Source organism: Aureispira sp. CCB-QB1 (assembly GCF_000724545.1).
In the GTDB taxonomy this organism is placed as follows: domain Bacteria; phylum Bacteroidota; class Bacteroidia; order Chitinophagales; family Saprospiraceae; genus Aureispira.
Map to the genome: position 1 here is coordinate 1 of NZ_JHBV01000015.1, position 112,603 is coordinate 112,603.

Genomic DNA, 112,603 nt, shown 5'->3' on the forward strand with positions numbered 1-112,603 from the left:
GAATAATAAAGCCTAAATCTGCTGATACAAGAGTTCGGTTTTGTCCAACGAATTGTATAACGACTGCAACCATATAAGGTATCACCTCCGTTTGATGCCGTTACTCGTATCGGCGCTACTATGTTAAATGTTGCATCGCTAATGTCTAAGATTGTCGTATTTGCTACATTGCTTGCTCGAATTAAACATGTTGTCGAAATTTGAGTAGGAACTATCCAAGAATGACTGCCATCATTGCTCGTATTACTTGTGATTGTCGTCCATGACACACCATTATCTGTACTGTATTCCAAATATACATTTGAATAAAACGTTGCAGGATTCCAAGTTATAGTTCTAGTGCAGCCAGGAAACAAGTTTTCTCCCCCATTGGGACTCAAAAGTATCGGGTCATCTGGTGTAATGGTAAAAGGCGCATCACTTTCATCCAACATACAAGTAGTCACATGGTCTCTGACACGAACTAAGCAATTGGAAGAAGGAATGTTGGGTACCGTCCAGTTATAAGTCGCAGAACCTGTTGCATAATTTACTACAATGGTACTCCAAGTTGCTCCTCCATTTGTCGAATAGTACAAATCATAAGTATTGGATGTACCTATTGCATTCCAAGTAATGGTATGTACATCTCCTCCTTTTAGTGTCTCTCCCCCGTTCGGAGCCAACACTGTGACAGGCGTATTAATCGTAAAAAAAGCATCGCTTTGATCGACAATACCTCCACTCTGTGCATCCTTTACTCGAATTAAACAGGTGCTTGATTGTACAGGTGGTACCGTCCAAGTAAAAAGACCATTGGTAGAAAGGTAATTCGTTGTTACAGAAGCCCAAATTGTTCCTCCATCTAAAGAATAATCAATATCGTAATAATCAGAGAGCGTTCCTGATGTATTCCAAGATATTGTGTATTGCTGACAAGTGTGCAAAACCTCGCCGCCATTGGGGTCAACAATAGTGATGGTCTGTGCAGACGAGACCGTTGATAAGATGAAGCAGACTATGAATATGCTCCAAAGTTTGTAAAATTGTAACATTGTGTTTGTTTGTGGTAGGTAAAATAGGTTAAATTATACTTCTAATTTTTTGGGCACTTACGTTAATAATCAACTACATTCATGAAATAAATGCCATCTAAGAGATGTATAGCCAACTAAGCAGAGTTAATCAGCAAAGTATTATTTACTAAGACTCAAAATTTTTTTAGAATTTATCTTCTGTCTATCTTTTGGGCAAAGATAGAGCATTTATTTCTAAAAATCCAGCCTAAATTTTAGATTTACACTAAATCTCTACTAAGCCTTCCTTTTCCTATCAACAACAATCAAAACCTGCTTTCAGAATTTTCTGCAACCGCTCTTTGGAAAGCAAGAAATTCTATTTTTTGAACAATTATTAGCTACACAAGCAAAAAACAAAGGTATTTTTTATTACAAAAACAAAAAAATGCATATTTTTGTTTTAATGTAATCGTTCAGAAAATTTTTAAAAATTACAATCTAGGTGTTGTGTCTACACACAACCTAACCCACAATTGGCAGTATGTTTCACTGCTTTATTCTTTTCGATACTAGCAATACATTATTATACTATGGCAACATCTATTTATCATACTAATCCTAAGAATGAACATGAGGTGCGTTCAAATATTGTCTTAAAGTATTTCTCAAAATGGTCAAAACAATTAGTTGCTACCATTAAACAGGAAAACTTAGAAGAAAAATTTGCCTTTGTTGACTTTGCGGCAGGATGGGGTATTGATAACAATGATCCAACAACAACATCCATCGTTACTCAAGTCTTAACATTAGCCGTTAAAAATCGACTTACTAGAGAGATGTTATCAGTCATAATCAATGACAAACAAGAAGAAAAAATAGCCGCAATTACAGAATCCATTACACAAATTAATCTGATTGAAACCTTCACGTTTCCTCCTTTTCTGAATTTTTCAGAGGTGGACGATAGCGTGTTAGGAAGCCTTTCTAGCATCAAAACACTTCCAACATTAGCCTTAATTGACTTGTGGAACTACGAAGGGGTGAACTGGAATTTAGTCCAAAACTTAGTGCAACATGGCAATGCGGATTGTTTGCTGTTGCTAGATTATCAAGCAATATATAAATCTATTCATAAAAAAAAGAAAGCGACTGCTCTACTCCAAATGTTTGGGCAAAGACAGGCAGATCAATTGCAAATAGCATTCAAGGATAAACCTGCTCCCCACCAAAAAGAACGATTAATTTTGAATGCATTTGAACAATGCTTAGACACCATTACATCCTCAGATTGGATGTCTCCACTTCGCTACAAGTTTTACAATACTAAAAACAAAACAAGCCACTTTTTATTTTTTCTTACTAAAAACAAGGACAACCATAGTCTCATGAGAGAAATATTTCGGATAGAGAGCCAAATTATAGAAGATGGTATTGGCAATTTGGAATTTAATCCCAACAACGGTCCTCAAAGAAAAATTACAAGCCAAACGCTTTTTGGTTCTATGTTTAATCTAGAACAAGATTTATTACGCACCTACAAATCACAAACACTTCAAATTATTGATATTTATGAGAACCATCATTCAGGAAAAGCCTTGGTCAAAAAAAACTATATTGATGCCTTATTAAATTTGGAACGTAAAAATAAAATTACAGTAACTCGAAAACGTCAGCGAATGCGACCTCTAAATGATTCGGGGCTTAATGATAGTATTTTTGTCTCTTTTAACAAGTAGTTTTTTGTTAATCTACATGATTTCTATTTACCTTCGTGTTATTCTAAAACCTACCTGTTCACTCTATTAATATGCTGTATCCATCAACTACCTAGTTTACATAGCTTTTCGGTTTTTAGTACTTCTTTTCAAATGGATGCCATTTTGGTTTTTGTATCGATTGTCTGACGTGACTTATTGGATTGTGTACAAAATAATTGGTTATCGAAAAAAGGTTGTTCGGCAAAATTTAGCCAATGCCTTTCCACAAAAAACGACCGCTGAACGCATTCTAATTGAGAAAAAGTTTTACCGTCATCTTTTTGACATACTCCTAGAAGGACTTAAAGGGTTTACACTTTCTATGGAGGAATTGCAAAAGCGGCAACAATTTATGACGCCAGAATTGCCTCAACAAATCATTGACAAAGGCAAATCTGCTATTATTGTTGGAGGGCACTATGGCAACTGGGAATGGGGTGGAATGATTGCCTCTACTCATACTAGTTCTGATGTTGTTATTCTCTACGCTCCTATTAAAAATTCTTATATTGATCAGTACGTCAAGGCTTCCCGTAGTTTGTACAATACGTATTTTTGGTCTAGCCCCAAAGCTCCAAGAGCATTCAAAGCTTATCAAGATCAAGTCGCAACTTTTGTTTTGATTGCTGACCAATCTCCTAGCAACCCTAAGCGAGCTCACTGGCTTTCTTTTTTAAATCAGGACACTCCCTTTTTAAAAGGACCAGCATCTTATGCTTTTAACTATGATATCCCTTTGCTTTTCATAGATTTTGAACGAATCAAAAGAGGCTACTACACCATGACAATATCAGTCATTACAGAAACTCCTCGAAACTACACTCCTGAAGAATTAACGACTATGTACGCCCAAAAATTAGAAGCTGCGATCATCAAATGTCCTGAATTATGGCTCTGGTCTCATAGAAGATGGAAACACAGTAGATAACAAAACAGCTTTCTCTAGAAGAAAAAGCTGCTGGTTATCTCATGGATTTTTATTTTTCCTACCTACTTAACAAATTTTCGAGTTATTACTTGTCCTTCCTTATTCAACAATCGAACAAAATAAATCCCTGTTTGTAGGTTTCTACCATCTATTGAGTGACTTGTTTCATTTATATCCTCTTGATACAATATTTGTCCACTTACATTGATGATTTGCACTTGACCATTCCACCTTTCTTCTAACTCAATATTAACGACATCTTGTACTGGATTGGGATATATTTTACAAGCAATAGAAGTTTTGGGAATTGTATGACTAGTTGAAAGTGGATACAAGGTTGTGATTTCTGCAGCACTTAATCCTCTACAATAAAAACGGACATCATCCAAACGACCACTTAATTCACGGTAAATTATTGGACCAGGATTGTAAATAGAACCTAATGTCCAAAAACTAGGAAAATTCATATTCGTATTACTTATTGCATCAGTTCCTACCAAAACATTGTCAACATACAATTTGAGTGTGTCATTAGCTCTAACAGCTACAACATGATGCCATTCACTGGTTGTTTGCGCAGAAGAATTTACAGTAGCAATGGATGTTGAGGAGGTGCGCAAAACGCAAACAAATTCTCCCGATCCATTCACTCCCATATCAACCCCACCTTGTTCTGCGCCTGTTGCTGTATGTCTTGAGGTAACAAAGTATTGAAAATTTTGAGAGGTATTGAATGAATCAACATTGACCCAATAAGAAATGCTAAAATCATTGTTTGGGTTAATTATTGGATGTGGGATATAAGTCGCTTGATCTGACCCTACACCTGCTACTTTCAGAGCATTGTTTGAATTTCCATATCTATCATTCCCAAACGTTGCCCCATCCAAAACAGCATCTCGATTGCCCTTCTGATCCTCAACACTATTGTTATCAAAAGTATATTGAGCTACTAAACAACTTGTTGTATCAATTTGGTAATACAAATCAGAGATAGCAGTAGCCGATAATGTATCTCGATAAATGCTCACATCATCTATTTTTCCTTTAAAATGATTGTTAGAAACTATATTACCTCCAATTTCGAATGGTCGACCAGACACTTCCAACACCTGTTCATTTGAATTGCTATAACTTGTTGTTGAAATTAAAACATTGTCAAAATACATTTTTAATACTTGATCAACTGCATTATGAACCACTGCTAAGTGATGCCAGCCTACTGTTAAATTAGGCGAAGACAAAATTCTAGAAACAGGCATAATGTCTCCTTTGTGCAAAAATTTAATTGTATTTCCATTTCCTCCAAATTGTATATCTGATGTAACAGATAGATTGTATTGATTATATGGACTATTCGGATTTCTTTTAACTAAAATAGTCCCAATATTTTGTCCTAAGGTATCCTCTATGTACACCCAAGTAGACAGGGTGTAACTGCCATTGAATCTAAATTCTGACGAATCTCCAAAATCAATATAATCGTCTATACCATCAAATTGATAGGCAGCATTGGGATTACCAAAACGATCTTCGGTCAGGACAGCCCCATAGACCGTACCATCATTATTTCCTATATTGTCATTGGCATTGCCTGTAAAGGAGTACGAAGAAGTTGCTGTTTGTGCAAACGCAAGAATAGACATGACTACAAAATAGGTTGTTAGGAACGCTTTTTTCATGTAAATTTAATTTTGAACTCTAAATAAGTTACTACATGGTAGTTATTATTCTTTTCTGTAGAGCTTTGTGTTAATTAATCATTGTTAGTTGAGTGGATTCTTTTACAAATTTAAGGCATCCTACTTAAGATTAATTTGTCAATTGCTGAATTGTAAATTTCAACTTCTGAATTGCACTCTTTTTAAGTTAAATGGGAAAAACTAATCTTTAAAATAAAAAAAAAGAGGCCTTTTTATTATTTTTGATTTCCCAACCAAATCATTCATCAACCCACATTATGAAAGCAGTCATTATTGACGATGAGTCAAAAGCAAGACATCTCTTATCGACCATTCTAACAGATTATTGCCCTCAAATTACACATATTGAAGAAGCCGCCAGCTTGATGGACGGCGTCCAACTGATTAGAACCTCTAAACCAAACCTTGTTTTTTTAGATATCGAAATGCCTGACTATTTAGGAATCGAAATTGGAGATTTTTTAGACGCTCATGAAATGACGTTTCATCTAATTTTCACAACAGCTTATAGCGAATATGCCATTAAGGCATTTGAGGTTAATGCCGTAGACTATTTGTTAAAACCCATTCGCCCCAAACAGATTAAAAATGCTTTAAATAAAATAGAACAAAGATCTCAATACAATACTATTGCCCAACAACTAACTACTTTGAAAGAGTCCATCCAAGACAATGCTTTCAAAAAAATTGCCGTTCCTGTCTCTTCTGGAATTTTGTTTGTAGACATCGAGGATATTATTTGTATGGAAGCTGATGGCATGTATACAAAATTGCATACTAATTCTAGTGGCACTCAAATTATCTCCAAACCTTTAAAGTATTTTGTAGAAATGTTGAGCCACAACGAGCATTTTTATCGAACACATCGTTCCTTTTTAATCAACATTCGCTTTGTACGACAATACATCAAAAAAGATGGTCATAGCATTTTGTTAGAAAAAAATATAGAAACACCACTTTCTAGAGATAAAAAAGAACCTTTTTTGGAGATCATCAATCGAATGACTTAAGTTTGAACTCTAACCACATTGTTGTAATATTTCATTGTGTACCAACAAATCAACTACATTTTTATAGGAATACTTATCCGAACTTCTGTTCCTAGTGGCTCTCCATTATCATCAACCAAATCAATAATTTTAGCTTTGATAGAGTTGGGTTGCCCATAATTCAGCAGTTCTAACCTAGAGTTATTGGCGACCGTAGCAAAAGATTTGTGCCGATTCATTCTTTGCTTGGTATACCGAGCCGCCGCAGCTCGACCAATGCCATTGTCTCGAATAATAGCTAAAATAGAGTTGGTGCTACCTTGCTCAAAAACTATTTCAAGTTGCTTAGCGCCCTTCTTTCGAAATAAACCATGCTTAATAGCATTCTCAACATAAGGCTGTACCAGCATCGTTGGAATTTCGATGTTATAACTATCTATAGTGTCAGCAAACCTGATGGAGTAACTAAAATCTTCCTCCATCCTAACAGCTTCCAGTTCTAGGTAAAGTTGAAGAGAATCAACTTCTTCTTTTAGAGAGAGTTGCCCTTCTTGGCTATGATTTAGATATAGACGCATCAAATCAGAGAACATTCCCAAATAATCACTTGCCAACTCACGTTCATTTCGAATAATGTAGTCCTGAATGGAATTTAAAGCATTGAACATAAAATGTGGATTCAACTGTGCTTTTAGTGCTTTTAGTTCAGAAATTCGAATGTCCCTTTCCAAACGAGAACGCTCTAGTTTTTCCTTATTTTGAGCTTTTATTTTATTAATCTGAATTTTATAAATCCAACTAATGATCGCAATCACTAAAAGTATTATAACAGCAATAAACCACCCTTTCATATAAAGTGGTGTTCTAATGTGAAAGAGGACATTAATTGGTTTGGAACGTGTCCCATCTGCTTTCACAAAAACGGCTTGAAAAGTGTAGTTCCCAGGGTTTAGATCAGGATAATTCACTCTATTGCCCGCACTAGAGACATTATTCCAGCCTTTTTCCACGCCTAGCAAGCGGTATTCGTACCGAAAATCATTTTGGCTTCGGAAAGAAATTCCTCTAAATTGCAGTTTGAGTGTATTTTGATCATAAGGCAAGTCATAATGATTGTTGAGTGGATAAATAGAGTCGTTGATCATAATTTGAGTCATCTTCAGAACCGTTTGTTTGCCCCTTGCTTTTAAATTGACAGGCATTGAAACCAACCCTTTTCTAGTCGCTATATAGATCGTATCTTTGACAAAAGCGATATCCAGTACGTTCCAAGAAGGCAAATTATTTCCTTTGTCCCAAATTTTAAGCGAATCAGACACTAGATTATACTGAAGAATACCACTCTCGCTTACAACCCATAAAATACTATCTTTAATTTTTAGCTTTTGTATTTCATTGTAAGTCTCTATTCCGTCAATTTTTACATGTTTAATAACTTTCTTATTTTGAACACAATACATACCATCTTTTAGAGTTCCTACCCAGAAAGTAGTATCATTCAAGGCTTCCATGTAAGTTGCTATAATATCCTTTCCATTGTTATCTTTGACATCATACTGAATCCCATTCTCATAATACCTTAACCCTGTTGTAGTCCCTACCCAAATTGTATACTCAGGATGCCCCTGAAACAAGGTAGAATAGGTTCGTGTAGAACCTTTTGTTAGATAATAATGATTGTATTTTGATTGTTTTCGAGTTTTATATTTTTGCCACGTTTCTGTATTTTTCCAACTTAAAGGCAAGTGAACACTTCCTAAATTATTGGTATCGGCAGCATATAAAATCGCACCATGCCCCATTGCAACAATTACATTCCCCAAGGGATCAAAAGTCATGTCATATACGGCCGATCCTGCAAATTTTGTTGATTTAAATTCTTGTTTCGAAGGGTTAAAAATATGAGTTGCCAGTTCTGCGGCTATCCAATACTCATTTTTTTTATCGTTGTAAATAATAAACTGAATTCTCTTGTTAATTGGAAACGAATAATTGAACAAAATTTTACTGCGAATAGGATCCCAATAAACAATACTTCCATCGTCGTAGCCTAACAATAAATTTCCGTGATGATCCGCCTCAATTTGATAAATTGTTTTTTCCTCCGATAGCTTACTATAAATCCGCAATCCCAATTGAGGGACAAAAAACAAACCTTTTTCTAATGATCCAATCCAAAGATTTCCTTCTTGGTCAAAAAAAGAATCGCTTAGTATTTTCCCCTTAAAAAAGTGCTGTACAGTATTCGTTAATATATTCCAAATAAACAACCCTTCCGAAGTAGCCAAATAGAGCGTATGTTCATCAACAATTTTTATTTTATTGATAATCAAGTTCATTCCATATTGCTCTAAGAGAGGTGGAAAATGAATGGCTTTCACAGCTTTACCTTCTACAGCATAAACAAACGGAATTTTTACTCCATCTTTTAGAAATGATCCGTTGGAACTAGTCCAGTTTTTATCCATATATTTATTGACATAAATCAGTTCTAAAGTCTCGTTTTTCACAAAAGAAAACTTAGGATACCTTCTAGGAGTTGTTGTACTTGCTGACACATAAAAACATTCTGGACATTCAAAAGGTATTGTTTGTTCTTTTTCTTTGTAATAAGGACCTTTTAATCCATGCAAAAAAATCTTTTCATGATTGTTCAAAAAGTAATAAATCCCCTCCGATTTTTTCAACGTTCTTTTTTTAATATCATACAGCCAAGTTTCTGATTTAGATTCAATTTTTAATACGTCTTCTTCCAAAACCAAATCTTGAATGACTCTACCACCTCTTTTTTGTTCCCATATATCTAATAAGTGAAGTTTTTCTTGTTGAATATAGTAAATTTGTCCAGCAAAATTATGACACCAAATAGTTTGGTTGGAGTCCTCATAAATCGCTGTAATAGACCTATTTCTTGCCTCTGGCACTTTATACTTTTTAAACGCAACTCCATCAAAACTAACCAAACCTTTATCACATCCTACCCAAAGCAGACCATTGCTTGCTTCTTTGATCCAGTACACTTCATCTGATGGGAGACCATCTTCAAAAGTATAGTTAAACGTGTACATAGATTGGCCTTCAAGAGCTGACGATAAAGTAGTACAAGCCCCCCATAAAATGAGCATGCATACTCTATAACAAATTATTGATTTCATATCTAGACGTTACAGTAGACTTCTGGTCTAAAAAAAGCAGCTATTCATCTGACTTTTATTTTTTTTGAGGCTTCCTATTTGAATAGTTACTTTGAGTTTAGTATTTTAGAATTAGCTGTTCAGGCTTGCATCGAATAATAAATCTTCTTTTTACAAAAAAAATGAGTTCATCTAATAAAACCAAGCAGCACTACTAAAACATATTCAATTAATTAACAATACCTTTAACACACATTTGCCCCGTTAAAAACCAATTAGAACCATCCAACGCCAGTCATTACAAAATATTATTAACACAAAGTATATGAATATTTGTACAAATATTTTATTTCTAATTCTTTTTACTTTTTTATTTCAAGCAGAAACGGAAGCACAACGTAAATACAACATTTATTGGGTTAGTTTTAAAGATAAAAAAAACAATCCATATAGTATTTTTCACCCTCAAGAATATTTGTCTGCCAGGGCAATAGAGAGAAGAAATCGCTTTGGCATTGCTATTGATGAATCAGACTTGCCTGTCAATCCTCAATACCTAGAACCTATTCTAATCAAAGGCTTCAAGATTCATGCTACGTCAAAATGGCTCAATGGCGTCGCAGTTATCACAGAATCAGCTAGTACAGATGTCGAAGATTTAAAAAGCTTTGAATTTGTAAAGGAGGTTTTTCCTATCGGTTATAAAAGGGAACCTCAACCACCCAAATCTATTGGGCAAAGAGAATACAAAGATTCCTACAAAACCAAAAGCAATTATTATGGTATGGGCAAAAACCAAATCAATATGCTCAAAGGAGAATATTTGCACAAAATGGGTTATGAAGGGCAAGAAATGCATATTGCGATCATGGATGGGGGCTTTGAGGGCATGCCTGAAACGCCTGGTTTTGATAGCCTCTTTGTCAATCAGCAAATACTAGGCACACACGATTTTGTAGAGGGAGATGATTATGTTTTTGAGTCTTCGAGTCATGGTAGAAATGTTGCTTCTTGTATGGCTGCCAATATGCCCTATCTTTTTGTCGGAACAGCTCCCAAAGCAAAATACTACCTTTTTAAAACCGAAGATGTAAAAGGAGAATATTGGATCGAAGAATACAACTGGGTGGCAGCAATAGAACGTGCCGACCAGCTGGGTGTTGATGTCGTCAATTCTTCCTTGGGATATTATGATTTTGATGATAATGACATGGACTATGGTTATGTAGATATTGATGGTAAAACATCTGCTATGACTAAAGCGGCAAGTTTTGCAGCTCAAAAAGGCATGTTGGTAGTAACTAGTGCTGGTAATGAGGGAAATGACAAATGGAAACACATTACCGTTCCTGGGGACGCAGACAGCGTGTTAACTGTTGGTGCCGTTGACAGAGACGGCTATCATGCTAAGTTTAGTTCCTATGGTTTTGAAGAAAAACCTATTATCAAACCCAATGTCGTAGCAAGAGGCGCCATCGCTGTGGTAGCAGCTAAAAAACGTTACGATACTAGCTATAGCAATGGAACCTCCTTTTCTGCTCCTATTATGGCAGGTATGGTCAGCTCCTTATGGCAAGCATTTCCAGAACACAACAACATGGAAATTATTCATACCCTAGAAGAACATGGACATTACAAAGATAAGCCAGATAACGCTTATGGCTATGGAGTACCTGACTTTTGGGCAGCTTACAAAAGTCTTCGAAAATCTGTGGTTGAGTTGCAACCCAAACAAGCCTATTATTATCACCTTAGCAATGTAAAAGATCACTTAGATATTTTTATGTCTAATGTTAGTGCTTATAAAGCACAAGTAAGTTTGCACAATACCGTAGGCAAGTTACTACATCAAGAAACTACTATTTTTAAAACGGAATCTGATAAATTACTTTGGTACCAAACTGTTCCAAACTGGAAAGATCTTCCTGATGGTGTTTATTTTGTAACGATTGAATTGGACGGCTTTGTACTGCGTATTTTGATTACTAAATAATTCTTCACGCTAATAGAATATTAAATCATCTCGTTGAAGCATGCGTTCAACGAGATGATTTATTTAGCACTAATACAATCATTCGTGTTCAATAGGAACTTCCCAGTTTTCAATATTTTGAGCTAGTAAGAAACCAATTTCAAAAAGCTCCATAAAGTAGTTTTTGCTTTTTCTAAACCATAAGGGATCCAACGTAGTCTCATAACGTATCCGATCTTTTAGAACAGTATATAACGAACAATAATTAATTTGGGCTAACATTTTTTCTTGAATCGGTAAACTCAATATATCTGCATAAGCATAACGATGATTGCACCAAAGGGTAAACGTTTTATCAAATTCTTTATGGTACACTCTTGTTTTAGCCCCTCCAAAAAGACGACTTATTTTCTGCCCCAACGTAGCTTTCTCTAATGTTAATTTGATGTTGTTTGTGTTTTTTAGAAAGTAGAAAAACCTTATTTTCCAAATATACATATGTGGAAAATCGGCTCCTTGGTTTAGAGGGTTTTCATTATAAAGAGCTCCATTAAGCTCTTTTTTAAGTTCTAAAATAACCTTAAAAGCAATCGACGCCCTTTCTCCAGTTATTATTTTACGGTCCAATAATTCCGACTTTTTATCTTCTATGACCATGCTGTTGGGGTCCAATCCCCATGTTAACAACTCTTGGTATAAAATATCTCCAATCGCATTAAATTCTCGCTCTTTATTCATGCTTTTTATTTTAACTTCAATACAAGTTTCTTACCCTACCAACATCAAAACTTTATAAAATCGTTCACAAAATAGCTACAGTCGATTTATTTTTTAGTTTTTTGTCTTCCTTTTGGAACAAGGATTCTAATTAGAATTTTGGTTTGCTCCAAACAAATCGTTACTTTCGCAAGTCTCACAATCAAATTTATATTGATTAAAGAGTTACTAATTTGAAGTTGACTACTTAAATATAGAGTACTTCGTGTTTTTGGGTTGTCACAAAAACAAAACAGTAAATATCATGAAGTATTGCTAGTATCTTAGTTATACTAAAACAATAAAAATTAATACAACAAATAACAAACAATGTATAGAACGCACAATTGTGGCGCACTCCGCATAGAGCATGTTGGTCAAAAGGTGACGCTATCTGGCTGGTTGAACAAAAATCGTGATTATGGATCCATGACATTCATCGACTTACGAGATCGTTATGGTATTACACAATTGGTATTTAACACACAAACTAACGAAGAGTTATATAATGATGCCAAAAAATTGGGTCGTGAATATGTTTTGCGTATAGAAGGTGAGGTAGCAGAGCGTTCAAACAAGAATCCTAAAATTCCTACTGGTGAGATTGAAATTCTAGTAGAAAAATTAGAAGTATTAAACGAATCATTGACACCTCCATTTACAATCGACGAAGAAACAGACGGTGGAGAAGAAATTCGTATGAAATACCGTTACTTGGATTTGCGTCGTCGCCCTGTTCAAGAAAACTTGTTCTTTAGATCAAAAGTGGCTATTGAGACACGTAAATACTTGTCTGATAATGGATTTATTGAGGTAGAAACACCTGTATTGATCAAAAGTACTCCAGAAGGTGCTAGAGATTTTGTTGTTCCTAGCCGTATGAACAAAGGGCAATTTTATGCCTTGCCACAATCGCCTCAAACCTTCAAGCAGTTATTGATGGTTTCTGGTTTTGACAAATACTTTCAATTGGTCAAATGTTTTCGTGACGAAGACTTGCGAGCGGATCGCCAACCAGAATTTACACAAATTGATTGCGAAATGTCTTTTGTCACCCAAGAAGAAATTTTACAAACCTTTGAGGGCTTGACCAAATACTTGTTCAAAGAATGTTTGGGAGTTGACCTACCAACCTTCCCTCGCATGACCTATGATGAAGCACTAAAACGCTATGGTTCTGATAAACCAGACACACGTTTTGGGATGGAATTTGTCGAGTTTAATGATGTCGCTCAAGGTCATGGTTTTCCTGTATTTGACAGTGCAGAATTGGTAGTTGGTATTTGTGCTACAGGACAAGCTGACCAGTATTCTAACAAAGACATAAAGAAGCTAACGGAATGGATGCAACGCCCACAAATTGGCGCCAAAGGTTTGGTCTATGTAAAATATAACTTAGATGGCTCCATTAAATCATCTGTTGGTAAATTTTACACCGATGCGCAACTGATGAGTTGGTTAGAAAAAGCAGGTGCTCAAAAGGGTGATATGCTTTTAATTCTTTCAGGTGAAACGGACAAAGTTCGAGATCAGTTAAATAGCCTGCGTTTAGAAATGGGCGATCGTATGGGATTGCGTTCGGGTGGTTTCAATCCTCTGTGGGTTGTTGATTTTCCTTTGTTGGAATGGGACGAAGACTCAGAACGTTTTCACGCTATGCACCATCCTTTCACCTCTCCTAAAAAGAACGACATCGAACGCATGTTGACTGGAGATCATGATACGATGAAAGCTTTGCGTGCTGATGCTTATGACTTGGTTATTAATGGCTGGGAAATAGGTGGTGGTTCTATTCGTATTTTTGATCGAGAGTTGCAAGCCAAAAACTTTAAATTACTAGGCTTTACAGAGGCAGAAGCAGAAGAACAATTTGGTTTCTTGATGGGAGCATTCGAATATGGTGCCCCTCCTCACGGTGGAATTGCCTTTGGTTTTGACCGACTTTGTTCCATTATGAAAGGCGCAGGTTCTATTCGTGACTTTATTGCTTTCCCTAAAAACAATCAAGGACGTGATGTTATGATTGACGCACCTGCTACCATTGACGAAACACAACTAGATGAGCTAGGGATTGCTTTGTTGAAAGAGCAAACAGAAGCTTAATAAAATTAATATTTTTTTTAAACCTATCAAGTTGGCTTGATAGGTTTTTTTTATTCTCTTTAAAAAGTTAAAGGACTTGAATCATACTAAAAAATAACTTATATTTATAGGAGAGTTCATTTTAATTCTAGCTAAAAATCCCCACATAATCATTTTCAGAAACATGTAATTGGGGCTATCAAAATTCTAAAGGATAGTACTAATAACATGTTAGAAACTGAATAATTTTTATTGTTATTTTTAATACTGTTACTACATGGTTTTAACCAACTATTGTAATATCTAAAGCTAAATTAAAATGAAAAAAACATTCCTATTTTTACTAATTTTAGTAACCTTCAAACATGCCTATGCTCAAAACTATGCCTTGATATCCCCCACTCAGGAGAAACACTTCAGGCATGTGAACAACTACAATATTGGTAGTCTTACAACCATAGAGTCAATTCGAATTGACTCTACCAATCACTTGGGCAATCATACCTTTTATCGAAATCACCAAGTACTAACCCAAACTTCTTACACAGGGTCTTGCCAAATTATGGTACACGACTCATCTTGGGTCGGGCACCAAATTTTAGCTTATCCCAATGGAGATTATTTGTTTTTTAATCGCCACAACGACAGTATTCTAATAAAAACAATGGCGAACACCAACGATACATGGCGGCTCTACACCTTCCCCAATCAAGATTATATTGAAGCCAAGGTGGTTGGTGTTGTTAATAGCTCCATTTTGGGAACAATGGACAGCGTTAAAACCATTCAACTTCAAGTAAAAAATAGTTCCAATAACAATATTAATAACCCTTTTAACCAAAAAGAAATTAAATTTTCTAAGAACTATGGTTTAGTTAGCTTTTATGCCATGCCCAATTTTCCACTTGATACAAACAGTTATCATTTAGTAGGAAGTAGTGCACCTGACTTGGGTACTGTCAATGTAACAGCTAGTGATATTTTTAATTATGATATTGGCGATATTTTTCACATAAAAGACTACTACCAGAGTTCTTCTGCACCTTGGGAATATAACTATAAAAATATTCGTAAAGTTGTCTTAGACAAAGTTGTTTCAAACAATCAAGATACGTTAACTTATACGATGGCTCGTTGCCAAAATCGTTATCATAGCCAAAGCATGAGTGCTACGCCAGACACCACCATAACGGTCGATACCATTGTTGAAACGATTATCCTTTCTGAACATACCTACCTAAATCAGCTTTCTAATGAAATACGCTCAGATTCTATGAGTTATTCAACTTTCTTAATAGATCCTCCAACCAATAGAAGATCGAAGCGAGTAGACAAACAATACTATCGAGTTGGTCCCAATTGTTGGTCAGAACTAATTGGTTCTTTTGCCACCTATCACACCTATATCGAAGGACTTGGTGGCGGATACTTTGTTAATTATGGAACTGTTTTGGGGGTACAAAAATATGAATTGGTCTACTTCTCTAAAAGTGGTACGACTTGGGGCACTCCCCTAAATATTGATTGTACAGTTAATACATCTACCTCTAAACTAGCAGCGTCCTCTAATGATATCCTAGTGTATCCTGTTCCCACTTCTGATAAAGTAACAATCGAAATTCAAAACTTTTCTCAATATAAGAATTGGAGTCTAGAGTTATACGATACTACAGGAAAAATGCTCCGATCTAACTCAATAACTAGCCGTTCTATTGTATTACAAAAATTGGATTTGCCCAATGGCATTTACTTTTATAAAATTCAGAACGAAGACACAGCCCACTCTTATACTGGTAAGCTTATTTTTAGGTAGAACACATCCTCTAGTAGTTAGCTTTACTGCTACTTCGTGGTCGTTGAAACCACGCAGTAGCAGTAAAGCTAACTATTGATCCTCTACATCATTCATTTTATAAACATGAGTCATCCCGAATTTATGAGATGACAAAAAAATAAAAACTCTTGCGTAAATTTGGGATTAACGACAATTCCAAAACGACAAGAGTTTTTTTATGTATAAAACATACTTACAAGATAAAATAGAAAAAGGAAAAATAAATGGTGCCGACAATTTTCTTTTGAAAAAAAGTTCTAAATACTTAGAAGGATTACTGATAAAACTAGATGAGCAAATAGATAGCCGTTTGGTTAGAACATTTTATAATCTATTCATTTCCATACTAATATTAAGAAACAAGAGTAGCGGTTTACTTTTAAGTGAGTTAGGCGGGTACATTTGTGGATTTCGGAAGGCACCAGCAGGGACAAAGCGAATAAGCAACTTGTTAAGGAGCAAAAAATGGGAACACAAGTTAATAAAAGACTATTTGTTTGAGAAGACAAAAGAGCGTATTGCCAGCTTGCAAAAAGAAGGAAAACGCCCTTTGTTGTTATGGGATGATTCTCGTTTAGAAAAGCCAGAAAGTTGGTGGAGTGAAGGATTGTGTAGTGTCTGGAGTAGTAAAGGCAAGCGATTAACAAAAATTAAACGCGGTTTTTACCGACCACCAAGTAGCAGAATATGTGTCCCTGGCTATAAGTGGACAGCTACGATGTTGTCTTGCCTAGGAGGAGTGCCAAGTGTTTGTCAAATGACTTGGTGGACAACAAGAGGCAAGCATAAAGAACTCGCTACTAATATCATTTTTCGTATGCTAAAACGATTAAAAAAGGAATTAAATACAGGAGTTCTACATGTTTTGGATAGAGGATATGCAAATATCTGGACAGTAGAGCATATGTTACATTTCCAACAAGATTTTCTGATCCGTTGGAAGAAAAATCATCTACTTATCGCTACGAAAAAAGGAAAGAAGAAAACACATTTATTAGCCCGTTCATTTAAAGGAAAAAAACCTAGATTAATTTATGACAAGGAACGAAAAGAGCAACGTTCTGCAACTATAGCATGGGGAGAAGTCTTTCATCCAGAGTTACCCGATATTCCCTTATATTTAGTTATTCTTAGAGACAAAAAAAGACAGACTCCTCCTATTTATTTTCTGACTTCTGTAATCATTACAAATGCCAGAACTGCTTGGGAAATGGCGAATAGCTATATGCATCGCTGGGAAATTGAGCAATCTTTTCGTTTCTGTAAAACAGAGTTAGCAATGGAATCTCCTAGATTGTGGTTTTGGGAAAACAAGCTTAAGTTATTAGCTATCGTTGCTTTGGTTTATGATTTTCTTTTAACTCTACTTCGAAATTGGAGAACTTGGGTCAACCTTTTCCTCCGAAACTGGGGACATCGAACAGGAAATCGGTATAGAAATACTTCCATACCGATTTACCGTCTTAGAGCTGCCATCTCCGTTTGTATTTTTTCTCTCTTTGCTCTATTACAAAATTCGGGATGACTCATGTTTAATTGTCTCAAAGAGATATTTTTCACTCTACGTTATAGAGTAATTGTGCCAATTATATCCAAAATCGCTCTTTGCCATTTTTCCTCAATAATTTTAAGATATATTTAATAAGTCTTAAAAACGCCTATTTCGTATAGCCACAAACGCCTCATTATACGAAACTTATACTTACGTCTCAAATAACCAATGCCCAAATAGGTTGTATTTTTTTAGCTTATCAATATTAAGACTAATTATAAATAATAAAAACAACTTCTAAAATCCTTTATAAATAATTGATTTAAACTAACTTAATAAATTTTTTTATATTAAAAGTATATTTTAAAATCACTAATACTGCTCCTTTAGTTTTAACAATTTCGCAATTCAAAAGTTGTTCAAAACTTTCCTTCTATAGGCTAGAAGTTCTATGCTTTCCAAATGTTAACAAAACAGCATCCATCTCCTAATTTTCTCTTCATTTTTTGCTCTCAAAATTGCTGTCAATAGCTTGGCTTTAAATTTGACAAATTCTAATACCGGTATATGAACAGCTCTATTTTGAACTAAAAATCAATCAATTACACATAGTTCAAAAAAGAGAGATAGACAAAAATTTTTGGGACATGGTTTTGACTTTGTGTTTTCGTACAAAACTGAAGTTTTAGTTGTAGCTGACAAAGGTTTTGTCGTGTGGAGGAGAAGCACACGTTGCAGAGAAATAAGCTCATGTTTATCATTAAGGAAACAATTTTAGTATGCAATTAACTTCTGAAGAGTTAAAGAATTTATCGTCTTTACTTTTGAGTACTGACGATAATAATACACAAATTGCTTTTGAAATTCTGGATGCCCAGAATTTTCCAAAAGAGCTTTTAACAGAAGCTTTCGTTGTCTTCAAGTTATCGGAAAATGAAGCTTTAAAACGAAAAGCAGCTGAGTTTTTACACCAACAAAAATTTAATTTTATTTCTGAGATTATGAACAGCGATCGACGCCTTATTCAAAAGGGGCAAGTTGTTCCTACAGAACAAACCATTAAAAAAAATATTGATGCCTATGTAAAAATGAGTAAAGGAGCATTGGATGGAATGAAAATGGCACTGGCCATGTATCACAAATATGGTGTCGGGCTAAAATACCTGCTAGATCGCCTACCTACCAAGCTTAAAAAAGAACTACTAAGTACATTTATTACAGGTACGGTCTTTAAGATCAATGACTGCGCTTTGACTGCCTTTCCTAGTGAATTATACAGCTTCAAAGAGTTAACGGAAATTGACTTAAGCAGTAATAAAATCAAGACAATACCAACCAAAATTAAACTTTTTCAAAATCTAGAGATCTTAAATGTCTCTAGTAATAAATTGGACAAACTGAACGAAGCTATTGTTCTCTTGCCTAAGCTAAAACATTTGGATATTTCTAACAATAAATTTGTAGAGTTTCCAATGGTCATTTGCAAACTAAAACAGTTGGAACACCTAAATATCATGGATCTCAACCATTTGCTATTGGGAGAAGGTATTGTTGTTCCGCCAGAGATTAATCAACTTAAAAACATCCAGACAATTATTGCTTGTAATGACAATTCAGGCTCTTCTCAAGGTTTGGTTTTGGATTTGAGGGATTATCCTAATTTCACTGTTTTGAGAAGCAAAGACGGAAAAGGGCTCGATTTAACGCCTTTGGCTTTAGCAGAATATGCTTATCGAACAAACGGTAAGAGTGAAGGCGTACTCTATTTGTTTCAACACAGTCAAGATAGCAAACTTATCAAGCAAATTATCGAAGAACAATTTTACGTTCCAGAAAAAAAGTTGCTTGATTTAAAATCAACTATTTTGGTTCAGTTTCCGATAGAAATTAAAGATTACGATATTGAGCACATCAATTTCAGTGCTTGTTTTCTTGGAATTGAGCACTATGCTAGTAGTACTTCTAATACGTATAAGAAGTCGGCTTTGCGAAACCAAGAAGCTATTGATGATTTATTTTCTCCTTTGGAAAAGTTTAAGGATATTAAAACGGCGGACTTGTCTAGCAATCGCTTGGCGCATATCCCTACAATGATCAAAAATTGGAAAAAGCTAACTTATTTGGATTTATCTCATAATACGTTAAATAATATTGATAATCTATTGAGTAACTATCCTGACTTAGAGGTATTGCACTTGCGGTATAATCAACTAAAAAAACTTCCTAAAGATGTTGTTCGATTAAGGAAGCTCCGTATTCTTAGTCTTAGTGATAATATTTTTACTGAGATTCCTAAGGAAATTGGTTTCTTACCCACTTTGGAAGAATTAAAATTTAATAGTTGTTTACAGACTGTTTATGACAATGATGCCACTATATTTGAAATCCCCGATTCGTGGGGTAATTTAAAAAATCTAAAGAAGATACATTTTTATGAAAGTAGAATGTTTCACGATCACCACGGTTTCAAAAAAATATATAAAAACCGTTTAGAAGAGTTGCTTCCAGAAGATTGCGAAATCTATATGGAATATGTTTAGGTAAATAGGTCGAAGGTTGGAGGCTAAAGGTTTGTTCATATACTCCTAGTCTCTGACCTTTGACCTACTTATTCTACCCTCTTAGTAAGAACAACAATTTCTATTAATCTTCAAAATACTCTGTTCCATCATAAGTGATGTAGCCTACTTGAAAGTTCTCATTTTTGACAAATGCTAAGCCATATTTGAAACGGTGTGCCAAAATGTATTTCCTTGGAATCACCTCTCGACCTTCTTCATTAATAAAACCATAATTAAAAACGCCTGATAAAGAACCCGTTTCTTCTATAGAACTAGGGGTTTTATCTCCATTTAATTTAGGGTCCAACGTCGCAACCAACGATCGTCTTTCACAAAAAGGGTCAACAATCACATATTGAGGGGGAACAACTTCCTTGCCTTCCAAATTGGCAAAGCCTAACAAGGCTCCTTTCTTGATTGGAATCATGCCATTCTTAATTTCATTTAACACCTGCCCCATTGCTTTTGGCAAATCGTATTGAATGGGTAAGACAAAAGAATGATTGGCTTGTACAATCCCCCACTTATCTCCCTTCATTACATGCATCCACAAATCTTCATTGGGACCAAACAGTGCCCTGTAACGCTCGCTAACGATAGTTCCCGCATCATCAATAAAATAAATCTCTTTTTCCTCCAAAACCGCACAAACCCCATGACTAAAATCCAACACATAAGGATATTGAAAATCTATCTGTACAGCACCATATTCATCAACAAAGCCATACAAGCCATTTTTTTGAGCCGCAGATAAACCTTCTTTGAACTCCCCTAATTCTGTAAATTGAGGTTCAAATATCCAATGTCCTGAAAGATTTACAGCTCCCCAAAGTCCGTCCTTTTGGCAAGCAGCTTGACCATTCGAAAAGCCTCTGGCGGCATCATACTGAGCAGGTAGAACTATATTTCCTTCAAGGTCTAACAAGCCCCATTTGTCCCCTTCTCGAAAAGGCCAATAGTCGTTTTCTAAATCCTCTATTTCATCATAAGTAGGCGTTAACAACAGTACTCCTTTCTCCGTCATTAAGCCCCATTTATCATTTTGCCGAAAGCGAAGAATTCCCTTTTGAATTTTCTTTACAGCATGGATTTGGTTCAAAACAGTTGCCTCGATTTCAGGAAAATCATCCTCCACAATTCCACCTTTCCAGCCCCGTTCAGCAGCAGCATGAAATGCTTCTTCCTCAGAATTATAAATCATTTCTGCCCATATCACGCCATCTGTAGAGACTAATCCATATTTTTCATCTTTTATAATCGTGCAAGAATTATCCTCATTCAACAAGGAGTGATCATACTCATTACCAATAAAATCACAAACAATTGGAACAACAATACTTCCTGTTTTATCTATCAATCCATATTTATCGCCTAACATAACCCTAGCGATTGTTCCTACAAAAGGCGCCGCTTGATCGTACTGGGGAGTGATAATAAAATCTTTGTCTCTAGTGCAATACCCCCATTTCTCTCCTTGGCGAAAAGGAATTATAGCAGGATAATATTGTGTTTGTTGTGGTGTGTTATTCATTATAGTTTTAATTAGTAGTCATTAAACGATTCTCTAGTATTGGTTGTCAAGCTGAACGTCAAAATGTTTATTCGCAATAACTTCAAAAGGGCATTTGTCCTACAAACTTTTAAGCAATTTAAGAAAGATTTTGTTAGGAAGAAGCTTCTTATATAAAATTAGTAGTTGGCTGTCTTGTTACTACCTGGCAGCACCACAGGTAAGTATTAACGAAACAATACCTTTTGATTAAAAAAGAATTTACCCTTTGTTTTAATAAGAATCTATTATCTTTGCCCCAAGTTTGGGCTACAACATACAAAGTAGTTTTATAAATCTTTGCCAATTTAGTAACGTTCAAAAATAAGTTTTCAAAAATTTGCAGTAAGATTTTGGTTCCATTTTTAGTTAAAGTTGCAAAATGTAATGGATTACGTGCCCAAAACTTTAGCTAAAAATAGGGCAAAAGATTCAGCAAATCGAAAGATGCTTTTTTATCGTTACTTAACTTGATCTTTATTTTTTCTATTCAATTTGATGTAACAACAGTTCGTTAAAACCACGTAGTAGCAGCGAAGCTAAACTTTATTAGATTGATAATTAATAAGTTAAAAACTCATTGTATTTTGTGTCAAAATTTTGATTATCAACTGCGCAGCACTCACGAAGTAGCAGCGCAGCTAACTAAAAGCGCAGCGCTCACGAAGTAAACTAATATAAATGTGCTTTTTTATCTTTTTAGTAAAAAAGTAAAAAATCAACGAACTACTAATATAACAATATGCTTGGTATAAATAATGTTTTTATAAAATATGGTGATCGAACTGTTCTTGATAGAATTTCTTTGGCTATCAATGATAACGATCGAGTGGGCCTAGTAGGTCTTAATGGTGCTGGTAAATCAACATTATTAAAAATCATGGCTGGAGATGTTACTCCTCATGAAGGAAATGTAGTTCGCCCGAATGGTACAACCATTGGATTTCTACATCAAGATATGAGTTTACCGAAAGGAAAAACTGTTCTAGAAGAAACCTTAAGTATCTTAGCAGAGGTACAACAGTTGGAGGCTGATATTGATCAGGTCAATCATCAAATTGAAACTCGTACAGATTATGAAAGTGAATCTTATCTGAATTTATTTAATGAATTGGATGAGTTGAATGAGCGTTATCGTGTCATGGGTGGAAAAACAATTCAAGTTGATGCAGAGAAAATTCTTATGGGATTGGGTTTTATGCCAACCGATTTTAACCGTTTAACAGATGAGTTTAGTGGTGGTTGGCAGATGAGAATTGAGCTAACTAAGATGTTGCTACAACGTCCAGACTATTTGCTTTTGGATGAGCCGACCAATCACTTAGATATTGAATCTATCATTTGGCTAGAACAATTCTTAGAAACCTATGAAGGTGCTGTTGTTGTTATTTCGCATGATAAAACATTCTTAGATAACGTTACCAAGCGAACCATAGAAATAGACTTAGGAAAAACTTACGACTATAAAGCCAATTACTCTAAGTATCTAATTCTCCAAAAAGAGCGCAGAGAATTACAACAAAATGCTTTTGAAAACCAACAAAAAGAAATTGCTAGAAAAGAGCAATTGATTGATCGTTTCCGTGCGAAAGCCAATAAAGCAAAAATGGCTCAGTCTCTTATGAAGGAACTGAATCGAATGGAAAGAATAGAATTGGATAGTGTTAATAGTGCCAAAATGAAATTAACCTTTCCTCCCTCTCCTCGCTCTGGCGAAGTTGTTGTAAAAGTAAAAGATGTTACCAAAAACTATGGTGAACGCAACATTTTAGATGCCGTTAATTTGGAAATCATTCGTGGTGAGCGTATTGCTTTTGTTGGTAAGAATGGTGAGGGAAAATCAACACTTTCTAAAATTATCTTGGGGCAAATCCAAGCAGAAGGAACAGCAGAACTGGGGTATAATGTAGCAGTTGGGTATTATGCTCAAAATCAAGCTGAAACACTCGATCCTAAACTAACCGTTCTGGAAACCATTGATCAAAATGCTCCTTTTGAAATGCGAACTAAATTGCGCAATATCTTGGGGTCTTTTTTATTTTCTGGCGAAGATGTCGACAAAAAAGTATCGGTTCTTTCTGGAGGTGAACGCGCTAGATTGGCGTTGGCTTGCATGATGCTACGTCCGATTAATTTATTGGTACTTGATGAGCCGACCAATCACTTGGATATTCGTTCTAAAGATGTTTTAAAAGATGCCATTATGCGCTATGATGGGACGTTAATTATAGTATCCCATGATCGAGATTTCTTAGAAGGTTTAACCGATAAAGTTATTGAGTTTAATAATAAAAAACTAAAACCTTATTTGGGAGATGTCAAATATTTCTTAGAAAAACGTGCCTTAGATACTTTTAGAGAAGTAAGTTTAGGAAAAGCAGGTAAAAACGAAGTTGACAAAACCAATACAACCAGCAACAAGACAATCAAAAAACCTAAGTTGGAAGGCAAAGAGTATCATCAACGCTTAAAACAACTGAAAAAAGATGTCCAAAATGCAGAACGTAAAATTAATCGCTTAGAAGAAGATTTGAAAAAATATGAAGCGACTATGGCTGATATGTCTATTTTTGGAACCGTAGAATACGATACGGCTGTTGCTAAATATGAAGCAACTAAAGTTAAACTCGCTGAGACAATGGAAAAATGGGAAGCTGCGGAATTAGAATTAGAAGAATTGGAGAACGAAGCTTAGGAGCTTAATTTAAACCCCAATCTAAATCTTTCAACTTAGATTGGGGTTTTATCTTTCTTTTTGCAAGAAATACGTTTGATCTTATTATCTAGGATGATGGATTGTTCCCCATTTTTTTTCTAATGTCTTAAAACGATAATCAAAAATTCCTTCCAATTGCCGCTTTACAAACAAAGCATGCGCAATATTCCCCAAGGGACCTAAAGGCAGTCGATAATGTACAATATCTTCCATTTCCACCCCTCCCTCAATTCTTTTAAAAAAATGCTGATGGTGCCACATGGCGTAGGGTCCCACACGCTGTTCGTCAATAAAAAACTCTAATTCTCGAACCTGTGTGATTTCAGTCATCCAATACATAGGAATGCCCAATACTGGCTTTACTGTATACTCTATAATCTGCCCAGGATAAGTTCGCTTATCTGCACCTGACAGAATATTAAATCCCATGTAATCGGGTGTAATTGCTTTTAAATTTTTAGGGCTAGAAAAAAAATCCCAAGCTTTTTCTAAGGAAATGGGTAGTTGTTGTGTTCTCTGTAAGGTATAGGTTGACATTGTAATTGATTGTTTTAGTTTTTGGAATAATATAGCTAGAATTAAGTAATCGTTCAGAAAAAATTCTATAAACCACGAAGTAGCAGCGCAGCTAAACAACCTTCTTTTTTGCACTACTCTTCATCAGAAAAATTTGCTTTAGCTCGCTACCACGCAGTAGCACCGCAGGTAAAGCTGTACTTTTCCTCTTCGACTAGCACTAAAAATAAAGCTATTTTTTAGCTATAATTTTTTATGCCCACTTACTTATCAAAAAAATCTACGACCACAAATTGAGTTTCCAAATTCACGACCGAAACAATATTCCAATAATAGTGCAGCTAAGTATTATTTAAAACAACCCCATAACAATTATGTTGAGTAGATAAGACAATAAAAAAGCACGAACAGGGAATAAATACCTCCACACTCGTGCTCTAATATGAAATTATGCTTAGGTACTTACTTCAAGCCATGTTGAAATAAGATATGCCCCATTTTATCTCGCTTAGTTTTGAGATAAAAATTGTTGTGCTCATTAGCTTCTATTTCCAAAGTTACGTTCTCTACGACCTCCAAACCATGTTTTTCCAATTCCTTTTGTTTTAAAGGATTATTAGACATCAATCGAATTTTTTGAACGTTTAGCAACTGCAAAGCTTGTGTTACAGATTTGTATTCACGCTGATCCGCTTCAAATCCTAGATTTAGATTCGCTTCTACCGTATCTAAGCCTTCTTCCTGCAATTTATAGGCTTTCATTTTACTCAAAAAACCAATTCCTCGTCCCTCTTGCTCCACATAAATAATAACTCCTTTGCCTACGGCTTCTACTTTTTTCATAGCAGCTTGTAATTGAGGACCGCAATCGCAACGCAAGGAACCAATAATATCGCCTGTAATACACGAAGAATGTACCCTTACCAAAATTGGCTCCTCTGCTTCCCAACTACCTTTTGTCAAAGCAAAAAGTGTTTTTTTTGCTAATTTATCATCAAATGCAACCAACTCAAATGTTCCATATTCTGTTGGCATATTAATTCTAACAACTTCTTCTACCTCCATTTTTGTATCTTGAATTCTACCTTTATTCATCTTGCTTGTTTGTTCGTCTAAAAATATAATTAAAGGGATTCTAAATTTAGTCGCTTTACAATTACGACTCCCCTATTAAAGCTTTAAAAAGAAGCTACTTTATCCAACTTTAAATAAGTTACACCCTAACAACATAAAGCAAAAGATGTTTTATAAAAAGGAAAAAAGATTGCATCAGACAATCTTTTTTCCTTTTTATGACAATATGATTACTTAGGTCCAGTTTCGTAGATGATGCGCTCATCGTCAGGCACATTATTTAGTTTGCCCTCTACTTCCAAAGGAACATTTTCTACGATTTCCAATCCATATCCAATCAGACCTATACGTTTTTTAGGATTATTTGTCAATAATCTTAATTTACTAACGCCTAATTTTCTCAAAACTTGTGCTCCAATACCATAATCTCTCTGATCCATTGGCGCTCTTAATCTACTGTTTGATTCCGTAATGCTTAGTCCTTCCTCTTGGAATTTTTTATACGCTTTTAGTTTATTCATCAAATCAACACCACCACCATCTTGTTCAATATACAAAACAACACCTTTACCTTCTTCATTTACTTGTTTCATAGCAGCATGTAGTTGAGATCCTGAATCTCCCATCAATGCGCCAAAAATATCTGTCGTTGTAAAAGAAGAATGTACTCTTACTAAAATCGGCTCGTCTTTTTTCCAAGAACCTTTTGTTAGTGCAAACAAGTTTTTCTCAGTTGTTTTATCTTCAAAACCAATCACATCAAATTCACCGTATTCCGTTGGGGCAGTCAAACGAACAACTTCTTCAATTAGTGTTTCCTTATCTAGGCGATATTTAATCAAATCCTCGATAGAAATAATTTTTAAATTGTGCTTATCCGCAATTTTAAATAAATCTGGTAAGCGAGCCATCGAACCATCTTCATTTAAGATTTCTACCAAAACCCCCGCAGGTTTTAGACCAGCTAATCGTGCTAAATCAACAGCAGCTTCGGTGTGTCCTGCTCTACGCAATACACCACCATCTTTTGCAATCAAAGGGAAAATATGTCCAGGACGAGCATAATCACTAGAAACGGTTTTAGGATCTGTTAGCTTCTGAATTCCAGTTGCTCTATCATAAGCAGAAATACCCGTAGAACAGCCATAATTAAGCAAGTCAATCGAAATTGTAAAAGCCGTTTCGTGTACCGCCGTATTTTGTTGTTGCATTGGGCGCAACTCTAGTTCATCACAACGTTTTGCTGTTAGTGGCGTACATATTAAGCCACGACCATGCGTTGCCATAAAATTAACAATAGATGGAGTTATTAGCTCCGCCGCGCAGATAAAATCACCTTCATTCTCTCTATCCTCATCGTCTACAACAATGATTACTTTACCAGCTTTGATGTCTTCCAAAGCATCTTCTATCGTGTCAAGCTTGCGCTTAGGCGTCTCGTTTTGTGGGTTGCCAGATACCATTTTGAACTCCTTTTAAATATTTAAAAAATCCATTAAATAATGCCAAATTCATCGCATTAAAATAGGTTATATATCGTATAATAACTACGTTAAGATTTATTTTTTTGAAGCCCCAATCTAACAAGGGGATTCCAAATAAACCAAATGTCTCCATTAAGAACAAACATAAATAGAATTGGTTCTTGTATACAAATGCTAATATTGCCAAACAAAGATAAGAAGCCAGAATAAAAAAGGGACCATACCATCGTAATACTTTGTGTGACAAGAAAGCAAAACTCATGGATCCTGGTGGCCAAAGTAGGTGCTTAAATACAGCTAAGTTAGCAAAATTGCCTGCTGATATGCGCGTTTTTCTTCGAAACTCTTCGCTCATATCATTGGGAACTGCTTCGTAACAAATGGCTCCCAAATCATTAATTGCCAAGCCTCCTTTTTCAAAAACTTTCATTGCAATGTAAAAATCATCCACCAAAAAATTAGGTGGAACAGGCTCGAACAAACTGGCTCGAATGGCATAACATCCTCCCAGAGGTCCCATTGTTCGTCCCCAAGCTCTCCCTTCTAAATTTTTGATATACACCTCTCTAGAAATATAGTTTTTTTCGGAAGCTGCAATCCCTTCTTCTCCTAATTTTTTGGACGTTGGATTTTGTATATTAGAATCTACCAAACCAATATCCGAATTCTTAAAATGTTTTACCAATTCGTAAATCGTAAATGGCTCTAACATTACATTGGCATCTGAGATAATCAAAATGTGTTCGTTCTCATTCGGGCAAGCCATTTGAGCCTTATGGATAACATCATTGATAACGCTTGGTTTTCCTCTACGTTCTGTAAATGGGAAGAAATGGAAGGAAGGATTTTTGTTCACAAAGGCAGCAACCAATTCATTGGTTTTATCGGATGAACAATCTGAGCCAATAAAAATACGAAGCTTCTCTTTTGGGTAGTCGCTATTAGCTAACGTAGCTAATTTCTCTTCAATGACAGATTCTTCGTTGTACAAAGACATAACAAAAGAAACATAAGGAAGAGATTCTGTAGGCGCATAGATTTCTTGATTGTTAGCTTTTGAGGAAGCGACAATTTTTAGTATGATTGGATACAACACATAGGAGTGAAACAAACAATACACACAGAGCCAGAAGATGATGGCACCTATTAACATATAAAATCTATAACGCTTAAACAATAAGGCATTTGAACCGTTCGTTTTTGACTTATGCAACTGCTAACAACTCAATATCTCATCTAACACTGGCTCTTAGTCAAAAATTGTAAAAGTAGTTGAGTTCAAATGCCTTACTAAAAATTAAACAGTAACAGCATCCAAAACACTGCAAATGCGTTCAAATATTTCTTCGATTGTACCAACTCCATCAATACGCTTCGTTTTATTCACTTTCTCATAATGGTTAGCAACGGGTGATGTCTGACTTTTGTAGATATTAATTCGGTTTTGTACCGTTTTAGGATCTTGATCGTCTTTTCTTCCTTCTATTTTACCACGTCCTGTAATACGCTGAATCACCTCTTCGTCTGCAACAATTAGCTCCACCAACAAGCTTACTTCTGTACCTTCCTCTGCCAAAAAGGCATCCAAAGACTCTGCTTGATTGACATTACGAGGAAAACCATCAAAGATATATCCTACTGCATCTGGCGTTTTGTCCATTTCTGCCTTCAAAAGACGAAAAGTGATGGAATCTGGAGCAAGCTCTCCTTTATCGATATAGCTTTGAACCTCTTGCCAAATTGGGCTATTGCTTTTTTTTTCTCTTCGAAACAAATCCCCTGTTGAGATGTGCACCAAGTTATATTTGTCTACCAATTTAGCTGCTTGGGTACCTTTACCACTACCCGGAGGGCCAAAAAGAATTAGATTTAACATATTTTCTTATGATTTGATTGATGATTAATTGTACAACGATTTGTGTTTGTAAGAATAGACAATCACTAATGCATCCTTATTTAATTGCGAATGATTTTACTTAACAATCAACCTTTTAACTTTTAAACTAGCAATTTACCAATCTGCACATCAATAAGGTTGAATCCTTAACACGCTGCAAAGGTACGAATTTTATATTTTAAATGCTAGTTCTACAAGAAATTGTAGCCCCTTTTAGCAAACAAAATAAAGAACACGATAACACAGTGCTTTTTGTTTGTGCGAGACGCACGCCCCATTTATTTTTTTCTCGGTTTTGTCATTCGCAATAAATAAGAGTCAACCATACTAATAAAGTATGATTCCATATTTTTCAGCAAACTTTTCTTGTTCTTCTCCAAACTTACCATAGGCTGCATTGAGTTTTGATTCAAAACCGACCAATAAATCTACCACTGATGAAGAGTGGACGGTTGCTCCAGCATTAATCATCTTTTTAGCTTCTAGGATTTCATTTTGTCCTCCTTCATGATAAACATCCAAAACTTGTTTGGCAGCATCTTTTATTTGTTGAGCATAGGCATTGTGCTCCTCTGTGCTTTCCCAAATTTTTATTTTTTCTAATATTTCTAATTCTTCATCAAAAGTCTTTATCATCACATCATAAGCACTATTTACACCAATATTGCTGGCAATATCATGTTTTTCTGGAATCAAATTAGTAAAAGTTTGATAGACTTGACGACATAAACTCATTCTCAGCATGACTTTTTCACAGAATTTATCCGCCTGATCTGAACTAGGGACGGAAGGACCACCGCAAGCATTTATAACGAAACAGAATAATATCAAAAAGAGTGATTTTGTAGCGTAGTTCATTTTTATTTAAGTATTTATGAATTAATTAACTCTCCAGTTGCTTGATTAATAATTGCAGCAATCTCCTCGGATCGATCCAATACCATATTGTGCGTCCCTCCTATTATCAAGTGCGTTGCTCGTTGATTGGCTTTCTTAAAAAGATGATCCTTCGTTCCATTAATATGAATACAATTCGGTGGATATACCTTATTTTCCCAATGAACAATGGCCTCTCTTCCCCAAGAAAAATGGTTAGCTGATCGAGCTTGTAGCATTAATTTTATAAGTTGACTATCTTCTTTGGTGCAAATGCCCAAAATCCAAGCTAAAAATGGCAATATTAAACGAATACACCATGCAGGGAAGAACCGATACAAAGGCAATATTCGAGCTATTTTGAATAAAAAAGGTACTTCTGTCTGATGCTTAAAAGATGAGATTAAGATCAATTTTTTATAAGGCATTCTCTTTGCCATTTCTGTCGCTACAGTTCCTCCTAAAGACATACCAATCAAAATAGGAGGTTCTTCTACCTCCCCAATACTATCGACCAATCGCTGAGCATAATCCTCAATAGATTCTATTCGACTTATTGGCTCCAAATATTCCAAACAATAAACATCTTTTTCCAACAACAAAGGAACCAACCTAGAAAAAATTCTTTCATCATTTCCCAGACCAGGAATTAAATAAACTTTTGCCATTTAGGATAATTTCATCAACCAGCTTAAAAGCAACTAAAAGAGTAACAAAGATAATTCATAGACTGCTAATAATTTACAAACCGTCATCAACCATACTCGCAGGAGGTTGTGTTCCTACAAAAAGGCTACTGTAATTAACAGCCTTCCAAATTCCTTTATTATTTTTTCTCAGGGCGATAGGTCTTGGAGTGGATGCCCCAGTACACTTAATAAAGACCTTGACATCTCCATTAGATTGTTCGCTATAAGGGTTTCTTGTTAATTTAAATGATAATTTAGAAGGGAGTTTATACCCATTTTGGGGACTTGTCTCTAATACATATGAACGAGCAATATAAGGCTTTCTAAGTAAATTGGTCAAATGGTAATTGATACTATTTTGGGGCTGAAACCCTTTGTATATATCTCCTTCTGACAACTGAGTACGATCCAAGGCTATTGTTAGAGCTTTTAAACCAACTTCCTTGTTATTGGTATACATCATCAATGCCATAGCAAATACAACTGCTCCCCCTTCAGGACTTTGAGCAACTCGGTTTCTAAATGTTAAAAATTCCTCTATAGTACTAGGGACTTTTGCAGCTTCAATTGTCTTTTGTGCGGATATATTTTGAGCAAACAGAATCATGCTCATTGTGATAAGAAAAAAGGTTTTCATTTTTTGTAGTTTAATGCAAGTATTTAAATGCCTAATCTAAATTTATAGCAATTCGTCTTCAACTTAAGTTTCCTAACTTTAACGACCTCTTATTAAAATATTGGCAAATAAAGTTAATGAATAATAAACATTAAAAACAAAAATAGCACCAATAAATATCTTATTCTGAAATACTTATATTTCTTTCTTTGTGCTCCACCACAAAAGCAACGGAATTCCTCCATGTACCAAACGGTATAATGTTTCGTACGCATGTTGGTGCAATGATACCCAAAATATGTCTATGTAAAAATTTCCAACCAAACGCGCCAAAGAAGTCAAGAAGCCCCAAATAATACAATACCAAACTGCGATAGAAAAGGTCCATTTGAAGGGAATAAACAATAATATTGCCGCAAGAAAATCAAGAGCGCCCATGATGATCAAAAATTGGCTAGCAGCTTCGTCATTCTTAAAAAATAAGATATCCATACACCATTGTATCCAAACTCCTGGTTGTGGGTAGTAAGCATAAGCATACAATCCATGACAAATAAAAGTTGTAGCAATGATTACTTTGAGTGTCGTTCTAAACAAAGGTGTATTTTGTCCTCCATAAAGCGCGTGTACTAAAATTAAAGGTGCTGTTATTTGAGTAGCGTATTCAAAAAATTGCCCTACTTGCCAAAACTTATCTTTGAAGTACAATAAAGCCAAAAGTACAAAAGAAAAAGAAGCAAGATAGAGCAACCATTTTCCTAACTTCCAAGCTTCTTTCAAAAAAAGAACGGCAACAGCACATAACATCCAGAAAATGCCAATCCCCACACCAAGTCCATCAATAAATTGATCAACATTAAAACTTTTATTCGTCACATAATTCTGCCAAGTATCTCCTGTCAGACTGGTAACAATTCCTTCTAATAAAGATTGATCCCAAAAAAATGTCCGAAGAGGCAAGTCCCAAAATAATCCTTGCCAACCTCTTCCTAAGAACAAACAGAAAACGAATATTCTCAAAAAAAGTATTTCTTTAGTATCAAATGCTCGTATAAATGTTTTTCTTTCTAATCCCATATCTAGTATTTTATACTTCTTATATTTCCAACAATACAGTTGAATCAACTTTGTTTTGTCTATGGTCATTATCGCTAACAGATACAAGCAACTTATAACCAATAGACAACACCAAAATCAAATAATCTTTTAGTTCAAAATTTGGGACAAATATACAAGAAAATAAGATTTTATCTAGAGACAAAAAAAATACTAGAGATTGACCACCGGTTTCATTCCTTATTTTTCAATTGCTACTAGCTAATAAAAGCCATTTTTTGTCCTCACCTTCAAGTTTTTTAGGGGTTCTTAGTCCTTATTTCGACCATAGATTAAAAGCGTACAACTATTTCTTTGAAAATTGCATCTTTTTTAGTAAATTGTATGGTTATCTATTCCCCCAAGTAATAGTAACGATCTTCATTTAAGTAGATACCACTTACAAGAATTATAGAATTATTGCTATAAAATAATAATTGGCGAACCAATTTATACACAAGTCACTTTAGCTTGTTTTGAATGAACTATTGATAAAATAACCTCTATGAAAAAAGAAATACGGATTGACCTCAGTGTGTCTCAACACCCCAATAGAAACAATCCTGTTCAAGTTAACTCCTGGGTAAATAAAGCTTTGGATGCTAGAAATAATATCAACACCCCCAAAGAACATTCGTCAGGACGAAAACTACAGCTTAATATGACGTTTTGTAAAAGTATTTTAAACCGTCGTTAAGTACTAAATAGCACAACTTAGTTAGAGAGGAAATAGATGATCTATTTCCTCTCTTTTTGTATACTGGGCGGTTAAAGCTAAACAGCAACAAAAAACATTTATTCTTTTTGAATGTTCTATAAATTGCAATTCATAACAGAAAAGTTTAGTGTTCAATTCAAAATTGCATACATTTGCAATAGTGGTATTATATAACTAAAGACATCATGTTCATACAAGGCTTTATTTGTATATTTTTATCTTATTTATTGAACATGCTTTAGATACCCTTGTTAATTGTGTCTAAAAAGAAAAGAAAGTATACGTACGATTCTTTTATACTCATTCATCCTCATTCATTGTTCTTGTATGAAGTTCTCTGACGATTTATATCAACTTATTAGTTCTCTCAATCAATCCGAAAAACGATACATAAAACTAGTTGCTAAAGCATTTACAAGCAAAGGGACAGAAAATCAACTTGCTCTTTTTGATGCTTTTGACCGACAACAGCAATACAATGAAGATAAAATCCGAAAGGATTTTGAGGATAAAATTCCTGCCAAAAACTTCCATGTTGCCAAAAACCGTCTCTACAATCTCATTCTAAAAGCGCTGTATTTATACCATTTAAAAAATTCTGATTATCAAAAAATCAATCAATTGATTTATCAATCTGAAATTTTACAAAAAAAGGGATTGTACAAACAAGCTGATGTTCTCAATGACAAAGCGATACAAAGCGCAACGAAGTCAGAGCTTTTTCCTCTTGCAATAATAGGCTTATCTGGGCAAGCAAATTCGTTTATGAATCAGCGAGATTTAACAAAAATCAAGAATTATTTAGATCGTGAATTAGAGGAAGAATACGATTTGTTAGAGCGTTACAAAACAGACCTTACTTATCAGTATTTGCAACTAAAAACACTCTTTATTACCCACAAAAAACAAGCTGTCAGAAGTGAGGCTGAAATGGCGCAAATTCAAGCGTTAAAAGAACACCCTTTATTAAAAGATTCATCCTTAGCCAAATCAAAAAGTGCGTTGGATATGTATCGTTTCTTAAATGGTTTTATTTGCCGATACGAAGGCGATTATGTTCGCGCCTCTGAATATTGGCAAGAATTTGTTGATGAATTAGAACAATTAAAATCTATTCCTAAGAATAGAATCGAGGAATACATTTCCAACCTTAATAATTTAATGTTCTTGCAATTAGAAGCTCTATTGTTTGATAAAGCTTGGTTCAATTGTCAAAAAATGGTGGACTTACTAGGACATGATCATGTCAAAAACAATGCACATCTCATTGTTAAAGTCAAGGAACGTATCATTGAATTTAAATTAGAGTACTATTTACTTTCTTATCAATACCAAGAAGCTTTACAATACCAAACAAACAATCATGACGAAATTCTTGCTATTTATGAGCAAGTAGGCGATTTTAGACGATTGGTTATTGATTATGTCCAAACATCTATTTACTTGTGTAACCAAATGCCACAAGAAGCAAGCTTCAGCATCGAACAAGTGTTTGCCAACAAAGTATTAAAACAACACCAATACATCTATTCGGGAGCCATGATTATTAACTTACTAATTCACTTTGAATTGGGTAATTATCAGTTGTTAGAATCATTGCTACTCAACACCTATCGAATGATGTATAAACGGAAGTTATTATACAAGAGTGAAAAAATCATTTTTAAATATCTGAAAAAATACCTTCGGATGTTGACCAATGAAGAAATCATGGAATCTTTTAAGTCCTTAAAACAGGAATTGCAGGAAGTTCGAACGGATAAATTTGAACGCAACTTTTTGCCAAACTTTGATTTGGTTGTTTGGATTGAAAGTAAAATTCAGGAAAAAAGTATGTCCGAAATTATTCTAGAAGGAGGATTAACCTTGTAATTTTATAAACACAAGCTACATGCTATCTATCCTAATTCCTGTTTATAATTTTGATGTCCGAAAATTAATACACCAATTGCATCAGCAAGGGGTTTTGCTGACAATTCCTTTTGAGATTTTATGTGTAGAAGATGCTTCTGACCGAGTATATATTGACTTAAATCAGTCTATTCAAGCACTTCCTAACGTTCATTATCGAGTACTCCCAAACAACTTCGGGCGTTCCAAAATTCGCAATTATCTAGCTTCTCTAGCTCAATATCCATACTTACTTTTTATGGACTGTGATTCTATGCCTGTTGAGCCAACTTATCTATCAAATTATGTAGAGCACCTCCATCCCAATCGCCTTTTGTATGGCGGACGTTGTTACCAACCTCAAGCGCCACAAGATGCCATACTTTACTTCCATTGGTATTATGGCATTCATAGAGAGCAAAGTTCTGCCAAAACCAGACAAAAAAACGCCTACCAGTCTTTTATGACTAATAATTTCTTGATTCCCAAAAGCATCTTTGAATCCATTCGTTTTGATGAGACCCTAACACAATATGGTCATGAAGATACTTTATTTGGATTAGAGTTGCGAGACAGAAAAATCCCAATTCGACACTTAGACAACCCACTAGAGCATATCGGCTTAGAATTAAATTTCGTTTTTCTAAAAAAAAGCGAACTTGCTGTCCAAAACTTACATACTTTACACTCTAAATATTCTGTAGAAAAAGAAATTAGACTACTTCGTTTTTTTATACAAACAAAAAGATTATATTTACATAACCTTATTATAGTAATATATTTTTTATCAAAAAACCTTATAACAAAGAACCTCTTTTCTCACCACCCCCAATTACTACTATTTGACTTCTATAAACTTGGGTATTTAATCCACTGGACTAAAAAACATTCCAAGCATAGTCGTTAACTCCAATTTATAAAATAATCACCTCAACGTATCTTGAGTTTTGTTCGCCAATCAACCTGATAACTATTTGTTCTTAATAGTTATTATAATACTGATTGCAAAGTTTTATCCTATTTGTATAAATATTCTAAACAAATAAGACGGTCCATGCTATGATCATAATTTGGCTCAAAAAAACAAAAATATAGTGCCCTTCTTGAACATTATAAAATGCACTTAAATTGTATTTATATACTGGCATTTGCTGTCATTTTTTTTTTCAAAAAGTAAATATCAATACACTCTCAATACTTAAAATAAACAAACATAATATTTTAATTATCAAAATAAAGCTATTCAAAAGAACTTCCTTTCTTACCTTTTTTTTGTCATATTAATGATATGGGTTTGAACTTGTAGTTGGAAGTTCTTAACTTAGGGCTACCTAAAAATTTATAAATTTCTAACATTATTTAACTAATTTAACTTATTAGTATGAAAAAAAATCTAATATATTTTTTATCTTTTTATTTGATAATGTTGAGTGCGACCACAACATCTGCTCAATATTGCACCACCAACGTTGGACCTTCCAGTGCGGGAGACTCTAGTGTTGATAGTATAGGTTTGACTGGTGATGCAGGAACAACGATCACTTATCAAAAAGTTTGTGCTGCTACAAGAGTGGAAGACCTCACAGCAACACAAAGTGCTTCTGTAACAGCAGGCAGCAGTTACAACCTAACTGTTATCTTTGGCACTTGTGGTTCGACTCCCTATGCTGGTGCTGGTGAAGTTTGGATTGATTGGAACCAAAACGATGCTTTTGACCCAGCAGAATCTATAGGAACGTGGACAGGTTCCCCTACAGATACGAGTGTATTTTCATTTACAGTTCCTAACAGTGCCTTCAACGGAACAACTCGCATGCGTGTGATGCAGCAAGAAGGATCATCTGTCACTCCTCCTCTTAATCCTTGCGGATCATATCTTTGGGGGTCTGTTGCTGACTTTAGCATTGTAATTTCTGGTGGTGTCACCATTACTTGCCCTGTTCCATCCGCACTCACTGCCAACAACCTCACAGCTACTTCTGCTGATTTGGGGTGGACAGAAAACGGAACAGCCACCAACTGGCAAATTAGCTATGGTGCGCCTGGTACAGCTGCTGGCGCTGGCGTTACTATGATGACCACTACCAATCCTACTAATGTAACAGGTTTAAATCCTAATAGTCCTTATGATTTTTATGTACGATCTGTTTGTGGGGCTGGTGACTCTAGCCTTTGGGTAGGTCCTTTTAATTTTGTAACACCTTGTGCTGCTCTTACGGCTCCTTATTCACAACCTTTTGCCACCAATGCTCTACCTGCTTGTTGGACTCAAATGGGTGCCACTAACTGGGAATATGGAAGTAATGTCACAAACCCAACAGGTTTTGCAGATTATGGCGCAGATAATGTTCCTGATCATAGCCTTGGAGGTGGTGGAACATTCATTGGTATGGATGGTTCTGACAATACCAACGGAGAAGTAAGTACCTTGATGTCTCCTATGGTTGATATCGCCCCACTTACCAATGCTCAATTAAGCTATTGGGTCTTTAGTAATAATGTTACAGATGCTGCTCAAAACAAATTGATTGTTGAATTTTATGATGGTGCTAACTGGACTGTTGTTGATTCCATTCAAGCCAACTTAGGTACTACTTGGGTAGAATTCACAACGGATCTAACTACGTTTACAGTTACTGGTAACGTTCAAGTTCGTTTTACAGTTACTGGAGACAACTCTGCTGGTGGGTTCACTTATCACAACGATATTTTGATTGATGATGTTGCCTTCCGCAATGCACCTACCTGTTTAATACCTGCCTCTTTAACTGCTAACAATATCACAGCTACTTCTGCTGATTTGGGGTGGACAGAAAACGGAACAGCCACCAACTGGCAAATTAGCTATGGTGCACCTGGTTCGGGTGCTGGTGCTGGTGTTACTATGATGACCAACACTAACCCTGTCAATGTAACAGGCTTAAACTCCAATAGTCCTTATGATTTTTATGTACGATCTATTTGTGGTGCTGGCGATACTAGCATGTGGGTAGGTCCTTTTAATTTTGTAACACCTTGTGGTGTCTTTACAGCTCCTTACTTACAGCCCTTTGCCACCAATGCTCTACCTGCTTGTTGGACTCAAATGGGTGCCACTAACTGGGAATATGGAAGTAATGCCACAAACCCAACAGGTTTTGCAGATTATGGTGCAGATAACGTTCCTGATCATAGCCTTGGAGGTGGTGGAACATTCATTGGTATGGATGGCTCTGACAACACCAACGGAGAAGTAAGTACCTTGATGTCTCCTATGGTTGATATCGCCCCACTTACCAATGCTCAATTAAGCTATTGGGTCTTTAGTAATAATGTTACAGATGCTGCTCAAAACAAATTGATTGTTGAATTTTATGATGGTGCTAACTGGACTGTTGTTGATTCCATTCAAGCTAACCTAGGATCTGCTTGGGTAGAGTTTACGACTGATTTAACAACCTTTACAGTTACTGGTAACGTTCAAGTTCGTTTTACAGTTACTGGTGACAACTCTGCTGGTGGGTTCACTTATCACAATGATATTTTGATTGATGATATTGCCTTCCGCAATGCACCTACTTGTCCAGTACCTGGACTGTTGACTGCCAACAACATCACAGCTACTTCTGCTGATTTGGGGTGGACAGAAAATGGTTCGGCTACCAACTGGCAAATTAGCTATGGTGCGCCAGGTACAGCTGCTGGTGCTGGTGTTACTATGATGACCACCACTAACCCTACTAATATAACAGGTCTAAACTCTGATAGCCCTTACGATTTTTATGTACGATCTGTTTGTGGCGCTGGTGACTCTAGTCTTTGGGTGGGTCCTTTCAACTTCAGAACGCCTTGTGCAGTTCTTACTGGAGATGTATCTAGTGATGCCATTTCTATTGGAAGTCTTCCTTATTCTACAACAGGTAATACAGATTCTTGTTATATGAATACTAGTAACAATGCAAGTGCAGATGTTTGGTATCAATATGTTGTAGAGCCTTGCACCGATTCTTTAACCATCTCTTTGTGTGGTTCTAGTTTTGATACTTACCTTCGTGTATTTGCTAGCGATGCTAGTACACAAATCTTCTTTAACGACGATAATTCAGCAGCATGTGGTACTGGTGGAAATTCTCACTTAGCAATTGATGTAACCAACTCATCTTCTATTAATCCTGGTGATACAATCTACATTATGGTAGAAGGTTATCTCGGACGTCAAGGAGTTTACAACTTGAATGTATCCAATACAGTTATGTGCCCTCCAACAAACCTTGTCATCACAGAAATCATGTACAATCCACCAGAAAGTGGCACAGACTCTTTAGAATTTGTTGAAATTTACAACAATGGTACAACTGCTGCTAACTTAGGTGGTTATACCTTATCTGGAATTGCTTATACCTTCCCTAACGTTAGCTTACCTGCGGGGGGGTACTATGTTGTTGGTGTAAATGCTTCTGCATTTAATACTGTATACGGAATGCCTGCTGATGGTATTGCTAGTTCAGGTGGTTTGTCTAATGGTGGCGAAGCTGTTATTATCAGAAACCCAATAGGCATGGTGGTCGATTCTGTACGTTATGATGATTCAGCACCTTGGCCAGCAGGTTCTGGTGCGGGAATGCCTGACGGAGGTGGAGCATCTTTGATCTTGTGTGATACTGCTGCTGACAATGCTGATGCAGCTAACTGGAATGCTTGTATAACAAGCACAGGTGTTACAATTAACGGTAATGTTGTTTTGGCTAGTCCAGGTGCAGCAAACTCTTGTCCAATGCCATTGGATGTAGCCGTAGCATCGTTCTACAACTTAGATTCTATCTATTGTAATGCAGGTACTATCTCAGGTTCTGTTATTATTACAAATATGAGTAATACAGACGCAACAAACGTACCTTACACCATTACAGCGAATGGTACTCCATTGGGTGGCGGAACTATTTCATTGTTAGCAGGATTCGCATCTGATACAATTACAGTTGGTCCTTTCCCTGCTGCTACAGGCGCCGCCAATATTGTTGCGATGACTTCATTGACAGGTGATGCCAATACAAGCAATGATATGCTTTCGATGATGGTATATGTTTCTAATACTGCTGCTGCTGCTAATATCGTAACAGACATCACTTGTAATGGTGATTCTACTGGTGTTGTAGCTGCTATGGGATCAAATGGAATTGGAGCATATGGTTACATGTGGAACTCAGATGCAAACCTTACTACAGATACCTTGATGAATCTTCCTGCTGGCATGCATACAGTTGTTGTAATGGACTCTGTAGGTTGTACAGATACTGCTATGGTTACTTTGACAGAACCTACTGCAATCATGTTGACAGATACTGTTGATAATGTATTGTGTAACGGTGATTCTACTGGTATGGCTATTGTTATGGCAACAGGTGGCACTCCTGCTTACTCTTTTGCTTGGTCAAACGGAGCTACTTCTGATACCATCATGAACCTTCCTGCTGGTACTTATACTGTAACCGTAACAGATGCGAATGGCTGTATGGAAATGCTTACGGCTACTGTTTCTGAAGCTACTGCAATTATGTTAACAGATACTGTTGATAATGTATTGTGTAACGGTGATTCTACTGGTATGGCTATTGTTATGGCAACAGGTGGTACTCCTGCTTATGCTTTTGCTTGGTCAAATGGAGCTACTTCTGATACCATCATGAACCTTCCTGCTGGTGCTTATACTGTAACCGTAACAGATGCAAATGGTTGTATGGAAATGCTTACAGCTACTGTTTCTGAGCCTACTGCTCTTGATGTAACAATTACCGATAACGGAGATGGTAGTGCTTATGCTACTGCTACAGGAGGAACTCCTGGATACACCTTCTTATGGGATGCTGCTGCTAACAACCAAACAACAGATACAGCAACTGCTTTAATTCACAACGGCACTTATGTCGTAACCGTGACAGATGCGAATGGTTGTACAGATACAGCTTCTATTGTTGTTAATATTAACAGTGTAACGAACATTGCTAATGTTGCCAACTTGAGCTTATTCCCTAATCCTACTAATGCAAATGTATTCGTAGAATTGGAATTGGTTAAAAATACAGATGTTCAAATTAATGTTACGAACGCTATTGGTCAACTTGTTATCAACAAAGAATTGACCAATGTACAATCTGAAAAAGTAGAGTTAAATACATCTACACTATCTTCAGGTGTTTATATGGTTCAGTTCACTATTGGTACTGAATCAATTACTAGAAAATTAATTGTTAGCAAACAATAATTTGACTAGTTCAAAATAACTAACAAGGGTTGTATTTTCTTTAGGAAGATACAGCCCTTTTGTTTGGTAAGCAAAAAGAAACATACAATTATGCAGTTGTACATAGACAGATCTTCAAATTAACATTACAAATATTAATAATCAACTTGCCATTCATAAAGAATTGACAATTGTGCCATCTAAAAAAGTAGAACTAAATACGTCTATACTCCCCTGAGCTACTCATTTATTTGGTTCATTCTATAATTAGTATAGAATTACTCTCTAAAAGATTAATGGTTCTTAAACAATCATTTAGTTAGTTTAAAATGACAAATAAAGGCTGTGTTCTCTCTAAGAGGACATGGTCTTTTTATTTAATTAAAACAAAACAAAAGTTTACAATTATACATATATAAAGTACAAAATGCTTCTTTTTGTCAAAAAACTAACTTTTTATACCTCAAAACAAAATAACTAGCAAATCAATTTAAAATCCTGCCAATAAAACTTTATCTTTCCATTAAATGAATGCCCCCTCTACCCTTATAATACATTTTCATGAATGGAGACTTAATTAAAATTGTCTACCTCAAAACAATATTCATTTAATTAAAATACGTACCTTATGAAAGTTTTTTTTACAACTTGTGTGCTATTTTTTGTAGCATGCTCGTTTACAAGAGCCCAAACCGTTTTGCTAGAAACATTCAATGGCACTTCGACCCCAAGTGGATGGACCAACACAGCTACAGCAGGACCAGGCTGGCTATTCAGCACGAATGCTGGATATGACGTCTCTAGTATCACCGACCATACTAATAATGGTGGTAATTATGCATGGATTGATTTTTCAGGAACAGATGCAGGAGTCGTTTTACAAAGTCCTGTTATTGATGTTTCTACCTTAACAACCCCTTATTTACAGTTTTATTACGAAAGCCATTATTCTGGCTCCTTGAGTCCCTTCAATTTTGTCTATCTAGAAGCATGGAACGGCTCGTCTTGGGTACTTGTCAATACTTTTCAAGGCAACACTCCTTTTGGTTGGGACGAATATGGCTTTAATATGTCTAGTTTTACATTTAATGGTGGCAATGATCTTCAGTTTCGTTTTCGGGGCGAATCTGGTGGAGCTAGCAATGACTTTAACAACGACCTCTTGTTAGATGATGTAGAGGTAATGGAATTGCCAACGTGCCCTAAACCAAGTAACTTAGCTGTCAACAACATTACGGCTACTAGTGCCGATTTTTCATGGGTTGAAAATGGTACAGCAACTGACTGGCAAGTAGAATTTGGTCCTCAAGGATTTACCCAAGGAACTACGGCAGGGACAGTAGTTTTTACTTCTACCAACCCATACAATCAGACTGGCTTATCTCCTAGTACAACATTTGATTTGTATGTACGCTCTATTTGTGCTCCTGGTGATACTAGTCGATGGGTGGGTCCTATTAATTTCACAACGCTTTGTGCTACAGCTGTTGCTCCATGGTCTGAAAGTTTTACAGGCAACAGCACTCCAAACTGCTGGAACGAATCAGGTTCAGAGCCGTGGCGTTATTCAACAAGCGCAGGATATGCTGCCGCAAATGCAGGAGATCATACTGGAAATGGCGGTAACTATGCGTGGATTGATGGTTCTTCTCCCAGTGGTCCTAACCAAATTAGTACTTTGGAGAGCCCTCCAATTGATGTGAGTGGTCTTACTGTTCCACTACTTTCTTATTGGGTATTTTCTCACAATCCTACTGATAACTCTTATAACACCTTAACAGTTGAAGTATACGATGGTGCTGCTTGGAATATCGTAAGTACCATTAACTCAGATCAAGGAAATGGATGGAATCACATTATCGCTGGTTTACAAAACTTAACCATAACAGGTCCTATCCAAATTCGTTTTACGATTGCTGAAAATTCGCCAGGAACAGCTTTCTATAACGACATTCTAATCGATGACATAGAAGTTAAAGAGGCCCCTAATGTATCAGCAGATACCCTATTGGGCGTTCAATCCCTTTATTGTAATGCTGCGGTTAATGTAACATTGGTTGTTTCCAATAAATCAGGTAATCCAGAAACTGATGTGCCGTGGACAGTCGAGTCTAATGGAACAGTGATTGCTAATGGTGTTATTCCTGTATTGGCACCCAATGGATCTGATTCTATTCCTTTATCTTTGGGAGGAGTTGGTCCAGCAGGACCTAATGCGATGATTACAGCCTACACCCATTTTGCTCCCGATCAGACAAGTTCTGATGACACTCTAATTGTAACAACTGGAATGTCCTATACTGGTGTTAATGCAACTATGACAAGTCCTGTAGGTTGTGCTGGCGCTTCCAATGGTGAAATTGAAGCTGTAGGAAATAATGGAATTGGAGCTTACACCTATCAGTGGGATGCTTCTGCGGGTAGCCAAACAACAGCTACTGCAACAGGTTTATCAGCAGGAATGTATACACTAACCGTAACCGACTCCATAGGTTGCTCTACAGTAGCATCACTAACGTTAGTTGACCCTCCTGCTATGACTCTAACTAGTTCTGGAACAGATTTAAATTGTAATGGTGATAACAGTGGAGCTGCTGTTGCAACTCCTAACGGAGGAGTCCCTGGCTATACTTATATGTGGAGCAATGGAGCAATGACCAATCAATTGGCAAATGTTGCTGCTGGAACATACACCGTTAGTGTTACTGATGCTAATGGATGCGAATTAACAAGCACCGTTACCTTAAATGAACCTGCAACAGCCATACTTGCTTCTGTCACTGATAATGGAAATGGAACTGCTCTAGCCAATGCAACTGGAGGAGTCGCTCCATATAGCTATCAATGGGATGCTTCTACTGGTAATCAAACGACTGCAATGGCGACAGGTTTAACACCTGGAAATGTTTATTATGTAGTTGTGACAGATGCTAATGGATGTTCTGATGTTGTTTCTTTCAAAGCGATAGCTCTAGATGTTACGACCATTGATGATGATGCTAATTTGAGTATGTATCCAAATCCAACGAGTGGAAATATCTTTGTTGATTTAAATTTAAATGAACAAATGGATGTGCAAATTCAAATTGCAACGGTAACAGGTCAAGTTTTAATGACTCATCAGTTTAATCAAACGCAAAACAGTAAATTTGAATTAGAAACTGCTCAGTTGCCTACAGGAGTTTATATGGTTACCTTTAGTATAGGTTCTGATCAGTTAACAAAAAAATTAATTGTTACTAAGTAATAATAGTAGTTGCCTACCGTGCTACTTTGTGATCGTTAGGTCGTGAGCTCGTAAGCGTAGTTACCAAAAGACAAAAGCACGTTTATATCGTTTTTTAAACGAAGTGGTCGCTTAGGAAAACAACTAATACTAGCCTATCTGGATATAAAACTCTAGATGGGCTTTTTTGATGTCATGCCCCGAAAAAAAAGGAGTCAATAACAATAAATTGCTATTGACTCCTTCATAAAAAAAAGAGCAGAAACACACCAGCTGCTACAACCACCTACCCTTGCTTGCGTTAACACCTGGGGGATTTAATGGGAGCTTGCCATGCATCTCCAACTCTGGTTGCAAATATAGAATGCTTTTTGGGTTTCACAAACTTTTTAATGAAATAAATTAAACTTTTTTTAGCTTAGTTTTAATTAATCATTAATAATCAAGCAAAAAGGTTGTATTAAAATTCCCTCTCAATAATTTTCGTTACTTACGACTGTCTTTTATGATCAAGAAGTACATTAAGTCATCGTCCAAAATTTCTTGTGCTTCCACTAAAAACTATTTTTATGATACGATTCCTTTAGATCGTTTTATTAAAAATAACCAATTTACAATTACCAAAAAAAAAGGAGTCAATAACAATAAATTGCTATTGACTCCTTCATAAAAAAGAGCAGAGATACACCAGCTGCTACAACCACCTACCCTTGCTTGCGTTAACACCTGGGGGATTTAATGGGAGCTTGCCATGTACCTCCAACTCCGGTGCAAATATAAAACGCTTTTTTAGTTTTCACAAGCTTTTTCTAGAAATAAATTCAAGACAACTTGCAACAAACTGACTATCAATCTTATTATTTTTTCTTTTTTTTAAAAAAAGTGAATCCCTTTCTAAAAGGTAGCTCCAACCCTTAATGTTAGAGCAAATAATGTCGTCCGCTCTCCTCCAAAACCAGTTGTTCTACCCATTTGTATTAAATAACCTAGATCTAATGTTGTATGTCCTTTTCGAGTGGAAGGAAAACGAACTCCAATTGCAGGATGAAGATGTAACCCTCCACTTGTACTCCCATTTCCATTTATTCCAGATAATGAATTTAAAGATAATCCATAGCCAATATTCATGTCGTAATAAGGACTCACCGATTTTTCCATCAAATAGCCTCTAAAATTAGCGCAGATCGGTACCGTGCCATCTGCTCCTGCTGCTAAGAACCCAATATGAAGTCCTACTCCAAACAGTTTATGAAACTTGTACCCGACGGAATATTCTAATTTAAACCCTAATAAATTAAACACACTAAAAAAACCTGGTCCTGTAAAAGGTGCTGGAATCACATTGCTCCCTGCAAAAGAATGATACCATCCCCTACTTTGGGGCACGTGCAATGTTCTAGGTTTTTCAACAGGTTGAACTTCATTGGTGCTTTTTTCTTTTTCTATTTTTAAAATCGTTGAGCTTGGATACACTAGTATACTTCCTCCTCTTACCTGTATTTTAATCTCACTTTTAGGAGTATATTCCAAAATTTGACCTCGAAGTATTGAGCCATCTTTAAAGTAAACGACATCTTCTGTAGTAGTTTGCCCTAAAACAGCGCCAAAACTTAGGCAGATTAGTAACAAACTAATAAAAATTTTATCTTTCATGTATTGTATTATTTGTGTTTTACCTGAGAATCATTACTGGAGTTTTGGAGGCTTAAAAAGTAACACCTACCTTAGTTGTAATCGCGTAGACACTGTACTCATGGACTCCACCCATTTGTATCATATAGCCTAAGCTTAACGTAGCATGCCCTTTTCTGGTAGAAGCAAACCGTACTCCTATTGATGGATGCACATGCAGCCCACCTTTTCTAGTCCCTACAGTAGTCAATCCATTCAAACTAACACCATAGCCTACATTCATATTATAAAATACATTAGTAGAAGTTTTTAGGAAATAGCCTCTTAAATTAACACAAATGGGGGCAAAAGCTTCAAAACTAGGAACAAGCAACCCAACACTAGTCCCAACACCAAAATAGCGATTAAATTGATGCCCCCATGTATAATCTACCATCGCCCCAAAAGGCAAATTCCAAATACCAACACTACCTCTAGCATACACCTTAAAAGTCGTCCCGAATGCAATGGAGTGATACCAACCTGTTTCTTTTAAATGCAAAGGACGTTCGCTATTATCTGTCTGATACGCTCTTTTGAGCTTCGTTTTTTCAATTTTAGTAACTTCTGAGCTCTTGTAAACAATTAGGCTTCCCCCTTTTATTTTTATCTTAATTTTGTCTTTGGGATCATAATGGACGATTTCACCTTGTATAATTGTTCCATCTTTTAAATGAACAACATCTTCTCTAATTTCCTGCCCTATTACAGTTGATGTTAAAAACATCAATGCTATAACTATATATATTCTATAAATCATTCATCTTATTTTTATGGTCTGAATAATAGTAGCTTGCTGCGAGCTTAATGATGTTTTAATAAAACAACTTAGAATGTAACACCAACACGAAGAGAAGGTCTATAGATGGTTCTTTTCTCAAAAATTGAATTATTATTCCAATCGCGATATTGAGCACTTGAGAATTGTATCACATATCCGAAATCTAAAAATACGTGCGTTTGTCTAGTAGAAGGTAAACGAACTCCAATAGAAGGTCTGAGATATAAGCCCCCTTCTGCAGCTTCCATTCTCCCCAAGCCATTTGAAGCCAAAGGATTAACAACACCAATTCCATATCCGACATTAATATCGTAAAATAAACTAGCCGTAGACTTCATAAAATTTCCTCGAATATTGGCAAAAACAGGGACAAAAGTTGGACCTCCTAAATTCATCATTCCAACACCTCCACCGACACCAAGCAACCGATGAAAATACCACCCAACAGCTCCTTTCAAGCTAATCCCAGGAGTCGGTTCTCCCCAATCACTTAATCCTCCTAGTGTTCCTACTGCTACGGTTCCATAAATCCCTGTATTGGGCACTTTATGATTAGGTCGTTTCTTTTTCTTTACTTCTAATACAATTTTTGCCGTCTCTTTTTCTATCTTGACTACTTCTGAGCTCTTGTAGACCAAGACACTTCCTCCATAAATTTCAATCTTGATATTACCATTAGGGTCGTATTCTATTACTTGACCTCTTATGACACTCCCATTTTCCATGTAAACAACATCTTCTTTTGCCTCTTGTGCCCAAGTATTGACAGTTGTCAAACATACTAAAACAACAACACTTAATAAAGAGCAGATTAACTTTTTGTAGTTCATTTATTCAAGTTTTGATTTAAAAATTAACAGGTAGATAAAACGGCTCTACCTGTTAAATATATGTCGATATATTTTATTAATACTTTGTATTTTTTACAAAAAAACACAAAGCACCTTTACATCAATTTACTTCGTACGTGCTACGCTTTTAATTAGTTGCGCTGCTCTTACGTGGTTTCCACGAAGTAAAGTTTTATAATAGCTTACAAAATTATTATCTATAGCGCAAGACCATTTTTCTGTGTAAGTGCAATTGGCGCCATTAATAGAAATGTCACTAAATTGGTTTGTTGCATCCAACAGAAAGTAAAATTAGGTCTTAGTTTCTTTGCAAACTATTAGCAACCTCTTAACAATCTATCTATTTGTTAACAGGAATGTGACTAAGCAATTCTAAAGATGCTGGATTCGCTGTATTGTATTGATAGAAACCATCTTTTCCAATCACCATAACTGCGTTTGCTCTAGGAATTGTGATAGCGTCATATGCTGGGAATGAATTATCATGGAACAATTGATTTTGCCCAATAGCATTTTTATCAGCAACATCAAATACCTTCAATCCATCAGAACCATCGCACAAATACAATTTATCATCATTTACGGTCAAGCCATGAGGATTGTGCATGTTTGTTGAACTAACAAGTGTTGGATTGGTGATATTCGTAATATCTACTACGTCCAATTGGTTGCTAAAGCCTTGGCAATTTGTTCCACTACGCAATGTTACATAAGCAAAATTTCCGTCAACAAAAACAGGATCACAAACATCTGCATGTATAAACTCGCTTAGGTAAGTTGGATTTTGTGGATTGCTGTTGTCATAAATAAACATTCCTGTGTTGCTACCAATAAACAATTTGTCTTGGTAAGGGAAAATTGTTTCGATACCCCAACCCATTCCTACTGTTACTTGATTTACACGAGTAGGATCTTCTGAATTAGAAATATCAAAAATATGCATATCTTGGTTGTCTACAACATACAAATGCTGTCCATTGATGCCAAAACGTGCCATCGACCCACCAATACCAATTGCTTCACGACCAGCACCACCTACATTAGCCGATACACCTGCATTGTTGACTCCATTATTAGCCATCATATCAATATTTTGCATACCTCCCCATTGATTTCCTTGCATAGTACTATGATCATCACAACGAACTTCTTCTGTTACTTCTTCGCTGTTGTATGCTACCAATATCCCCAATTCTGGGTCTGTTCCATAATCTGGAAAAGCATTTGGCACACGCTTTTTCAAACGAGCATTTTGAATATTAGACACATCAATTGCCAATAAATCAATGTAGTTGTCCGCATACAATGTATTTCCACTCATAGCAATATCTATATTACCAGGAATAGAAATAAAAGCCAACTTGTTGGGAGAACTTGGATTGGCATTATCAATGACATGAACACCTTCTCCTTTTTCATTAATCAGAATTAAATTACCATATAGATAAATTTTTCCAGGATTCTTTAAATCTCTTGCAGGTTCTACGGTCGGATCGACACGAATTTCTTCCAAAGTTTTATACACTGGTGTATGTTTAGTGTATGTCATAACTCTGGTGCAGTCGTCCTTGACGCAGCTAGCCATTAAAAATAGCATCGCTACTGCTGCAAAAAACACATTTCTTTTGTACATAATTTAACTAAGTTTTGTGTGGTTATGAAAATAAATTATAAAGTAAAATTGGGTGCATCTTCCTAAAAATAATTCAGTAACTTCAATATTTGGTTCGTCCTAACAAACGGAACTCAAGGAATATCTGCTTACTAAATATTAAATTTTAACATAAAAATTTTGTTAAAATCTAACATAACTCTAACATCATTTACTTAACCGTATGAAAAAAAGAATACCCTCCTTTTTTTCTTATTTTTCTTTATACAAATAAAAAAAACCTTGCAGCTATTGCCACAAGGTTTTCATAATTTACTATTTAACAACAAATTACACAAACAGTTGCTATCTTAAGCTTCTATTGTAATTTCGCTAATACGTTCTATATTGCTTGGATCCATTGCATCATATTGGAAGATTCCATCTTTGCCAACAACGATAAGAGTGCCATTGTCAGGATTTGGAATAACATCGTATGCTTTGCGAATATTTCTATCCGCATCTTTCAAATTGTCCAAGATATTAGTTTTATCTGTCACATCATACACTTTTAATCCTTGGTTTCCATCACACAAATACAATGTATTTTCTTGAACACTCAATCCATGTGGGTTGTGCATTTGGAAATTTTTCACCAAAGTTGGGTTTTTAATGTCAGAAATATCTACAACATCCAACTGATTAATCGCACGATCACAAGGGCCTCCACTACGCAAAGTTACATAAGCATGGTTGCCAGCAACAACAACAGGATCACAAGCTACAGCATGCTCAAACTTACTCAAGAAGCGAGGAGCCGAAGGATCAGAATTGTCATAAATATACATTCCTTCTGTTCCACCAATAAACAATTGACCTTCATGTGGGAAAATCGTTTCTACATTAAAATCCATTGCAATTTCGTTCACTTTCTTAGGATTGTCAACCGTTGTAATATCGTAGACAACCATATTGTTGCCATCCAAAACATACAAATTGTTATCAACAATTGTAAAACGCGCCATAGACCCCCCAGTACCTACTGGGTTTCCAGCGCTTGATGGTGTTCCATTAGAGACTGCTTGAAATTGAGTTGCTCTCATTCCACTCATTGGCTCTACTCCATTGTTCATCGCCAAAAGCTGTTCTCTACGTTGTTTTTCAAATACTTTAAAAGCATTTTTTACACGTTTAATTTCACCAGTTTTGGTATTTAAAGCAACTAAGTCCATGTAATTATCAGCATAAATTACATCTCCTTTCACAGCTACGTCAATATTACCAGGAATTTTAATAAAACCAACTTTTTTAGGTTCTGCTGGATTTTCATTATAAACCATATGAATCCCTTTACCCATTTCATTAATCAAAATCATATCATCTTTGACATAAATTTTGCCGGGGTTGGTCAATTTTTGAGCAGATTGCAATTCAATAGATTGCTCACGCATCTCTGCCGATGATTGATAACTTAGTGTATCTTCTGAATTGGTGTCATTGCAACCAATTAATAAGGAACTTGCAATCAATGCTGCTCCAAATATAAACATTCTATTCATGTTCATGCTGAGTTTTATTATTTGTTAGTAAACAAAATTTTGTTTATTTTAATACAAGCTAATATGATGATTAAAGCTTGATTTATTTTTTCTTCAGTGATTTTTAACAAACACTACTATTGAGTATAGCTTTCTTTTATTGAATAGTTAGTTAATCTTTTGAAGAATTGCCTTTTATGCTCTCAAAAATAGTTTTGTGTACAAACCATACTATAAATATACGCATTTTTATCCAAAAGGATTCTCTTTTACTTAAGATATTCTATTAACATTTTTTGCTAACTTCATCTTTTTTAAGTTGTTAGAAGATCAAACTACAAAAACACTTACAAAGTAGAGCTTTTAGATTAACAGTACAACTCTATCTACCTACTAAAAGTTTCCTTTTTACAGACTTTAACACTAAAGCCCTTGCTGCACTTCTGTTTTCCAGCCTCTTTTTTCGATTGTTCTAACATTTGTTTTATTTTTTAATGTTTGCAAATAAGCAGCTAGATGCAAGAGTTCATCATCTTCACTATTGCCTGTGTATTCAGTTGGATAAATTGCATTCCCATAATTATTTTGTACTTTTTCTGGAGAGTCATCTACAATCAATATACGCTCCAATCTAAAGCCCTGCCGCTTTACTTTTTGCAACGGTTTTAGATAAAAAAAAGGCGTTTCATAATCCGACAAATATCGACCATAATCTTTGGAAAATCGTTTTGATCGGTAGACACACCGCTTCCGCCCCCAAACAAACTCCAAAGGATAATCTTTAGGAAAAATATGATCAACGATTTTTTGCACATAATCCTCCGAAGCAGATGACCAAACTGCTATTAAAAAATCATCTCTAATCTGCTTCAAAAAATCATTCAAATAAGGACGCAAATAAACATAGAAATGGAATGCTTTAAATGCTTCTTTACGCTCTAAAGGTGTTTCTCTAGCATGAATTAAGGTTTCATCTAAATCTAATATTAATAAGGTTTTGTTTTTATTTCTAGCCTCCATGTTGACAAGTGTGTTTCAATTTGATCAAGCTTATAAACAGATCAATAGTACTTTGAGAAGTTTCTCAAGCAATTTCCTATCAAAACGATTATTTGCATTACGCCAATCGCTAAAATTACTAGGTTAATCATTCTGATATCGTTCCTTTTAACCTTTAGAAAACAGATTGCTTCCTTCTTAAGTTCACTTTAATACAACTTTTACCCCCTCTAACTAAAAACAACTCTTATTGATTTAATTGATAAGGATTCTTATTTTTATCCCAAGTAAGAATTGTACTATCTCGTACCAACATAGGATGCTCTGGAACAGCTTTATAATAAGGCTCTCCTACATTAAACCCCCTCGATTCTAACTCCAAAGTACCATCACTTAAGACATTAATGATGGTATAAACAAAAAATTGAGCCGGTCCTGGGCTCCCACCATTGCCAGCAATAATTTGATAAGTTCCATCTCCATTGGGTTGTTCTCTATTATAATCATGTACATGAGCAGATAACATCGCAACCACACGCGATTGATATAACAAAGGCCATAATTTAGGTCCATCTGGAAATCCTTTGTGTCCTGTTTGCGGTTTGCCATCAACATAATAAGGCTTGTGACCTAAAACAAAAACATGTTCAATGGTAGGATCTGCTTGGAGTGCCTTTATCTTTTTTTCTATCCAATCTAATGGAATCATCCCCTCTAAACCATATGGAGCTTGCTCAGTTGGAGCATTATAGGTGTCGGTATTCATGACAACAAAACCTAAATTATTTCGAACAAAAGAGAAGGTTGCTTGATTATTGATGCTATCCGTTCCTGTTACATGCTCACAATCCAGTGGTATAAATGGGCCCATATGCTTCATCCATAACTCTGTTGCTCCTTTCAAAGGCCACTCATCGTGTTCAGGATCTCCATGATCGGCATACGTTAACATTTCATGGTTGCCAGGTACTGCAACCAGTTCAATACCTGATTCACTAATTTTACTAAATGTAGTATCCTTAAACAGCTGAACCCAAGCTTCCAATTGATTGTCTAGCTTTTCTGTTGTCGATTCGCCTAGAACTAAGTCTCCCAAAAAAAAGAATAAGTCTGGTTGATGTTCTAATTCTAAAATATCATCATAAATTCGTTGTAAAGCGGCTAAATTTGCGGTTGACGCATCCGTGGCATTGGGATTTTTTTCATCTGAACGGTTTACTCGATTGCACCCTACAAATACAAAACTAGAAACAATGGTTGTTGACAATGTATCTTCCTTTGTCTCTGTTGGTGCGACCACACGGTTTTCAGTTGGATTGTCTACTTGATTGCAACTTATTATACAAGCTAATAAACATAAATAGAGTACGTTTTTCATAGGACAACTTTTTTAATTAGAAAAAATACCGAAGTGCAAGTATGACAACCTACTACACAACTATATCTTATAAATATATAAAATCTACCCTATGACTAAAAACAAAGTCTGCCGTTTTAGTTATTTACCAATGCTTATTTTCTTTACCTTTTATATTTAATCAAATACAATTTGGTCCGATTATCCGTTCCCTTATAAGACTCTTGCCGTATTTTTTGCCCTTTATTATTATACTTAGAAACTTGTTTTCCATTGATATGCTTATTGGTATAGTAAACTTCCTCTACTTTCCTCAATTGACCATTGCAGTGATAAACATACGTTTTTAAATAGCTTCTTGGATTTTGATAAGGGGCTAATTGAGTGGAGTACTCTTCGACTAGAAGACCTTTTTTATTATAAGTATATGTCGCTTTTTTTATTTCTTCTCCAGCAGCGTTAATTGTCCAACGAGTAGTTAAACGATTGTTTTTGTAGACTAGAGAATCTGTTTCAAACACTACTTTGGTTGTTACAGCTGCTCCCTTTTCCAGATTATGCGATGCCGTTTTAATAAGTTGTTTTTTATCATTATAAAAATAATTATAATAAGCACACCAATCATGATTGTTAAAAGGAGCTAAACAATCTTTGCACCGAATCAAATCTCCATCATCATCATAGGTATACACTACGTGCATATCATTTTGTCGATCTACGACATAATAACGGAGTTTTTGTTCTGGAGTAAATGCATAAGTCACAATACTCGAATCTTCTAAATTGATTCCTGTTGCGGTTCCATCTTGTTGGTAATTGATCTCAATATTATACATTAGTTGGGGATAATCAACGTACATCATATCTTTAACCAATCTTCCCTGTTCGTATTTCTGATATTGCCGAAGTTTTAAGTCACTACTTTTTCCTGATTCACTCCCATACACCCTTTTTTCTTTGCAAGTTTCAAGCAAATGTATTCCTGAGCCTTCTTGTATTGCTATCCATCTAGTATAAGCATCTTGAGCATAAATAAAAGTAGGAAGAAGAAAAAGAAATATCAATATTTTCATTTGATGGTCGTAATTTTCGAGTGAGAATCTGGCGTTAAAACACTAGTCCTTTACTAATTTTTATACAAAACGTTAGCTTAGTGCTAGTAACATAGCATCAAATGTAAGCTTTCTACCTTTAATAATAGAAAACTTGGTTTTAAAAAAGTAGCAATGCTAATTTAAAGCTAAAAAAAATTAGCATTGCTATTTAACTATACATTATAGCCCCATTGTCCGATGACACCGCCCATCAAAGCTAGAGAAAGTGTCCAGTATCCTACATTGATAAATATATATTTCCAAGTTTTTTGCTCAAACAAGGCATTAATTCCTAAAATAGGTAATGCGACCACAATCCCATAAAATAGACCATGAAAAGCTCCATGGCTAAATGTTAGGTGCCGATCGCCAACAATAGCCATAATGCTCTCAAATGATTTCATTACCTCAGAGCCTGCCTCTCCAAAACCTTCCTGGCTTGCAAATAGCTGAAAAATTCCAAATTGGTGCACAACGGCTCCTAATAAAGCAAACGAAAGAAACAAAGAAAAAATATACGTACTTCCAAAAATAACCAACATATTCCCTTGTTGTGCTTTTTCCTCTGTCATCCCCGTTTCTTGCATCCAAGCATTTCCCATTACTTTAGGATTATACCATATGAAGCCCACGATAAGAGGGATTAAAGCAACTGCCGGGAGAATTATAAAGTTAGGTCCCATAATTCATTAATTTTAATTTGAGTGAATAAAATTCCTTACTTAAGCAAGTTATACATTTTATGTATAGAAACAAAAATATTCATAGATAAAAACAAAAATGTTTATGTTTTTTTTTTATTTACTACCTTGTGTTCTAACTGACTTGTTTCCAAGCCTAAACCAATGGACTAGACCTATCATCCTTGATCCATAATTTCAACAAAAAAGAATGCCCACGGTCGATATTCACAAAATTATCTGTATAAATTAACTCATGATCATAGGTTTTCAAATGACAAAACATAAAAAAGAGTTGCTTGAAGAAGAAAATATGATTATTTTCATAGTTTCAATAGCCTAATCCATTAGAAAATCGTATTAAACCATTATCTCACTCTTCAACCGTCAATTACTGTAATTATTCAACTATACTCCATAAAACCAAACACACACCCTTGATATTAAAACTATTAATTCAGAGTATCAAAACACGAATCTGTTTTTTAAATACAGCATTTGCTTAAAAATAATACCTACTGTATGGCAAACGAGAACAAAAATCTTTGGCCTGATTTTGACATGAATCCAGTTGTTACTCCCAAAGCTATTTTATTAGAACAAGGAAATTTTCTTAATGAAAAAACTAAAAATGTACTCCATGTTGATGTTTCAACTGTAACGCAAGCTAATGGCGATACCGTCCTACACTTTTACATTGTTGCCCCTAACATGAACAACTACAGGTATTTGTTGCTTAGCATTATGCACAAGATAACTCTATATCCATTAGAACTTGATTTTCATACTCCTGAAATCACCTATGAATGCGTGGATCAGGAAGATTTGTTGTCCGATTTAAAAGAAATTTTTAACCACGAATCAACTATTAAAATAATACACTCTCTCTTAGCCCAAAGTAAGTAATATTATTCTTTTTATAGTTGAGCTAATAGTCCCTACTTGCCACTGGCTCACTTTATTTAGCTAACTTGCTGCTAGTGTGTTTTAACGGTCTATTGTACGTAAAACATGCACCATTCAATGAACTATATTCACCTACTTCTTTTTCTCCTAAGTTTTAACATCATCAGTTGTGCCCAAAAACATCCTGACAAAAAAAATGCAACTCATTCAGAAGATCCTCCCTTATATACAAATGCGTTGATTCACGAAAGCAGTCCTTATTTACTGCAACACGCTCACAATCCTGTCAATTGGTATCCTTGGGGTACCGAGGCTTTAGAAAAAGCCAAAAATGAACATAAAATGCTTTTAATTAGTATTGGTTATGCTGCTTGCCATTGGTGTCATGTTATGGAGCATGAGAGTTTTGAAGATTCGACTGTTGCTCAGCTTATGAACGATCATTTTGTGTGTATAAAAGTAGATCGAGAAGAACGTCCCGATGTTGACCAAATTTACATGACTGCCTGTCAGCTAATCAATCAACGTGGAGGTTGGCCACTAAATGCTATTGCATTGCCAGATGGAAAACCATTTTTTGCGGGCACCTACTATCCTAAATCAGATTGGACCAAAGTACTTAAGCACTTTATACGCCTTTACAAAGATAGTCCAAACAAATTGCAAGAAGCTGCTCAACAAGTTACAGAAGGGCTTGCCCAATCGGGGGCGGTCAACCTCAACCCAACTCCTCCTTCTTATACGATGGACAAAGTATCGGTTTCTTTTGAAAAATGGAAAGCAACAATTGATTTTAAAGAGGGTGGTTTTAATAGAAGTAGTAATAAATTTCCGTTGCCTTCTACTTGGAATTACTTACTACGTTACGCAGTGCTTGATAGCAACTCTCAAGCCCTAGAGGCTACGTTAACAACACTAGACAAAATGGCTTTAGGTGGTATTTATGACCAATTGAGGGGCGGTTTTGCCCGTTACTCTACTGATGCTATCTGGAAAGCACCCCATTTTGAAAAAATGCTTTATGACAATGGTCAGTTGGTAGCATTGTATGCTCAAGCCTATCAACAAACTAAAAAACCACTGTATAAAAAAGTCGTTTACGAAACCTTAGAGTGGATTAACCAAGAAATGACAAGTCCTGAAGGTGGTTTTTATGCTTCGTTAGATGCTGATAGCGAGGGGGAAGAAGGGAAATTTTATGTGTGGACAGCCGAAGAAATCAAAAGTATCCTAGGCAAAGAAGCAGGTTTGTTTATGGATTATTATAATGCTACTTTGGCTGGCAATTGGGAACACAAAACCAATATTCTATTCCGCAAAAAAAGTACCGAGCAAATTGCCGCAAGATACCAGTTGAGTGAGGAGGCCTTTCAGAAAAAAATCACCCATCTCAATTCTAAAATGCTTCAAGCTAGAAACCAACGCATTCGTCCTGGGCTAGACGACAAAATTCTGACATCGTGGAATGCTCTAATGCTAAAAGGATATGTAAAAGCCTATCGAGCTTTTGATGAGCCTAAATTTTTAAAAGCAGCTCTAAAAAATGCCAATTTTCTTGTACAAAAAAGCATTCAAAAGGGATATAAAATTACCAGAAATTACAAGGATGGAAAAGCTTCAATTACAGGTTTCTTGGATGATTATGCTTTTCTAATTAGTGCTTTTATCGAACTGTACCAAGTGACATTTGACGAACAGTGGTTGCAGCGAGCAAAAGCATTAACTGATCATACTTTAGAGCATTTTTTTGACGAAGCTTCGGGTATGTTTAATTATACTCCAGATTATAATGCCAATTTGGTTGCCCGAAAAATGGAGGTAACAGATAATGTTATTCCTGCTTCTAACTCTGAAATGGCTAATAATTTGTATCAACTAGGTTTGTACTTTTATAATAAAGATTACGATCAAAAAGCAAAGCAAATGCTGGCTAATGTTAGTACTAATGTATTGGATAACCCTGGGTACTTTTCTAATTGGGCTAATTTAATGTTGTCCATTATTCAACCACCCTATGAGGTAGCTATTATGGGAGCTGACTATTCTATCAAACGCAAAGAGTTGGATCAATACTATCTCCCCAATGTGCTCTTAATGGGAGGAAAAGAAGAAGGCTCTCTAAGTTTATTAAAAGACAAATTAATCTCTGGAGAAACAACAATTTATGTTTGTCAAAACAGGACATGCAAACGTCCTGTCAACCAAACAAAGGCTGCCTTAAAATTAATGAATATTGATGAATTGCAATTGACAAACTAATATCGGTTACTTGTCGACAATATATGGCATAGAATCACATCAACTTGTTTATTCATCTAAAGATATACTTTTGTGTCTTTTTAGCACCGTTAATGCCAATAAGTACCTTTGTAATAATTCTAATTATTTTTAGTTACTTTGATTTTTTTTATCAATTTCTTTATTCACATTTTGCCTACATAATGAAAATCTCTGTTTATCACATTACTATTCTTGCATTGATGCTGTCCGTTGGTCTATCTTGTAGTTCTTCTGAATCTTCTAACGATTCTGCACCAACCGCAGCCAAAGAAGAAAAAGGTTCTGTCAAAAATTTAGCGCACCTTATAGAACAAACCAAGGTCGTTGAATCTGGCACACCAATACCTTCTGACTTATGCCAACAATTTATACAACCAGCCCTTACGACTCAAACCTTGCATCCTTATATTGATACGCCCGATGCTACCTATAGCTATGGGCAAGTCTTGCACGAAGACTCCGCTATGGTTGCCTTTACATTTTATTACAAAGCTATTGAAGATAAAAACCTTCTTGCAGCTTCTTTTATTGCTAGTTATAACCCCAATACGCAAGAGTTTATTGATTCTAAAATGGTTTTTGGAAGTTCTACTTTCAATTTTCAAGAAACCAAAGGATATAACTTAGGTTTCTCTTGCCGCTCAGACATGGAATTTATACAATCTGACGACTTAGTTTTGATTTTAAAAAGTCAAATTAAACGGTTTTATTCTGCCTTTAAAAAAGGTGTTGCACCAAAAGCCAACTCCATAAATACACATCGTTATACCTTACTTAAAAATGGGCAATTTGTGTTTGGATGAATTTGCTAAAAACAAATGTATATCGTATGTAAACAAACTAACATACGATATACACTTTAAAAATTTAGTGCTGTATCAGCAATTTTTTAACTTCAATTCCTTTATTACTAATCAATCGAACAAAATACACAGCAGGATTTAACCTACTAACATCAAGGAAAATTTGTGTTTTTCCTTCTGGTATTGATTCGTTGATCAAAACATTCCCTCCTACGCCAACGACTTCTACTTGGTAATCTTCTTTTAGTGGAGCGTTAAACTTCAATACCGTTGTTTCTGTTGTTGGATTTGGTTGTATGTTCCAACCTATTGTATTCTCAATTTTAGGAACATCCACTATAGTTGTAACAATAACCGTATCTCTAAAACTACAACTAATTCCATTGATATTCATACTTAATGTCACTTCGTAAGTGCCCAAAGCAGAATAAACATGGACGGGATTGGGTTGGGTAGAAATGCTACCATCTCCAAAAACCCAAAACCAAAGGCTTGCATTAGGATTACTTGAAAAAGTTGCTGTATTTCCACTAACAGAAGTTGAAAAAGATGCTATTACATCTGCGGTAACGCTTGTCGGAGCACTTTCGCAAAAATCTAATCTAATTTCCCAATCGTAAAAGTAGTTATAAGAACTTGTGTTCGTTGTAGGCGCAACTGCACCACCACCATAAGCACTAACAATAGAAACAACGTCGGTTATGGTATATGGATAACTTACTCCCGCCGTATTGCTCACCAAATCCATATTGGCGCCTACCAAACTATAATTGCCAGCAGCCGGCACTTCAAATGCTAAAGCAACTCGTTGCCCTCCACCTACTAAATTAATGGTTTTAGATTCCAATAAAGTATTGGTTGCTGTATTTCCATTAAAACCATCCCACAATTCAATTGTTCGAGGACCTGCACTATTAGCCTCTACCCAAACAGAAACTAGATAAAAATCTGTTTCAGCAGTAAAGTTGAGTGCCGCATATCCACCATTGATAGTAGTACTTGTTGCTCCTACAGTCGTAGGATCGGTAGGTCCCATTCTTATAATAGGTGATTGATAAACACTCTTGACTTGATAAGTTGTTGTTGTATCTAGCAATGGGGTATTAAAGTCTGTTCCTACATATAATAAGTTATTCCCACTATCATACCAATGCAAGTTAGTCTGCCAATTTCCATAAGCTCTCAAACGAGCTGATTCATCTTGACACACGGTATTCCCCTGTGTAGAAAGCACTTCAGGGTATTTCACTTCTACATATCCATTTCTCATAACAGTATTGGTTCCTCCTCCATTCGTAACCTCCAAAGAGACGCTATAAACTCCTTCTGAGGTATAAGTATGTCTTGGATTCGCTTGTGTTGATGTATTTCCATCCCCAAAATTCCACAACCATTGCGTGGGTTGATTCCCTGATTCATCTTTAAATGAGACTTGACCATCACAAGAATAGACAACATCAGAAGAAAAGTCAGCTATAGGAGACAACGTACCAAACTCTATATTTATATTGTCTATATACAAGTCATTCCCTGTTCCAAAATGCCCTGGAATATTAACAAATCTCAAAAGAACATCATTACCAATCAAAGGCGTTAGATCGACATACTCTCGCCTCCAATCACTTGCGCTACTAGGCATCCAAAATTGAGTTCTAGAAGAACTTGTACTTAAATCTAAACCATCCTTGAAATAGAGTTGGTGAAATGTCTGCCCACAATCTATGGAATAATCAATCCTTAAGTCATCAGATGCTTCGGTACCAAAAGCCTGAGGGCGGTAAGAAACATCAAAAATTAATTGAGCAGCAGCGCCTGCTATTCCTGATGTCAAATCTATAGCACTTAAACCAAAAATATCGCTCCTCTCTTCATAACCATAATTAAAAAACTCATTGTTCATTTTCATTACAGTAGTCACACTACCCGAAGCACCGATTACATTGATTGTGTCCCATGTCACATCGTTATTTACATCAATTACATAAGCAAAAGATTCTGGAAAAACGCCATTATCAAAATTCTCTTCTATCGGAAAAATAGATGGTAATGTATCTATGGCTATAATCATTTGTCGAAGCGTATCATTACAATCTCTAGCATCTGTCGTCAAGCCTGTCCATACTTTCAACTCGTAAGTGCCTGGTGTAGGGATGTTAATTGAATTGATAAAAGAAAAAGTAGTACTATTCTGCGAAGACAATGTTCCTGTATATGTTTCTGTAACGATAGGATTGCTTCCTAACTGATAATAGATGGGTATGGTAGTTTCTGTAGCATACCCTTCATTAAAGAGCTCAACAGACAATGTTTTAGGGCTCAAATCACAATACCCCCAAACAGAATCAAGCATGTTAAATTGTTTTATCCCAACATCATGTATGCCACCACAGGCGATATAACATCCTTGATCAACGCCAAAACCTTCGTATAAAATAGCATTGGCTCTTAAACCAACAAGACCATTCTGTCCCCTAGCACGTACAGAAAACCATGCCTCATTATTGATATTGGCAACTGTTAAATCAAAATTTAATGTGGTAGTAGTACCGATTGAGTCCATGTATTGGCTTCCCAGCATAAAAACGTCGTACTCAATTGCTCCAGGGACACTATCCCAAACTAGACCAATTGTATTTGTTGTTGGACAAACTAAATTAACTCGCAAGTTAGGTACTTGATCTATAATATTAAAATTAGCAACACTTTCACCACTTATTCCAGCTCTAGAAACACGCACTTTAGCAGCTCCTGTAACGGTAGTAGGTACTGTCCAGTCTATAAAACGACTTGCTCCTGGTTCAGCCGCTTCAATTGTTATCCATGAATTTCCGTTGTCTACAGTATATTCAATCAAGAAAGTTCCAGAATTACCATAAGCATCCCAATAAATCCTATTGTTAGATCCAGGAATTAGCCCCTCGCCTCCCATTGGATAAACGACGGTAATGTCCTCCATCAAAAACTCATACACGACAAAGTAATCTTGTGTCCCCATTGGAATTGTCGTTCCTTTTACCTTCAAAGTATAAGTACCTGCTGTTGGGTTATCAATTGCAATTTCTTCTACGTTATTCAAATGATCAACTCCTTTGGTAGCTGGCAAAGCTAACGTAGTTGGGTTTGGAGTATGGTTTAATAACCAAGGTAAATGTACTCCTGTATTGGGAGCAACTACGGTCGCATCCAAGTCATTTACCAATGCCGTTGCTGCTGCTGTCGAAGCTTCTCTATCTGCCCAATAGACCATAATTTTAGCCCGCTGTACTCCTACGGGAATACTAATAGAATGACTATTACTGTCACCATGAACCAATGTCCCACTCAAATAGCGGTTGTCTTCCAACAATTGAACCGCTCTCAAACCATTTACTTTTCCCCAACCATATATAAAATCAGGTCCATCGTTCCCCAAATCAGTGGCGGTATTTAGCAAGGCTGCTTTTAATAAGGCAGAAGGAGCTGTTGCTCCTCCATTCAAATTGCGATACGCATGGTGCAATTGAGCCATTACGCCAGTAATTCCAGGCGCAGCAGCGGAAGTTCCTCCTCCTGGTGAATAAACATTGTTGGGATCCGTAGACATTTGACCTGCTCCATGTGCTGCAATATCAGGCTTAATCCGTCCATCTGATGCAGGTCCGCGGCTGCTACTATTGACAATCGTATCATTGGCATCTAAATTCGCCGTTGCAATAACATTCTTTCCCATTTTATGACCGCCAGTAATATTCCCCCATTGGTTTCCTGCTCCATAACCGCAATTTTGGTTGTTGCTATTTCCTGCGGAGAATACTTGTATTAGGGTTGGATTGTTGTAAATTTCTTGGTCAACCAAGGCTGTCGTGTTGGTATACCCAGCATTACAACCATTGCTATAAGAAGAACAAAAAACCAACACCGCACTATCTTGGTGTAATGGAATTGTTCCAGGCATAGCTGCATCGTATTGGCGAATATGGAGATAAGACCCCGTTGCCATTCCTCGCATCAATGGATTTAAATTTCCTGCCCCTCCTGCAATACCAGCGACCATATCTCCGTGACTTCCCGTAAAATCGCCCGCTACTTCTTGCTGGTTGGCACGTCCTTTAAAATCAATATGTGGTCCTACAAATCCATCGTCGTTGATGGCTATGGAAACGCCTGTTCCATCATAATTTCGAGCACCGTAAAATTCACCATCTATAGCATTCGCTCGGTGCAAATGGCGCCCAACATCTGATTCTGGCTTTCCTGGTTCTGAGATAAGATCTATATACCGGACCAACGCTGTTCCTGCTATCTTTTCTATTTCTTGAGGTAATAATTGAGCAACAATCATTTGAGCATGGTCCATTGCGTGTTGAACATTGATGCCCATTCTTTTCATTTCAGCCTTTGCTAAAGAAGGTGAAATATCTTGATGATAACGAATGATGACTTTGACAAATTCTCCTTCTTTTGCCCAATTTGGATAATCCTCATCCTCTAATCGTTGGCTTATTTTATACGTTCTTTCTATTGGTACAATACTTCTAATATTAAGATTCTTTAATACAGCTATATCTATTCCAACAGGAATAGAAGCAACATATAGTTTATTAGGAATGTATTCTAACAATTGAATACCAATTGCTCTGATTTGCTCTTGTTGAGCAACATTTGGTATCTCATTAAATTGTACAAAACGATAAAATCGATTTTGGAAAATTTCATAAGAACTGAGTTTTTTTGAAGTAAACTCCAAAATATTGGACTCAAATTCTTTTTCGCCTTTGTAAAAATTAACAACATTATTTTGCCCAAATAAATCGCTGTTGAACAACAGTAGGACAAATGTTATTAAAACAAAAATGTAATTCATTGGATTAGTTTAACATAATTAATATAATAAGTGCCAATTTTAAGTTGGCAGTTGATCTCTTCTCTTCAAATACCCAATATCGGATCTATTATTGGAATTCTGCACTCAGCTGTAAAAATAAACTCCGTACTTAATAGCAGCAAAAACATTATTTATACTTTATCATCATTTACTCGTAGCTTTTCAGGGTACGCCAACCCAAAACAAAAACATAAAATACTAAATTACAACAACTTAAAACTTCAAAAACTATTCTCAAGATAATTCAAAATCAAAATAAAGATGCCATTAATCAGATTATACAAAATCTAAATTTAACATTCTCGAACAGTAGAAGCAATGCATTCAAAAGCAAATCCTATACGAACTAAAGTTCATATAGGATTGCTTGATTGGGGGCTATAAATACTATTGGCAAATGAATAACTTATACTAACGCTTCACAATTTTAGTTGTCGTTATCGCCTTGCTAGTTTCTACATTTAACAAATACATTCCACTTGGTAAATCTTCCATATTCAACTGTTCAATATATACTCCTTCGGCTTGTCTCGCACCTACAATATGAGTATGCACACACTGACCAATACTATTCATAACTCGAATGGTTACCTCTGAGGTTTCTTCTAACGTATATTTTAAAGTAATTCCACGCTCAAATGGATTCGGCATTGTTTCTACTTTTAATGCTTTATTATCTATATCAACCACAGAAGAAAATTGATCAATAATACTGATTGGAGTATTGGTAATCACAGGCTCGTTATAGTCAAAATAAATAGCGGCTGTGTTTTCTATTTGCGTTCCAACTGGTAGACCTGCAATTCGCTTGATTTTGAACTTTACAAATCCCATACTTGCATCAAAGTCAGTTGCTGAATCAGGCAAATAAATATTATTAAATGTAAAGACAAGTATATTGCCATTCTCTAGACTCACTTCTGCATTATGTTTTGTCTTAATATCTCGAATTGTTTCTGGCAATAAATTCACATCCAAGGTATCACGAATAATGACAAAGTGAGCGGGTGCTGTTCCTGTATTTTGGAAACGAATATTATATTCTAATTCTTCATCTGTTGTGTAAATGATTCCACCATTCCAAGCATCTCCACTATGATAAGGAGCTACTTGCTTGTCATTCGGATCCCAAGAACCAACTACTGTTGTTGATAATCCATCGGTATTGTTGGCAGGCGTCGCATCTCCAACCAATGGTAAAACATCCGCTGTTCCTTGTAGCAATGTTCCTAATGTCATATTTGTAGGCACTGTAAATTTAACATCCACAGAACGACAAGCACCTGGGTTCAAGTTGCTAAATGACCAGTAAAATTTATGTCCAGGAATATCATGAAAAGTCAAGGTAGACCCCCATCCTGTAATAGATTCAAAACCTAGCAAACTATTGTAATCGTACTCTAAGGTACCATTCATAATCATATTACCTTTGTTACAATAGTCAATTCTAGTATAGTAACTAAATCCTGGCGTTGCATTGCTATAATCCCACAAGTCAACTTCCAAATCCTGAACAGGTGGATTCGTTAAATAGAAATTATTAAAGAAGTAACCACTTGCTGTTGCATTGACTGTTGCTGTTCCTCCCGTTGGACAAATAACAGTAGTTGTCAATGGTGAAGTGTTGATATATTCGACAGTATATGTACCAGGAGTTGATATATTAAAGGTATAACGACCTTGGGCATTGGTAAACGTTGTTAGACCCAACGGTTGCAGACGAACCATTTCATAAGGCAGAGGCAAACCAGTTTGACAAGTTCCTGTACCCGACACATCGTATACATACCCTCTAATAACAATGTTGGTACTAGTTACTGATAAGTGATAATCTCTATCAAACACGCAACCAGTTGCAGGATCTGTTATAGAAACCGTATACCATCCAGCAGATAGATTGCTAATATCCTCTGTTGTGGCTCCGTTACTCCATAGGAAGGTTGGGTTGTTGACTCCCGATACTGTAATGTCAATTGCTCCACCTGTATTCGATGCATTGGGCTGTGTAATTGTTCTTGACACGGTTATATTCGTTTGACCTCCAACAACCATATTATTAATTTCTAATTCACATCCGTTATTATCAGTTATGCTAACAGAATATTGTCCAGGATAAATGCCAAACAAATCTTTTACATTGGCATTGCCATAAGACCACTGATAATTATAGGGTAAGGCACCTCCTGTCATGGTCAAATCAATTCCACCATTCTTATTATTACAAGTAGCATCTATAATGGTATAAGTTGCTGTTACTGCTGGAGGATTGGGCACAGTATAACTAGTAGCATCGGCACATCCATTAGCATCTGTAATCGTAACATCGTATGTATTACCAGGAACAACATTCAAAATACTTTGATCCGTTGCTCCATTCCCCCAAAGGTAGGTATATGGCGCAGCTCCGTCTGTTGGTGCTGCGGTTAAATAATCAGGCTGACAAGCAGACTCTGCCGTGATTCCCGCTACAATTTGCCCCGCATCCAAAATATCTACGGTATCCATAATCACACAAGATCCATTGGTCACTGTAACAATATACATTCCTGCCGACAAATTATTAATGGTAGGTGTTGTTGCTCCATTGCTCCATGAAAAAGTAGGGCTAGTCATTCCGTAATCATGCACTGTGGCAGAGCCATTGTTTTGACCACAACTAGCATTGGTAGAAGAAAATTCGATAAACTCTCCTACTGGAATGGTGTCTGAATATACACAACCCGACCAGTTTCTGACTTCTACAATATGAAACCCTGCGGCAATGCCTGTGAGGTCTTCTGTTGTAGCTCCTGTTGGAGACCAATAAAAAGATTGAGCTGTTCCATTCGATACAGTTAAATCAATTGCTCCATCGCTATTGCCACAAGTAGCATCCGTCACCACAGAAGATAAGCTAAGCCCATTTGACAAGCTGTTTGCCCAAAGACTATCTATACCAGAACAACCATTCACGTCTGTTATCGTTACAATATACAAGGCTACACCTGACTGTACATTAATAACAGGCGTTGTTTCTCCTGTATTCCATAAGTAAGTATATCCATTATAGGGTGGATTCCATCCTGTAGAGGCGCCACCATTTCCGTATGCAGTCAAGATGTCCGATACACAAGGGTTTTGAGTAGAATCTACGATATAAGCTGTAACATTCCCTCCGTCTGATATGGTACCACTACCTGTCAATACACATGATCCATCGGTTACGGTAACACTATATCCTCCAGTCGATAAATTGCTGATCGTTGGCGTTGTTGCTCCTGTGCTCCACAAAAATGTTGGATTACTCAAATTTTGAGTATTTACAGTAATGGAGCCATTTATTTGGCCACAACTCATATTAGAAACCTCCATTTCTATTTGAGGACCATCAACATTTAGGGTATAATACAAGTAACAGTTATTAGCATCTCGAATACTAACTCCTGCCGCCCCAACTGGTACATTAATCGGATCTTCTACTGTTTGCCCTTGAGCAACTCCATTCCAATAAAACGTATAAGGAGCAACTCCACCTGTTACTGTCAAATCTATAGAACCATCATTTGCATTGCATGTAGCAGGAGTCGTTGTATGGCTAGCAGACATTGGCGGAGGATAAGTAGTGACTGTTTTAGTACCAACACCAGTACAGCCATTCGCATCCGTCACTGTCACCGTATACACCCCTGGTGCTGGATTCTGAATAGACTCTTGTGTGCTCCCATCACTCCATACATAAGTAAAAGGATGGCTAGCAGGCCAAGATGGATTGGCATATAGTATACCATTACAAGGTGAGAAGGAAGGGTTGACGGTTATGCCTGTTGGTGAAGGGGCTAAATAAGTTGTTGCTGTGTAGGTACAATTTGTTGGGTCAGTTACTGTTACAGAATAATGTCCTGATGGAAGATTGTATAAGTAACGATTGGTCGCCCCTGTATTCCAAATATAAGTAGACCCTGAATAATAGGTCGTACCTGACGCATTGATGGAGCCGTTATTAGCCGTTGCACAAGTCGGTCGCCCTTGTGTGTTAATTGTGTAGCTGTTCGGACATTGCCCCCACACAATTCCTCCTACGCACCAAAAACAGGTAATTAGGAGTAAAAGTAATTTATTGTTTTGCATAATTGTAAGTGAAGTTTTTGGTTTTCAAATAAGTTATGCATCTAAAATAAAACACATGACTCAAAACTTCACATACAATTATCGATAGAACTTTCTATAATTAAATTAAAATAATTTTATAAAAATCTACAAATCAATTAAATAATAATCAAAAAACTTTTGTCAACTTTTTAAAAATCAATCTTGAATCGTACATTAAAGCGTCTAGAGGTTAATACATTAGGAATAGCATAGCTGCGATTCGAAAAATCTTTAATCCAAGTATTCGAAGCCACATTTTTAACATCCATTAGATTAAACACCTCAAAACTAACCCAAATTCCTCGAATTCCTCTTAGTGCGTGTTTGGACATTTTTTTAAATAGTGCTTTGTTTCCATCATATTTTTTGTCAATATGAATCTTGCGATCCCAAAGCCCAAAAGAAGCCCCAATGTCAATTCTATGATAAGCCGCAAAACGATAAGAATTTCTAAATTGTACATTGTTTTCAGGAATACCAAATGGCAAGCCTGTTCCTACTGTAAACGCAAAATTTAGTCGTGCCCAAGGAGCTTTCGGAAAATCATCTTGAAAGTACATAGAAAAAATCACCAACTGGTCGGTTGCTTTGGGGGCATCAGACAAGTATGTGGTATCAATAGTCGTTCCATTCAACGTTCTGACACCATGATTAACGCCATTAAAAGATTCTCTTGCTCTTAAAAATGATAGATTAATCCAAGATTCCAAACCGTCTACCAGCTCTCCATTTAGCCTCAAATCCAATCCTGCTACATATCCTGTTGCTAAATTGTCTCCATAGTATCGAATGCGAACATTTTCTATATCGTATGGTATCAAGTCCCATTGATGTTTATAATAAGCCTCTGTTATAAATTTAAAACGACGCTTAAACATAATAAAATCCCAGACAATTCCTCCCAACACATGCACGGATTTTTGTGCCCTTACGCCCGTGTTTACCTCACCTCTCAAGTCACGCAACTCTCTATAGAAAGGCGATTGATAGTATAAGCCTGTGGCTAATTTAAAGGTTAAATCTTTTGTTTTCTTAGTGGTATCTGCAATTGAATTTTGATAACGTCTAGGCGTGTAATACATCTGCAAACGAGGAGAAACAATTAGCTCTTTGTTGAGTGTCCAATAACTAGCACGTACACCTGCCGTCATCCGAAACAAATGCTTCATTGATTTGTGTTCCCATGTATTTTGAACGTAGGCATTTAGACGATGAGAATTCAAATTAACAGTAGTACGAATATAATTGGGAATATACACTTGGTTTGTATCAACAGGCAAAGTATAACCCAACGAGTCCAATCGACGCCATTCCTTCAACTTATCGTTGATAATTTCATTTTTGTAGCCAATTCCCCACTTCAACCAATGATGATTCTCAATCCCTGTTCTTTCGTAACGATCGTACAACCAAGTCCCTTTTAACTGAACATTGGTTACGTTTGCTTGTAAAAAATTTCGAGCAAAGTGATGCGTTTCACCATAAGCCAGCGTTCCAATTACTTCTCCAAAATTATCTTCCCCCAGACCAGTTTCTATTTCGTCTAATTTGTAAAAGTTGATAATATCAATTCGTTCGTTTTCATTCGATTGATAATGAGATGCCAACAATTTTAGCTTTAGATTAGTTGCTACTGTAGCTGTTGTATCAATTTCTTTATCTCTTCCGCCTCCCCAAGGCAAAAAGGTAATCGCTGTTCCCGCTGTAAAGTTCTCAAAATTAGAAATTTCTTGCCCTTCAAACAAAGTGGTCAAACGCAAGGCTTGGTTGAATAACCCTGTTGTGGTAGAACTCTCTCTAGGAATCAAAGAATAGATGGAATTAGAATAATGTCCAATAGCTTCTACTTGCCATTTTTCATTAATATCATAAATAAAATCGCCTTGTATATCTACAAATTGAGGCACATACTCTCCTTTGACATCTAAAGAAGATAACAAATAAGAAGTTGTTTTGTAACGAGCCCCTAAGGTATAAGTAAAACGATTGGGGACTTTTCGTTGTTTAGAAATAGAATCTTTATAAACAGCACCTCCTACATAGACACTCCCTCCTAATAAAGAACCGCCAACAGAAGCTTCAAACTCGTAGGGGCGGCGATAATGCACGTCCAAAACCGAAGCCATTTTATCTCCATATTGAGCTTTAAATCCTCCTGAAGAAAACGATAAATAATCCAACATATCTCCATTTGGAAAAATTAACCCTTCCTGCTGTCCAGATCGAACCAACAGTGGACGGTATATTTCAAAATCATTGACATACACCAAGTTTTCGTCGTAGTTTCCTCCTCGAACAGAGTACTGAGACGTCAACTCTCCCCCCGTTCCTGCGGTTACCCCTGGTGCCAAATACTTGATAAGAGAGGTTAAGTTCCCATCTGTGGTCGGAATGCGCTCAATATCTGCTTTCTCAACATGCAAGGCGTCTATCTCTCGTTTTTCGAAAGATTCCACAATTGCCTCAGGACCACTAATAGCATCCGAGAGCAATGTTACATCTAATCTTATGGGCTTTTTGGGAGCTACTTTTACCCCCAGTTCTTTATATGTTTTATAAGCAAGGTAGCTATAGCTAATGTTTATTAGTTTGTTGGCAGGCACCAACAATTTATATTCGCCATTTACACTGGTTACGGTGTTAATATCTGTACCTTCTACCAAAATTAAAACGCCAGTACCTGGTGTACCATCATCTAATAGAACCGTTCCTATAATGGTTCCCATCAATTGCTCGTCTTGGGCAAAGGAAAAGTTGGTGTACAAAAGGGTTGTCACAAAAGCCAACAAAAAAATACAACGCATAAGGGTTATGATTATTTCTAAAGAATTGCTTAATGCATAAATGTAAAGTTTTTTGTCATAAATTGGCTTTCGTTAAGAATATATTAGTGATGTAGTAGGCTTTTTATGTGTTAAAATTGGAAAAAAGTTCTTTAAATCTTCGTTAAAAATAAGGTATTCAAGTCTATTTTTTAACAGATCTCAATCACTAAGCAACTGATACCATGCAGTTTATTACACAACAACAATTTAAACATCTCGTCTACTCCCCCTATAAAACGTAAGTTTTACTCAAAACGATGGCTAACGCCTTTTTTATATGCATAAATACTAGTCCACAGTTTCTACTAAAGACAAATATTCAACAGGTACATGATCGGTTAACCAGACTTGATTTTCTGATACAAAAAATTCAAATCCTGCCTCATGCATTTCTTTAGCTCGGATTTCCAATATAACCACTTTGCCGTGTCGGCTCCCCACATTGCTAGCCGTATGTATATCTTTAGATAAGTGAACGTGGTGTCGATTTCTTTTTAGCAGACCTTTTTCTAGAATGGAATCTAAAAACCGAGTTGCTGTACCGTGATATAATATGCGAGGTGGTCTAACAGATTGATAACCTAAACTAATATCTATAGAATGCCCTTGGCTTGCTCGAATTTTTGTTTTATCTGTATTAAAAGCAAAACGTTGCTTATCATTATTAGCAACAACTTCTTCCAGAATAGGAAAGCTTATTTTTCTATTATGTTTTGCTAATTGATGCAGTAATTCTTCGGTTTTAGCCCAGCCATTTTCATCTAAATTTAGTTGTATAATTTCAGGTTTATGTCTTAACACTAGGCTTAAGAATTTACTAATTTTCTTATGATTCGGTTTCATTATTGTTATATTATGTTGGGTTTAAGTTTAATAATTTGTTAGAAAATCGCCATCAATCACTACAGCTACAATGACTGTAATATCATCTGTTAGGCAGAGATAGTACAATTTTTTGGCTTTGAAAGACCTCTACTAGAGTAAGAACAATCTCGAATTAAAGTTCTATTTTGATAAAGCCACTTTAAATTTTGAACGATATTCTAACTTTCAAATAAAAACCCTATTTTTACATAAAGAGTTTCACGAATTATCACAATCTAATATAAACATGATTAACAAACTACTTGTTGTTGTACTACTAATAGCTTTGACTAGTCAACTGATTGCGCAAGAGAATCGTAAAGAAAATGGTGTCAAAGTTGGGCGATGGGTACATAAAGATGACCGAGATTTGGTTTATGCAGAAGGAAATTATAACGATGGAGTCAAAGAAGGAAGATGGCTTTATTATGTTTCTCCCGTCAGTCGATATACAGGAGTGCCTGATGTAAAAGGAGACTATAATGCTGCTGGACAAAAAACGGGCACTTGGACTTTTATTAGTACACAAACGAAAATTAGAGTAGATGCAAATTTTGTGGATGGCTTGATGGATGGCACTTGTAGTTATTATAGTCCTACTGGAAAAATTCTAGCAACAGGGTTAATGAGCACTGGTATTCGTCATGGTCAATGGGTATTTTATAATAGTGGTAAAAAAATGACGGATGGTTTTTATCAAAATGGCATCAAAATAGGTAACTGGACCTATGATTACTACCCAGAACCAACCATGCACGTCAAAGGGATGTTTAACTTTGACGACGGCAACAAAAGTGGAAAATTAGAATACTACCGGGTTGATTATCACCCCAAATTTGGCACAGAAGAACTGCTTTCTGGTATTGGAACCTACTCCAATGGGAAAAAAATAGGTCGATGGATTGAATACAACCAAGGCCTAAAAGGAGAATTTGTAGAAACAGGGAATTATAATCGCAATGGCAAACGTCATGGTTTTTGGAAATCTACCATAGAACGTAAAAATTATCAAGCAGCTATTTACGAAAATGGGGTTTTAAATGGCAAATTTATGCAATACCATGATAATGGCAAATTAAAATATGAAACGACTTATAAAGATGGTTTGCCGACAGGTCCTTTTGTGCGTTATTACAACAATGGGAATATCGAAGAAAAAGGAACCACTGTTTTTTCTCCCAACCCTTCTGATGTAACTATCGATACGATTTATTACACTTTAAAGCTTCCTTACGAGTATCATTTTCAATTGGTAGAATTGCCTAATTTTTATCGTATGAATTACAATTTTGCTACTTGGATTACAGATCCTAGTTATTCCATTGAGCCTGCTGAGTTGGATCGCCGTTTTGATATTTACAAGGACTATGGTTTGGAACCTAAAAAACGTATTGAATCAACCAAAATAACAGGAAGAAAGGCTGTCCGTACAGGCGAATATCAGGCATTTTTCAGAAATCAGAAACTAAAACTAGAGGGAAGTTATCATCCTAAGGTAACTGAAGTTTTCGATCCTGAAACCAATACCTATATCCGCGACTATGCTCGTGATGGTGAATGGAAAGAATACGATGACAATGGCTACGTCATGCGGACAATGTTTTACGATAAAGGAAAACTTTTAAAAATGTTGGATGATAAAGGGAATGAAGTTGGTGTCGGAGCAAAAGCCACCTCTACCGAAGAAACCAAATCCGAGCCAGCACCTGAAGAAGAAAACAAACGCGTTGAAGTAATCAAAAACAACTAAAGCAACAATATTTTGCAAGCCCTGCATGGTCAAATACCATACAGGGCTTTTTTTGTTGGTTCAATCACCACGCATTAATAACAGGCACCTCACGTTTTCTAAGAATTACCCGCCCTTTAATATCTTTTAGTTCCAACGCTGCAATTTTTCGTTCTTGATACCCTTCCATCCTATAAATACGTCGTTCAACAACAGCAGCTATTTTAAACCCAACATTTAAGCCATTCAAAAAATTATCATTATTCAAGGTTAGGTGTACTCTTCCTTGCAGTTCCTTCATTTCTCGACCAAAAGCAGTTGTTACATCTCCTGAAGCAATCCGAGTTTTTTGCCCCTTATTCTCAACAAACAATTCGTATTGAATATTTTCTCCCTGCGGAGGATTGACAGAAACAGCATAAACTCCTAGGGCTAATCCTGCTAAGATGTTTTTAGTAACAATTTTTGTTGCCGCAGTTTGAAGAAACTTTTTTAGTTCTTTGTTATAACTTTCAGTCCCTTCCTGTCCTACTCCAACCCAATACGCCCAACCAACGACTTGCTGCTCCAAAGAATTTTCTTGAATAGAAGGAGGTAAATTAAAACTTAGAGTACTAATATTGTCATTGGTTAAGTTGGTTCTGGAATGGACTCGTTCCTCTTGATTAGCAACTTCAACGACATCTAAATCTGTTCTTTTTAAAACTCTACGATATTTAGTTACATAAGTAGTATCATAAATAGTAGTGATTTTTTCGCTATAATTTCGGCGAATAGTATCTGTTATCGTCCGCCATTCTACGTGCGTATCAAAATCAACTCTAGCACTCGAATAAGGAATGCGTTCTATTTTGAACCGAACCCGTTTTGCTCCTCCCGACTTTAACCTAAACTCATAAATCGCTCGTTCAAATACTCGAATTTTCTTTCGATTCAAAGCATCTACTTGCAATACTTGATACTTTGTTTCGCCTTGATAAACCAAGACTTCAACGGCTTTAACAAACTTTCCTTTTAACATAGAAAGATCCAATACAATTTCATCTCCTGTTTCGAATGCAAAGAAAAAACGTTGTTCTCCGTTAATTTGTAGTGTTTGATCTGTCACAACAATTGGCTCAATAGGATTAGCCTGAACAACCGTTGCCATTAATAAGCAGATAAGAATACGTAACATTTAAACCTCTTTGAATGAAATGATATAATTGGTTCCTTTTTTAGAGTTATCTTTTTGCATGGTTCCTTCTAGTTGACGGGTTAAGTTATTGATTAACCTCAAACCTAAGGAATTGGTATTTTTAAAATTAATACTATCAGAATAGCCTTCTCCATCATCTCCTATTTCTAACACAAAGGAAGCCTTCTGAGATATTGTGTCCTCATTTTCTTGTCGATGTATGGCTATAGTAATAATCCCTGCATTGTCTTTCTTAATTCCATATTTTAAAGAATTGGTTAATATTTCATTAATGAGCAATCCTAAAGGAATCGCTGTATCTATGCCCAAACTAATATCTGGAATATTCAATATCAACTCGACATTATTATCAGCCCCCTTAATAGAACGAATTAAATATTCACTCAATTCTCGCAAATAATGGCGGTAATCTAACTTAGAGAGATTATCCGACTGATACAACATTTCATGAACAATTGCCATGGAATTGATTCGATACTGACTATCTGCAAAAATTCGTTTTTGGTCATCGTCCTTAAGATAACTTGACTGCAAACTCAAAAGACTGGTAATTACTTGCAAATTATTTTTCACTCGATGATGAATCTCTTTAAGTAAAACATCTTTTTCTTCATTAGAAATCAAAAGTGCCTCTGCCTCTTTTCGCTCTGTTACATCCAAACAGGTACCAATAACCCTAGAAGCAATACCCTTTTTATCTCGAAAATAAATGACATGACTTTCGATGTATTTTATCTTTCCATGAATAATTACACGGTATTCATTTTTATAATTAAACAATTCTCTATTGCTAAGATTGTATAAATAAGCATTCATTACCCTTACTTGATCATCTGGGTGCAAGATAGAAGCAATGTATTCATTTTTATTATAAAAGGCATTCCCAACTCCTTTTTCCAAACCAAACAATTCATACATTCTATCGTTCCAATGCAATAAATTCTCTGCAATTTGCCAATCATAACTCCCTAAACGAGCAGCTTGCGTTGCCAACTGCAATCGTTCTCTTCCTTCTAAAATTGCGGCCTCCGATTTTTTTCGTTTGGTAATATCCCTAGCACTCCCATACAATCTAGTCTGCTTATTCTCCTCTCCTCCAACAGATATATTATCCTCTATCCACAAATAATAACCATCTTTATGTTTAAAGCGATACTCTCTAACAATAGGTTTCCCTGTTTCGTGTAATTTTTCTCCTTGCGCTACTACCAATTCAAAATCATCCGAATGAATTCTACTAGGCCATAATAGAGGATCATTTTTGAGCTCTTGGTGCGTGTATCCAAAGATACCAATCGTATCTCCATTGATATAAGTGATCGGATTATTATACTCTTTTTCGTCTTCTAGCTCTACAATAAAAACAATTTCGTTGATGTTAGAAATCAACTCATTAAACTTTAATTCATTTTTGAGGGCAGCTTCTTGAGCCAACTTTAATTCTGTTACGTCCTGCTCAGTTCCTTTAATATAAAGCGTTTTGCCTGTTGCATCTTTTTCAACTCGACCAATGCCTAGTATATAACGATACGTACCACTGTCGTCCAAAAACTTATGCTCGTACTTAAAGTTAGGGTCGTCTCCTTCTATGGCTGCAATAATGACATTCCGAAATTTTTCTTCGTCCTCTTTTTTTATTTTTTTGATATAAATATTGTAAAGTTCTGTTGTCGGAGTAGAAAGATCTACATTATACGTTCGGTATTGTTGTTCTGACCATAGCAACTCTTGTGTATCAAAGGTATAGTGCCAACTACCTACTTTAGAGAGTAATTGCGCTTCTTTCAATTGTTCTTCTCTATCTTCTAGGATCTTTTTATCCTCTTCTAGAATTTTTTTGGTTATTTCTAATTCTTTGTTTTGTTTTAAATATTTTTTATTAATTTTTTTTAAACTTGTTTTGTAATAACTCTGCTCTATAGCAACTTCTGCCAAGTCTGCTGCCATCAAAATCAAATCCATTTCTATCGACACAGGTTCCCTAACCGTTGCAGAATAAAATGCAAAAGTACCCAAAACTTCTCCCTTGGGCGAAATAATAGGAGTCGACCAACAAGACGTAATTCCAAACATCTTTGCCAAGCTTCTACAATTTATATAAAATGGATCAGCATGCAAATTAGGAACAATCACCTGTCTTTTTGATTCTGCAGCAATACAACAAGGCAAAATATCAACCCCAACAGTAATTCCATGGATTGATTCAATAAATTCTTTGGGCAAACTAGGCGCCGATTTGACCAATAGACGATTGCCATCCAACAACAAAATAGAGACCCTAACTTCTTCTAATAGTCCTTCCATTCGTTCCGCCAGCATTAATAAAATATCGTCTACTGGCTCCTGTCTAGCAACCATTCGAAGGACATCTTTATTTAAACGTAATTCAAGGTTTTGTCGTTTTTGTATTTCTAAAACATTCAATAATTCTAGATTGAGATTTTCATTTTTTTTCTTTTCAGATAGTTCACGAACAACCGCTAACACATGATTTTCGTCAATTTTAGAATAGCGAACTTGGACAGGAAATAAGGTTCCATTTTTTTTCTTGCTAATTCCTTCTACATCAATGACCTCTCCAATGTGATATTGCTCCAAAAGAGCATTAATCCTATTTTTTGCGCTACTGTCTAAATCAACATCAAACACTGACATTGTATAAAATTCTTTTTTGCTGTAACCATATAAATCACAAGCTTGTTGATTTACAGCAACAAATCTTAAATCTATTGTCCTTATTTTGAGCATACAATCTGGGGACAAATCAAAAACACGTTCAAATGAATCCTCTAACTCCCTAGGTTGTTTGTTGTTTTCTGCAAAAAAATCTTCCATTCTACTCTATATCGTAATTATTTATAATTTTCTGCCCTGAGGCATCATACAACCCAACCAGCACTGCTGAGCCATCCGCAGCAACCCTCAAACCTCCATACGCTGCCTTTTCATAAGTAGCTGCTTGCCCTTCTTCAAACATAAAGGACTCGGCGCCTATTTTTATACTCCCCGAACTACTACCATAATACTTAATTGCAATTTCATCAGATGCCAACCCCTTATTGTTGTCTTGTAAGCGTTCGTAAGAAGCCACATTAGTAGCACTTTTTTTAACAATGCAATATCCTCTAGGAGAAAAACTGTCGTCCATATTCCAAGTATTCGTCATCTCATACCTCAACCGCATATAATCTCCCTGCATTAGCGATCTTGGGTCTAGAGGATATAAATCTAACAACACTAAGGTTCCATTTTTTATCGTATTTTCTTTCTGAACAATCATCCAATTAAACACGCCAAAAAATAAAATTAAGTTGCTTATAAAAATGACTTTTTTGTATCCTTTCATAATATTTATTTAGAGGGCTTTGACAACTCTGAATCATGTATGCGTTTCATCCCTGCTCCCAAAGCTAAAAATAACAGCCCAGCACCTATCATCAACATCGACTTAAATAATAAAGTCGTATTTAAGTTGTAATAAAATAGAACTGTGAAAAAGAATATGGTCAAAATTCCTTGTCCAGCCAATAAGCGATATCCAGAATAAATACCCAAAAACAAAAGCAAAACACCTCCTACTATCCCTGGTGCTTTTATTAGCAATAATAATGCGATACTAGTTCCAACCAAAATAGGAATCTTGGGAACCTGCTTGCCTACTAAATCAATCGTTTCGCTGAGCGACCAAATTACCAGACTAAGTAACAACAACGTTGAAATCCACCAGTAGCTCCCCCATTCAGCTAATTGGTCTTCATATTGGTAGCCCCCATTCCAATTTACAGACCCTGATAACAATCCAATCATAGAAATAGAACAGGCATTTAGTATTGAACTATACCATTGCCCTAACCAAGGATAACTACTCAAAACTTTTGCTTCCTTTAACCACCCAATAGTAACAATTATAGCATTTACAAGAATGAGGAAATTAAATAAAACAGGGATTTTCCAATATTCGGCAATAAGCCAATAAGCACAAGCATTAAAACAACATATTGCTGCAAATTTTTGCAAATGACTCCCTGCCAAAATTGTTATCAATAATGATACCACCAAAGACACCCAAAGGAATGCCTCAAAACTCTCTCTTCCTCCTATAAAACCAATCGAAAACAAAACTGTTCCTACAATCATCAGCGCCATCGAAACAGACTCTGTATTCGTTTTTTGATTAGAGGCATATGGAATAATCAGGCTAAGTATTGTAATCATAACTCCTAACCCAAGCATTCCTACTTTGGAGTCGAGCAAACCTATCGCTGCCAAAAAAGAAAAAAAGAAACCAGCCGCAAATAGTGCCCCTCCAAAAATTAAAATTTGAATTAATACAGACGTTTTATTATCTTCTAAACGCTGATAATCTTTTTGAAAAGCCTTTGTATCCAACTTAGGGTTAACTCCTGCTTCCTTATATATTTTTAATAACCCTTTTAAATTTATTTTGTTTTTAAGCTTCATGGTCTAGTTGATTATAAGGGCTTGAAGTTTCTTTCGCTATCTGCTCCCATCTTTTTTTGATTTGAACAAGTTTCATCACTAAAAAAACAGTTGCTCCTAGATTTCCAATACTCAGCAATAAAAAGATCCCCTCATTAAAATTGTGGTCTACAAGAGATATAATCCAAGCATTGCCAATTACTAATACAGAAAGAGCAAGCATTGTTGTAAAGCCAATGTCTTTGCCTTTTTTAATGTAGTACCAACTTCCTCCAATTAATACCCCTAAATAAAATACTATATTTATTACTGATAAGTCTACTGCTGCTCTAAAATCAAATATCACCCAAATCATACCTATCGTCAGAGTAATGACTACTACTGCACCAATCATCCTTGTCAATAAAGCATGCACCCAATCGCTACGGTCTCCTTTAATCGCATATTCCCAGAGACACAACGCGATTGTATTGATAAAAGCTATGATTAAACTTAGCACTTCTTCATGTGTGTACATTTGAACTTGTACAAGGTACAAGACTATTGTTATATTGATTAAGACTAGGTAGAAAAACCATAAAAATGGAAAAGCAGCAATAGCAACCCACGCAGTTACAAATACAGACCATCCTAAGAAAAAGTCGTAAGCATCTGCTCCTGTCTGGTAAATCTGCCCAAATACAGCAAAAGCAATTCCTACTAGAACAGAAATTGCTGTTAAACCTAACTTTATAACAAAGTCAGAAGGTTTTGTCACGATCAAAGGAATTCCAATGCTCAATATCCCCAATTGGATCAAACCCAATTTTGCAAACTTGTGCAAGCTATCCCAATTATACGCAAAAAAGAAAATAATGCCAGAAAGGAACAAGAGTAGTCCTACCCCTAAAAAGAAGCGGTAAGCAATATTAAGCCATTCTTGAGAAGTTGGATACAGAGAACTTTTTTGATAACCTAATTCAAGTTCTTCTGCTTTTAATTGACTATTCTTTGCCAAAAGATGTAATACTGACCTATTTAAGGGCACATCATCTACATTTTCAATATCATGAAAATGATCATCTACAGTTTCTAAATCCATAAGGGGGTCTTTTCTAAAACAACGGGACTTTCTAAAATATTCTTTTATCCCCTTGACAAGGGGCAGAACAATAGTATTCAAAAGAGCAATAAAAGGCTATCTGCCACAACTAGCAAAAAGTTTTTAATCCAGTAAGCAATTACTTTTGATTCTTTTTATAGTATGCTTGCATTGTGAACAAAAAGCAAAAAATGACTATTAACATTACTCCGTTGAAAAATCGTATTAGTTTGATTATCAGCAAGATGTATTTTTTACCAACCTTTACACTAAAAGACTGGTAATCAAACTAATACAAGATGCTTTTTTACGTTTTTTGTAGAAAAACTAAAAAATCAACGGAGTATTATATTAATATACTCATTTAATTTAAAAACTGCCCTATTTAGACGCTTATAATTTGGCTTCAACTTTTTGATTAAGCCTAGTTATCAACCGTTTTGCCCTCTTGTTGGTTAAAATATTAGACCTTCCTTCTACTTGAGAAACCCATTGAATTCCTCTAATTGAATTGGTCAGCCAAATTTCGTCTGCTTCCAAAACATCTTTCCAAACAAGCGTTCCTTGTTCCAACACCATCTTCATTTCTTCAGCAATTTCGATGACATTTTGCCGCATGACACCTGCAATGCACCCCTCATTCAAATCTGGTGTATAAATTTTTTGATTTTTAACGACAAACACATTGGCAGCAATTGATTCGGCTATTGCTCCTTTTGAATTAAGTATCAAGCAATCTTGCCAAGCCTTTGCTTTTTTTTCTAAAGCTGCCAGCACATATGGAAGGGCACTGGTTGTTTTAAGGTTAGAAAGTTGATCTATAGGTAATTGCACAGTCGTGCAACACCCTAATCGAAGACCATCAATATTCAACTCAAAAGCTTCTTGACACAAAGGACTGCCTTCTATATAATAATCATAATCTGTTTCATTAGGAGTATACAATCCACCTCCTTTTCTAAAAAAAGTGATGCGAATTCTGAGATTCGCATCACTCTGTTTTGATAAAAAATCTTGTAATATTTCTTGAAAGCTATCTAGAGACAGTGGCTTTTTGGAGTCTTGCATTTGCAAGGTATTCAACCCTTTAGATAGTCTAGCAAAATGTTTTTCTAAAAAAAGAATTTTGCCTTGACGAACTCGAATTGTTTCAAACAAACCATCTCCGTACTTAAATGCTCGATTAAAATGTGTTTGCATGCTTATCTAGCAAAATCAACATTAGACAATGTCATTTGTTCTCCAGATGCCATATGTTTAAAGCGCATATTGGCAACTTTTACCTTTTCTGTTTTTTCTATTTCATTTTTGGGCAGCGCAAAATCTTTCAGTTCTAACGAACCTGCATATTCGCCATTGGCGTCAAAAATTTCGACTTCAAGAAGATCTAATTGATACTGTTGTGTAATACTTTGATTACTTTTTGCATCGAATAATTCTATCTTTCCTGTGGTTTCATTTAATTTTATAACAATATCTTTAGCCTCTGTTGCTTTTGGAGCTCCCATACTTGGTGCTGCACCTAAATTTTGTCCTAAAACAGAACAAGACATCAATAAGATTAGTGCAAAAACGGATGTTAATAGCCTCATGATTTTTAAATTTAAGGTGTTAAAATTAGTTTGCTATAGGCTCATTATTACATACAAGATAGTACATAATAAAGACAACAACTAATTATCTCAATAAAATTAATCGACTTTTTTCTATATCAGAAGCCAATTAATCCTTAAAAGAACTCAAACATTAGAAAATAAATTAACATTTCAATTGTTTGTACTTATCTTATTGCAATTGTCGTTCCAACTTTCTAAAAGCAAAACAAACAACTGAATTGCAAGCAATTAAAAATAAACAATACGCTTAATGTCTTTTTTTACGTTTAAGAAGGTGAGCACTTCCTTTGGTTTTATTTAACACTCCTTCCGAATACCTAGGCAATTCTGCCGCATTGGCTTCATCCGTATCGATATGCATTTCTAACTTGTATTTGGGTGAAACTCGAACCAATACATTTCCAAAGGTTAATGGTCTCAAACCGTTGCTTACTTCTACATCAACAATATCTTTATCTGCCACGCCAAATACTTGAGCATCTTCAGGAGTCATGTGTATGTGTCGCCAAGCGCAAATAACTCCTTCTGTCATATTATAAACACCTTCAGGACCAATTAGTTTAATACCAGGGGTGTTTTCAACCTTTCCCGACGCTCGAACGGGGGCATCTACTCCTAAGAAAAATTCATCCGTTCTAGAGATTTCCAATTGATTTTTAGGGCGAGTTGGTCCTAGCACACGCACACGTTCTATTTGGTTTTTAGGTCCGACAATTGTTACCTGTTCATTGCAAGCAAACTGCCCTGGCTGAGATAAAGGTGCTTTCTCAGTCAATTCATACCCTTTTCCAAACAAGGCATCTACGGCACCTTGAGTTAAATGAATATGGCGCCCAGAAACAGCAATGGGAATCGTTGGAATCGTATTTACCTTTGTTTTTTCTTGTATAATCCGTAGTGCTTCTTGAGCAATTGCATATTGCTCATTAGTCTTAACTGCCAATAGCTTTACACGACTATGATTCATAGAAAAATCTTGCACAGGTTCGTCATCCGATAGCTTTATGTCATGGTTTTTATCTTCATTAATCAAAGCTCCCAAAAAATCGAGACGTTGTGTTGTACGATGTCGAACCACAGGACTATTCTCACCAATACCCCCTGTAAATATAATGGCATCAACGCCGCCCATTACCGCCGCATAAGCGCCAATATACTTACGTAAACGATGTGTAAATACTTGTAAAGCCAAACGGCAATCCTCGTCTCCATTCGTTGATTTTTCAATAATATCTCTCATATCATTACTCCATCCAGACAATCCAACCAAGCCACTTTTTTTATTCAGCAATTGATCTAAGTCTTTCATAGACATTTCTTCTTCTCTTGCCACATGCAACAAAATACCAGGATCAACATCTCCAGAACGAGTTCCCATAACCAGACCTTCTAAAGGAGTCATTCCCATAGAAGTCTCCACAGAACGTCCATACTCAACAGCCGTCACACTAGCTCCATTTCCCAAATGGCAAGTAATCACCCTTAAAGAATTTAAATCTGCTTGCAAATGTTCTGCTGCCAATTCAGCCACATACTCATGGCTTGTTCCATGAAACCCATAACGACGTAAACCATGCTTTTCTCGAATTTGCTTTGGCAATGCATATTCAACAGCACGTTTGGGCATTGTTTGATGAAAAGAAGTATCAAAAACAGCTACATGAGGCAAGTTGCTAAATACATTTCGAGCTACAGTAATTCCTAATAAATTGACAGGGTTGTGCAACGGAGCCAAGCCACTGACATCGTGTATGGCTTTTTCGACGGTCTCATCAATCAAAACAGGTGTATCAAATTTGTTTCCTCCATGCACAACACGATGCCCAACACCATCTAAGGTATGATTCCCTAAATGTTCTTTAACTAATGGTAAAGCAAAATTTAAAGCGGCTTCATGTCCTACCTCAGGACACTCTAAAGTTGTTTCATTGATGTGAACGAGAGGCTTATCTAAAACTCGCTCTATACTCATGGTCAACAAATTATTTCCAGTTTCTCCATTGATAACGGCAGCTTTTACAGAAGAACTTCCGCAGTTTATTACTAAAATGTTCATTTAAAAGGGTATTTTATATATTTATTGATTTTGGTTTTGAAAAGTAGGTTCTATGCTCATTTATTCAAAGCTTTATAGACTTCAAAGTCTACTATATTGACTATAAACCATGCAATACTCATAACATTACTCCGTTGAAACCACGCAGTAGCAGCGCAGCTAAACTTTATTAGTTCATTACATGAGTGCTTCGCAGTTGATTATCAGTAAGATGCCCCTCTATCAACCTTTACACTAAAAGACTGATAATCAAATTAATGCAAATAATTTTTTATATTTTTACTTCGTGAGCCTACGGGTTCGTAGCAAAACTAAAAAACTAAGCTTGCGCCCTCATGACCAGAGGGAATAATCAACGGAGTATTATCATAAAGTATACTTTAGTAGCTGCACAGTTAATACGATTCTCCAGCAGACTAATGTTTGCCCCCCCGTTAATTTAATTATTTTTTTTAGAATAGAAGCATCCTTGTTTGTATCTTTATCTGATTAATTTGAATTTGATCGTGAACAACATCAATTACTTTCATTTAATTCTTTTCTAAGAAAAAATAATTTGCCAGTTGTGCCAACTCCCAAGGAAAATATACAATTGTTATCCCTCTTAAAAAGTGGTTGTCCTGACAACATCCTTTTAGCGCAAAATATCGCTGTAGCCTTAGGGGCAAATCTGTTGGAATTGCTTCATCCTTATAACAATTTAGTACCGACCCAAACACCTTCGATAGAAGACTATGTCCAGTTATTTGTGAATACTAAATTGGATTGGTCAAACCTAAACCTTAAACAATTACCACTTAACCTATCCGAGCTTCAATCATTGGAACATATTAATTTATCTAACAATGCTCTAAGTACTCTTTCTTCTCCCTTGACTGACCTGTACAACCTCCAATATTTGAACTTAAATAAAAATAAACTTCAAGAAATACCCAACAACTTTGACTTATGGACCAATCTAAAAGCACTTCATTTAGCTGACAATTTATTAACTAAACTACCTAATGCTGTAAAATGTTTACACAATTTACAAGATTTAGATTTATCTAGAAATCAATTACAGACATTACCTGCTACAGTAGAATATTGGACAGAAATACAGCATTTGCATTTAGTCAAAAACGCACTTTTTTATTTGCCTGATGAGATAGCAGGTTGGCAAGCTCTAGAGTTATTAGATCTTTCTTACAATCAAATTTATGAACTTCCTCCTAGTATTGGAATGCTTAAAAACCTTAGACGCCTAGACCTAACCTACAATCCTATTGAGCATTTTCCTGAAGAAATGGCGGCATTAACCCTCCTAGAAGAACTGGTTTTGTATAAAGTTCCCATCTCTGATCAAGAACAACAACGGCTTGCCTCTTTGCTCCCGCACACTAAAATTAAATTCAATTTTGATTATTTTTTTTAGTTGCTCTCTGCCCTGTAAATAAAATAGCCAATTGTTGTATGTAACAATTGGCTTGAATTATTTACCTTATAATAAGGCATATTCTATGCCCCATAAGGCACCCAAATATTTTTAATTTGACTAGCCTGTCTCAAGAAAACTTCTCCTTGACCGTGCTCAACCGTATACCAATTGCGATACTTCCCATTCGCCACCCAAGTTCGTTTCATGTTATCAGCAGAAGCCAACTCAATCATTTTAGAAACTTCTTGATTTCCAAAATACCAAATGCCATCGACATTATCATGTTTTGCCAAAACGCTAGCTAATTCTGCTTGATTTCCAGTAACAATATTTACTGTACCTGCTGGCACATCGGAAGTTTCCAATAGTTGATAAAAATCTGTTGCTAATAAAGGAGCTGTTTCAGAAGGGACAACAACAACATTATTTCCCATTGCTAGAACAGGCATAATCGTAGATACAAAACCTAATAAGGGGGCTTCATTAGGGCATATAACGGCCATTGTTCCGATGGCTTCGGGCATTGCCATAGTGATATTTCTAGAAGTGGTATGATGCACCTGTCCATCATATTTATCAGCCATAGCAGCATAATAATAAATTCGTTCAATCGACAGGTTCACTTCCTCCTCCGCTGCCTCCATACTAACGCTAATAGATTGTGCTATTCGGGTTGCTATCTCTTGCTTTCTATACTCCATATTTTCAGCGAGGAAATAAAGTACTTGTGCTCGTGCATGTCCCGTTTTACTCGCCCAACTATTCGCCTTTGAAGCGGCTTCAACAGCATTTCTAATATCCTTGCGGTTTCCTTCAGAAACATCTCCTATATATACTCCATTTGGATTAAATACTTGAATAGAGTAGCCTCCATCTGGTCGAGTCTGTTTCCCCCCAATATACATTTTTGCCGTTTTATCAATCTTTGGCAAATTATCCAATGTTAAAGATTCTAGTTCTTTTGTCCTAGGTCTTTCAAACGGAACATCGCTAAATGTGTCCTTAACTTTCAAATCCATGTACTCGTATAGTCCTTCTTTTCCTCCTTCACGACCAAAGCCTGATTCACGATACCCTCCAAATCCTGCCGCTGCATCAAAGACATTGGTACAATTTACCCAAACAACCCCAGCCTTGATCTTTGGAGCTACGTCTAACGCTAAATTGATATTATCTGTCCAGATACTAGCTGCCAACCCATATTTCGTATTATTAGCTAATTTAACCGCTTCCTTATGCGTTCTAAATGACATAGCGACGAGAACAGGTCCAAAAATTTCAACTTGCGCCACGGTAGAAGCAGGCTGTACATTCGTTAACAAAGTCGGAGGATAATAAAATCCATCTTTGGGACAAGTGTCTTTTACTTGATACACCTTGCTTCCTTCTTCAATGCCTTGTTGCACTAGTTTGGTAATTGTTTTGAGTTGGGTTCCATCTACTACCGCCCCCATATCTATACACTTATCTAGTGGATCTCCTATTCGCAGCTTTGCCATTCGAGCTTTAATTTTTGCATATAACTTTTCTGCAATGCTTTCTTGAACCAACAGTCTAGAACCAGCACAACACACCTGCCCTTGATTGAACCAAATTGCATCTACAATTCCTTCTACAACAGAATCTAAGTCTGCATCTTCGAATACAATAAACGGAGATTTCCCTCCTAACTCCAACGACAGTTTTTTCCCACTTCCTGCTGTTGCTTTGCGAATAATGCGCCCTACCTCTGTAGATCCAGTAAAAGCAATCTTATCTATATCGGGATGATTAACAATTGCCGCACCAGTATCTCCTTCCCCTGTTACAATATTAACAACTCCCGCTGGCAGACCAATCTGGTCACAAATTTCCGCAAAAAGTAATGCTGTTAAGGAGGTAGATTCTGCTGGCTTGAGCACAACGGTATTCCCCATCGCTAAAGCAGGCGCAATTTTCCAAGCAAGCATTAGCAAAGGAAAATTCCAAGGAATTATTTGACCAATAACCCCAACCTCTTTATATTCCTTTAAATCAGTATCCATCAACTGTGCCCACCCCGCATGATGATAGAAATGGCGGGCAACTAATGGAATATCAATATCCCTAGATTCTCGAATTGGTTTACCATTGTCCAATGACTCTAAAACAGCAAACAATCTAGCGTGTTTTTGAATTTTTCGTGCCAAAGCATATAAGTATCGAGCCCGCCCATGAGCACCTAATTTACCCCATTGAGGGAGTGCTTTTTTGGCAGCTTTTACCGCTTTATTAACATCTTTTTCTCCAGCATGTGCTATTTCTGCCAACACCTCTTGATTAGAAGGGTTAATCGTTGGGAAATAAGTTTTAGTAGATGGAGTTTCCCATTTACCATTACAATAATACCCAAATTTATTGTTGTGTGTATTCAACCAATCAAAAGCTGCTTTTGTGCTTTCTGGTGCAGGACCATATTCCATGGTTTCAAATATTTTCTTAATACTCATTGTTTAATTCTACATTTTAATTTAAGCCTTTACATGGTATGCCTAAAACAGTTCAACAATTTAAGCCATTGGATGACGATAAGAAGCCGAGTAACGTCCTGTTACAAAATGCTCTAACTGGCGTTCTATATCTCCCAACAAACTACTGGCACCAAAACGAAACAGGGTATTGTTTAGCCATTCATCTCCCAATTCTTCCTTGACCAAAATCAACCAATTCAAAGCCTGTTTTGCGGTTCGAATACCTCCTGCTGGTTTGAATCCTACCTTGTAGCCTGTTCGTTCATGATAATCGCGAATGGCTCGCAACATTGTCAAACTAACTGGCAAAGTCGCATTTTCAGATTCTTTTCCTGTACTTGTTTTGATAAAATCTGCGCCTGCCATCATACAAACATGACTTGCCTTGGCTATATTGGTCAATGTTGAAAGTTCTCCGGTTGCCAAAATAGCTTTCATATGGGCAGCTCCACAAGCAGCACGCATTTGCTTCATTTCTTGATAAAGTCCTTCCCAATCTCCTGTTAAAACTTGTGCCCGATGAATAACAATATCAATTTCTTCTGCTCCTGCTGCCACCGAAAGTTCGATTTGTTTTAAACGTTCTTTCAACGGAATTAAGCCGGCAGGAAAAGCAGTAGACACAGCGGCAATTGGAATATGACTACCTTTCAAAGCCTTTTTAGCTTCTATTATTAAATTATGATAAACACAAACTGCCCCTGTTGTAATTCCCATTTTTTCCATACCCATAGCTTCCAACAAATCTTGGCGCACAGGTTGCCTAGCTTTGGCACACAAACGCTGTACATTACTAGGGGTATCATCTCCTGCTAAAGTCGTCAAATCAATACATGTAACCGCTCTTAATAACCAGGCAGCTTGCCATTCTTTTTTGACAGAACGACGGGTGCCTATCGTGGCAGCTCTACGTTCTACGGCACTTCTATTAACATTTAGGCTTCTAACATAATTCATATCCAAAGCAATACCTTCGTTTCTTTGATGTTGAGCAATCTCTTCTACAGCCTCACGTTTCTTTTTTGTTTTTGCCATTCTTTTGTAAGTAAGTGTTCACGATTATTAGATATAATTTCAGAATGAACAAGATAAGATTTTATATTTAAAAATCAATAGTTCATTATAAATTGCCGCACCTCCTTTCTCCCAAGGCATTTTTTTTAAGATCTCTAATCTCATAAAAAAAGTCACTCTGAATTAAATTCCAAAGTGACTTTCTTGTAATTTTTATAGATAAACTATTATTCAGAATCTTTAGCAGAATCTTCGTCTTTTTCCTCAGCTTTTTTTCCTTTTTTGGGAATTGGTTTTGTTTCTGTATGCTTTTCGTAAGCATCAATAATTTGTTTCACCAAACGATGACGCACTACATCTGCACTAGTTAGTTGCAACATACCAATACCATCGATATTTCTTAAAATATTCAAACTCTTAATTAAACCTGACTGCTGCTTGCGAGGTAAATCTATTTGGGACAAATCTCCTGTAATAATACATTTTGCATAAGGTCCCAGACGAGTTAGAAACATCTTTAACTGAGTCTCTGTTGTATTTTGTGCCTCATCCAAAATAATAAAAGAATTATCCAACGTACGACCACGCATAAATGCCAATGGCGCTACTTCAATTACTCTATTTTGCATATACAACGCCAACTTATCGGGTGGAATCATATCATCTAGTGCATCGTAGAGAGGACGCAAATAAGGATCAATTTTGTCTTTTAAATCCCCTGGCAAATATCCCAAGTTTTCGCCAGCCTCTACAGCTGGTCGTGTCAAGATAATTCGACTTACAATACCCAATTTTAAAGCACGAACGGCTAAGGCTACAGCCGTATAGGTTTTTCCTGTTCCAGCTGGTCCAATAGCAAACAAGATATCGTTTTCGTTCGAAAGTTCGACTAACTTTTTTTGATTCTGAGTCCTTGGCAAAATGGGTTTTCCATTTCGACCATGTACAATAATATTTTTGCTGTCTTTCTTTACCTTGGTAAGAAACGGATTTTCTCCACTTAAAATATCTTTGATATTAGCCTTGCTCAATTCTCCGTACTGGCGAAGCATCTTGGTCATCATTTCCAATTTCCCCTTAACCTCTTGTACACGCTTTTTTTCTCCATTCAATTTGACCATTCCTCCTCTAGAAGTAATTGTTACGTCAGGATAAGCTTTGCGCACAGCATTAAGGTTATTATCATTTTGACCATAAAAAGCAACCAAATCTAAATCTTCAATAAGTAATACTACTTCGCTTAAACTCATGTGTATGTTTTAGTGTGATAACAATAGTTCACTTGTTCTTGTTTAGAAAATCATATAGAATTCTCTTATTTAAGTACACTTCAAATACAATCTAAAAAATAACAAACAAACTATTCTAATAAATTAAGCCCATTTAACATTAGGTGGTATTTCATGGCTCAATTTACATTTAGTACGCTAATTTTACAATTTTTATAGGAAGAAGGTTCCCAAGATTAAAATTTAACTTTCTACAAATTTGCATTTTTTTAACCACAACAAATTACATCCTTTATTGCAAACACCAATAGCCACCTGATTATCAACAATAAGCCCCTACTTCTTTCAGAAGTACTATATTTTCACGATATTTTAGTTCAACACACAACGACAAGAATTATAATCTGATTTTTTTCCTTCTGAGCGGTTAATTTTTTTGTTGTCAATCGCTAACTCTCTAACCCATGCAGACTCAGCACCAGCTTCTGTAGCAGTCCAAAAGCGAGTTTTTTCTTTCAAACCTTGATACGTTCCGTCAGAATATCCAGCAGGCAACACTCTAAACGAAATTGGCGTATAAGTTTTCTTACCTTTTTGCCACTGAGTCGAAGATTTTAAATATTCGCCTGCTTCTTCGCCTCTCCAGCCTGTTTTATTTAATTCTTCAGTAGTTACTCCGATTGCTTTTTCTAGATTTTTCCAATCTTCATCTGTCGCCAGATGCCATCCCTCTGGACAAGCACCATTCGCTTGCTCATAATTGTATAAGACACCATATTCTACTCCCAAAGAAATAGGATCTTTGACAACTCCAGGAACTTCATAACGAAGGTTTTGTGTCATCCAAACATCATCACAAACTGTTACTGTTGAATAGCGGCTTCCATCTCTAGGATCTACTAAAGTACCATATACCAAAGAACAGTCAATCACTTTTTGACTTTTTCCACAACTCCCTACAAGATTGCTTATTATGAGGCAAAACACAATCCCGATTACAATGTTTTTCATGCTTTTTATTTATTTAAATGGTTCATTGATTGCTTGCATATTTTGGGGGCAACAGTCTACTTGTTAATTAATATTGAAACTATGCATTTTTTCTAATTGGTTAGATTTTGTTGTGTACCGACTATTGTTTCGAAGACTCTTTGCGACATTTTTTACTACAATACTTTACTTCATCCCAACATTTTTCCCATTTTTTACGCCACAAGAAAGGTCGTTTACAAACGATACAAATTTTTTCTGGTAAGTTTGTTTTAGAATATTTTTTCGGCTTCATAAAGTATCTATTTAGTCTTTTTACAACTCCCCATCACTAAAATATTTTATAATTCACTCTACCAGCACTCTCAGCTTTTGAAACAGCTAGATAGACGACAAAAGTACCATTTTCACTTTATTTCTGCAATCACAAAAATCAAAATTTATCAGTTTTTTTTATCCACATCACTTATTAATTAGGAAAACGATAATCTCATAATTGTACGATTGTAGCGATCGTTTGTATAGTAATCTCAAATCCTTTAGAATGGCTTCTTTTATTAATTTTTAGAACACCTAAGACTAAGACTTCAAATCTAATACAAAATACGATTTACCCTAATTTTATTTCCTTAGTTATTTTATAAACCTCAAGCTATACTCTGCAATAAATATCCGATAGTGAGCAAGATGCAAGACCTCCCTCTCATCAGTTATTATACATTAACATTGAGGAACAAAATTTATCAAAAAAAGTTGTCCTCTTTTTTCTGCACTCTACTTCTTATTACCATTTTTTATCGACTAAGTAGATTCCTCATCAATTGTCTATAAAAACAAAACCTATGGTTAGTGACCAAAAGGTGTCTACTAACCATAGGTTTGTTTTTTCTTAAAAGTGCGCAATTACAGTCCATTTACAATCTCGCACTGTTGCAATTACAATCTTATTGGGAGGCTCCCATTGTTGATAGTAGTTCAGCATCATTATTAATAGAAAGAATCAAAATACAAGTGGCTGTACAAAAAGAAGGACTTGTAATACAATGGTGTCCATTCCAACTACCATCAGCATTTTGAATAGCCAACATCTTAGCAGAAACATTATCATACCATTTTTTCCAGCTATCATCACCCCCTACAACCATAGATTCTCCAGTTTGCAAAAAGCTGATAAATTCTTCCCCTCCATTATTACCAAAGCCATTCATAACACGAGCTGTTTGCGCTTCTTCTTTAGCAGATTCATAGACTTGATAAGACGTATTCATCTTAACTGCTTCATCCTTACTATACCCCAAATCAACCAAAGTTTCTGTTGTTACAGGAGCATTGCTAGGTATTTTTTTCTCTTTTTTCGCTTGTGCCACTTCTTCTCTAACTTTCCGAGCATTTTTAGCACTTGCTCGCACGGAACTAGACATAGAATATAACATAATTCCCGCTCCATCCTCTGTCTTCGCCGCACCTGTTGAAGGGTCATAATTTTCTTCTTGATACTCTTTCGCCTTTCTTAACTTTTCTTGATCAACACCTGCTCCATTCATTTCAGCTGCTTCTAGTGCTGCATTTGCCATAGAAGACTGCAAAACACCTGCCCAACTTCCTCCAGCTGTTCTCCCCTTTTCATCTTGCGTATTTTGGATTTTTTGTACACATATATCCAAACCATGTTTAATTGGAGCTACTAAAACGTGGTCTTTTTCGGTTTTGGTTAATAAATTAGAAAAGAATTGAGCTGTAATAACAGCATCTATATTTTGTCCCAATTTACTCTGAATTTGAGTTCCTCTCTTCGTGGTTATAAATACATCTTTTTCGGTTTCTTCTATCTCTTTGAGTAGATATTTGGTTGCTTTCACCAAAGACGCAGCATATTGCCCTTCCGTCAATGTATTTCCAGTACGCAAAAGCGCCATTGCCACCATAGAAGTCGTTGCAGGGTCTGTTTTAACAGCATGTGGGTCTCGAATTTGTTGCATAGACCCTAATCCAGCTCCCCAACCTCCATTTTCATGTTGTGCTTTTATTGTCCATTTTAAACTTTTGTCCAGAGCCGATTTTATATTTTTTGGTGTTTTATATTCTAAAAAACCTTCGGCAGACTCTTCTTTAAAAATAGTCCTAAAGACACAGCCTTTTGCTACAGGTGCTTCCAAAGAATTTAATTTGGCTTGAATAACAGAGTGGTCATAAGCTGTTTTGGTGCAGCATTTTTTTTGAGGAGACTGATTAATATTTTTTGTGGTGATGGTGGAGGTGGTGGTTGGTGTGCTTGCATTTTTTGTGGAAGTATACTGACAACTTGCTAGACTCAATAGACCAACAACGGACAGTACGAGATTTCTTTTATAAAGCATCTTGTTTTAATTTTTAGCAGCTTGCCGCATTGAATCAATCTATAAGGCAAGCCATTCTTTTAAAATCATATTTGGGCAACAGTCAATGCGTCCACCTTCTGTGCACTTTCAATTGGATAGATGCTGTATTTCATCAAAAAGTTGGCTTTCTTAATTGTTAAAAACTGTTAATAATACAATTTTGGATGAACTCTATTTTTTATTATTTCAAATTTCTTATCTATTTTTTTGACCCACCACCTTCCACATTCACAATATTATGTATATATTTATAATTGTCATTTCGGAACTATCCTGAATAGAATGTTCGGTAGGTATTTAGACAATTTTCAGCATAGTTTTGATCCTAATACCCCACTTGTATTCCCCTTCGACACCGTATTTAGAAGCGTCTCCATTCTTTAACATTATCACAGCCAAAAAGACCTAATATGACAAGCTTTAGAATAAGACCTCGATTTAGATTTACAACAAAATCTAGCCCTGCACAAATCAAAAGAGAGATGGAAGAAAAACTCAAAACAAGCCACGAAAGTTTTACATTTAAATCTGTCAAAGGGCATTTTATCGTACGAATAAAAGGAGGCGAAAAACACTACTGGTCACCTCATTTGCATATAGAATTTGAACAATTGTCTGATGGAAAAACCCTCATTAGAGGGCTCTATGGTCCCAATCCTAATATTTGGACACTTTTTGCACTTTCTTATGGCGCTATCTTATTATCCATTCTTTTTGTTGGAATTTATGAAGGCTGTCAATACAATTTAGGAATCATTACTTCTTTTTCTTGGGCGATACCAATTTTATTTGGAACAGGGATTTTAATGTACTTAATTAGTCAATTGGGTCAGAAACTAGGTGCTGAACAAACATTTGCATTACACCATTTTTTGGAAGACGCCCTACACCAACACATTGATATTCAATAACAATTATTTTTAAAAAACTTTGTAGTACGTTTCAAGTTTACCAACAACGCTTGCTGATATCCTCCTGTAGCAAATTGAAAAACCATCATAAGGAGTACCTTCCTTATCTTTTTTTTACTAACTTTGTTTTAGCTTTAGGGGTGTGCTTGTAATTGCACTGAGAAAGACCCTTATTACCTGATACAGTTCGTACTGTCGTAGGGAAAAGTTGCACTACTATAAGAAGTTTTCTATAGTCGCCGCTCTATTGTCTTTCCTCTCCTTTTTTATTGAATAATTTACTTTGTAAGCATATGATAATTTGGGTCAACCAAAAAGAGCATACTTATGATGCTCCTTTGACATTAATCAACTTAGTAAAACAACTGGGTAAAGCCAACAAAACGGGAATTGCTATCGCTGTAAACAATACAGTTATTCCCAAAAACAATTGGACAGAACTCTTGTTGAAAGAGCAAGATAAAGTAACCATCATAACTGCCACACAAGGGGGCTAGTGTTAACACCCGATATAGGGTCTAAAATTGAGATTATGAAAAAAGATAAAATTCCAAGTGAAGGCATTATTACGAAAGATCCATTTCCAGCCTCGAAAAAGATCTATGTAAAAGGAAAAATTCATGATATAGAAGTTGCTATGCGTGAAATCACCTTGGAAGACACTGTTCACAAAGGAACGGGTAAAGTAGAAAGAAATGCTCCTGTAACAGTCTATGACACGAGTGGTCCTTATACCGATTCTACTATTAACATTGACATTACTAAAGGTATCAAACGTTTGCGTGAACAATGGATTTTGGATCGTGGTGACGTAGAATATTTGGACAGCATTAGTTCTAAATATGGTCAAGAACGTCTAGAAGACGACAGCTTGGATCACTTGCGCTTCCCTTCTTTACAACACAAACCACTTCGTGCTAAAAAAGGATGCAATGTCTCTCAAATGCATTATGCCAAGAAAGGTATTATTACTCCCGAAATGGAATACATTGCTATTCGAGAAAATCAACGTAGAGATGAGTTGATGCAACAAGGCGTTGACTTCAAACAACACCCTGGTCAAAGCTTCGGAGCCAATATTCCAACAGGTTTTATTACGCCTGAATTTGTTCGAGATGAAATCGCTGCAGGACGTGCTATTATTCCTAATAATATCAATCATCCTGAATCTGAACCCATGATTATTGGGCGCAATTTCTTAGTAAAAATCAATGCTAATATTGGTAACTCTGCTGTTACATCAAGTATTGCCGAAGAAGTAGAAAAAGCGGTTTGGGCTTGTCGTTGGGGAGCTGATACCATTATGGATTTGTCTACAGGGCAAAACATCCACGAAACAAGAGAATGGATTATTCGCAACTCTCCTGTTCCAATTGGTACCGTACCGATTTATCAAGCTTTGGAAAAAGTAAATGGTAAAGCAGAAGATTTGACTTGGGAAATATTTAGAGATACATTAATTGAACAAGCCGAGCAGGGGGTTTCTTATTTTACAATTCATGCTGGTGTTTTGTTGCGTTATGTACCACTGACAGCAGATCGTATTACAGGGATTGTTTCTAGAGGTGGGTCGATTATGGCCAAATGGTGTTTGTCTCATCACAAAGAAAACTTCCTATACACGCATTTCGAGGATATTTGTGAAATTATGAAAGCCTATGATGTTGCCTTTTCTTTAGGAGATGGCTTGCGTCCAGGTTGTTTGGCAGATGCCAATGATGCTGCTCAATTTGGAGAGTTAGAAACATTGGGAGAGTTGACAAAAATTGCTTGGAAACACGATATTCAAGTAATGATCGAAGGTCCTGGTCATGTTCCAATGCAATTGATTAAAGAAAATATGGACAAACAATTAAGAGATTGTTTTGAGGCTCCATTCTATACATTGGGTCCTTTGACAACTGATATTGCTCCTGGTTATGACCATATTACTTCTGCTATTGGTGCAGCTCAAATTGGTTGGTACGGAACAGCAATGCTTTGTTATGTAACCCCTAAAGAACACTTAGGATTACCCAACAAAAAAGATGTCAAAGATGGTGTTATTACCTATAAAATTGCTGCACACGCAGCTGATTTGGCAAAAGGACACCCAGGTTCTCAGCACCGTGACAATGCCTTGAGTAAAGCTCGTTTTGAATTCCGTTGGAACGATCAGTTTAATCTATCACTAGATCCAGATACTGCACGAGAATATCATGACGAAACACTTCCAGCAGAAGGGGCAAAAATCGCTCATTTCTGTTCGATGTGTGGTCCTAAATTCTGTTCTATGAAAATCACACAAGAAGTTCGTGACTACGCTGCGGGATTAAAAGCTGATGAAGCTGCTGCGCTACAAAAAGGTATGGATGAAAAATCTCAAGAGTTTATTGATCAAGGTTCAGAAATTTATAGTTAATCAATACAATAGATAGCATAGATTCTATCCTAAAAAAATAGTTGAATGAGTCATTCTATAACAAGTAGAGTGGCTCATTTTTTATGCTTCTACAAAAACAATCTCAATCTTCTACACATCGACAAGATAACCCTGTGCTTCTACTAATAGTATCCCGATAAAAACCATCAAAATCCTTGGTTAATCCTCTATAATAACCAGTATGATTGTTTGCTTCGGTAGCTGTCCAAAGATAGGCTTTATAACTCAACTCTTCAAAGGCATTTTTGACATCATTATATAAACCAGAAGGATACACATTGAACTCAAATTCATTGCTACCATTCTTGAGCAACCATCCTGTAGAAGATTTCAGAGAGCGCCCGATATTTCCTCCTCGATAACCAACAAAGCCTAATTCTACAGCTCCCATTCCCAAGTGTTGTTCCATTGCTTGCCATTCTTCATCCGTAGGCAAATGCCAACCATTAGGACAAGCGATAGAAGCTTGCTCAAGGGTGTACAAACGACCATATTCCGAAATGGGGTTATTGGGATTTAGTTTTGAATTGTTCAAGTCATAGTTCAAATTCTCTGCCATCCAACGCTGATTACCATATCTAATCGTAGAATATCGGTTGCCATCTCTGGCATCTATCAAATCAGTTGGATCAAATTCTATGGAACGTTTGCAACTAATTACAAAAAATAATAACCCAAGTATAAAAATGCTTATTGTGTATCTTCCTGTTATCATAATAAAATAAGGCTTAAAAATTAGCTAATAATAAGTTGAACAAATAGGTAGTTTGTTCAATTGGAAGTTGTTTAAGCAATTGTCCCAAAGTGCCTATCTTAAAAAGCTTTATTTTTAGGGGGCGATTCCTTTGGACTACTTACTTAAATTGTAATTGGTAAGTTTTGCGTTTTACAATACTGATTTTTGAAAAAATATCAATTACATAAATAAGCTGAGGAATGTTCTTTTTAGTGATTCAATGCTACAAAAATTATGCTGAAGTATACCTGATATGATTTCAGAACAAAAAAAACGCTTCTTAGGTTCACTAAGAAGCGTTTTAAAGCAAAGTAATATATTGTATATGAGAATTTTACAACATTTCCATTTGTGCTTTTCTATTGATTTTTCGAACCATTCCCAACAAAATACGACCTTTACCTCCTACTTCAACAAAGTGCTCTATACCATCTTCCAACATATTTTGTATCGTTTGACTCCAACGAACAGAACCAGTTAGCTGATTAATCAAGTTTGTTCGTATTTCGTCTATATCTGTTGTTGCTTTAGCCGTTACATTTTGGTAAACTGGGCACATAGGAGTAGAAAATTTCGTACTCTCAATGGCCTCTTGTAAGCTTTGCTTTGCAGAATCCATCAAAGGAGAGTGAAATGCTCCTCCTACTGTTAATGGAATAACTCTAGCTCCTTTTTCTTCCAACAACTTAGATGCTTGCTCAATTCCCTCTAAAGATCCTGAGATAACCAACTGACTTGGGGTGTTATAATTAGCAGGTACCACAACAGCTTCTACCTCATTGCAAATTGACTCTACTAAGTCCATATCAGGCGTCATAATCGCAGCCATCGTACCTTCTGTTTCATCACAAGATTTTTGCATGGCCATGGCTCTTTTGTAAACCAACAAAAGACCATCTTCAAAAGTCATCGCTCCACTAACTACTAAGGCAGAAAATTCTCCTAAAGAATGCCCAGCAACTGCTGCAGGGACTTCTGCCTCATCCATTTTTACTTTTGCTGTAATTACAGAATGTAAAAAAATAGCAGGTTGTGTAATTTTTGTTTGACGCAACTCTTCTGCGGTTCCTTCAAACATCACCTTAGTAATATCAAAACCTAAAATTTCATTGGCTTGATCAAACAATTGACGGGCAGTTTCATGATTTTCGTATAAATCTTTCCCCATTCCTTCAAATTGAGCGCCTTGCCCAGGAAACAAAAATGCTTTCATTGTTTTACTTTTTAGTAATTTTCAGTTCTTTTTAATCTTGCAACAATAAGGCGCAAAATTAATCAAATGTATTACTTTATCAAATAAGTAATCTCCAAATTTTCAATCATCAGTATAACCGACGTTGGTTCCCTCTCCCCAAAAAGCTACTAGACAAGCATCCCTGCAATCGTAGCTGTCAAGAAACAGGCAACGGTACCACCAATCAAAGCTTTTACACCAAACTCTGCTAGTGTTGTTCGGCGTTCGGGTGCAATTGCGCCAATCCCTCCTAACTGAATTCCTATAGAAGCAAAGTTAGCAAAACCACACAAAGCATAAGTAGCTATAATTTTTGATTTATGTGTAATATTATCACTAACCGAAGGAATATCAGCATAAGCAACAAACTCGTTCAAGATTGTTTTTTTACCCAACAACTGCCCTACGGTTAAAATATCTTCAGAAGGAGTTCCCAATATCCAAGCAATTGGAGACATAACTACCCCTAAGATATACTCTAGATTAAATGCAGGAAATCTTCCTTCTGTACTTTGATTGGTATACATATTCAAAGACATTCTATTCATTTCATTGCCCGTATAACTTAAAGTATCCAAAGGTATATTAGATTTTGTATCTGCATATAAAACCCAGCCATCTACAGGAACTGTACTTGTTATACCATTTGCCCCTGTTACTGTTTCTTGCCCAATAACAGCCCAACGAATATCCATTTCGTTTCTCAATAAGGTATCGTAAACAATATCAAACCTAGGAACAGAATGCGCTTCTTCTACTATTGTAAAAGCAATACTATCTACCCCATTCGAACCTGTTACAATTGTTTCCTCTACGACTTTAACCATTTCTTCTGTAGGGGGCAGAGGTATTTGTATCGCCTGAACTAAAGTATCCTGATGAGGCAAAAAGGCATCCCCCAACAATGCAAAAGAGCCATCGCTAGTCCATCCAACCCATTCCCCCAAAGTATTGGAACAGATTGCATTCAACATCGCTACTAAAGCAATAAATACAATCAACATCGCTCCTACATTAACCGCTAATTTCAATCCATCAGAAGTACCGTTAGAAATTGCTTCCAAGAGGTTGTTTCCAATTTTATCTTTAGGCACTTCCAAATTAGTATCAACCTCTTCTGTTTCTGGATATAGTATTTTTGCGGCTAGTATCGCTGCTGGGGCAGACATAATAGAAGCGGTTAACAAATGCCTTGCAAATTCCTCTTGCGATGCCGTATCATCTCCTCCCAAAAAACCAATGTACGCTGCTAGGACACCACCTGCTATAGTTGCCATCCCTCCCACCATCAAGCACAATAACTCTGACTTGGTCATTTTATCTAAGTACGGCTTGATAATTAAAGGTGCTTCGGTTTGTCCAATAAAGACATTGGCAGCAGCAGCCAAACTCTCTGCTCCAGACAAACGCATTACTCTAGTCATTACATAAGCTAATGCATAAATAACTCGTTGTAGAATGCCTAGGTAATATAAGATGGAAGACAAAGCAGAAAAGAATAAAATAGTAGGCAAAATCTGAAAAGCAAAAATAAATCCAGCATTAGAGGGATCCATCAAGCCACCAAAAACAAAAGTAGATCCTTGTTTGGTAAACTCCAATACGCTAACAAAACCACTACCAATCCAGTCAAAAACGCTTCGCACAAAATCTACCTTTAAGACCGCTAATCCAAATATGATTTGCATCCCTAAGGCTATACTTACCAATTTCCAGTCAATTGCTTTTTTGTTTGAAGAAAAAACATACAATACAGCAACCAAAACTGTAATTCCCAAAATCCCTCTAAAAATGTCTTCCATAAATATTTTTATCCTTTAAAAACTTATCAATCCAACAAACACTCTTTAAAAAGTTAACACAAAATTAAAATAAAACACTAAAGCACAATTTCTTAAATAGAAAAAAATGTGCTTGAATACTTTTAAAAAAGTGCTTTTGTTTTGCATCGCCAATCAAAGTATGTTTTTTTTGGGAAAAGGTCGGTTTCAAAGCATGACTTTTTTTATTCTTCTAGGCTTATCGTCCTTTTTTATGAAAAAATGTTTTATAAGGATTATTATTTTTTCTTTAACTTAAACATTTTTTATATTAACTTTAAGGCACTTTCCCCTGTCCTAATTCTACTCTTTTTAAGTGTTATTTTAAAAAAGCACTCAAGCAACTTAGATTCAGGGAACTATAATATTTTTTTTAATCATTTAAGACGATAACATCATGCAAAAGTTAATCCTCCTGTTACTTATTGCACCGTTAGGGTTGTTTGCGCAATCCGAAACCGAAGCAACAAGAGCACATCAGCAGGCTGAAAATCAACTTATGAGGCGGTATCCTCAAGCAAAAAAAGTTAATTTAAAAGCCTTAACTCAACAACAAAAAGAAGCACACAAACAATGCTCTACTTGTGGCAAAAACAAGATTGCTTCTTCTTCCTCTTTTGAAACTCAACAACGTTCCATGAAAGAGCTAATAGCAAATCAAGAACGACTAGTTGCGATTATCAAAAACCTACACGAAAGCGAAAGTACAGATGTAGCATTAATCGGAAAATATCAAAAGGCGCTAACGCTTAATCTTGAAAAGATAAAAGCATTAGAATTCCATCTTGAAAATGCAAAGAAAAAGCAAAAACAAATTGCTTTAAAAAAAGCAGCTCAATAGCCCTTTGATTTTTCTAATCATCTTTATTTCACAATAGTTCGTTGAAACCACGTAATAGCAGCACCGCTAACTAAAAGCAAAGTGCTCACGAAGTAATTAACGAACTACTAATTTCAACAAACAAAACTTGAATAGTCTGCTAAAATACTGTATCTGTCATGAGATATCGGGTGCAATATTCCCTTAATATACTACTGTAGTATGGTCAACTCAACTTGTCGAGTTGCCTTTGTTCTTGTATTGTGCCAATATCAAATGGCACGAATCAACTAATCAAAGGGATTTTTTATCAATCATATGCATATATGCTCCCATAACAATACTTAGCACACTGTAGCATAAATAATACTTTTTAAGTGAGCCTTTTTTACGAACCTCTTTTGCTCTTTACAGGTAACTACTACCTATAAAGTAATATTCTCACCTTGTTAGCTAAATATTCCTTGAAATATATGACGCTAACCCAAATAGAATCAAACCATAAGAGTTCTCAACTTTTACTAAAATTGCTCCACAAAAATGAGAGGATTTATTTGCAGAGTAGTTAGCAGATGATAAAAGTTCAATGCTTTATTTTTAAAATTCTAATTTATAATGAAACGATTATATAGTATTATTGTTTTGTGTTGTATCAGCCTTGGTTGGTTCAACCAAGCCAATGCACAAGCTCCTGATTGTTCAGGTGCTTTTCAAAGTCCATTTTGTAGTGGTATTGCTCAATACCCTGCCAATTTTGACGGTACAGGTTCTGGGGCTGGTCCCCAAGCTCCCGCAGGTCCCAATTACGACTGTTTAGGTACACAAGGCAATCCAAGTTATTTTTCTTTAACGATTGAACAATCTGGATTAATTGACTTTACTCTAGACAATACAGCTAATGTTGACATTGATTTTATCCTTTGGGGACCATTTACGAGTATTGCAGCAGCAGGACTTGCTTGTGATTCTATGGGACAAGGGGGACAATGGGGTAACATCGCAGATTGTAGTTATAGCTCTGTTAGTCAAGAACAAGTAACCATTCCCAATGCGCAAGCAGGTGAAGTTTATATTTTAATGGTTACAAACTATGCCAATGTTGCTACCAATATCTTTAGTACACAAAATTCAGGATCAGGAAGTATAGCCTGTCCGTGTGAAATTCCTTACGATATTGACACCTTAGGCGTAGCTTTTGGTAACCAAGGTTATATTACAGATACGACAAATGGTATCAATCAATTTGTCGTTTGTCCTAACAATACTTTAGGGATTAATGTAGGAGCATCTGGTTCATTAAATGATACGCTAAATTTGTATGGTCCATTTACAACTATTAACGATGCATTTACGAACAATACCATCTTAGTTACCAATCCTAATGCACCAGTTAGTTTTGATTCTTTGAATGTACTTGCTTTAATAACACCAACTCAAGAAGAGATTGGGGTTAATAACTTTAATATTGGATTGAGAAATGATTTATATACGGGTGGTTTTAGCGACAGTAGTTGTTTTGACTTGCTCAATGTCCAAGTTATTGTTCCTGGTGTTCGTTTAAATAACAGATCGGTTTGTTCTGGAGCTAGTTTTGAAGTCGTAGCTGATTCTATTCCCACAACAATCTTAGGTAGCTCTAGCTATAATTGGCGTCAAATCAGTGGTCCAGCAGTTAGCTTTTCTAGTACGACCACCCGAATCCCAACGATTACCATTCCTGTCTCATCTAGTACAAGTTCTAATGATTCTACAGTTATTGTTGTCGATTACAACTATGGTGGCTTGTGTCCTATGAGCGATACAATGGTGCTTAACTATCCAGATATGTCGGTAACGGCAAGTGCGCTTCCTGATTCGGTTTGTTCTGGTGGCAACTCAAATTTATTGGTTACTTTATCGGATACATTAACACCAGCTCTTTGTGATGATTATGATGTAAGTATCATTCCTTTTGCTCCATTAACAACAACTGGCGGAACAGCGGTTTCCAATTTTACAGCAACATCTACTTTTGGAGCTACAGACGAAGGTATTTCTGCTGCACTACCTATTGGTTTTGATTTTGATTTTTATTGTAATAGCTTTAATACTTTCTACATCCACACCAACGGATTTATTACATTCAATGCCTTGGGCCCCAACGCAGGCTTCTTGCCTGGTGCTACTTTACCTGCTGCTGGTGATCCCGAAAACATCATTGCGCTTTCATGGGAAGACTTGGATGTTGGCAACGGAGGTAGCATCAACTACTACGTAGTAGGGACAGCCCCTAATCGACAACTTGTTGTAAATTTCAATGGTATCCAAAACTGGCTAGGTAGTACAAGTACAACTACACAAGCTATCTTGAATGAATCTGACAATTCTATCGAAATACATATTACGAGCAATACATTGGGGGTTTCTACAATTGGTATTGAGAATGGTGATGGCACAGTAGCTCACTATCATTCAAGCTTAAATGCTACTCAAGGACAAGCAAGTGGACCAATTACCAATGTTGCTTATCGCTTTAGTCCCAAAGTTTTTGGACCATTTTATAACTGGACACCTGCAGCTACACTAAATGCCAACAATGTAGCCTCTCCTGTTGCTACTCCAACAGCGACGACTACTTATACAGTAGCTGTGCAAGATGGTGTTTGTACTTACAGTGATTCGACAACCGTACATATTATTTCTGGGCTAAACACTCCTACGGTTATTTGTGATAGTTCTTCTGTCAATAGCCTTAGTTTTAGCTGGTCTGACTTAGGTTTACCTGCTACAGGCTTTTATGAATATAGTTTAGATGGTGGTGCTACTTGGGTTAATGTAGGGAACGTTTTGGCAACTACAGCAACAGGCTTAAATAGCAACACAAATTATACGATTCTTGTTCGTGGGAACGATGGTACAGGAGGGGCTTGCCCACTAAGTCCTACTGGAACTAATAACTGTAGTACGCTTAATCCTAGCTGTATTAATAATCCTGCTATCAACATAGCTTTAACGCCAACCAACTTACTTTGTAACAACGATTCTTCTGGTTGTGTTAGTGCCATTGTAACAGGTGGTAGCGGAAGTCCAATGAATTTGACTTGGTCTAACGGCACCGTTGATATGGATACTATCTGTAATTTAGTAGCAGGAACTTATACTTTAGTTGTAACAGATACTATTTCTGGTGGTCCAGGCTCTCCTACAATTTCTTGTATTGACTCGCAAAGTATTACCATTACAGAACCATCTGTGTTAGCTATTGTAGTAGACTCCTTTAATAATCCATTCTGTAGTGGATCTGCCGATGGCAATATCTTTACAACAGCTACGGGAGGAACTCCTAACTACAGTTATAATTGGAGCAACAGCGATACGACAGGTGATGTTACGGGTTTGAATAATGGTACATTTACTGTTACCGTTACAGACGCTAATGGCTGTACAGACACCGCACAAGCAACGTTAACTGTTCCTAACCCTATTCTCATTACTGTAGATAATATTGTTGACAATAGTTGTGCAGGAACTGCCGATGGTAGTGTTTCTATCACAGCAACAGGTGGCGTTGGAACATTGACTTACTTGTGGAACAATAATGCTACGACAGAAGATCTTGCTGCGGTTTCTAATGGAACTTATATCGTAACCGTTACAGATAATAATGGTTGCTCTGAAACGGCACAAGCTGTCGTGAATCCTACAATATTGTTGAGTGTTACAGACGTATCGGTTAATCCATCGTGTAATGGAGAGGATGGAACATCTACCCTAACTGTTTCAGGAGGTTCTGGATCATATGCATTTGATTGGGGTGCTGCTTCTACTTCTACGACCAATACAGCTACGATACCTTCAGGTACATTTACAGTTACCATTACTGATAATGGCAATGGTTGTTCGACTTTAGATACCATCACTTTAGTGGATCCACCTGTTTTGGTTGTTACGCTAGTTGATACCACTAATATTGGCTGTAATTCAACAGCAAATTCTGGTGCTATTGACATTCAGGTTTCTGGAGGTACACCTGTCTATACTTACGCTTGGGATAATAGTGCTACTACCGAAGATTTATCAGGCTTAGCAGCAGGAAATTATACCGTTGTTGTGACAGATGCTAATGGTTGTTCGGTAACTGGAGGTCCATATACTGTTGAAGAAGCTACGGATGTTACTGTGACGATTACTACCTTGGTGGGCAATTTAGCTTGTGATTTACAACCTATCGGTGCGCTAAATGCTGTTGCTACTGGTGGAAGTAATATTACGTATACTTGGAGTAATAATAGTACGGATAGCACCGCAACAGGCTTAGCAGCAGGAAACCACACGGTTACAGTTACCAATAGTGATGGATGTACCGCAACAGCCAGTCAAACCATCAATGCTCCTGTTATTCCAACAGTAGATGCTTTTGTAAGTGTTACAGGCATGACAAGTGTTTCTGTTCCTCTAAATACTGCTGTAACATTATCAGCTGGTTCTACTGGTTTTGATTATACTTGGACTAGTATTGTTGATCCTGTTACAGGAAATGCTAATATTGCGAATTCTACACTTGGCGTAACAACTGCTAATCCTGATCCAGAAGGAGATTATACCTATATTGTTACGGCTAGTGCGACAACAAATGACACGACTTGTAGTGTTACCGATACGGTTTGGATTACAGTAGAAGCACCCTTCCAAGGAGTTCCTACTGCCTTTACACCAGATGGTGATGGTATTAACGATACATTCCGTCCTGTTACTTTAGCAGATGAAGAAATAAGTTCTTTTAGAATATTCAACCGCTGGGGGCAAGAAATTTACAATGGCGATACCTCTCATGGAGATGGCTGGGACGGTACTGTTAATGGTGTTCCTCAACCAACAGAGGTTTATATCTATATGATTGTTTACAAAAAAGCAAGTGATCCAGATACAAGAACTGTAAAAGGTGAATTTACATTAATACGATAATATACTTTGTAAATAACGTATATAGACTCAACAGGATGGACAGCAATTGTTCATCCTGTTTTGTGTTTTAGAGCATTCCCTCACCCCACCTCTTTTTATACGACAGTTCGAAAAGCATCGATTATTCAAACTAAAAACACTACAAATCCTTAATTTTAGGCGTTTTTAGCTGATTTTTACAGTTATCGTTCATTAAATGCCATTGGTCGCAAAAAGTTGATTTCTCCATTTCCATGAAATACATTTGGAGCAGTACCCCGAAAAAGCAAACACTTTTTTCAAGTACATCACCAACGTATTCTTTTAACCATGCATTATTATTTTCTTTCTTCAAAGATGATAGCATGCGAAAATAATCTCTATGAAATCACTACTAACAACACTGCTACTTTTTGCACTTTTAAATGCTTCTTTTGCACAAGGTCAAGCGCCTCCTACAGGATCAATAAAAGGAATTGTACAAGATGCAGAGAGCAAACAATTGATAGAATTTGCTACTATTTCAGTACATCACCGAACAGACTCTTCGCTTATTACGGGGGGTGTTACCAACGAAAAAGGAGCATTTGATATACAAAGAATTCCGTTCGGCAACTATTATGTCGTTATTGACTTTATCGGCTACCAGTCTAGCATACAAAATATTTCACTATCTGCGGAGCAACCTAACTTAGAAATTCCACCAACTCTACTAAGTGTAAACGCCGCGACTCTAAATACTGCTGAGGTGACTGCCGAAAGCAATATGATGCAACTAGGTATCGATCGAAAGATTTTTGATGTAGAAAAAAGCACCTTAGTGAATGGTGGAAATGCTATTGATGTGCTGCAAAATACCCCAACGTTAAGTGTAGATATGGATGGAAATATTAGCCTTAGAGGCAGCCAAGGTGTTAGTGTTTTGATCAATGGCAAACCTTCTGGCTTGAATGGAGCGAATAGAGCTGCTATTTTGAGACAAATTCCAGCTAGTATGATTAAAAATATTGAAATCATCACCAATCCATCTGCCAAATATGACCCTGAGGGCATGACGGGGATTATCAATATTGTACTCAAAAAAAATAAAATGCAAGGGTTTAGTGGCAACGTCTCTTATACTATTGGCACGATGGCTAACAAACACAATGCTGTCGCGGGCATTAGTTTTAGAAACCAAAAAATCAATGTTTTTGCCAATTACAACTTTAATTACAGAGGGTCTTTCAATTCTGTTGTTGCCAATAGAAAAAATATATTTAGTGATGGAAGTTATAATTTCTTAGAAGAACACGCAATGGGTAACCACATAAACTACAGTCATTTTGCAAAAGTAGGAATGGATTATTTTATCAATGACAAAAACACGATATCCCTTAGTGCATCGGTTAACCCAGGCAAAGGTGAAGCTGCTGATAGTATTTATTATACTTTTTTGGATGAGGCAAAAGAAGTAACGTCTTATACGCTAAGGTCTATTGACAAAAAAGATGCACCGCTTAGCATGAACTACAATCTAAACTATACCTCTACCTTCAAAACCCCTCAGCAAAAATTAGAATTTGATGCCAATTATACTTCTTACAACGATGCTTTGGTTAACAATTACAAACAGGAAGATTTAAGGGTAAGTTCAAACGATCCTCTTTTGCAGTACAATGAGGATTTTAGATCAAATCATGTTTTGAATGTACAAGTAGATTATACACATCCATTCAAAAATAAAGGAAAGATGGAATTGGGAGCCAAAGGTGGGTATCGTTTAATTGATAATAACTTCCAATTTATGAATTACGATTATACCCAACAAAACTATGAAACAGATTTAGGAATTAGCAATCACTTCTTATATAGCGAACAAGTTTATGCTTTGTATGGTACTTATGGTCAAAAAATTAAAAAGTTTAGCTTCCAAGTAGGCATTCGTTTAGAACAGACTCTAACAACCTCTTATTTATTGACGACCAACGAGCAATACAACAACAACTATTTTAGCTTTTTCCCAAGTGCACATATTGGTTATGAATTGCCAAAAATGCAACAGCTTCAATTATCTTACAGTCGACGCATCAATCGACCACAAATACAAGCTTTAAATCCCTTTGGAGATCAGACCGATCCTCAAAACGTACATATTGGCAATCCTTATCTCAAACCCGAATACATCAATTCAATTGAATTCACCTATGCCAAATATTGGAAAAAAGGCTCCTTTACTAGTAGTTTATATTACCGTCAAACAACTGATGTCATGCGTCGATTATACAATGTCGATGCCCAAGGAGTTGGTTCTGTCCGATTTACCAATTTTGATGAAGCACATTCTTTTGGAGTTGAGCTAGCAACAGGAATACAGTTCTTCAAATGGTGGCGATTAAATGCCAGTCTAAATGCTTATAGAATGCAAGAAGATGGAAGTAATTTGAGCGACCAATATAGAAATAGTTCTTTTGGAGGGCATGCTAATATAGGTTCTTCTTTTGAACTTCCTTTAGATTTTGGAGTACAATTTAACCTGTTCTATCGTGCGCCTATGGTTTTGGTGATTGGCAATATAACAGATATGTTCTTCAGCACCTTTGCAGTTAGCAAGCGTTTCTTAAAAAAATCATTGACCATTACTTTAAGAATACAAGATCCTTTTAACGTCCAACAATTTGGTTATGACTTGGCAGATCAAAACTATACCATACAAGGAAGACATCGTTGGGAGTCAAGGGTTGCTCATTTGAGCATTAGTTATGACTTTGGGAAAATGGATATGGGAGTTAGAAGACGTATGAATCAAAGAGGCTCCGATGCTGGTGCTGGCGGTGGCGGTGTTGGTTTCTAACAAAGATACTACAACTACTTACATTAAATGCTCCTAGAAATCTGAGTTTCTAGGAGCATTTTAGCAAAATAATTTTCTTTAGATTACAACAACTTAGTTCCCATTAAAAGGAACCGTATCGTAATCGAATGGCAAGACTTTAGAGTCTTTTACTGTTGACAAAGTCATCAATGTTTTTAAGCGTTCAATTTCATCAATTTTAGAGAGTGTTTTGAATAGTAACTGCTCGTAGGTTGGAATATCTTTACATACCAAGTGCATTAAGAAATCTGCCTCTCCTGTAATGATATAGCACTCTACAATTTCATCAATTTCATTAACTTTTGCAATGAAATTTTCTAAAGCATTTTCTTTTTGCCAAGCCAATGAAACTAAAACAAAAGTTTTAACACTCAGACCAATCACTTGAGGGTCTACTTGAGCATGGTAACTTTTAATAATCCCAGAGCTTTCAAGCTTCTTTACACGTTCCAATGTTGGAGCTGGAGACAAACCAATTTTTTTAGATAAATCCAAATTTGTAATCTTGCTGTTTGCTTGTAAGATTTTTAGAATCTTTAGGTCTATTTTGTCCAACTTATGATTGTGTGCAGACATATTTTTTATCGTTTAAAGAATTAATTAACTAAATAGTAAATTTGTATCCTACTATTTATATTATAAATAAACAAGGGTGCCCAATTTGGGTGTGGCTGTAAATATACAATATTATCCCTTGATTGAATAAAATTTTATATTTTTTACAAAATTTAATTTTGTTTACATCGAATTAATATGCCTACATAGAAAAATTAAAACACTTTTAATCTAAAAAAAACAATACTTAATTTCGAATGTATTCGATAGAATGCACTTCACTAGGCAAAGGTATTTCCATCTTGTCCATCATTTTTTCTAGCTTTCGGACAGGAATCGTAGCTCTTCTTCTTGACCAAATATTGGCCTTAGAAGTTTCTATATAAACTAGCTTAAACCTTGGGTTATAAACCGATAAAGTATTCACAATTCTTGTTCTAAGTTCGTGTGTCAAGTTGGTACTATTCCAAACAAAATTTTTCTTTTTAGCAGCGTATTCTTTGGCACGTTTGTAAGCAATTTGCGCTACTTTACCTTGCGCTTTTTTGTCCGTAACCTTAATATCAAATTCTGCTCGAATGTCATCTAGACTAATGATAGGCAATTTTAAAGTTTTAGCATAAGTATCCTTTCCACTACCAGGAATTCCTGATAATAAAATAATTTCAAAAGCGGTATCATCATAAATAACGGCGGGATAATGCGATTGTTTGTGAAAAAACTTAAACTGACTATGTGTATTGTGAAACGATTTGGCTTCTTCCCAACATTCTTGTTCGATACAAAAATCCTTGTAGAGTTCTACTCGTTCCAAAAAATCATCCTGATTCACGCTTTTTCGCCCTAATACATCTGCTTTTGACAATAGATATAAATGCTTGTTAACTAGTCGAAGACTTGCGCTAGCTACCGCAGCATACGGATTATTTTTATCCAAACACCAAATGGGCAAACCATGCAATCGAATCAAGGAGCAAATAGCTTCTCTCGATTTAAGATCCATGTCCCAAAGCATCTTTCGAGCCATTTTTTCACCAATGGCTGCGTGTTTAGGGGCACGAATATACCCCTCCTCATCGGTAATGGTACATTTAGGTTTTCCGATATCGTGCAACAAAGCACTCCATTTCAAAATTTGCCGATCGTATGCTCCTAGCACCTGATATTCTTCTAATTCAAGTAAGGCATCCAAAACCATTCTAGTATGGATGGCTACATTTCCTTCGGCGTGAAAATTAGGGTCTTGCGGACAATTTTGCAAATCCATAAACCAATCTTGTTGCTCTATAACATGCCAGTTCGCTGTTCCATTTTCAGACCAAAGGTTTTTCATACCAAAGGGAAGCTCGTTTCCAATTTCTAGTCCAGTGCTCATTGGTTTGTACATGATTTTTGCGCACATATTTTAAAACGTTGTATTTAAAATCTGAAGTTTGGAATTCATTGGCATTTCGCAATACAAATCCTTCACAAGGACCGCCAAATACGCTTCCAAGTTCCATGCGCTGTTGTATAAAATCTTTAATTTGTTGGCTTGTAAAGTAACCTATCTCCAAAACAGGCACCGTAGGCAATTCTAATAATTCAGCATAAAAGACGACCTCCTCCCAAGACAACCACCTGTTGCCATCTCGAATGGCAAAAACATAAAAATGATACGACAATTGCTCGTATTCTATGCTATGAATACCATAAAGGTTTTCGCCAAAAACTTCCAAGTCTCCCAAATCCCCTTTCGTTCGTTCCCATATTGCCCACATATTGCTTGCCCAAGGGTTTCTAGTCGGTGCACCATGAGAACGGGCAAAAGCTCCTGCCGTCTTTAAGCAACTATTCTCGCCATCTAATTTTTCTGTAATAATAATTTCCTGTTTCAACAAACCTTCCCAATCTTGAAGTGTTTTATCATCATTGGTTACTCCTTCCGAAAATGGCAAGTGATAGGTTCGTCCATATTTATCCGTTTGCATATATTTTAAGGATTAGTTTTCTACAAAGATAAGGCAACTAGTCTTGCAGTTCACTTAGAGACAACCAAAGGAAGCTTATTTTCGTTCCATCAAGAAGTCAGAATAAAAAAGTTAAAAATTGCTCAAAGTATTAATCAATATTGTTTCGACGAATTATTATATTGGTTATTCATACTAACAATAGTACCTCACATATTTAATATATTGAACTAATGAAACAACTATTACTTCTTATTCTTCCTTTTATGCTTTTATTTTATTCCTGTGGAGAAACTGTTCCTGAGGATAGTGCCCAAAAAGAGCTTTTAGTTGGTTCTTGGGTCTTTGACAGTGGCACTAGAGATGGTAGAACAGAAGGGACAGAACTATTAAACAACCTCGTTTTTACGTTTACAGAAAGCGAGTTTAAGTGCGAGTTATTACCAGAGATGATGCCTTCTTTAAACAAAGAAGAACCTTATGAGTTAAAAGACAATAGCATTATAGTCGATGAAAAATTTAACCTTCAAATTAAAGACTTAAGCCAAGAAAGTTTATCAGTTGAGTTTGACTTAACGATCAATGAAAGCCCGACTACCTTTGCTCTAAAATTCAAGCCACAACAAAGCATACAATAGAGCATCTTTTTTCTTAATAAGTAAGGTGACAAAAGAAACCGTATAATAAAAATAGTTTATATTAGCAAAATGAAAAAACGGTACATCAAGTTAACAGAAT

At 36.1% G+C, this 112,603-nt stretch carries 72 protein-coding genes, 1 pseudogene and 1 riboswitch; of the genes and pseudogenes, 26 read left to right on the plus strand and 47 right to left on the minus strand.

Annotated features, from left to right (window positions below; translation table 11 throughout):
* Positions 1-1,034: pseudogene (locus CG11_RS06265) on the minus strand (hypothetical protein); the annotation flags it as partial.
* Positions 1,035-1,588: 554 nt separating this feature from the next.
* Between CG11_RS06265 and tcmP the strand changes: the two are divergent.
* On the plus strand, positions 1,589-2,734 hold the full coding sequence (gene tcmP, locus CG11_RS06270; RefSeq protein WP_052594241.1) for a three-Cys-motif partner protein TcmP: 1,146 nt from the start codon (positions 1,589-1,591) through the stop codon (positions 2,732-2,734).
* 100 nt (positions 2,735-2,834) lie between these two features.
* The gene (locus CG11_RS06275; RefSeq protein WP_255351920.1) at positions 2,835-3,683 is read left to right on the plus strand and encodes a lysophospholipid acyltransferase family protein; all 849 of its coding nucleotides are present in this window, start codon (positions 2,835-2,837) and stop codon (positions 3,681-3,683) included.
* A gap of 62 nt (positions 3,684-3,745) precedes the next feature.
* Here CG11_RS06275 and CG11_RS06280 read toward each other — a convergent pair whose 3' ends face one another.
* On the minus strand, positions 3,746-5,365 hold the full coding sequence (locus CG11_RS06280) for a LamG-like jellyroll fold domain-containing protein (protein WP_052594245.1): 1,620 nt from the start codon (positions 5,363-5,365) through the stop codon (positions 3,746-3,748).
* A gap of 278 nt (positions 5,366-5,643) precedes the next feature.
* On the opposite strand from CG11_RS06280, the gene CG11_RS06285 reads away from it, so the two are divergent.
* On the plus strand, positions 5,644-6,396 hold the full coding sequence (locus CG11_RS06285) for a LytTR family DNA-binding domain-containing protein (protein ID WP_052594247.1): 753 nt from the start codon (positions 5,644-5,646) through the stop codon (positions 6,394-6,396).
* Between the two features lie 53 nt (positions 6,397-6,449).
* On the opposite strand, the gene CG11_RS06290 is transcribed toward CG11_RS06285, so the two are convergent.
* Positions 6,450-9,530 carry a histidine kinase gene (locus tag CG11_RS06290; protein ID WP_081909479.1) on the minus strand — a complete coding sequence of 1,027 codons (3,081 nt, stop codon included), beginning with the start codon at positions 9,528-9,530 and terminating at the stop codon, positions 6,450-6,452.
* Positions 9,531-9,834: 304 nt separating this feature from the next.
* On the opposite strand from CG11_RS06290, the gene CG11_RS06295 reads away from it, so the two are divergent.
* Complete coding sequence (locus CG11_RS06295) at positions 9,835-11,502, plus strand: S8 family serine peptidase (RefSeq protein ID WP_052594251.1); 1,668 nt, start codon at positions 9,835-9,837, stop codon at positions 11,500-11,502.
* A gap of 78 nt (positions 11,503-11,580) precedes the next feature.
* On the opposite strand, the gene CG11_RS06300 is transcribed toward CG11_RS06295, so the two are convergent.
* A complete protein-coding gene (locus tag CG11_RS06300) occupies positions 11,581-12,219 on the minus strand; it encodes a hypothetical protein (RefSeq protein WP_052594253.1) in 639 nt (212 codons plus the stop codon).
* A gap of 348 nt (positions 12,220-12,567) precedes the next feature.
* Between CG11_RS06300 and aspS the strand changes: the two genes are divergently transcribed.
* The 4 genes from aspS to CG11_RS06320 all read left to right on the plus strand — a co-directional run bounded on the left by aspS (position 12,568) and on the right by CG11_RS06320 (position 20,185).
* Positions 12,568-14,340 (plus strand): aspartate--tRNA ligase, encoded by a 1,773-nt coding sequence (gene aspS / locus CG11_RS06305; RefSeq protein ID WP_052594256.1) that lies wholly within the window; start codon positions 12,568-12,570, stop codon positions 14,338-14,340.
* 298 nt (positions 14,341-14,638) lie between these two features.
* The gene (locus CG11_RS06310) at positions 14,639-16,132 is read left to right on the plus strand and encodes a T9SS type A sorting domain-containing protein (protein WP_052594257.1); all 1,494 of its coding nucleotides are present in this window, start codon (positions 14,639-14,641) and stop codon (positions 16,130-16,132) included.
* Between the two features lie 199 nt (positions 16,133-16,331).
* The gene (locus tag CG11_RS06315; RefSeq protein WP_052594259.1) at positions 16,332-17,678 is read left to right on the plus strand and encodes a transposase; all 1,347 of its coding nucleotides are present in this window, start codon (positions 16,332-16,334) and stop codon (positions 17,676-17,678) included.
* A 746-nt stretch (positions 17,679-18,424) separates the two neighbouring features.
* Positions 18,425-20,185 (plus strand): hypothetical protein, encoded by a 1,761-nt coding sequence (locus tag CG11_RS06320; protein WP_052594261.1) that lies wholly within the window; start codon positions 18,425-18,427, stop codon positions 20,183-20,185.
* A gap of 103 nt (positions 20,186-20,288) precedes the next feature.
* On the opposite strand, the gene CG11_RS06325 is transcribed toward CG11_RS06320, so the two are convergent.
* A complete protein-coding gene (locus CG11_RS06325) occupies positions 20,289-21,737 on the minus strand; it encodes a WG repeat-containing protein (protein ID WP_052594263.1) in 1,449 nt (482 codons plus the stop codon).
* A 760-nt stretch (positions 21,738-22,497) separates the two neighbouring features.
* Here CG11_RS06325 and CG11_RS06330 point away from each other — a divergent pair.
* Positions 22,498-24,450 (plus strand): ABC-F family ATP-binding cassette domain-containing protein, encoded by a 1,953-nt coding sequence (locus tag CG11_RS06330; RefSeq protein WP_052594266.1) that lies wholly within the window; start codon positions 22,498-22,500, stop codon positions 24,448-24,450.
* Between the two features lie 84 nt (positions 24,451-24,534).
* On the opposite strand, the gene CG11_RS06335 is transcribed toward CG11_RS06330, so the two are convergent.
* The 9 genes from CG11_RS06335 to CG11_RS06375 form a co-directional block, all read right to left on the minus strand.
* Positions 24,535-25,008 carry an SRPBCC family protein gene (locus CG11_RS06335; RefSeq protein ID WP_052594268.1) on the minus strand — a complete coding sequence of 158 codons (474 nt, stop codon included), beginning with the start codon at positions 25,006-25,008 and terminating at the stop codon, positions 24,535-24,537.
* Between the two features lie 441 nt (positions 25,009-25,449).
* The gene (gene ribA, locus CG11_RS06340; protein WP_052594270.1) at positions 25,450-26,082 is read right to left on the minus strand and encodes a GTP cyclohydrolase II; all 633 of its coding nucleotides are present in this window, start codon (positions 26,080-26,082) and stop codon (positions 25,450-25,452) included.
* 209 nt (positions 26,083-26,291) lie between these two features.
* Positions 26,292-27,524 (minus strand): 3,4-dihydroxy-2-butanone-4-phosphate synthase, encoded by a 1,233-nt coding sequence (ribB, locus tag CG11_RS06345; protein WP_063833034.1) that lies wholly within the window; start codon positions 27,522-27,524, stop codon positions 26,292-26,294.
* Positions 27,490-28,698 carry a glycosyltransferase gene (locus CG11_RS06350; RefSeq protein WP_052594274.1) on the minus strand — a complete coding sequence of 403 codons (1,209 nt, stop codon included), beginning with the start codon at positions 28,696-28,698 and terminating at the stop codon, positions 27,490-27,492. The genes ribB and CG11_RS06350 overlap by 35 nt, the downstream gene beginning before the upstream one ends.
* 144 nt (positions 28,699-28,842) lie before the next feature.
* Entirely contained in the window at positions 28,843-29,421 is a 579-nt protein-coding gene (locus tag CG11_RS06355) for an adenylate kinase (protein ID WP_052594276.1), read from the minus strand.
* 348 nt (positions 29,422-29,769) lie between these two features.
* Positions 29,770-30,300: a hypothetical protein gene (locus CG11_RS06360; RefSeq protein WP_156039679.1), complete on the minus strand. Its 531-nt coding sequence runs from the start codon at positions 30,298-30,300 to the stop codon at positions 29,770-29,772.
* Between the two features lie 14 nt (positions 30,301-30,314).
* The gene (locus CG11_RS06365) at positions 30,315-30,986 is read right to left on the minus strand and encodes an alpha/beta hydrolase (RefSeq protein WP_052594280.1); all 672 of its coding nucleotides are present in this window, start codon (positions 30,984-30,986) and stop codon (positions 30,315-30,317) included.
* A gap of 73 nt (positions 30,987-31,059) precedes the next feature.
* Positions 31,060-31,644, minus strand: a complete 585-nt coding sequence (locus CG11_RS06370; protein ID WP_052594283.1) for a hypothetical protein — start codon at positions 31,642-31,644, stop codon at positions 31,060-31,062.
* A 174-nt stretch (positions 31,645-31,818) separates the two neighbouring features.
* Positions 31,819-32,700, minus strand: coding sequence for a hypothetical protein (locus CG11_RS06375; RefSeq protein ID WP_052594285.1), 882 nt, complete (start codon positions 32,698-32,700; stop codon positions 31,819-31,821).
* A gap of 523 nt (positions 32,701-33,223) precedes the next feature.
* Here CG11_RS06375 and CG11_RS06380 point away from each other — a divergent pair.
* The 5 genes from CG11_RS06380 (at position 33,224) to CG11_RS06400 (ending at position 44,793) form a co-directional block, all read left to right on the plus strand.
* A complete protein-coding gene (locus CG11_RS06380) occupies positions 33,224-33,415 on the plus strand; it encodes a hypothetical protein (protein ID WP_052594287.1) in 192 nt (63 codons plus the stop codon).
* Between the two features lie 348 nt (positions 33,416-33,763).
* Positions 33,764-35,308: a hypothetical protein gene (locus CG11_RS06385; protein ID WP_052594289.1), complete on the plus strand. Its 1,545-nt coding sequence runs from the start codon at positions 33,764-33,766 to the stop codon at positions 35,306-35,308.
* 19 nt (positions 35,309-35,327) lie between these two features.
* Complete coding sequence (locus CG11_RS06390; RefSeq protein ID WP_052594291.1) at positions 35,328-36,233, plus strand: glycosyltransferase family 2 protein; 906 nt, start codon at positions 35,328-35,330, stop codon at positions 36,231-36,233.
* 474 nt (positions 36,234-36,707) lie between these two features.
* Positions 36,708-41,567, plus strand: coding sequence for a fibronectin type III domain-containing protein (locus CG11_RS06395; protein WP_081909480.1), 4,860 nt, complete (start codon positions 36,708-36,710; stop codon positions 41,565-41,567).
* A gap of 607 nt (positions 41,568-42,174) precedes the next feature.
* Complete coding sequence (locus CG11_RS06400) at positions 42,175-44,793, plus strand: T9SS type A sorting domain-containing protein (RefSeq protein ID WP_052594295.1); 2,619 nt, start codon at positions 42,175-42,177, stop codon at positions 44,791-44,793.
* Between the two features lie 873 nt (positions 44,794-45,666).
* On the opposite strand, the gene CG11_RS06405 is transcribed toward CG11_RS06400, so the two are convergent.
* The 9 genes from CG11_RS06405 to CG11_RS06445 all read right to left on the minus strand — a co-directional run bounded on the left by CG11_RS06405 (position 45,667) and on the right by CG11_RS06445 (position 55,337).
* Positions 45,667-46,425, minus strand: a complete 759-nt coding sequence (locus CG11_RS06405) for a hypothetical protein (RefSeq protein ID WP_052594297.1) — start codon at positions 46,423-46,425, stop codon at positions 45,667-45,669.
* Positions 46,426-46,477: 52 nt separating this feature from the next.
* Positions 46,478-47,203, minus strand: a complete 726-nt coding sequence (locus CG11_RS06410) for a hypothetical protein (RefSeq protein ID WP_052594299.1) — start codon at positions 47,201-47,203, stop codon at positions 46,478-46,480.
* Positions 47,204-47,271: 68 nt separating this feature from the next.
* Positions 47,272-48,054, minus strand: coding sequence for a hypothetical protein (locus CG11_RS06415; protein ID WP_052594301.1), 783 nt, complete (start codon positions 48,052-48,054; stop codon positions 47,272-47,274).
* A gap of 361 nt (positions 48,055-48,415) precedes the next feature.
* A complete protein-coding gene (locus CG11_RS06420; RefSeq protein WP_063833035.1) occupies positions 48,416-49,708 on the minus strand; it encodes an LVIVD repeat-containing protein in 1,293 nt (430 codons plus the stop codon).
* Positions 49,709-50,037: 329 nt separating this feature from the next.
* The gene (locus tag CG11_RS06425; protein ID WP_063833036.1) at positions 50,038-51,225 is read right to left on the minus strand and encodes an LVIVD repeat-containing protein; all 1,188 of its coding nucleotides are present in this window, start codon (positions 51,223-51,225) and stop codon (positions 50,038-50,040) included.
* Between the two features lie 402 nt (positions 51,226-51,627).
* Complete coding sequence (locus CG11_RS06430; RefSeq protein WP_052594305.1) at positions 51,628-52,224, minus strand: NIF family HAD-type phosphatase; 597 nt, start codon at positions 52,222-52,224, stop codon at positions 51,628-51,630.
* A gap of 226 nt (positions 52,225-52,450) precedes the next feature.
* The gene (locus CG11_RS06435) at positions 52,451-53,581 is read right to left on the minus strand and encodes a metallophosphoesterase (protein WP_052594307.1); all 1,131 of its coding nucleotides are present in this window, start codon (positions 53,579-53,581) and stop codon (positions 52,451-52,453) included.
* A gap of 143 nt (positions 53,582-53,724) precedes the next feature.
* Positions 53,725-54,633: a hypothetical protein gene (locus tag CG11_RS06440; protein WP_052594308.1), complete on the minus strand. Its 909-nt coding sequence runs from the start codon at positions 54,631-54,633 to the stop codon at positions 53,725-53,727.
* A 194-nt stretch (positions 54,634-54,827) separates the two neighbouring features.
* Positions 54,828-55,337, minus strand: a complete 510-nt coding sequence (locus CG11_RS06445; RefSeq protein WP_052594310.1) for a DUF1761 domain-containing protein — start codon at positions 55,335-55,337, stop codon at positions 54,828-54,830.
* 519 nt (positions 55,338-55,856) lie between these two features.
* Here CG11_RS06445 and CG11_RS06450 point away from each other — a divergent pair.
* The 3 genes from CG11_RS06450 (at position 55,857) to CG11_RS06460 (ending at position 59,323) form a co-directional block, all read left to right on the plus strand.
* The gene (locus tag CG11_RS06450; protein WP_052594312.1) at positions 55,857-56,240 is read left to right on the plus strand and encodes a hypothetical protein; all 384 of its coding nucleotides are present in this window, start codon (positions 55,857-55,859) and stop codon (positions 56,238-56,240) included.
* Between the two features lie 117 nt (positions 56,241-56,357).
* A complete protein-coding gene (locus tag CG11_RS06455) occupies positions 56,358-58,499 on the plus strand; it encodes a thioredoxin domain-containing protein (RefSeq protein ID WP_081909482.1) in 2,142 nt (713 codons plus the stop codon).
* Positions 58,500-58,681: 182 nt separating this feature from the next.
* Positions 58,682-59,323 (plus strand): hypothetical protein, encoded by a 642-nt coding sequence (locus CG11_RS06460; RefSeq protein ID WP_156039681.1) that lies wholly within the window; start codon positions 58,682-58,684, stop codon positions 59,321-59,323.
* A 64-nt stretch (positions 59,324-59,387) separates the two neighbouring features.
* On the opposite strand, the gene CG11_RS06465 is transcribed toward CG11_RS06460, so the two are convergent.
* From CG11_RS06465 to CG11_RS06480, 4 genes are all read right to left on the minus strand, one after another.
* Positions 59,388-64,166 (minus strand): S8 family serine peptidase, encoded by a 4,779-nt coding sequence (locus CG11_RS06465; RefSeq protein WP_052594316.1) that lies wholly within the window; start codon positions 64,164-64,166, stop codon positions 59,388-59,390.
* A 432-nt stretch (positions 64,167-64,598) separates the two neighbouring features.
* The gene (locus CG11_RS06470) at positions 64,599-68,294 is read right to left on the minus strand and encodes a T9SS type A sorting domain-containing protein (protein WP_052594318.1); all 3,696 of its coding nucleotides are present in this window, start codon (positions 68,292-68,294) and stop codon (positions 64,599-64,601) included.
* A 170-nt stretch (positions 68,295-68,464) separates the two neighbouring features.
* Entirely contained in the window at positions 68,465-71,119 is a 2,655-nt protein-coding gene (locus CG11_RS06475) for a TonB-dependent receptor plug domain-containing protein (protein ID WP_052594320.1), read from the minus strand.
* 309 nt (positions 71,120-71,428) lie between these two features.
* On the minus strand, positions 71,429-71,983 hold the full coding sequence (locus CG11_RS06480; RefSeq protein WP_052594322.1) for an RNA 2'-phosphotransferase: 555 nt from the start codon (positions 71,981-71,983) through the stop codon (positions 71,429-71,431).
* Between the two features lie 268 nt (positions 71,984-72,251).
* On the opposite strand from CG11_RS06480, the gene CG11_RS06485 reads away from it, so the two are divergent.
* Positions 72,252-73,754 (plus strand): toxin-antitoxin system YwqK family antitoxin, encoded by a 1,503-nt coding sequence (locus CG11_RS06485; protein WP_052594325.1) that lies wholly within the window; start codon positions 72,252-72,254, stop codon positions 73,752-73,754.
* 64 nt (positions 73,755-73,818) lie between these two features.
* On the opposite strand, the gene CG11_RS06490 is transcribed toward CG11_RS06485, so the two are convergent.
* The 8 genes from CG11_RS06490 to CG11_RS06525 all read right to left on the minus strand — a co-directional run bounded on the left by CG11_RS06490 (position 73,819) and on the right by CG11_RS06525 (position 84,124).
* On the minus strand, positions 73,819-74,910 hold the full coding sequence (locus CG11_RS06490; protein WP_052594327.1) for a hypothetical protein: 1,092 nt from the start codon (positions 74,908-74,910) through the stop codon (positions 73,819-73,821).
* Positions 74,911-77,766, minus strand: coding sequence for a PAS domain-containing protein (locus CG11_RS06495; RefSeq protein WP_052594330.1), 2,856 nt, complete (start codon positions 77,764-77,766; stop codon positions 74,911-74,913).
* A 1-nt stretch (position 77,767) separates the two neighbouring features.
* Complete coding sequence (locus tag CG11_RS06500; RefSeq protein WP_052594332.1) at positions 77,768-78,277, minus strand: GDYXXLXY domain-containing protein; 510 nt, start codon at positions 78,275-78,277, stop codon at positions 77,768-77,770.
* A 5-nt stretch (positions 78,278-78,282) separates the two neighbouring features.
* On the minus strand, positions 78,283-79,392 hold the full coding sequence (locus CG11_RS06505; RefSeq protein WP_052594334.1) for a DUF4401 domain-containing protein: 1,110 nt from the start codon (positions 79,390-79,392) through the stop codon (positions 78,283-78,285).
* On the minus strand, positions 79,382-80,452 hold the full coding sequence (locus tag CG11_RS06510) for a DUF2157 domain-containing protein (protein WP_052594337.1): 1,071 nt from the start codon (positions 80,450-80,452) through the stop codon (positions 79,382-79,384). Before CG11_RS06510 ends, CG11_RS06505 begins: the two co-directional genes overlap by 11 nt.
* Positions 80,453-80,845: 393 nt before the next feature.
* A complete protein-coding gene (locus CG11_RS06515; protein ID WP_052594339.1) occupies positions 80,846-81,652 on the minus strand; it encodes an aminotransferase class IV in 807 nt (268 codons plus the stop codon).
* A 2-nt stretch (positions 81,653-81,654) separates the two neighbouring features.
* Positions 81,655-82,044, minus strand: coding sequence for a hypothetical protein (locus CG11_RS06520; protein ID WP_156039682.1), 390 nt, complete (start codon positions 82,042-82,044; stop codon positions 81,655-81,657).
* Between the two features lie 271 nt (positions 82,045-82,315).
* Complete coding sequence (locus tag CG11_RS06525; RefSeq protein ID WP_052594342.1) at positions 82,316-84,124, minus strand: acetate/propionate family kinase; 1,809 nt, start codon at positions 84,122-84,124, stop codon at positions 82,316-82,318.
* A 565-nt stretch (positions 84,125-84,689) separates the two neighbouring features.
* Between CG11_RS06525 and CG11_RS06530 the strand changes: the two genes are divergently transcribed.
* Complete coding sequence (locus CG11_RS06530) at positions 84,690-85,538, plus strand: leucine-rich repeat domain-containing protein (protein WP_197043791.1); 849 nt, start codon at positions 84,690-84,692, stop codon at positions 85,536-85,538.
* Between the two features lie 83 nt (positions 85,539-85,621).
* Here CG11_RS06530 and CG11_RS06535 read toward each other — a convergent pair whose 3' ends face one another.
* The 6 genes from CG11_RS06535 to CG11_RS06555 all read right to left on the minus strand — a co-directional run bounded on the left by CG11_RS06535 (position 85,622) and on the right by CG11_RS06555 (position 93,620).
* Positions 85,622-88,009 carry an aldehyde dehydrogenase family protein gene (locus CG11_RS06535; RefSeq protein WP_052594346.1) on the minus strand — a complete coding sequence of 796 codons (2,388 nt, stop codon included), beginning with the start codon at positions 88,007-88,009 and terminating at the stop codon, positions 85,622-85,624.
* 60 nt (positions 88,010-88,069) lie between these two features.
* Positions 88,070-89,065 (minus strand): deoxyribose-phosphate aldolase, encoded by a 996-nt coding sequence (gene deoC / locus CG11_RS06540; RefSeq protein WP_052594348.1) that lies wholly within the window; start codon positions 89,063-89,065, stop codon positions 88,070-88,072.
* A 206-nt stretch (positions 89,066-89,271) separates the two neighbouring features.
* Complete coding sequence (locus tag CG11_RS06545) at positions 89,272-90,294, minus strand: PhoH family protein (RefSeq protein ID WP_052594350.1); 1,023 nt, start codon at positions 90,292-90,294, stop codon at positions 89,272-89,274.
* Positions 90,295-90,645: 351 nt separating this feature from the next.
* The gene (locus CG11_RS06550) at positions 90,646-91,284 is read right to left on the minus strand and encodes an FISUMP domain-containing protein (RefSeq protein ID WP_052594352.1); all 639 of its coding nucleotides are present in this window, start codon (positions 91,282-91,284) and stop codon (positions 90,646-90,648) included.
* Between the two features lie 121 nt (positions 91,285-91,405).
* A complete protein-coding gene (locus CG11_RS29185; RefSeq protein ID WP_072010989.1) occupies positions 91,406-91,558 on the minus strand; it encodes a DUF2256 domain-containing protein in 153 nt (50 codons plus the stop codon).
* Positions 91,559-92,207: 649 nt separating this feature from the next.
* Complete coding sequence (locus CG11_RS06555; RefSeq protein WP_052594355.1) at positions 92,208-93,620, minus strand: hypothetical protein; 1,413 nt, start codon at positions 93,618-93,620, stop codon at positions 92,208-92,210.
* A 431-nt stretch (positions 93,621-94,051) separates the two neighbouring features.
* Here CG11_RS06555 and CG11_RS06560 point away from each other — a divergent pair, with 431 nt between their 5' ends.
* From CG11_RS06560 to thiC, 3 genes are all read left to right on the plus strand, one after another.
* Entirely contained in the window at positions 94,052-94,552 is a 501-nt protein-coding gene (locus CG11_RS06560) for a hypothetical protein (protein WP_052594357.1), read from the plus strand.
* 126 nt (positions 94,553-94,678) lie between these two features.
* Positions 94,679-94,773: riboswitch (TPP riboswitch) on the plus strand.
* 72 nt (positions 94,774-94,845) lie between these two features.
* Positions 94,846-95,049, plus strand: a complete 204-nt coding sequence (thiS, locus tag CG11_RS06565; RefSeq protein ID WP_052594359.1) for a sulfur carrier protein ThiS — start codon at positions 94,846-94,848, stop codon at positions 95,047-95,049.
* Between the two features lie 35 nt (positions 95,050-95,084).
* Positions 95,085-96,953, plus strand: a complete 1,869-nt coding sequence (thiC, locus tag CG11_RS06570) for a phosphomethylpyrimidine synthase ThiC (RefSeq protein ID WP_052594361.1) — start codon at positions 95,085-95,087, stop codon at positions 96,951-96,953.
* Positions 96,954-97,056: 103 nt separating this feature from the next.
* Here the strand turns inward: thiC and CG11_RS06575 are convergent, their stop codons facing one another.
* From CG11_RS06575 to CG11_RS30800, 3 genes are all read right to left on the minus strand, one after another.
* Positions 97,057-97,689 (minus strand): FISUMP domain-containing protein, encoded by a 633-nt coding sequence (locus CG11_RS06575; RefSeq protein ID WP_052594363.1) that lies wholly within the window; start codon positions 97,687-97,689, stop codon positions 97,057-97,059.
* 355 nt (positions 97,690-98,044) lie between these two features.
* Entirely contained in the window at positions 98,045-98,923 is an 879-nt protein-coding gene (fabD, locus tag CG11_RS06580) for an ACP S-malonyltransferase (protein WP_052594364.1), read from the minus strand.
* A 149-nt stretch (positions 98,924-99,072) separates the two neighbouring features.
* Positions 99,073-100,746 (minus strand): NupC/NupG family nucleoside CNT transporter, encoded by a 1,674-nt coding sequence (locus CG11_RS30800; protein WP_052594366.1) that lies wholly within the window; start codon positions 100,744-100,746, stop codon positions 99,073-99,075.
* A gap of 415 nt (positions 100,747-101,161) precedes the next feature.
* Here CG11_RS30800 and CG11_RS06590 point away from each other — a divergent pair, with 415 nt between their 5' ends.
* The 3 genes from CG11_RS06590 (at position 101,162) to CG11_RS06605 (ending at position 109,340) form a co-directional block, all read left to right on the plus strand.
* The gene (locus tag CG11_RS06590; protein ID WP_052594368.1) at positions 101,162-101,605 is read left to right on the plus strand and encodes a hypothetical protein; all 444 of its coding nucleotides are present in this window, start codon (positions 101,162-101,164) and stop codon (positions 101,603-101,605) included.
* A 594-nt stretch (positions 101,606-102,199) separates the two neighbouring features.
* Positions 102,200-106,528, plus strand: coding sequence for a T9SS type B sorting domain-containing protein (locus CG11_RS06595; protein WP_052594370.1), 4,329 nt, complete (start codon positions 102,200-102,202; stop codon positions 106,526-106,528).
* Between the two features lie 361 nt (positions 106,529-106,889).
* Positions 106,890-109,340 carry an outer membrane beta-barrel family protein gene (locus CG11_RS06605; RefSeq protein WP_052594373.1) on the plus strand — a complete coding sequence of 817 codons (2,451 nt, stop codon included), beginning with the start codon at positions 106,890-106,892 and terminating at the stop codon, positions 109,338-109,340.
* 93 nt (positions 109,341-109,433) lie between these two features.
* On the opposite strand, the gene CG11_RS06610 is transcribed toward CG11_RS06605, so the two are convergent.
* From CG11_RS06610 to CG11_RS06620, 3 genes are all read right to left on the minus strand, one after another.
* Complete coding sequence (locus tag CG11_RS06610; protein WP_052594376.1) at positions 109,434-109,937, minus strand: Lrp/AsnC family transcriptional regulator; 504 nt, start codon at positions 109,935-109,937, stop codon at positions 109,434-109,436.
* Between the two features lie 226 nt (positions 109,938-110,163).
* Positions 110,164-111,291, minus strand: coding sequence for an AAA family ATPase (locus CG11_RS06615; protein ID WP_197043792.1), 1,128 nt, complete (start codon positions 111,289-111,291; stop codon positions 110,164-110,166).
* Positions 111,230-111,886 (minus strand): RNA ligase family protein, encoded by a 657-nt coding sequence (locus CG11_RS06620; protein WP_052594379.1) that lies wholly within the window; start codon positions 111,884-111,886, stop codon positions 111,230-111,232. Before CG11_RS06620 ends, CG11_RS06615 begins: the two co-directional genes overlap by 62 nt.
* Before the next feature lie 212 nt (positions 111,887-112,098).
* Here CG11_RS06620 and CG11_RS06625 point away from each other — a divergent pair, with 212 nt between their 5' ends.
* Positions 112,099-112,503 (plus strand): hypothetical protein, encoded by a 405-nt coding sequence (locus CG11_RS06625; protein ID WP_052594381.1) that lies wholly within the window; start codon positions 112,099-112,101, stop codon positions 112,501-112,503.
* Positions 112,504-112,603 lie beyond the last annotated feature (100 nt).

What these genes read in the sequence shown, in the direction of transcription:
- CG11_RS06285 (WP_052594247.1), top strand. Translation starts at nt 5,644, where the DNA reads ATGAAAGCAGTCATTATTGACGATGAGTCAAAAGCAAGACATCTCTTA.
- CG11_RS06380 (WP_052594287.1), top strand. Translation starts at nt 33,224, where the DNA reads ATGAAAAAAGAAATACGGATTGACCTCAGTGTGTCTCAACACCCCAAT.
- CG11_RS06415 (WP_052594301.1), bottom strand. Translation starts at nt 48,054, where the DNA reads ATGAACTACAAAAAGTTAATCTGCTCTTTATTAAGTGTTGTTGTTTTA.
- deoC (WP_052594348.1), bottom strand. Translation starts at nt 89,065, where the DNA reads ATGGCAAAAACAAAAAAGAAACGTGAGGCTGTAGAAGAGATTGCTCAA.
- CG11_RS06365 (WP_052594280.1), bottom strand. Translation starts at nt 30,986, where the DNA reads ATGGCAAAAGTTTATTTAATTCCTGGTCTGGGAAATGATGAAAGAATT.
- CG11_RS06525 (WP_052594342.1), bottom strand. Translation starts at nt 84,124, where the DNA reads ATGAACATTTTAGTAATAAACTGCGGAAGTTCTTCTGTAAAAGCTGCC.
- CG11_RS06450 (WP_052594312.1), top strand. Translation starts at nt 55,857, where the DNA reads ATGGCAAACGAGAACAAAAATCTTTGGCCTGATTTTGACATGAATCCA.
- CG11_RS06290 (WP_081909479.1), bottom strand. Translation starts at nt 9,530, where the DNA reads ATGAAATCAATAATTTGTTATAGAGTATGCATGCTCATTTTATGGGGG.
- CG11_RS06330 (WP_052594266.1), top strand. Translation starts at nt 22,498, where the DNA reads ATGCTTGGTATAAATAATGTTTTTATAAAATATGGTGATCGAACTGTT.
- CG11_RS06355 (WP_052594276.1), bottom strand. Translation starts at nt 29,421, where the DNA reads ATGTTAAATCTAATTCTTTTTGGCCCTCCGGGTAGTGGTAAAGGTACC.
- CG11_RS06610 (WP_052594376.1), bottom strand. Translation starts at nt 109,937, where the DNA reads ATGTCTGCACACAATCATAAGTTGGACAAAATAGACCTAAAGATTCTA.
- CG11_RS06625 (WP_052594381.1), top strand. Translation starts at nt 112,099, where the DNA reads ATGAAACAACTATTACTTCTTATTCTTCCTTTTATGCTTTTATTTTAT.
- CG11_RS06325 (WP_052594263.1), bottom strand. Translation starts at nt 21,737, where the DNA reads ATGAATAACACACCACAACAAACACAATATTATCCTGCTATAATTCCT.
- fabD (WP_052594364.1), bottom strand. Translation starts at nt 98,923, where the DNA reads ATGAAAGCATTTTTGTTTCCTGGGCAAGGCGCTCAATTTGAAGGAATG.
- CG11_RS06395 (WP_081909480.1), top strand. Translation starts at nt 36,708, where the DNA reads ATGAAAAAAAATCTAATATATTTTTTATCTTTTTATTTGATAATGTTG.
- CG11_RS06615 (WP_197043792.1), bottom strand. Translation starts at nt 111,291, where the DNA reads ATGAGCACTGGACTAGAAATTGGAAACGAGCTTCCCTTTGGTATGAAA.
- ribB (WP_063833034.1), bottom strand. Translation starts at nt 27,524, where the DNA reads ATGGTATCTGGCAACCCACAAAACGAGACGCCTAAGCGCAAGCTTGAC.
- CG11_RS06335 (WP_052594268.1), bottom strand. Translation starts at nt 25,008, where the DNA reads ATGTCAACCTATACCTTACAGAGAACACAACAACTACCCATTTCCTTA.
- CG11_RS06495 (WP_052594330.1), bottom strand. Translation starts at nt 77,766, where the DNA reads ATGGAAGATTTTTTTGCAGAAAACAACAAACAACCTAGGGAGTTAGAG.
- CG11_RS06485 (WP_052594325.1), top strand. Translation starts at nt 72,252, where the DNA reads ATGATTAACAAACTACTTGTTGTTGTACTACTAATAGCTTTGACTAGT.
- CG11_RS06470 (WP_052594318.1), bottom strand. Translation starts at nt 68,294, where the DNA reads ATGCAAAACAATAAATTACTTTTACTCCTAATTACCTGTTTTTGGTGC.
- CG11_RS06490 (WP_052594327.1), bottom strand. Translation starts at nt 74,910, where the DNA reads ATGTTACGTATTCTTATCTGCTTATTAATGGCAACGGTTGTTCAGGCT.
- CG11_RS06465 (WP_052594316.1), bottom strand. Translation starts at nt 64,166, where the DNA reads ATGAATTACATTTTTGTTTTAATAACATTTGTCCTACTGTTGTTCAAC.
- CG11_RS06370 (WP_052594283.1), bottom strand. Translation starts at nt 31,644, where the DNA reads ATGAAAACCTTTTTTCTTATCACAATGAGCATGATTCTGTTTGCTCAA.
- CG11_RS06520 (WP_156039682.1), bottom strand. Translation starts at nt 82,044, where the DNA reads ATGAGGCTATTAACATCCGTTTTTGCACTAATCTTATTGATGTCTTGT.
- CG11_RS06440 (WP_052594308.1), bottom strand. Translation starts at nt 54,633, where the DNA reads ATGAAAATATTGATATTTCTTTTTCTTCTTCCTACTTTTATTTATGCT.
- CG11_RS06390 (WP_052594291.1), top strand. Translation starts at nt 35,328, where the DNA reads ATGCTATCTATCCTAATTCCTGTTTATAATTTTGATGTCCGAAAATTA.
- CG11_RS06295 (WP_052594251.1), top strand. Translation starts at nt 9,835, where the DNA reads ATGAATATTTGTACAAATATTTTATTTCTAATTCTTTTTACTTTTTTA.
- CG11_RS06620 (WP_052594379.1), bottom strand. Translation starts at nt 111,886, where the DNA reads ATGCAAACGGATAAATATGGACGAACCTATCACTTGCCATTTTCGGAA.
- CG11_RS06320 (WP_052594261.1), top strand. Translation starts at nt 18,425, where the DNA reads ATGCAATTAACTTCTGAAGAGTTAAAGAATTTATCGTCTTTACTTTTG.
- CG11_RS06545 (WP_052594350.1), bottom strand. Translation starts at nt 90,294, where the DNA reads ATGAGTTTAAGCGAAGTAGTATTACTTATTGAAGATTTAGATTTGGTT.
- CG11_RS06460 (WP_156039681.1), top strand. Translation starts at nt 58,682, where the DNA reads ATGAAAATCTCTGTTTATCACATTACTATTCTTGCATTGATGCTGTCC.
- CG11_RS30800 (WP_052594366.1), bottom strand. Translation starts at nt 100,746, where the DNA reads ATGGAAGACATTTTTAGAGGGATTTTGGGAATTACAGTTTTGGTTGCT.
- CG11_RS06280 (WP_052594245.1), bottom strand. Translation starts at nt 5,365, where the DNA reads ATGAAAAAAGCGTTCCTAACAACCTATTTTGTAGTCATGTCTATTCTT.
- CG11_RS06605 (WP_052594373.1), top strand. Translation starts at nt 106,890, where the DNA reads ATGAAATCACTACTAACAACACTGCTACTTTTTGCACTTTTAAATGCT.
- CG11_RS06595 (WP_052594370.1), top strand. Translation starts at nt 102,200, where the DNA reads ATGAAACGATTATATAGTATTATTGTTTTGTGTTGTATCAGCCTTGGT.
- CG11_RS06405 (WP_052594297.1), bottom strand. Translation starts at nt 46,425, where the DNA reads ATGAAAGATAAAATTTTTATTAGTTTGTTACTAATCTGCCTAAGTTTT.
- CG11_RS06505 (WP_052594334.1), bottom strand. Translation starts at nt 79,392, where the DNA reads ATGAAGCTTAAAAACAAAATAAATTTAAAAGGGTTATTAAAAATATAT.
- CG11_RS06560 (WP_052594357.1), top strand. Translation starts at nt 94,052, where the DNA reads ATGACAAGCTTTAGAATAAGACCTCGATTTAGATTTACAACAAAATCT.
- CG11_RS06555 (WP_052594355.1), bottom strand. Translation starts at nt 93,620, where the DNA reads ATGCTTTATAAAAGAAATCTCGTACTGTCCGTTGTTGGTCTATTGAGT.
- CG11_RS06400 (WP_052594295.1), top strand. Translation starts at nt 42,175, where the DNA reads ATGAAAGTTTTTTTTACAACTTGTGTGCTATTTTTTGTAGCATGCTCG.
- CG11_RS06385 (WP_052594289.1), top strand. Translation starts at nt 33,764, where the DNA reads ATGAAGTTCTCTGACGATTTATATCAACTTATTAGTTCTCTCAATCAA.
- CG11_RS06310 (WP_052594257.1), top strand. Translation starts at nt 14,639, where the DNA reads ATGAAAAAAACATTCCTATTTTTACTAATTTTAGTAACCTTCAAACAT.
- CG11_RS06420 (WP_063833035.1), bottom strand. Translation starts at nt 49,708, where the DNA reads ATGTACAAAAGAAATGTGTTTTTTGCAGCAGTAGCGATGCTATTTTTA.
- CG11_RS06500 (WP_052594332.1), bottom strand. Translation starts at nt 78,277, where the DNA reads ATGAAAGGATACAAAAAAGTCATTTTTATAAGCAACTTAATTTTATTT.
- tcmP (WP_052594241.1), top strand. Translation starts at nt 1,589, where the DNA reads ATGGCAACATCTATTTATCATACTAATCCTAAGAATGAACATGAGGTG.
- CG11_RS06315 (WP_052594259.1), top strand. Translation starts at nt 16,332, where the DNA reads ATGTATAAAACATACTTACAAGATAAAATAGAAAAAGGAAAAATAAAT.
- CG11_RS06575 (WP_052594363.1), bottom strand. Translation starts at nt 97,689, where the DNA reads ATGATAACAGGAAGATACACAATAAGCATTTTTATACTTGGGTTATTA.
- CG11_RS06360 (WP_156039679.1), bottom strand. Translation starts at nt 30,300, where the DNA reads ATGAACTACGCTACAAAATCACTCTTTTTGATATTATTCTGTTTCGTT.
- CG11_RS06300 (WP_052594253.1), bottom strand. Translation starts at nt 12,219, where the DNA reads ATGAATAAAGAGCGAGAATTTAATGCGATTGGAGATATTTTATACCAA.
- thiS (WP_052594359.1), top strand. Translation starts at nt 94,846, where the DNA reads ATGATAATTTGGGTCAACCAAAAAGAGCATACTTATGATGCTCCTTTG.
- thiC (WP_052594361.1), top strand. Translation starts at nt 95,085, where the DNA reads ATGAAAAAAGATAAAATTCCAAGTGAAGGCATTATTACGAAAGATCCA.
- CG11_RS06535 (WP_052594346.1), bottom strand. Translation starts at nt 88,009, where the DNA reads ATGAGTATTAAGAAAATATTTGAAACCATGGAATATGGTCCTGCACCA.
- CG11_RS29185 (WP_072010989.1), bottom strand. Translation starts at nt 91,558, where the DNA reads ATGAAGCCGAAAAAATATTCTAAAACAAACTTACCAGAAAAAATTTGT.
- CG11_RS06455 (WP_081909482.1), top strand. Translation starts at nt 56,358, where the DNA reads ATGAACTATATTCACCTACTTCTTTTTCTCCTAAGTTTTAACATCATC.
- aspS (WP_052594256.1), top strand. Translation starts at nt 12,568, where the DNA reads ATGTATAGAACGCACAATTGTGGCGCACTCCGCATAGAGCATGTTGGT.
- CG11_RS06445 (WP_052594310.1), bottom strand. Translation starts at nt 55,337, where the DNA reads ATGGGACCTAACTTTATAATTCTCCCGGCAGTTGCTTTAATCCCTCTT.
- CG11_RS06590 (WP_052594368.1), top strand. Translation starts at nt 101,162, where the DNA reads ATGCAAAAGTTAATCCTCCTGTTACTTATTGCACCGTTAGGGTTGTTT.
- CG11_RS06375 (WP_052594285.1), bottom strand. Translation starts at nt 32,700, where the DNA reads ATGGGATTAGAAAGAAAAACATTTATACGAGCATTTGATACTAAAGAA.
- CG11_RS06430 (WP_052594305.1), bottom strand. Translation starts at nt 52,224, where the DNA reads ATGGAGGCTAGAAATAAAAACAAAACCTTATTAATATTAGATTTAGAT.
- ribA (WP_052594270.1), bottom strand. Translation starts at nt 26,082, where the DNA reads ATGAATAAAGGTAGAATTCAAGATACAAAAATGGAGGTAGAAGAAGTT.
- CG11_RS06550 (WP_052594352.1), bottom strand. Translation starts at nt 91,284, where the DNA reads ATGAAAAACATTGTAATCGGGATTGTGTTTTGCCTCATAATAAGCAAT.
- CG11_RS06425 (WP_063833036.1), bottom strand. Translation starts at nt 51,225, where the DNA reads ATGAATAGAATGTTTATATTTGGAGCAGCATTGATTGCAAGTTCCTTA.
- CG11_RS06410 (WP_052594299.1), bottom strand. Translation starts at nt 47,203, where the DNA reads ATGATTTATAGAATATATATAGTTATAGCATTGATGTTTTTAACATCA.
- CG11_RS06480 (WP_052594322.1), bottom strand. Translation starts at nt 71,983, where the DNA reads ATGAAACCGAATCATAAGAAAATTAGTAAATTCTTAAGCCTAGTGTTA.
- CG11_RS06475 (WP_052594320.1), bottom strand. Translation starts at nt 71,119, where the DNA reads ATGCGTTGTATTTTTTTGTTGGCTTTTGTGACAACCCTTTTGTACACC.
- CG11_RS06515 (WP_052594339.1), bottom strand. Translation starts at nt 81,652, where the DNA reads ATGCAAACACATTTTAATCGAGCATTTAAGTACGGAGATGGTTTGTTT.
- CG11_RS06435 (WP_052594307.1), bottom strand. Translation starts at nt 53,581, where the DNA reads ATGAAAAACGTACTCTATTTATGTTTATTAGCTTGTATAATAAGTTGC.
- CG11_RS06350 (WP_052594274.1), bottom strand. Translation starts at nt 28,698, where the DNA reads ATGTTAATAGGTGCCATCATCTTCTGGCTCTGTGTGTATTGTTTGTTT.
- CG11_RS06510 (WP_052594337.1), bottom strand. Translation starts at nt 80,452, where the DNA reads ATGGATTTAGAAACTGTAGATGATCATTTTCATGATATTGAAAATGTA.